93 protein-coding genes and 2 tRNA genes are annotated in these 115,343 nt (G+C 45.3%); 41 read left to right on the top strand and 54 right to left on the bottom strand.

Annotated features, from left to right (window positions below; translation table 11 throughout):
• Positions 1 to 213: 213 nt before the first annotated feature.
• On the top strand, positions 214 to 900 hold the full coding sequence (locus QUA07_RS12355; RefSeq protein WP_333325433.1) for an alpha/beta hydrolase: 687 nt from the start codon (positions 214 to 216) through the stop codon (positions 898 to 900).
• A 159-nt stretch (positions 901 to 1,059) separates the two neighbouring features.
• On the opposite strand, the gene QUA07_RS12350 is transcribed toward QUA07_RS12355, so the two are convergent.
• Entirely contained in the window at positions 1,060 to 1,524 is a 465-nt protein-coding gene (locus QUA07_RS12350) for an SRPBCC family protein (protein ID WP_333325431.1), read from the bottom strand.
• A 147-nt stretch (positions 1,525 to 1,671) separates the two neighbouring features.
• Here QUA07_RS12350 and QUA07_RS12345 point away from each other — a divergent pair, with 147 nt between their 5' ends.
• The gene (locus QUA07_RS12345) at positions 1,672 to 2,871 is read left to right on the top strand and encodes a transposase (RefSeq protein ID WP_333325429.1); all 1,200 of its coding nucleotides are present in this window, start codon (positions 1,672 to 1,674) and stop codon (positions 2,869 to 2,871) included.
• Between the two features lie 101 nt (positions 2,872 to 2,972).
• Positions 2,973 to 4,649, top strand: coding sequence for a mechanosensitive ion channel (locus QUA07_RS12340; RefSeq protein ID WP_333325426.1), 1,677 nt, complete (start codon positions 2,973 to 2,975; stop codon positions 4,647 to 4,649).
• A gap of 242 nt (positions 4,650 to 4,891) precedes the next feature.
• Here QUA07_RS12340 and QUA07_RS12335 read toward each other — a convergent pair.
• From QUA07_RS12335 to QUA07_RS12320, 4 genes are all read right to left on the bottom strand, one after another.
• Positions 4,892 to 4,965 (bottom strand) — tRNA-Pro (locus QUA07_RS12335).
• A gap of 37 nt (positions 4,966 to 5,002) precedes the next feature.
• Positions 5,003 to 5,371, bottom strand: coding sequence for a DUF1818 family protein (locus QUA07_RS12330; protein WP_333325423.1), 369 nt, complete (start codon positions 5,369 to 5,371; stop codon positions 5,003 to 5,005).
• Positions 5,372 to 5,512: 141 nt separating this feature from the next.
• Entirely contained in the window at positions 5,513 to 6,157 is a 645-nt protein-coding gene (locus QUA07_RS12325) for a hypothetical protein (protein WP_333325420.1), read from the bottom strand.
• Between the two features lie 252 nt (positions 6,158 to 6,409).
• On the bottom strand, positions 6,410 to 6,646 hold the full coding sequence (locus tag QUA07_RS12320) for a DNA-directed RNA polymerase subunit omega (RefSeq protein WP_333080095.1): 237 nt from the start codon (positions 6,644 to 6,646) through the stop codon (positions 6,410 to 6,412).
• An 80-nt stretch (positions 6,647 to 6,726) separates the two neighbouring features.
• Between QUA07_RS12320 and QUA07_RS12315 the strand changes: the two genes are divergently transcribed.
• The 3 genes from QUA07_RS12315 (at position 6,727) to QUA07_RS12305 (ending at position 10,810) form a co-directional block, all read left to right on the top strand.
• Positions 6,727 to 7,419, top strand: a complete 693-nt coding sequence (locus QUA07_RS12315; RefSeq protein WP_333325418.1) for a GDSL-type esterase/lipase family protein — start codon at positions 6,727 to 6,729, stop codon at positions 7,417 to 7,419.
• A 160-nt stretch (positions 7,420 to 7,579) separates the two neighbouring features.
• Entirely contained in the window at positions 7,580 to 9,151 is a 1,572-nt protein-coding gene (locus tag QUA07_RS12310; RefSeq protein WP_333251303.1) for a GmrSD restriction endonuclease domain-containing protein, read from the top strand.
• A gap of 405 nt (positions 9,152 to 9,556) precedes the next feature.
• A complete protein-coding gene (locus tag QUA07_RS12305; RefSeq protein ID WP_333325416.1) occupies positions 9,557 to 10,810 on the top strand; it encodes an S-layer homology domain-containing protein in 1,254 nt (417 codons plus the stop codon).
• Between the two features lie 128 nt (positions 10,811 to 10,938).
• Here the strand turns inward: QUA07_RS12305 and QUA07_RS12300 are convergent, their stop codons facing one another.
• The 7 genes from QUA07_RS12300 to QUA07_RS12270 form a co-directional block, all read right to left on the bottom strand.
• Entirely contained in the window at positions 10,939 to 11,448 is a 510-nt protein-coding gene (locus QUA07_RS12300) for a pentapeptide repeat-containing protein (protein WP_333325414.1), read from the bottom strand.
• 151 nt (positions 11,449 to 11,599) lie between these two features.
• Entirely contained in the window at positions 11,600 to 12,949 is a 1,350-nt protein-coding gene (locus tag QUA07_RS12295) for an LCP family protein (RefSeq protein ID WP_333080103.1), read from the bottom strand.
• Positions 12,950 to 12,963: 14 nt separating this feature from the next.
• Positions 12,964 to 13,311: a DUF6717 family protein gene (locus QUA07_RS12290; protein ID WP_333080104.1), complete on the bottom strand. Its 348-nt coding sequence runs from the start codon at positions 13,309 to 13,311 to the stop codon at positions 12,964 to 12,966.
• A gap of 423 nt (positions 13,312 to 13,734) precedes the next feature.
• The gene (locus tag QUA07_RS12285; protein WP_333325410.1) at positions 13,735 to 14,910 is read right to left on the bottom strand and encodes an aminotransferase class V-fold PLP-dependent enzyme; all 1,176 of its coding nucleotides are present in this window, start codon (positions 14,908 to 14,910) and stop codon (positions 13,735 to 13,737) included.
• A 56-nt stretch (positions 14,911 to 14,966) separates the two neighbouring features.
• On the bottom strand, positions 14,967 to 15,572 hold the full coding sequence (locus QUA07_RS12280) for a molybdenum cofactor guanylyltransferase (RefSeq protein ID WP_333325407.1): 606 nt from the start codon (positions 15,570 to 15,572) through the stop codon (positions 14,967 to 14,969).
• A gap of 294 nt (positions 15,573 to 15,866) precedes the next feature.
• Positions 15,867 to 16,931, bottom strand: a complete 1,065-nt coding sequence (locus QUA07_RS12275) for an anthranilate phosphoribosyltransferase family protein (RefSeq protein ID WP_333325403.1) — start codon at positions 16,929 to 16,931, stop codon at positions 15,867 to 15,869.
• 196 nt (positions 16,932 to 17,127) lie between these two features.
• On the bottom strand, positions 17,128 to 18,102 hold the full coding sequence (locus tag QUA07_RS12270) for a LysR family transcriptional regulator (protein WP_333325400.1): 975 nt from the start codon (positions 18,100 to 18,102) through the stop codon (positions 17,128 to 17,130).
• 595 nt (positions 18,103 to 18,697) lie between these two features.
• On the opposite strand from QUA07_RS12270, the gene QUA07_RS12265 reads away from it, so the two are divergent.
• Positions 18,698 to 22,132 (top strand): PAS domain S-box protein, encoded by a 3,435-nt coding sequence (locus QUA07_RS12265; RefSeq protein WP_333325397.1) that lies wholly within the window; start codon positions 18,698 to 18,700, stop codon positions 22,130 to 22,132.
• A gap of 20 nt (positions 22,133 to 22,152) precedes the next feature.
• On the opposite strand, the gene QUA07_RS12260 is transcribed toward QUA07_RS12265, so the two are convergent.
• Positions 22,153 to 24,366 carry a polysaccharide biosynthesis tyrosine autokinase gene (locus QUA07_RS12260; RefSeq protein ID WP_333325395.1) on the bottom strand — a complete coding sequence of 738 codons (2,214 nt, stop codon included), beginning with the start codon at positions 24,364 to 24,366 and terminating at the stop codon, positions 22,153 to 22,155.
• A 570-nt stretch (positions 24,367 to 24,936) separates the two neighbouring features.
• Positions 24,937 to 25,131 carry a hypothetical protein gene (locus tag QUA07_RS12255; protein ID WP_333325392.1) on the bottom strand — a complete coding sequence of 65 codons (195 nt, stop codon included), beginning with the start codon at positions 25,129 to 25,131 and terminating at the stop codon, positions 24,937 to 24,939.
• Between the two features lie 576 nt (positions 25,132 to 25,707).
• Here QUA07_RS12255 and QUA07_RS12250 point away from each other — a divergent pair.
• From QUA07_RS12250 to QUA07_RS12205, 10 genes are all read left to right on the top strand, one after another.
• Positions 25,708 to 28,485: a polysaccharide biosynthesis protein gene (locus tag QUA07_RS12250; protein WP_333325390.1), complete on the top strand. Its 2,778-nt coding sequence runs from the start codon at positions 25,708 to 25,710 to the stop codon at positions 28,483 to 28,485.
• Positions 28,486 to 28,565: 80 nt separating this feature from the next.
• Entirely contained in the window at positions 28,566 to 29,900 is a 1,335-nt protein-coding gene (locus QUA07_RS12245; RefSeq protein WP_333325387.1) for an oligosaccharide flippase family protein, read from the top strand.
• Entirely contained in the window at positions 29,848 to 31,044 is a 1,197-nt protein-coding gene (locus tag QUA07_RS12240; RefSeq protein WP_333325385.1) for a glycosyltransferase family 1 protein, read from the top strand. Before QUA07_RS12245 ends, QUA07_RS12240 begins: the two co-directional genes overlap by 53 nt.
• A gap of 45 nt (positions 31,045 to 31,089) precedes the next feature.
• The gene (locus QUA07_RS12235) at positions 31,090 to 32,274 is read left to right on the top strand and encodes an O-antigen ligase family protein (protein ID WP_333325382.1); all 1,185 of its coding nucleotides are present in this window, start codon (positions 31,090 to 31,092) and stop codon (positions 32,272 to 32,274) included.
• 167 nt (positions 32,275 to 32,441) lie between these two features.
• A complete protein-coding gene (locus QUA07_RS12230; protein ID WP_333325379.1) occupies positions 32,442 to 33,587 on the top strand; it encodes a hypothetical protein in 1,146 nt (381 codons plus the stop codon).
• A 129-nt stretch (positions 33,588 to 33,716) separates the two neighbouring features.
• Positions 33,717 to 34,919 (top strand): glycosyltransferase family 4 protein, encoded by a 1,203-nt coding sequence (locus tag QUA07_RS12225; protein ID WP_333325377.1) that lies wholly within the window; start codon positions 33,717 to 33,719, stop codon positions 34,917 to 34,919.
• Entirely contained in the window at positions 34,916 to 36,049 is a 1,134-nt protein-coding gene (locus QUA07_RS12220) for a glycosyltransferase (RefSeq protein ID WP_333325373.1), read from the top strand. The genes QUA07_RS12225 and QUA07_RS12220 overlap by 4 nt, the downstream gene beginning before the upstream one ends.
• Before the next feature lie 106 nt (positions 36,050 to 36,155).
• Entirely contained in the window at positions 36,156 to 37,265 is a 1,110-nt protein-coding gene (locus tag QUA07_RS12215; protein ID WP_333325370.1) for a FemAB family protein, read from the top strand.
• Between the two features lie 645 nt (positions 37,266 to 37,910).
• On the top strand, positions 37,911 to 38,621 hold the full coding sequence (locus tag QUA07_RS12210; RefSeq protein ID WP_333325366.1) for a sugar transferase: 711 nt from the start codon (positions 37,911 to 37,913) through the stop codon (positions 38,619 to 38,621).
• Positions 38,622 to 38,861: 240 nt separating this feature from the next.
• Complete coding sequence (locus QUA07_RS12205; RefSeq protein WP_333325364.1) at positions 38,862 to 39,998, top strand: DegT/DnrJ/EryC1/StrS family aminotransferase; 1,137 nt, start codon at positions 38,862 to 38,864, stop codon at positions 39,996 to 39,998.
• Between the two features lie 130 nt (positions 39,999 to 40,128).
• On the opposite strand, the gene QUA07_RS12200 is transcribed toward QUA07_RS12205, so the two are convergent.
• Positions 40,129 to 41,427 carry a HEAT repeat domain-containing protein gene (locus QUA07_RS12200; protein WP_333325361.1) on the bottom strand — a complete coding sequence of 433 codons (1,299 nt, stop codon included), beginning with the start codon at positions 41,425 to 41,427 and terminating at the stop codon, positions 40,129 to 40,131.
• Positions 41,428 to 41,655: 228 nt separating this feature from the next.
• Between QUA07_RS12200 and QUA07_RS12195 the strand changes: the two genes are divergently transcribed.
• Positions 41,656 to 42,525, top strand: coding sequence for a lipid kinase (locus QUA07_RS12195; RefSeq protein ID WP_333325358.1), 870 nt, complete (start codon positions 41,656 to 41,658; stop codon positions 42,523 to 42,525).
• Between the two features lie 193 nt (positions 42,526 to 42,718).
• Here QUA07_RS12195 and QUA07_RS12190 read toward each other — a convergent pair whose 3' ends face one another.
• The 3 genes from QUA07_RS12190 to QUA07_RS12180 all read right to left on the bottom strand — a co-directional run bounded on the left by QUA07_RS12190 (position 42,719) and on the right by QUA07_RS12180 (position 47,513).
• The gene (locus QUA07_RS12190; protein WP_333325356.1) at positions 42,719 to 44,284 is read right to left on the bottom strand and encodes an FAD-dependent oxidoreductase; all 1,566 of its coding nucleotides are present in this window, start codon (positions 44,282 to 44,284) and stop codon (positions 42,719 to 42,721) included.
• A gap of 578 nt (positions 44,285 to 44,862) precedes the next feature.
• Positions 44,863 to 45,225 (bottom strand): aromatic amino acid lyase, encoded by a 363-nt coding sequence (locus QUA07_RS12185; RefSeq protein ID WP_333325459.1) that lies wholly within the window; start codon positions 45,223 to 45,225, stop codon positions 44,863 to 44,865.
• 173 nt (positions 45,226 to 45,398) lie between these two features.
• Positions 45,399 to 47,513, bottom strand: coding sequence for a DUF7507 domain-containing protein (locus tag QUA07_RS12180; protein WP_333325354.1), 2,115 nt, complete (start codon positions 47,511 to 47,513; stop codon positions 45,399 to 45,401).
• A 174-nt stretch (positions 47,514 to 47,687) separates the two neighbouring features.
• Between QUA07_RS12180 and QUA07_RS12175 the strand changes: the two genes are divergently transcribed.
• Positions 47,688 to 47,810: a hypothetical protein gene (locus QUA07_RS12175; protein WP_333325352.1), complete on the top strand. Its 123-nt coding sequence runs from the start codon at positions 47,688 to 47,690 to the stop codon at positions 47,808 to 47,810.
• A 1,017-nt stretch (positions 47,811 to 48,827) separates the two neighbouring features.
• Here the strand turns inward: QUA07_RS12175 and QUA07_RS12170 are convergent.
• The 5 genes from QUA07_RS12170 to hemW all read right to left on the bottom strand — a co-directional run bounded on the left by QUA07_RS12170 (position 48,828) and on the right by hemW (position 51,802).
• Entirely contained in the window at positions 48,828 to 49,046 is a 219-nt protein-coding gene (locus tag QUA07_RS12170) for a hypothetical protein (RefSeq protein WP_333325349.1), read from the bottom strand.
• Between the two features lie 201 nt (positions 49,047 to 49,247).
• Positions 49,248 to 49,517 (bottom strand): hypothetical protein, encoded by a 270-nt coding sequence (locus QUA07_RS12165; protein ID WP_333325346.1) that lies wholly within the window; start codon positions 49,515 to 49,517, stop codon positions 49,248 to 49,250.
• A gap of 68 nt (positions 49,518 to 49,585) precedes the next feature.
• Complete coding sequence (locus tag QUA07_RS12160) at positions 49,586 to 49,858, bottom strand: DUF1830 domain-containing protein (RefSeq protein WP_333325343.1); 273 nt, start codon at positions 49,856 to 49,858, stop codon at positions 49,586 to 49,588.
• Between the two features lie 155 nt (positions 49,859 to 50,013).
• Positions 50,014 to 50,232, bottom strand: coding sequence for a hypothetical protein (locus tag QUA07_RS12155; RefSeq protein ID WP_333325341.1), 219 nt, complete (start codon positions 50,230 to 50,232; stop codon positions 50,014 to 50,016).
• 226 nt (positions 50,233 to 50,458) lie between these two features.
• Positions 50,459 to 51,802 (bottom strand): radical SAM family heme chaperone HemW, encoded by a 1,344-nt coding sequence (gene hemW / locus QUA07_RS12150; RefSeq protein ID WP_333325338.1) that lies wholly within the window; start codon positions 51,800 to 51,802, stop codon positions 50,459 to 50,461.
• Positions 51,803 to 52,198: 396 nt separating this feature from the next.
• Here hemW and QUA07_RS12145 point away from each other — a divergent pair, with 396 nt between their 5' ends.
• Complete coding sequence (locus QUA07_RS12145; protein WP_333080144.1) at positions 52,199 to 53,278, top strand: PIN/TRAM domain-containing protein; 1,080 nt, start codon at positions 52,199 to 52,201, stop codon at positions 53,276 to 53,278.
• Between the two features lie 317 nt (positions 53,279 to 53,595).
• On the opposite strand, the gene QUA07_RS12140 is transcribed toward QUA07_RS12145, so the two are convergent.
• Positions 53,596 to 54,072 (bottom strand): Uma2 family endonuclease, encoded by a 477-nt coding sequence (locus QUA07_RS12140; protein WP_333325456.1) that lies wholly within the window; start codon positions 54,070 to 54,072, stop codon positions 53,596 to 53,598.
• A gap of 628 nt (positions 54,073 to 54,700) precedes the next feature.
• On the opposite strand from QUA07_RS12140, the gene QUA07_RS12135 reads away from it, so the two are divergent.
• The gene (locus QUA07_RS12135) at positions 54,701 to 55,948 is read left to right on the top strand and encodes an MFS transporter (protein WP_333325335.1); all 1,248 of its coding nucleotides are present in this window, start codon (positions 54,701 to 54,703) and stop codon (positions 55,946 to 55,948) included.
• 230 nt (positions 55,949 to 56,178) lie between these two features.
• Here the strand turns inward: QUA07_RS12135 and QUA07_RS12130 are convergent, their stop codons facing one another.
• Entirely contained in the window at positions 56,179 to 58,389 is a 2,211-nt protein-coding gene (locus tag QUA07_RS12130) for a Tex family protein (protein ID WP_333080147.1), read from the bottom strand.
• 161 nt (positions 58,390 to 58,550) lie between these two features.
• Here QUA07_RS12130 and QUA07_RS12125 point away from each other — a divergent pair, with 161 nt between their 5' ends.
• Entirely contained in the window at positions 58,551 to 59,390 is an 840-nt protein-coding gene (locus QUA07_RS12125; protein ID WP_333325332.1) for a Uma2 family endonuclease, read from the top strand.
• Between the two features lie 55 nt (positions 59,391 to 59,445).
• Here the strand turns inward: QUA07_RS12125 and QUA07_RS12120 are convergent, their stop codons facing one another.
• Both QUA07_RS12120 and QUA07_RS12115 read right to left on the bottom strand, forming a co-directional pair.
• A complete protein-coding gene (locus QUA07_RS12120; protein ID WP_333325330.1) occupies positions 59,446 to 60,423 on the bottom strand; it encodes a class II fructose-bisphosphate aldolase in 978 nt (325 codons plus the stop codon).
• A gap of 294 nt (positions 60,424 to 60,717) precedes the next feature.
• Entirely contained in the window at positions 60,718 to 61,452 is a 735-nt protein-coding gene (locus QUA07_RS12115) for a phosphoadenylyl-sulfate reductase (protein WP_333080152.1), read from the bottom strand.
• 933 nt (positions 61,453 to 62,385) lie between these two features.
• Here QUA07_RS12115 and QUA07_RS12110 point away from each other — a divergent pair.
• From QUA07_RS12110 to QUA07_RS12080, 7 genes are all read left to right on the top strand, one after another.
• Complete coding sequence (locus tag QUA07_RS12110; RefSeq protein WP_333080153.1) at positions 62,386 to 62,751, top strand: response regulator; 366 nt, start codon at positions 62,386 to 62,388, stop codon at positions 62,749 to 62,751.
• Between the two features lie 254 nt (positions 62,752 to 63,005).
• Entirely contained in the window at positions 63,006 to 63,509 is a 504-nt protein-coding gene (locus QUA07_RS12105) for a chemotaxis protein CheW (protein ID WP_333080154.1), read from the top strand.
• A 90-nt stretch (positions 63,510 to 63,599) separates the two neighbouring features.
• On the top strand, positions 63,600 to 69,392 hold the full coding sequence (locus QUA07_RS12100; RefSeq protein ID WP_333325326.1) for a PAS domain S-box protein: 5,793 nt from the start codon (positions 63,600 to 63,602) through the stop codon (positions 69,390 to 69,392).
• Between the two features lie 325 nt (positions 69,393 to 69,717).
• Positions 69,718 to 72,573 carry a hybrid sensor histidine kinase/response regulator gene (locus QUA07_RS12095; protein ID WP_333325324.1) on the top strand — a complete coding sequence of 952 codons (2,856 nt, stop codon included), beginning with the start codon at positions 69,718 to 69,720 and terminating at the stop codon, positions 72,571 to 72,573.
• Positions 72,574 to 72,772: 199 nt separating this feature from the next.
• Positions 72,773 to 73,249, top strand: coding sequence for a chemotaxis protein CheW (locus QUA07_RS12090; RefSeq protein ID WP_333161208.1), 477 nt, complete (start codon positions 72,773 to 72,775; stop codon positions 73,247 to 73,249).
• Positions 73,250 to 73,315: 66 nt separating this feature from the next.
• Positions 73,316 to 74,056: a pentapeptide repeat-containing protein gene (locus QUA07_RS12085; RefSeq protein ID WP_333325322.1), complete on the top strand. Its 741-nt coding sequence runs from the start codon at positions 73,316 to 73,318 to the stop codon at positions 74,054 to 74,056.
• Entirely contained in the window at positions 73,989 to 74,237 is a 249-nt protein-coding gene (locus tag QUA07_RS12080) for a hypothetical protein (RefSeq protein WP_333325319.1), read from the top strand. The genes QUA07_RS12085 and QUA07_RS12080 overlap by 68 nt, the downstream gene beginning before the upstream one ends.
• 191 nt (positions 74,238 to 74,428) lie before the next feature.
• Here QUA07_RS12080 and urtE read toward each other — a convergent pair whose 3' ends face one another.
• The 20 genes from urtE to QUA07_RS11980 all read right to left on the bottom strand — a co-directional run bounded on the left by urtE (position 74,429) and on the right by QUA07_RS11980 (position 94,309).
• Positions 74,429 to 75,127 carry an urea ABC transporter ATP-binding subunit UrtE gene (gene urtE / locus QUA07_RS12075; protein WP_333211303.1) on the bottom strand — a complete coding sequence of 233 codons (699 nt, stop codon included), beginning with the start codon at positions 75,125 to 75,127 and terminating at the stop codon, positions 74,429 to 74,431.
• Between the two features lie 126 nt (positions 75,128 to 75,253).
• The gene (urtD, locus tag QUA07_RS12070; protein ID WP_333140587.1) at positions 75,254 to 76,000 is read right to left on the bottom strand and encodes an urea ABC transporter ATP-binding protein UrtD; all 747 of its coding nucleotides are present in this window, start codon (positions 75,998 to 76,000) and stop codon (positions 75,254 to 75,256) included.
• A 128-nt stretch (positions 76,001 to 76,128) separates the two neighbouring features.
• Positions 76,129 to 76,857 carry a TIGR00266 family protein gene (locus tag QUA07_RS12065; protein WP_333080163.1) on the bottom strand — a complete coding sequence of 243 codons (729 nt, stop codon included), beginning with the start codon at positions 76,855 to 76,857 and terminating at the stop codon, positions 76,129 to 76,131.
• A gap of 188 nt (positions 76,858 to 77,045) precedes the next feature.
• Complete coding sequence (urtC, locus tag QUA07_RS12060) at positions 77,046 to 78,188, bottom strand: urea ABC transporter permease subunit UrtC (protein ID WP_333325316.1); 1,143 nt, start codon at positions 78,186 to 78,188, stop codon at positions 77,046 to 77,048.
• 27 nt (positions 78,189 to 78,215) lie between these two features.
• A complete protein-coding gene (gene urtB, locus QUA07_RS12055) occupies positions 78,216 to 79,370 on the bottom strand; it encodes an urea ABC transporter permease subunit UrtB (RefSeq protein ID WP_333325312.1) in 1,155 nt (384 codons plus the stop codon).
• A gap of 319 nt (positions 79,371 to 79,689) precedes the next feature.
• A complete protein-coding gene (gene urtA, locus QUA07_RS12050) occupies positions 79,690 to 81,009 on the bottom strand; it encodes an urea ABC transporter substrate-binding protein (RefSeq protein WP_333080168.1) in 1,320 nt (439 codons plus the stop codon).
• Between the two features lie 524 nt (positions 81,010 to 81,533).
• A tRNA-Ala gene (locus tag QUA07_RS12045) sits at positions 81,534 to 81,606 on the bottom strand.
• A 156-nt stretch (positions 81,607 to 81,762) separates the two neighbouring features.
• The gene (locus QUA07_RS12040) at positions 81,763 to 82,455 is read right to left on the bottom strand and encodes an HAD family phosphatase (protein ID WP_333325308.1); all 693 of its coding nucleotides are present in this window, start codon (positions 82,453 to 82,455) and stop codon (positions 81,763 to 81,765) included.
• Positions 82,456 to 82,543: 88 nt separating this feature from the next.
• The gene (locus QUA07_RS12035) at positions 82,544 to 83,443 is read right to left on the bottom strand and encodes a methyltransferase domain-containing protein (RefSeq protein WP_333325306.1); all 900 of its coding nucleotides are present in this window, start codon (positions 83,441 to 83,443) and stop codon (positions 82,544 to 82,546) included.
• A gap of 234 nt (positions 83,444 to 83,677) precedes the next feature.
• Positions 83,678 to 86,236, bottom strand: a complete 2,559-nt coding sequence (locus QUA07_RS12030) for an ATP-binding protein (RefSeq protein ID WP_333325303.1) — start codon at positions 86,234 to 86,236, stop codon at positions 83,678 to 83,680.
• Between the two features lie 295 nt (positions 86,237 to 86,531).
• Positions 86,532 to 87,257 carry a TVP38/TMEM64 family protein gene (locus tag QUA07_RS12025; protein WP_333310074.1) on the bottom strand — a complete coding sequence of 242 codons (726 nt, stop codon included), beginning with the start codon at positions 87,255 to 87,257 and terminating at the stop codon, positions 86,532 to 86,534.
• Entirely contained in the window at positions 87,257 to 87,484 is a 228-nt protein-coding gene (locus tag QUA07_RS12020) for a hypothetical protein (protein WP_333325301.1), read from the bottom strand. The genes QUA07_RS12025 and QUA07_RS12020 overlap by 1 nt, the downstream gene beginning before the upstream one ends.
• On the bottom strand, positions 87,481 to 88,467 hold the full coding sequence (gene arsS, locus QUA07_RS12015; RefSeq protein ID WP_333325298.1) for an arsenosugar biosynthesis radical SAM (seleno)protein ArsS: 987 nt from the start codon (positions 88,465 to 88,467) through the stop codon (positions 87,481 to 87,483). The genes QUA07_RS12020 and arsS overlap by 4 nt, the downstream gene beginning before the upstream one ends.
• Positions 88,468 to 88,768: 301 nt before the next feature.
• Positions 88,769 to 89,164: an arsenate reductase, glutathione/glutaredoxin type gene (gene arsC, locus QUA07_RS12010; protein ID WP_190732266.1), complete on the bottom strand. Its 396-nt coding sequence runs from the start codon at positions 89,162 to 89,164 to the stop codon at positions 88,769 to 88,771.
• Between the two features lie 64 nt (positions 89,165 to 89,228).
• Positions 89,229 to 89,888: an arsenical resistance protein ArsH gene (gene arsH / locus QUA07_RS12005; RefSeq protein ID WP_333325296.1), complete on the bottom strand. Its 660-nt coding sequence runs from the start codon at positions 89,886 to 89,888 to the stop codon at positions 89,229 to 89,231.
• 6 nt (positions 89,889 to 89,894) lie between these two features.
• Positions 89,895 to 91,046, bottom strand: coding sequence for an ACR3 family arsenite efflux transporter (gene arsB, locus QUA07_RS12000; RefSeq protein WP_333325293.1), 1,152 nt, complete (start codon positions 91,044 to 91,046; stop codon positions 89,895 to 89,897).
• A 37-nt stretch (positions 91,047 to 91,083) separates the two neighbouring features.
• The gene (locus tag QUA07_RS11995) at positions 91,084 to 92,112 is read right to left on the bottom strand and encodes a PstS family phosphate ABC transporter substrate-binding protein (RefSeq protein ID WP_333325290.1); all 1,029 of its coding nucleotides are present in this window, start codon (positions 92,110 to 92,112) and stop codon (positions 91,084 to 91,086) included.
• 116 nt (positions 92,113 to 92,228) lie between these two features.
• Complete coding sequence (locus tag QUA07_RS11990; RefSeq protein WP_333325288.1) at positions 92,229 to 92,570, bottom strand: metalloregulator ArsR/SmtB family transcription factor; 342 nt, start codon at positions 92,568 to 92,570, stop codon at positions 92,229 to 92,231.
• Positions 92,571 to 92,709: 139 nt separating this feature from the next.
• The gene (locus tag QUA07_RS11985) at positions 92,710 to 93,825 is read right to left on the bottom strand and encodes an inorganic phosphate transporter (protein WP_333325285.1); all 1,116 of its coding nucleotides are present in this window, start codon (positions 93,823 to 93,825) and stop codon (positions 92,710 to 92,712) included.
• Between the two features lie 229 nt (positions 93,826 to 94,054).
• Positions 94,055 to 94,309: a hypothetical protein gene (locus tag QUA07_RS11980; RefSeq protein ID WP_333080186.1), complete on the bottom strand. Its 255-nt coding sequence runs from the start codon at positions 94,307 to 94,309 to the stop codon at positions 94,055 to 94,057.
• Between the two features lie 327 nt (positions 94,310 to 94,636).
• On the opposite strand from QUA07_RS11980, the gene QUA07_RS11975 reads away from it, so the two are divergent.
• The 3 genes from QUA07_RS11975 to QUA07_RS11965 are packed head-to-tail and all read left to right on the top strand — an operon-like array spanning position 94,637 to position 95,278.
• Positions 94,637 to 94,864 carry a hypothetical protein gene (locus QUA07_RS11975; RefSeq protein WP_194067282.1) on the top strand — a complete coding sequence of 76 codons (228 nt, stop codon included), beginning with the start codon at positions 94,637 to 94,639 and terminating at the stop codon, positions 94,862 to 94,864.
• Positions 94,864 to 95,148 carry a PIN domain-containing protein gene (locus QUA07_RS11970; RefSeq protein ID WP_333325281.1) on the top strand — a complete coding sequence of 95 codons (285 nt, stop codon included), beginning with the start codon at positions 94,864 to 94,866 and terminating at the stop codon, positions 95,146 to 95,148. Before QUA07_RS11975 ends, QUA07_RS11970 begins: the two co-directional genes overlap by 1 nt.
• Positions 95,135 to 95,278, top strand: coding sequence for a hypothetical protein (locus QUA07_RS11965; RefSeq protein WP_333325278.1), 144 nt, complete (start codon positions 95,135 to 95,137; stop codon positions 95,276 to 95,278). Before QUA07_RS11970 ends, QUA07_RS11965 begins: the two co-directional genes overlap by 14 nt.
• An 89-nt stretch (positions 95,279 to 95,367) precedes the next feature.
• On the opposite strand, the gene QUA07_RS11960 is transcribed toward QUA07_RS11965, so the two are convergent.
• The gene (locus tag QUA07_RS11960) at positions 95,368 to 96,042 is read right to left on the bottom strand and encodes a HEAT repeat domain-containing protein (protein ID WP_333325275.1); all 675 of its coding nucleotides are present in this window, start codon (positions 96,040 to 96,042) and stop codon (positions 95,368 to 95,370) included.
• Between the two features lie 267 nt (positions 96,043 to 96,309).
• Between QUA07_RS11960 and QUA07_RS11955 the strand changes: the two genes are divergently transcribed.
• On the top strand, positions 96,310 to 98,769 hold the full coding sequence (locus tag QUA07_RS11955; RefSeq protein ID WP_333325272.1) for a CBS domain-containing protein: 2,460 nt from the start codon (positions 96,310 to 96,312) through the stop codon (positions 98,767 to 98,769).
• Positions 98,770 to 99,006: 237 nt separating this feature from the next.
• Here QUA07_RS11955 and QUA07_RS11950 read toward each other — a convergent pair whose 3' ends face one another.
• The 5 genes from QUA07_RS11950 to QUA07_RS11930 form a co-directional block, all read right to left on the bottom strand.
• Positions 99,007 to 101,364, bottom strand: a complete 2,358-nt coding sequence (locus QUA07_RS11950; RefSeq protein ID WP_333325269.1) for a polysaccharide biosynthesis tyrosine autokinase — start codon at positions 101,362 to 101,364, stop codon at positions 99,007 to 99,009.
• Positions 101,365 to 102,404: 1,040 nt separating this feature from the next.
• Positions 102,405 to 103,835, bottom strand: a complete 1,431-nt coding sequence (locus QUA07_RS11945; protein WP_333325265.1) for an MFS transporter — start codon at positions 103,833 to 103,835, stop codon at positions 102,405 to 102,407.
• A gap of 212 nt (positions 103,836 to 104,047) precedes the next feature.
• A complete protein-coding gene (locus QUA07_RS11940; protein WP_333325263.1) occupies positions 104,048 to 104,605 on the bottom strand; it encodes a Uma2 family endonuclease in 558 nt (185 codons plus the stop codon).
• Positions 104,606 to 104,671: 66 nt separating this feature from the next.
• The gene (locus QUA07_RS11935; protein WP_333325260.1) at positions 104,672 to 105,226 is read right to left on the bottom strand and encodes a hypothetical protein; all 555 of its coding nucleotides are present in this window, start codon (positions 105,224 to 105,226) and stop codon (positions 104,672 to 104,674) included.
• Positions 105,227 to 105,344: 118 nt separating this feature from the next.
• Positions 105,345 to 106,022 carry an ATP-dependent Zn protease gene (locus QUA07_RS11930; RefSeq protein ID WP_333325257.1) on the bottom strand — a complete coding sequence of 226 codons (678 nt, stop codon included), beginning with the start codon at positions 106,020 to 106,022 and terminating at the stop codon, positions 105,345 to 105,347.
• A gap of 57 nt (positions 106,023 to 106,079) precedes the next feature.
• Between QUA07_RS11930 and QUA07_RS11925 the strand changes: the two genes are divergently transcribed.
• The 5 genes from QUA07_RS11925 to rpsN all read left to right on the top strand — a co-directional run bounded on the left by QUA07_RS11925 (position 106,080) and on the right by rpsN (position 108,896).
• Positions 106,080 to 106,241: a hypothetical protein gene (locus tag QUA07_RS11925; RefSeq protein WP_333325255.1), complete on the top strand. Its 162-nt coding sequence runs from the start codon at positions 106,080 to 106,082 to the stop codon at positions 106,239 to 106,241.
• Between the two features lie 35 nt (positions 106,242 to 106,276).
• Positions 106,277 to 107,371 (top strand): RIP metalloprotease RseP, encoded by a 1,095-nt coding sequence (gene rseP / locus QUA07_RS11920; RefSeq protein ID WP_333325252.1) that lies wholly within the window; start codon positions 106,277 to 106,279, stop codon positions 107,369 to 107,371.
• Between the two features lie 3 nt (positions 107,372 to 107,374).
• A complete protein-coding gene (locus tag QUA07_RS11915; protein ID WP_333325248.1) occupies positions 107,375 to 107,503 on the top strand; it encodes a hypothetical protein in 129 nt (42 codons plus the stop codon).
• 167 nt (positions 107,504 to 107,670) lie between these two features.
• Positions 107,671 to 108,333: an endonuclease III gene (nth, locus tag QUA07_RS11910; protein ID WP_333325245.1), complete on the top strand. Its 663-nt coding sequence runs from the start codon at positions 107,671 to 107,673 to the stop codon at positions 108,331 to 108,333.
• Between the two features lie 260 nt (positions 108,334 to 108,593).
• Positions 108,594 to 108,896 carry a 30S ribosomal protein S14 gene (rpsN, locus tag QUA07_RS11905; protein ID WP_006633844.1) on the top strand — a complete coding sequence of 101 codons (303 nt, stop codon included), beginning with the start codon at positions 108,594 to 108,596 and terminating at the stop codon, positions 108,894 to 108,896.
• Between the two features lie 139 nt (positions 108,897 to 109,035).
• Here rpsN and QUA07_RS11900 read toward each other — a convergent pair whose 3' ends face one another.
• The gene (locus tag QUA07_RS11900; RefSeq protein ID WP_190740107.1) at positions 109,036 to 109,365 is read right to left on the bottom strand and encodes a hypothetical protein; all 330 of its coding nucleotides are present in this window, start codon (positions 109,363 to 109,365) and stop codon (positions 109,036 to 109,038) included.
• Between the two features lie 46 nt (positions 109,366 to 109,411).
• On the opposite strand from QUA07_RS11900, the gene aat reads away from it, so the two are divergent.
• The 3 genes from aat to QUA07_RS11885 all read left to right on the top strand — a co-directional run.
• The gene (gene aat / locus QUA07_RS11895; protein WP_445305885.1) at positions 109,412 to 110,008 is read left to right on the top strand and encodes a leucyl/phenylalanyl-tRNA--protein transferase; all 597 of its coding nucleotides are present in this window, start codon (positions 109,412 to 109,414) and stop codon (positions 110,006 to 110,008) included.
• Positions 110,009 to 110,289: 281 nt separating this feature from the next.
• On the top strand, positions 110,290 to 112,476 hold the full coding sequence (locus tag QUA07_RS11890; RefSeq protein ID WP_333325242.1) for an NACHT domain-containing protein: 2,187 nt from the start codon (positions 110,290 to 110,292) through the stop codon (positions 112,474 to 112,476).
• A gap of 313 nt (positions 112,477 to 112,789) precedes the next feature.
• The coding region (locus QUA07_RS11885) for a HEAT repeat domain-containing protein (RefSeq protein ID WP_333325240.1) at positions 112,790 to 115,343 on the top strand (2,554 nt) is incomplete at its 3' end.

The following is a 115,343-nucleotide window of genomic DNA, read 5'->3' as shown; positions in this document are numbered from 1 at the left end:
TGCAAAGCTATCTAAAATTGTCAAAAAAATAAGTATAACATATTAATTGTCAATTAACACATATCTTTTGATAGGTTGAATTTGCTTGACTTGACTGTAAAATCAGAGGTCATTTACGGAAATCCCGATTCGACTTTCCAGACTGATATCCGCACTGATATCCGCACAGACGAGCGATCTAAAAAGTATGTTGACGTAAAGAGGCACAAACTCATGAACTTTCAGTTTCAACAACGGTATCTCCACGCAATGCAACCCCTGTCAGCCCATTTAACCAAAAGAATGTCAAAGTCTTTATCCTTAGGTTTGGCGTTTTTGCTGGGAACAAGTGCAGTATTCCTAAGCAGCGGCAAAGCCTTTGCATTAGATAATGTTACCGTAAAATACGGTGCTGTTGACGTAACATTACCGATGAGCGACTTGCAAAGCTTTGCACAAACAGGCCAAGCATCATCTCAACTGCAAAGCGTTCTGAGTCTTGCGAAACAAACTCCTGAGTCGATGCGCGAAATATTAACGCGAGAAGTGCCTTTAGATTCCCAATTAGTAGCGCGGCTAGCAAGCACTTATTTTGGGGAAATTGTTTTCAAACAATTGGGGGAGGTTGCTTATGCGCCGGCAACTCGGCTGCAAAGTGCGCCCGCACTGCGCGATGCTTTAGTCGCAGCTTCCAAAGATGGCAAAATATCGCTGATAGAAGTGATGCAAAATTACAGCCCTGCTGCTTTAGAAGTTGACGGCAATCAAGCGATGGTTATTTATGAACGAGTGATTAAAGATGTGCAAGATTTGCAAGCTTTGTATCAGAATTCCCCGGCTTTGCAAAATACGGCTAACCAAGCCGTGAATTCGGCGAGAGAAATGATTTGTCAGCCCAATCCCTCGGGAAGTGCGAAATAAATAACTGAAGTTGGAGGGAAGGGGGAATTGGGAATTGGGAATTGGGAATTGGTGCTTTTTTCCTATTAGCTCTAGCTTTCAGCTATTAGGAATTACTTATGACCGATTACCAATTATTCGGCTACGCGAGGGTAAAAGTTCCCAATTACCCATTATCCATTACCCCTTACTCATTCTTTGAGATAGTTGCTCTGCTACCCGCTTGAGTCTGCGGAGTTGGTCTTTCATATCTTTTTCTGTCCAAGGGGCTGCAAAGCGATTGAAACCAAATCTAATTAAACGATTGGGAATTTGAAATTCAAAGCGGTTAATCAAGAGAGTTCCTTGGATTTGCGGCTGGCATTCCCAACGATCGCATCCTTTGAAAAATCCGTCAAACCCCCAAACAATTAAACCGGGTTGTCGCTCCAACACAACACTCTCTAAAGAGGGTTGCAAAACGGGAATTTTTATGATAAATAAGCTGCGACTTCCTACGGCAGTATCCCATTCGCCCTGGGGATCGCAGCGTAGCAGGGGATTGAGCCACTTGTGCATTAAAGTGCGATCGACTATACATTGCTCCACCAGAGTAGCAGCAGCGCGAATTTCAATGGATTGCTCGAAAACTTGACGAATTGACATGAGAACCTGCAACAAGGAGGGTATTACAAAACTTTGCTTACTTGATAGTCCTTTATTTACTTGTAACGTCAATTTTCCCAGAAATTAAAAGATTGACACACTCATAAATACAGTGTATCATCTTGAATTAAAGTATATATACCGATTATGGAGTTAGTCGAAAGGCACATCATTAAACCAAATCATAGGTTTTATCGAGAAGCCGATAGACTGTCTTTGCTGTGCAAAAATCTTTACAATAGCGCTAACTACATCTACAGTAAAAAATTTTTCGCTAGCCAACAAACAAACGCTCTGGCTGTTGATCACGCCCTCAAAACAAGTCCTGATTACAAAGCACTGCCCGCAAAATTAGCACAAAGCACGATCGGCTTAGTGATCAAAGCATGGACTAGCTACTATCTAGGGGTGCGAAACTATCAGGAAGACACCACTAAATTTAAAACCGCACCGAACAGTCCTCATTATAAAGGTTCAAGAGAGCGAAAAAGAGAGGAGGTGCGCTATGTAGTTGTATTTAATTGTCAAGCTGTTAGCAAAAGAGCCTTAAAAAAAGGATATGCTCGCCCCTCCGGGACTAATATTTGGTTGCCATTAAAAGTCACCTCGATTCTGGAAATCCGGATTGTTGCCAAAGTAGGTTGTTATCTGGTCGAGGTGCTCTATGAGACGTTAGACCAGCCTTTACAAGTTAATCAGACAGTAACTGCCATAGATTTAGGATTAAACAATCTGGCAACATTAACCTACAATGTTCGTGGGTTAGTAGCGACAATCTACGACGGACGGGCTGTTAAGTCAACCAATCAATACTGCAATCAAGTTTCATCGGCAGTGAAATTATTGCTGCCCGTAGCGCAAAAAAACCGTAAAAAACTCGCCAAATTGTGGCACAAGCGTAACTGTAAAGTGGATTACTACCTCCACACGACGAGTTACGCAATTATTAAAGAACTCGTTAATCATCAAATTGGCTTGCTGGCTATAGGCTGGAACGATGATTTTAAAGATGGGATTAATACGGGTTTGGTTAATAATCAAAATTTTCCCTGTATTCCCCATCGCCGGTTTGTGCAAATGTTGCAGTACAAAGGACAACTTGCTGGAATTCAAGTTCTGTTAGTTGAGGAGAGTTACACCTCCCAATGTTCAGCTTTGGATTGGGAACCAATTCAACAACATTCCGACTACATTGGCAGTACGGTAAAAAGAGAATTGTTCAGAACCAAAACTGGACGCTTCATCAATGCCGATGTAAACGGTTCTTGGAATATTGGCCCAAAAGCAGTCGGAGATTGGTTGATCCCAAATTCGATAGAGGGTTTTGTAGTTAACCCAGTACCTTAAAAGTGTACAAACATTAAATTTAGGCGATGTCTAGATTTTTTGGAACTATTATTAAAGTTTCGTCTTGTCCTTGTCAAATGTGACGTTAACCTGAGAAAAAAATGAATGAAACTTGGCAAGAAATAACTCAACCGGTATCGGGGCCCATAGCGGCTTTGTCCGATCGCATTTTGGCCCAGGCCCAGCCCGGGAATGCCCTGACAGATGCAGAACGCGGAATTAACAATTTCCTTCAGGGCTCAAACATTGAAAATCTCCTCTGGGCCGTCGGTATCCTGCTCATTGGCTTGATAGTATCAGCCCTCGTCTCATCTGTAGTGGGGGGATTGCTCAAGAAGACTACGATCGACAACCGGTTGGCTGCTTGGATTACCGGTCGCCCGGAAGGAGCTGGAGCCCCGCAAGTGGAAAAATGGATTTCCGCAGCGGTGTTCTGGATCATTTTTGTCTTTTTCCTAATTGCCTTTTTCAACCGGCTGAATCTAACGGCTGTCTCGCAACCCCTCAATACTTTTCTCAATCAAATTACCGGTTTCTTGCCGAAGTTAGCCGGCGCGCTAATTTGGTTGGGGATTGCTTGGGTGTTGGCAACTGTCGCCAAAATGGCCGTATCGCGGGCGATGCGGGCTTTTAGCGTGGACGAGCGCTTGAATCAGGAGGTGGGCGCTGCGCCCACTGAGCGCCCTTTGCTGCTGAGCGATACTGTGGCGAATGCGCTGTACTGGTTCATTTTTCTGCTGTTTTTGCCGCTGATTCTCGACTCACTCGAAATGCAGCAGGCTCTGCTGCCGGTTAATAATTTACTCAACCAAATTCTGGCGGCAATTCCGAAAATTCTGGAAGCTGTGGTGATTGGGTTTGTGGGCTGGCTACTGGCTATGGTGGTGCGGCGGATTGTCACTAATCTGTTGGCTGCTGCTGGGGCGGACGGTTTGGGCGCTCGGTTTGGAATTTCGCGGACTTCTGGCGGACAATCGCTGTCGTGGATTGTCGGTACGATCGTCTATGTTTTGATTTTGATTCCAACGGCGATCGCAGCTCTGAACGCTTTGGACATTCAGGCGATTTCGCAGCCGGCAATCGCGATGCTCAACACGATTCTGGGCGCGCTTCCCAACATTTTTACAGCAGCGCTAATTCTGGGGGTTGCTTACTTTTTGGGGCGCTGGATCAGCGATTTGGTGACTAATATCCTGACGGGAATTGGCTTTAACAATGTCTTTTCTTGGTTGGGAGTGCAGCAGCCGAAACAGCGACTGCGACTACCGCCAAGTTCGATCGATCCGGAGGCAACGATTCTTCAGGAACCGGAACTTCCGGCCCGCACGCCTTCTGAGTTTGTCGGCATCGTGGTGCAGGTGGGCATCATGCTGTTTGCTGTGGTGGCGGCTACCGATGTGCTGGGGATTCCAGCACTGACGGCGATTGTTAGCGGTATTGTCCTGGTTGCAGGTCGGGTGCTGGCCGGTTTGGTGGTATTTGCGATCGGCTTGTATTTGGCGAATCTGGCGTTTAGTTTGATTGCCAGTTCTGGAACTCGTCAAGCGCGGCTTTTGGGCCAAGCGGCTCGGATTGCGATTATTGCCTTTGTTTCAGCCTTGGCGCTGCAACAAATGGGAATTGGCAGCGATATTGTGAATTTGGCTTTCGGGCTGCTGCTTGGGGCGATCGCAGTTGGCATTGCTTTAGCTTTTGGTTTGGGCGGGCGCGAGATTGCGGCCGACCAAATTCGCGAATTGTTAGCGTCGTTTAAACAAGATAAGACGCCGCGTTTGTAATTCTATAAAAAGGCGTTTGTCAAATACAAACGCCTTTTTTTTATGATTAATTTTATTGTGAGGGTCGCGAAGCAATCGCAAAGCCTTTGAATTTGATTTGAATTTGAGGATACAGCTATAGACTGTTCGGAAGGAGAGATTGATTCTTGTTTCTGGGCCGATGCCCCTAATTGAGAATGGTAAGAGCTGCGTCGTCGGCCCTAAAACAACAAAACCTCCTCATAGAGAAGGTTTTATCACAATCGGAGCGGCGGGATTTGAACCCACGACCCCTACTACCCCAAAGTAGTGCGCTACCAAGCTGCGCTACGCCCCGACAGCTTTAACAGCTTAGCATAGAATTCCCGAAAAAGTCAAAAAACTTTTAAAACTTTTGCGGCCTGCACCAAAGTCGGAACCGCAGCCGCCGGCCAAAAACCCTCGCACCTTCGGCCAGCATTCAAGATCAACTGCACGTTGTAAGCTTCGGGATAGCCTTCCACCTGCACCCACAGCAAATCGCTTTCGGCTTCAATAGCTATTTTTTCCTCGTCCATTAACTCAGAGGCCATGTGACTCATTGTGCCGGCTAATTGCCCCAACAATCGGCAAAAATCGTTTAACTCAGCCTCAGTGAGTTCGATCGCCCAACCGTCGCCAGCCACCAAACCCTTAAACTCCTGGGCCTCCGGGTTCCATCCCAAACGCCACCCAACACCCGTTTTAATTACACGTTCCACCATTAAGGGATTTTAGATTTTAGATTTTGGATTTTAGATTAGTAGAACTTACCCATAAATACGAAAGAAAACGGGTTTTTTAGCTGTGTTAAAGGGTCAACAGCAATATTTCCGTAAAAAACCCGGTTTCTGTATCCATGAGTATTAAGGTGCCAGCAACTTCGCATCTCCTGGCTGTGGCTGCGGTATTTCCGGGGAATTCGATCGCTGTTGTGTTTGCCCCGCCGCCGGTGTGCGCCCACGCCCGGAATTCTCCGTAAAAACATCAACCAAAGCTTGAACCAAAGCATCCCGCTGTGCTCTATTTAACCTTTGAATAGCCGCACGATCTTGTTCCATTGGATTTGATCGCAAAACGTCTTTTCCCGGATACACGCTTTCCACCAAATAATCGGGAGTGGCGCCCAAATAGTCAGCTAAACTCAACTTCCAATCAAAGCGGTAATTGGGCGGCCGTCCTTTGACAAATACGTGATATCGAATCAACCGCCCGACTAAAGTATTGGTAGGATCGACTTTTCCAGTTTCCTTAGAAATGTAGTTATTTTCGATCGGGAAATCCGGCAATTTTTCGTACACCAATTTCCACGCATCTTGCACCCTCACTTGCGGCGGCGCAGATTGTTGAGCCACCCGCTGCACTGAGGCAGACTCAGAACTCCGCAGCAGCGAAGGTTCCAAAGCCGACATACTCAGTTCCCCGGATTCCAATACCCAACTCAAAAGCGTGAAAATCGCTACACTCAAAGTAACCAACAGAAAACTTAAGCCCTGCTTTAATCTATTCACGGTTTTGACAAAAATTTCAAAAATAGAATAATTTCATAAACTTACCCCCAAGCAGATGTCCTAGTTTCTAATTTTAGGATTTACACTCCTCAACCCGGTTTATTAGAAAAATCAGAGTTTTGTTAACGAGGGAACTAGGAATAAACCGGGTTTATCCTCCCGCGCGCCCAAGTCTAGTTTGAAAAAGTTGTGAGTTTTGAGTTGACAAAAATTGCTGGCAATTCACCACTCAAAACCCAAAACTCCCGAAGTCTAGTACTTGTCTCCGATAATTTCCGGCTGAGTCAGTTCGTCCGACATCTCAAATATCGCCCGCATTACAGGTTTCATTTGATGGTCGTCCATATTGTCAAAATCTTCATAGCGACGGCGTTTTGCGCGGTTCGCCACCTGCACCGTAATCCGATAGCGGTTGGATGCACCGTTAATCAACTCTTCCGCGCGACGGGTTAGCTGAGTAGAATCGAAGGGTGGACGCTTATTAGCCATGAGACTACCTACTTTATGTAATGTTACATTCTAGTCTAGTATGTCAAGATTCATAATTTATTAACTGAGTATCATTGCTTATGCAGGTAGCAACAGCCTATTCCTTTGGTCACTTGCATCGGGGAAATTCTCATCCCCTCAAATTGGTTGCTTTCGGCGACAGCTTAATCTACGGTTTCGGCGACGGTGTAGGTGGGGGTTGGGTGGAAAGATTGCGGCGCCAGTGGATGTTACCGGAGAGTGCAGGACACGTTTTATACAATTTGGGCGTTCGGGGCGATCGCACCTATCAAGTCTCCCAGCGGCTCGAAAACGAGTTTCGCCACCGTGGCGAACTGAGAAACCGTTTCCCGGATGCGATTATTCTTTCGGTAGGCCTCAACGATTCGGCGAGAGTGCAGTCGCCTACCGGGCGCAGCTACACTGAGTTTGAACATTTTAAAACTGTTTTGGATCATTTGTTAAACCTGTCCCAACATCTTTGTCCGGTGATATTTGTCGGGATGGTGCCGGTGGATGAAAGTAAAATGCCTTTTCAAGATTGTTTGTATTACAGTCATGCTGACCAATATCGGTATAAAGAAGCAACGAAATTAGCTTGTGAGTTGCGGGGAATTCCCTATTTAGATATTTTTGATAAATGGATAAATCGGGGCAGTGATTGGTGGCGATCGCGCTTGATTGCAGATGGGCTGCATCCCAATGCAGCGGGCTATCAATCTTTATTTGAAGATGTGACAAGTTGGGAGCCGCTCGCAAGTATTAGTCATTAGTCGGTAGTCATTCGTCATCATGGCTGACTTCCGTGGCATTCTGAACTCTCAATATGCCACCTGCTCCAGGCATCAAAATTGACCTGGCTTGCAACGCTCAAACGAAAGCTTATTAAGCGAAAACTCAAGAAATACTAAAAAGTAACAATCGGTACTTAAAATGGCAAAATTATCCAAAAATTCCCCAGTTAGTCTAGATGCACTTATTCCCAGAGACGCATTTGAGATTAAAGATCAGCCCGAACGCAATATGGGAAGAAGTATCCTCACTATAGGTATTCGCGACCTAGAACAAAGTTCTTTTTTCTATCCGTTTTTGCGAAAACCGGATTTTCAAAGAGAAAGTAATGAATGGGATGCAGCAAAAATATGCGAGTTTATTGAAAGTTTTTTAGATGGAGATTTAATTCCCGCAGTTATTCTTTGGCGAGGTAGTAGCCACTATTTTGTTGTTGATGGTTCTCATCGACTGAGTTCGTTACTTGCTTGGATTAATGATGATTATGGGGATGGTAAAATTTCTAAACTATTTTATGACGGCAACATCACTGACGAACAGAAAGAGGCAGCCAAAGAAACTCGCAAACTAATTAAAGAGAAAATAGGAGCTTACAAAGATTATCAATCATTGACTTCACAGCCTGGTCAAGTTAATCCTAAAATGCTGGAAAGAGCTAGGAACTTAGGGGCCTCAGCGATTTCACTTCAATGGGTTGAAGGTGATGCTATGAAAGCGGAGGAATCTTTTTTCAAAATCAACCAGAAAGCAGCCCCCATTAGCGAGACTGAGATGAGGTTGCTACTAGCACGTAAAACACCTAATGGTGTGGCTGCGCGTGCGATCGTGAGAAGTGGTAATGGTCATAAATATTGGTCGGAGTTCTCTGAAAAAAAACAGGATGAGATTGAAACAGTAGCGCAAGAAATACACGAACTTATATTTCAGCCCAAACTTTCAAATCCCATTAAAACCTTAGATGTACCAATTGTGGGGAATCTTTCATCTTCGGATAAGCTGGAATTGATTTTAGAATTTATAAATATTGTCAATAACATATCAACCGATAATCAGTTGGGAGAAGATTCAACAGGCGATAAAACTATTGAGCTACTAAAGCAGTGCAAAAAAGTGGCTCAAAGAATCAATAGCAAAGATCCTTCATCTCTGGGTTTACATCCACTGGTATACTTTTATACTCAACAAGGAAAGCCAAAAATTGGTTCCTTTTATGGGGTGGTTAGTTTAATTTTACATTTACAACAGACTAAATCTTGGTCTAAATTGATCGAGGTAAGAAAAGACTTTGAATGGGTAATTTGGAATTATGATATGGTTCCACAACTTGTTGCCAAGAAGAGTGACGCATTACAAGCTAGAGAGCTAGTGAGAGACTTCTACTTAGAAGTCATTAATAAGTTGTCAGGAGGTATAGATAAAAAGAATGTTATCACAGAAATAAGATCCGGCGATAAAAGATTTGCGACTCTGAAAATTCCAAAGAAAGCCGACACTGGGGAAATTGTGAGTAAAGAATTTTCTAGAGAAACCAAAGCATCTGCGTTTATCAGAGAGGCTCTACCAGGCTGGCCAGTTTGTAAAATTTGTGGAGGGTATCTGCCTTGCAGATTTAATAGTATCGATCATATTACAAGAAAAGCTGATGGGGGTTTAGGAACTTTAAAAAACGCACAATTAACTCACCCCTACTGCAATACTACCTATAAAAATTGAAAAAAAATTGTATTCGATTTAATGTAGAGCCAAAATATTGCGATCGCCGATGGTTAAATTTTAGCGACAGGCAATTGCTTTTTTGTTAAATCAATCTCATACAATTTGGTATGCGATCGCGATCGCATATCAAACGGCTTTGTCTCTAAATCCTGTTAATTGCAGAAACCAGGTAGATAAGGGAGATAAGCAACATAAGGATTTTAAGGAATTTAAGCATTTTAAAATTACCCAATCACCATAAAATATTTATTTTAAAAGACCGTATCTTCCCCGCACACGAAGTAAAATTCTTCAATAATGATTACATAACAGAGGGAAAAAGCAAGTTGGGCCGAATCAATCAGCCTCTCAAAAGCTTAGTTCTCCTCAATAAAAAGCTTGTGTAAATTGGAGAATCAAAAAATGTCTGTATTACATCGCATTAAATCTGGTACATCTGTTTTATTAACACTGGGAACCGTTGCCGGAACCGCAGCACCGATGCTAATTCCAGCCCCTGCTTTTGCTCAAACAGCTTTTTCGGATGTTAATAATAACTACTGGGCAAAAGACTTTATTCAAGATTTGTCAGAAAGAGGAATTATCAAAGGATTTCCCGATGGTAGTTTTCGCCCGGATGCACCGGTAACGCGGGCTGAATTTGCGGCAATGATCCGTTCGGTGAAAAAGGCAAAAACCCGTGGTGCTGTGCGGTTTGCCGATGTTCCGTCTAATTTTTGGGCAAGCGGGGCGATCGCCGAAGCTTACGAAATGGGATGGATGTCTGGCTATCCCGGCAATGTTTTCAGGCCAACACAGCAGATTCCTCGTGTTCAAGTTGTAGTCGCTTTAAATAACGGAATGGGCTATGAGCCTACGTGCGATTTTCAAGATGTTCTCAGCTACTATAATGATGCGGGTGAGATTCAAACTTATGCTGTCAAAAGCGTTGCTGCTGCTACTGAAAAACAGTTGGTTGTCAGCTATCCCAATCCTAAATCTCTCAAACCGAACAAGTCAGCAACACGAGCTGAAGTAGCTGCTTTTATCTATCAAACATTAGTGAGTACCAATCAAGCAAGACCAATTAATTCTCCTTACATTGCCAAGATTGATGTTAGCGAATCTGTTGCTGTGCAAATTCCCAGGGGGGTGACTATCCCAATCGAGTACACAAAAGGCAAGATTTTGCTCGCCCCTAATGACAAATCTCCGATTACGCTGACTGTTGCTTCGGATATCACGGGTAATAATGGCCAAGTGCTGATACCCGAAGGCTCGAAAATTAGCGGCGAATTGCGATCGACTGCTTCGGGCGTTCAGTTTGTGGCTCAAGAATTAAGTATAATCAACGGCAGCAGAGTGCCTCTCAATGCCACTTCGCAAGTGATTACTAGGAAAGAAACTGTTACCAAGGGCGTTAATGTTGGTAATCTGGTTAAGAATACGGCGTTGGGTGCAGCAGCAGCGGCGGCGATCGCAGGTGTTACGGGCGATCGGGCGATCGCGACTGAAGAGGTGCTCGGCGGTGCGGGAATCGGGACTTTGATCGGGGTATTTTTGGGTCGAGATAAAGTCGATTTGTATGCTGTTAATCCCGACACCGATTTAGATTTGCTTTTGAATTCCGATTTGGTAGTTGGTACTGCCAGCACAGGCATTTGTAGCGCTCGATAGAGCCGATACTTGGAAATTTCCTCAAACCCCTCGCCTTGCAGGAGAGGGGCTTTAATTTGTGTATTTTACCTTGCTACAGGTGCATCTAATCAAATAATTGATCAGGGATTTTCTTTAAGTGTGAATTTCTACGGACATCCCAAACTTTCTCGGGTAGAAATTCCTGTCACGGGATTGACACCATCTGCTTTCTCGCACAGGATACTCACTTGATAAGCGTCGATAATCGCGTCAGTAAAATCAGCGCCGGAAATTGCAGCATCAAAAAACCGAGTTCGAGTCATGATTGCCTCGGAAAAATTAGCATTCGTCAAATTAGCGCCGTCGAATGTAACTCTATCTGCCAAAGCGCCGGAGAGGTTAGCACCTGACAAGTTGGCATTCAGCAAAACTCCCTTGGTCAAAATCGCATTAGTTAAATCAGCACCTTGAAAATTGGTTCCCCGCATTTCAGCAGCGACAAATGTTCCCCCCGCTAAATCAGAGTTGGAAAAATCGCGATCGGACAAATTAATGTTTGTGTAATTAATATTTGTTTTCGGCAGGGCAAATGCCGGAGTAGCACTCAGCAGCACCCACCCAACAGCCAACACTAAACTTAAAAACAGGCTCAGGAATATTCGGAAAACGCTTTTCATAATGATGGGAATGGGGAATTGGGCATAAGCTGTCGCGCATTTAAATTGTAGATTCAGGACGGGCGGGACGCCCACCCCACAAGACTTTAATTTTTTTTGACAGACAATTTAAATGCCGCTACAGCTTAGTTGACTGTTGACTGTTGACTAATTAAAATCGCTTTACCCAATCTTCGCCAACGCGAAGTGTCAAGTCAGAATTAATTTCACCCGTAGAAGATGCTTCAAGTTTGCCGCCACCTAACTCTTTTTGCAGTAGATTGGCTGCCTCTAAATCGCCTTGCTGAACAATAATTTGACTTTGACGCTGCTTCTGGGGCGCATCCTGCACTACAGATACATTAAAAAAGCCCTTTTTTGTGAGAAATTCAGCAACGTTTTTTGCGGTTGTCGGTTTGCTAGAAGCGTTTTGGACAGATATTTTGAGGTTTTTGGGCAACAGGGACTCGCTGGGATTGCGAATTCGTCCTTGTTCAAAATCCGGCACACCCAGGTTCAAATATTGTGTCATAATGCGATCGCGCCCTAGCGCATCTACAATCCAATAACTCCTCAAATCCCCTGTTTCTGAACTAGAACGTCCAGGCAACATTACCATTTTAAAATTATCTCGCTCCAATTGCAAACCGAAATTTGCCAGCGTCAATATTTCCTCATAATTTAGGTTTGTATCCACATATTTTTGCATCAATCGAACAATTTGTGGCAAGCGCACCAATACTGATGGACTTGCGAGGCGGTCCCGAATAGCTTGAATTAAAGATTGCTGCCGCTGAATGCGGCCGATATCTCCTAAACCATCGTTGCGAAATCGAGCAAATTGTTCTGCTTGTTCTCCGTTGAGAGTTTGCCATCCCTGCCCTAAGTTTATTTTTAACTTTTGAGCGGTATCTGTATAGGACATCGCGCGAGGTACAAATACCTCCACTCCGCCCAACAAATCGACTAATTCCTGAAACGCATTACTGCTGACTCGCACGTATCGTTCAATTTTCGTATTGTTCAGCATACTGCTAACCAATCGCGTCGCCAAAGCTGCTCCTCCTCTAGCATTGGCTTCGCTAATTTTGCTGAAGCTAATTCCGGGTTCTTCGACTTGAGTATCTCGTGGAACTGAAAGCAAACTAATAGATTTATCTCTAGGATCAAGGTGCAATAAGAGTATGGTATCGCTGCGACCTTCAAAAATCTTAGGGGAATTGGCGACAGCTTCCGGCACGCCGTCAATTCCCAATATCAAGATATTAACTGACCGCGACAGGCGGTATCCAGAGCGGTTGGAGGATAGATAGTCAAAGCCAGTCGCCTCTAATACTCTATTGATAATTGGGGGTTCCACGGGAGCTAAAAGGGCGGTAATTGCCCCCAATGTAGCCGAGATGGCGGCTGTGAAAACTAGGAAAAATAGCCCCACTATATACAGGAAGAATTTAGGCTTTTTTCGAGAGATTTGATCGACTGGTTTAACAAAGTCTCTTTTAAAAATTGACAAGTTTTTCATTGACTTGCTGTTGATTATTGCAGTTTTTCAGCTTTGCAGTAAAACTTGGGCGGTGCTTCTGGAAAGTATTTGAACATAGCCGGACACAGCCAGCCTTCGAGATTTTTCGATTCCCACCGATACCAGTTACCGCCGTATTCTGCTTTCAACCACAGCATTTCTGCTTGATATCCGGGAAATGGATTGGCTGAAAATAAAAGTCGGAAACCTTGAGCGGCATTGGGAATGTCTGCAACAAGCGTGTTAATCATTTCGGGGACGCCCTGAACAAATGGTTCTCGGACAAGTCCGACTCGCTCGTCGTCAAAAACCCAGGTGTACTGTTCGCGATAGGGGTAGATTACCATCATGGCATTGGACATGGTATTCGCCTCTTTTCATTTCCTTTTTTTGTCTGCAAAAATGCAAGTGTGGATACATTATATTCTGTTGCGCCGAAGTTGTGCGCTATCCGATTTAACAACCCTGTTTTAAATTAGGAATTTTAGCGGGTTATTTACAAACTTTATTCGGTTTGGGCGGATTGGCGAAGTTTAGGGCTATGGGGTTTTAGATATATTTTTGTGGTCGTTTTTATGGTAGGTGAATAATATTCTAATTATGCAAGGAATAAAGGTGATTCCTTGCATAATTTTTACTCTTAGGGTGCCTATTTGTATAACGTTTACTACGTTTATAGTAAGGACAAATAGTCTGTATTCATCAACTCTAAGAAGCGACAACCTAACTACAAACCTATAACTGTTTGTAGCTGGGTGTGATCTTGCTTTCCGGGAACCTTCAGCTCAAATTCTCGTCAGCTCAACTAGCGCATTAGCTAAATATTGATACTGCGGCAAAGTATTATATAACTGAGCCGAAATCCTCACCAACTGCTTACTAGCATCCGGCCAAGGAATCACCGGAACTTCAATTTTAAAAATCTCCCATAGCGCCTCTTGCAAAGGTGGAATTCCTCCCTTTGCAACCACATCAGACTGGGAGTCTGCCAGTGGCACAACAGCCATTGAACCAACCATTTCATCAGGACAAGGCAGCGGCAAATCTAATTTGTCAGCCAATATTTTTCTCCCCGCCAATGCTAAAGCATGATTTTTTGCCCTCAATTCTGGCCAGCCGCCGCTTAACAAAGAACCCATAAAATCAATAGCTACAGGCACGCACAAATAGGGACTGGGATCGACAGTTCCCATCCAGTCAAATTCTAATTGAAAGCGCGATTTATCAGCGCGGGGCGAATTAGCACCGTGACTGATAGTAGTTGGGCGAATGGCATTTTGCTTGTCGCGCCGCACGTATAAAAAGCCCGCACCTTTCGGCGCACACAGCCATTTGTGGCAATTTCCCGTATAGTAAGCCGCGCCAATTTCATCTAAATTCAGTGCTACCATTCCCGGCGCGTGAGCTCCGTCTACCAATACATCCACGCCACGGTTAGCTAACTCACCGACTAACTGTTTGATGGGAAAAATTAAACCTGTTTGGCTCACAACGTGGTCTAATAATGCCAACTTTGTTTGCGGTGAAACGCACTTAATTATTGCTTCAATAATTTGTTCGGGTGACTCAATGGGAAAGGGGACTTCTGCTACTACTACTTTAGCGCCTGTACGCTCGGCTACAAAATTAAGTGTGTTGCGGCAAGCGTTGTATTCCTGATTTGTAGTTAGCAATTCGTCGCCCGGAGAAAAACAGAGCGATCGCAAAACTGCATTTACTCCCGTCGTCGCATTCGGCACAAACGCCAAGTCCTCGTCAGCCGCACCAATAAATGCTGCTAACTGATTTCTTGCATTATCCAACAAAGGTTCAAATTCCCGCAGTAAAAAGCGCAATGGTTCTCTTTCTAGTTGTTCTCGAAAAATGGTTTGCGCTTCGAGTACGGGAATCGGACAGGCCCCAAAAGAGCCGTGATTGAGGAAAGTTATATTGCGATCAAGCAACCAATATTGGTTAATCATTAGTAATTAGTAATTAGTCATTAATCATTAGTCATTAGTTAGTCAACTGTCAACAGTCAACCGTTACTCATTTTACCTTTTAATTGCTCAAACTCTTCTAATGTATTGCAATTCGATAACATTACTGCTTCTCGTCCCCCTACGGGTAGAGGGATTGCGGAGATTTGATTTAACCAAACTTGAAAGGAACGTCCCCCTTTGTCCATAAAACTTTGCAAACTGGGCAGAGATTGTTGGCGGTAGAAGCCGCACAAAGGCTCCCAGCGCGAATTTTGATAAGGCACAACTGCTAAAGTAGATGGGGGAAACTCGGTTAACTGACTTGCCCAATTCTGAATAATCTGAGCATCCAACAAAGGCAAATCGCAAGCTAACAGTAAAATCCACTCGGCGGCTATTTCTGTCAATCCCTGAGTCAATGCAACCAAAGGGCCGGAGCCCGGATTGTACTCTACCAGAAATTGGGATGTTTCGGTTAAGGTCGATCGATAGCGATCGGGCCAAGCAGTCAGAACATAAACTTCGGGGGTTACAACTGTGGCAACTTCCAACGCCCGCTGCAATAGGGATTTGCCCTCAATTTCCAGCAAAGCTTTATCCTTACCCATCCGCGAACTTTGACCGCCTGCAAGCACAATTACAGCAATTTTATGATTAGTCATTAGTCTGTAGTCTGTAGTCTGTAGTCTATAGTCTGTAGTTATCGCAAGAATTGCCTATTTTGAACAGGCTTTCCGGCTTGTTCCACAATAATTATTGGAGATGTCTATAGCAATCCTAAATGATTTGCGTAATTTTTGTAGGGGCAATCCCCCCGTGGTTGCCCCGATAGATAGGGGGTAGGCACTCTTAGCACTACCCCTACAAATTTATCTGAATGATTTAGGATTGCTATAGTAGTCAGTAGTAAGTAGTCAGTAGTTAACGGTCAACTGTCAAGTGTCAACTGTCAACTGTCAACTCAAAATACTAACGGCTTGGCTAACTTCCTCAAGTTTTTGCACGACTTGACCGCGACTTAATAAAGTTTCTGCCTCAATCAAACCAGAGTTTATATCCAAACAAACTCCGCTGCGCCACAGATAAAATCCGCCGTTCCAGATAGCGGACTGCATCAATTCCGATGGTTTTCCGAGCAAAACTTCCTGCATTTGTTTGAATAACTCAGGGGCTGATTCAAAGGCAGGATTTGTGTTGCTAAAACCGTAATCTCCGTGAGCTAAAAGCACTCGTTCAAACTCAGCATCCGGCTTAGCAATGCCGATAATCGCAGTACGATCGCGCGGCAAATCGCAGCTTCCCTCCAATCCCTTGACTGTGGTATAATTTTTGATTCCCCGCAGCTCAAAGGCTTTTTGAAACATACCTTCTGTCGGCGGGTGGACGTAGCCCGATATAACGTTAACGTCACCGGCACAGGGACACCACATCAACTCCATTGTCGAAAAAGGTGGCCGTTTACCAATTTCGCGGCGGTAGGGTACTAAAGCCGCGGCTTGAGGAAAATGCTTGGGAAGGTAAACAAAACCCAAACCCGTATTGTCAAAAACTTGCTGGACTTTATCTAAACTCAGTTTTCTCCAGTCAACTCCCAAACCGCGCCAAATTTCAATCAGGGGAATGCCTTCCTTGGTTGGCATGGTATCTCCCCCGTGCATGAGGGTTGGAACGCCAGACGCGGCTAAAATTAGGGCGGTTAAAGGGCTAATTGGAGCCGTGCGCGATCGCCCGTCGTAAGCAACGCCAAACACGGCCACGGTAGAGACGGAAAACCCTTTTTCTCGGTTTGGGGGGGCAAGCATAGGCCCTAATTCTTCATAAGCATCGAGCATTCCGGCTAATTCTTCCCCAGTGGGCCGTTTAATGCGGTGGGAAATCATAAAAGCTCCGATTTGAGCCGGTGTTGCTTCCCCCAGCAGCATCATCCGCGTTGCTGCTGCTGCTTCCGAGCGAGTTAAGTTTTCTCCTGTGTGTACTCCGCTGCCAATTTTTCGCAGCAATTCTCTAAATGCGTCACTCATAACATTTGAAGTTGGTAATTGGTAAGGGGTAATTGGTAGTATTTGAACCGTTTTAAATTTAAATTTCAGAACTATCTATTTAAAATTATCGAATTATACCAGTTCCCAAAAAGAAGGCAATTGTTGGAAATGTCCAAACCCTTATTTCATCAGTCATTCCCAATCTAAAATATAAAATATAAAATCTAAAATGGTATTAACTCCCTGATTTTTCTAGCTTGATTACATCAAATGGGGGCACAAATTCGCGTACCAGATTCCAGAAATGGGCGATCGGCGGAATTTGCATTCGATCGTGAGTTGTCACCAACACCACTTCGCGAGTCCAAGTAGGATCTGCGGCCAATTGACCGATCGTCGAAACCTTGGAATTTGACCGCTCTTGGGCGATCGACCGAACGGCTAAAGTGCGATCGCCCTTCGCGTCCACCAAAGCTGAATGCGGCAGCAAAGCAATCAACTCTCCCTGTCGCACCACACCCCGAAAAGCATCAAGAGTGTTGAGTTCCAAAACAGCATGAAGTTTAGCACCCATGCGTCCAAATTGTTCTTGCACCATCCGCTGCATTCCGTACCCGTCCTTAAACACCACTTGCGGGTAACAAATCAATTCCGGCCAAGGTACTCGTTCGTACTGGGCCAGGGGATGACCCGCCGCCATCAACACCTCGATCGGCTCATTGTAGAGCACCTCAACCAACATTTCCGGGGCGTGAGTAAAATGGCGGTTGTTCATCACCACTGCTATGTCCACCAAACCATCTTTGAGGACTTTCAGGGCTCGATCGCTCCCCAGAGAAGTCACCCGCAATTGCACGTCTGGATAGTCACGGCAAAACTTTTGCAGCACAGGCGGCAAATAAGCAGCGCAAACCGAATGAATCGCAGCCACGCAAAGTTCCGGCTGCTTTCCCGCCCGTAAGTCTCCCAATTCTTCAGCAGCATTTCGCCAAGTCTGACAGATTTTGCGAGCGTGAGGTAGCAGGCATTCCCCTCCCACAGTCAGTTTCGCGTGGGCCGTGCGGTGAAACAGCGACAAACCCACTTCCGCTTCTAATCCCTGCACTTGGCGGCTAATAGTCGATTGGGTAACGCCACACTTCCGGGCCGCTTGCTGAAAGCTACCAGTTTCAGCAACTGAAAGAAATGCTTGAAGCTGCTCTAAGCGCATGGAGGTTTAATTCGAGAGAGATGGTTTCAGAAATTTTACTGGAAGATAATCTGTGACATTAACCGATTTAGTAGCAGAATTTAGTAGACTTTGATACAGGTACAGATTAGTTTTGATTCCGAGGCCAGAGGCGGGGATGCTGCGATCTAAGCATCAATCTGCTGCGGCAGGATTTCTGAGCCTCCAAGTAAAGGTCGATTCTCCTATGTTGAAGGGATTTCTGAATCTGCAAAATTATCAAAAAATAGATTCCATAAAGATGGATTTATCGAATATTGCCAGTTTCTAGCTAAACCGTTTCAATGAACGGCACTCTAGTAATCCTTTCATCAACTGAGTTTAATTGTTCTGTTTTTCCGTAAGTTGTGAATTCAAAAGATAGCATTTAATTTCGTACCTCCTTGGGAATTATAGTACCTCACTCTCCCTCTACCTCTCAATTAATGTACTAATATTGCAGGCAGGTTAAAGCCTGCTGTGAACTTTCCTCCCCGGACTAAAGTCACTCTTGTTTTCTGTTTTTTTGTGTATAAACTAGAAATTAGCGGGTCAGCAACACAAGTGCAACTAGGATCGATCGCACAGGAAAGCCGAAATGCTGCCATTTATTAAGATTATGTCATTTAACCACAATTTTATTCCCCAAGATGGCTGTTGCCAGTGGCAACCTCAGTTGATGGGACTGCACGCGGTCAGCGATGTGTTAATTGCCTTGGCTTATTATTCAATTCCAGCACTTCTGACATACTATGCCCGGAAGCAGCGAGACGTGCCTTTGAGCAAGGGGTTTCTCCTATTGGGAGCCTGGTTTTTCTGCGGCGGGACAACTCACTTGATGCAAGTTTGGATGCTGGTGCATCCCAGCTACTGGCTGTCAAGTTCGATCGCCGCCTTAACCGCTATCATCTCTTTGTGGGCTGTAGCGTCCCTGATACCCTCGATTTCTCAAGTGTTGGCTTTGGCTGGGGCGGCCTCTTTACCAGCAAATACGGCGCTGGAAACCCAAAAGGTCGATCGACTGCAAGCCAACTCTGATATTACAAATTCCGTCGCATCCCCCACAACCGAACTCCAGCAAATTAACCAGCAATTGCTTGCAGAAATAACACAGCGCGAGCGAGTCGAGGATCTCCTGCTTGACACCGTAGGCAAGCTGCAAGAAAGCGAAGAACGCTTCCGCGTTTTTCAGGAATTATCTCTAGACGGATTTAACGTGTTTCGCAGCATTCGTGACGAATCCACAATTGTGGATTTTGAATGGGAATACGTCAATCCCGCAGCGGCAAAAATTCAGCAGAGTACCCCGGGCGAATTAATCGGCAAGCGATTGCTGCAAGTGCTGCCAGGCCATAAAGATAGCGGTTTGTTCGACCGTTACGTCCAAGTTTTAGAAACAGGAATTCCCCTCGATACCGAGATTTATTACAACAGCGAAAGCGAAGGCATTGTCGGCTGGTTTCGGATTATGACCGTTAAATTGGGCGACGGCATTGCTATTTCTTTTGGCGATATTACTGAGCGTAAGCAAGTAGAAGCATCCCTGCGTGAGGCGTTGCAAAAACTCACTTCTCATTTTGAAAATACCCCCCTAGCGGTGATTGAGTGGGATGAAAACTTTCGTCTCAGAGGGTGGTCGCCGGCAGCCCAAAAGATTTTTGGATGGGAATCAACCGAAGTTTTAGGCAAGCATTTTAGCGAATGGAACTTTATTTCTACGGGCGATTTAGAAGAGGTAAAGTCGGTAATTTATAGTTTAAAAAAACCAGAAAATCGGTGCAATGTAGTTCGCAACAGCAATTATAATAAGTCGGGTTCGTTGGTACACTGCGAGTGGTACAATTCGGCTTTTTACAGCGATTCGGGACAGTTGATATCGGTGCTTTCTCTGGTTTTGGACGTGACGGAACGCTTTAAATTTCTGGAAGTGCTGCGACAGTCTGAAGAGCGGTTTCGGATTGCGGCAGAAAGTGCCAGCGATTTGATTTATGAATGGGATATCGAGACTGACATCGTGCTGTGGTTCGGTCACGTAGACGAACATTTGGAGTACGCAAAAGGCGGATTTCCGAGGACAAGAGCAGCTTGGAACAGTATCTTGCACCCGATCGACCGGGATAGAGTTTTGGTCGCAGTCGATCGGTATTTGAGTGCGCCAGACAGTTCTGCCGCCCCATTTTTTCAGGAATACCGCGTTCAGTGCCAGCGGGGTCGCTTGCTCCACTGGATCGATCGGGGCAAAGCAGTGCTTGACAAACAAGGCAATCCCTACAAATGGATCGGCGTAATTAGCGACATCACCGCTCGCAAAGAGGCCGAAGAACAGCGGAATTGGGCATTGGCGCGGGAACAGGCCGCCCGCCGCGAAGCCGAAGCCAGCGAACAGTTGTACCGCGTCCTCGCTGAAGCCATCCCACAAATAGTTTGGACTGCCACAGCCGACGGCTGGCTCGACTACTACAACCAGCGCTGGTTTGAATATACCGGCTTGACGCTGGAGGAAACTCAAGGCTGGGGGTGGCAGCTAGCCCTGCATCCAGATGATGTGGAAGATGCTGTAGAAAGCTGGAAGACCTCGGTGCAGACGGGGAAGACTTACGAGGTGGAATACCGCTTTAAACGGGCATCTGATGGAGCTTACCGCTGGCATCTGGGTAGGGCATTGCCCGTGCTGGACGCTGAAGGGAAAATTCTCAAATGGTTCGGGACTTGTACCGATATTGACGATCGCCAGCGATTGGCCCAAACAGCCTATTTTAACGCTCAAGCTTTGGCTTTGCTGTCGTCGGCTTCCCTGGATTACGAGAAGGCGCTGCAAGGTTTGGCAGATTTAACAGTACCGGGGCTGGGTGATTGGTGCTGTGTGCATTTGCTCGATGCCGACGGCTCGATCCGCTTGCAAGCAGTTGCTCACTCAGATCCGAGCAAAGTCGCTCTGCTTTGGCAAATCGATCGGCGTATGCCGCTAGACCCCCAGGGACGGCACGGAGTAGCAAAGGTGCTACGGACTGGTGAGTCGAAGCTCTACCCAGAAATACCGCAATGGGTGATCGAGGCGGTTGTGCCCGACAGGGAACTGCAGTTGGTGCTGCGATCCCAATCCCAGGTACTGTCGGCAATCTGCGTGCCGCTAATCGCTCGCGGGCGGACGCTGGGAGCGATTTCGTTGCTGTGCGGGGAATCTGGCCGCCGCTGCGGGGAGAGCGATTTGGTTTTGCTGGAGGATTTGGCGCGAGATGCGGCGGTGGCAATCGACAATGCGCGGCTTTACCGGGAAGCAGCGGAAGCCAACCGGATTAAAGACGAGTTTTTGGGAACGCTTTCTCACGAGTTGCGGACGCCTCTGAACGCGATTTTGGGCTGGGCGCAGATGCTGCGGCAGCGCCAGATGAGTGCCGAAAAAACGGCTGTTGGTTTGGAGACTATTGAGCGAAACGCGCGGTTGCAGACTCAGATGATTGAGGATTTGCTGGACGTTTCCCGGATTGTCAGCGGCAAAGTGTGTTTGAAGGTGTTCCCGGTGGATTTGGTGCGGATTGTAGAAACAGCGCTGAAGACGCTGAGCCCTGATGCTGAAGCTAGGGGAATTGAATTGGTGAGTTTTTGTGGCGAAGGGGTGAGCTTGGTGAGGGGCGATGCTACTCGTTTGCAGCAGGTGGTGTGGAATTTGCTCTCGAATGCTATTAAGTTTACGCCGCCGTCGGGTCGCGTGGAAATCACGCTCTCGGAGGATGGGGAACCGGGATCAGCGGGTGACGCCATGTTGTCTGGGCCGTCTCCGGTTCACTCTGTTTCGATCGTTGTCAGCGATACGGGAATTGGCATCAGCAAGGAGTTTTTGCCCTTTGTGTTCGATCGCTTCCGCCAAGCTGACAGCACTTCTACGCGCAATTACGGCGGTCTGGGACTGGGATTGGCGATCGTCCGCCATCTCGTGGAACTCCACGGCGGCAGTGTCTGGGCCGAAAGTCCTGGGGAAGGACTCGGCTCGACTTTCGGAGTGCGGCTGCCAATAATCAATAACAACAGTTAACAGTTAACTGTTGTTATTGGTTACTGGTTATTCGTTTTTTTAATACCAGGACTCTGCTCTTGAGTGTAAGATTCATTGGTAAAATAGTAATGGCTGTGCGGTTCGTTTTTAGGACTTACTCCATTCACCACTAAGCCCAGAACGTGCTGATTTGATTTCTTCAATAGCTCCTTCGCAAAAGCCACAGTACCAGAATGAAGAACTCCAGGTCGCACTACCAATAAAATCCCATCGGCTTTATTTCCGAGAATCAGAGCATCAGCAGCAACATTCAAAGCAGGAGTATCAACGATCACGGCATCATAACTAGCCGAAAATTGCTTAATTAATAAAGTGAGCCGCTGTGAATCCAAGAGACCCATTGGATTAGGCGGAATCACCCCGCAAGTGAGCACATCTAAATTATCCATAACTTGGGCGATCGCATCCCCAAACCCAGCTTGTCCGACTATCACGTTGCTCAAGCCTACTTGATTCGGAAGTTCCCAAATCCGATGCTGAACAGGACAGTGCATATCCGCATCTACCAGCAAAACCTTCCGTCCTAATTGAGCTATAGCTACAGCCAAATTAGCCGATACAGTAGACTTGCCTTCTTGCGGTAGCGAACTACTGACAACAATAACTTTCAGCTCTTTATCAGAACTCAGGAATCTCAGATTTGCCTGAAGCATTCGGTAAGCAGCACTGCTCGAAGTATTAGGAGTATCCCTAACAACAATCTGTCGGGGAGATGGCTCTAAATCCAGGGAAGTAGATTTAAGCCGTCTGGAATTGCGCCGAGTATTTTTGTCAGGCTTTTTATGAAAAGGAATCACCCCCAACAAAGTAAACCCAAACAATTCTCTCGCTTCTTCAATACTTTTTACAGACTTATCTTGAGACTCTAAAAGCAGCGCCGAAGCTATAGCCAGCAGAGTTCCCAACAAGCTGCCCGATACCAGCAATAAAGACTTGCGAGAACGCACTGGTTCTTCCGGAACACTCGGCTGTTGGATAATCCGAGCATTCCCCACTTGCTGATTTTCAGTAATCCGAATTTGCTGGAGTTTTTTTTGCAATTCCTGATAATCCGCTTCGGCTTCTTGTAGTTTTCTTTCTAGTTCTCGCTCTTCCTTCTCTAGCTTCGGCAAAAGTTTTACCCGCTGCTTGTAGCCAGCTAGAGCATTTGAGAGAATAGTAACTCGCTCCGCCAAACCCTGGCGTTCTACATCTACCTTGATAAATTCTTCGATCAGTTTTGGTTTCACCTCTCCTATCTGTAAACTTTGATTTGGCAACGGCTGTTGCCCGCCTAAAACTTGTTGTATTTGTTGGTCTAGTAAAGCTTTCAGAGTAGCTTGCTTAGTTTCTAACCTAGTTATTATAGGCGAATTATCCAGGTAGCGATTTTGCTCAATTGCTAACTGCCGCTCTATTTGTTTGTATTCTTTGAGAGCTTCCTGCACAGTGCTAGATTGGCTGAGATTGCTGGCGGTCAATGCTTGCTGGGGATTCATTTGTAATTCATTTTCAAATGCTTTAGACTTAGCACTGGTCTTGAGCAAATCAGACTTAGCTTGGTCGATTTGACTTTCTAGTCCTGCCATAACTGCCACTGCTGATTTAGCTTCTTCTTCAAGATTTACAACTTTATTATCTTCTTTAAATTTGCTCAATTCTGCCGCTGCTTTCCGCATAGCTTGGTCTGAATTAGGCAGTTTTTTTTCAATAAACTGTCGAACAGACACAGCTTCTAGGCGATTCACTTTTTGATTGTTATCTATATAAAACTTCATCAGGGTTTTTACGACATCGGATGCTATTTTCGGGTTTTGGTCTTTGTATGAAACCGTTAGGATATCAGCTCCCCGAATAGTAGCTACTGTCAGTTTTTTTAAAAAATCTTTTGTTTTCAGAGGATTACTTGTTTCGTCTTTTAACTGAAGCCTATTTATAGTTTTTTCGACATTTTCTAGAGAACGAATCAATTCGATCTCGGTAGTCAGAGGGTTACTTTGCTCTGCAGCAGGAGTCAACTGTCCGATTTCTTTTCCCAATTCTGTTAAAGCAGAGCCAGGAGTCGTTTTCTTAAATAACAGCTTTCCTTCTGCTTCATAAACTGCTTTTTGCTTCAGCGTGGCGTAGGTGGTGAGTGCAACAACCGAGGCGAATACAGCTAAGGCTGGCAGCCACCTGCGCTTCAGAATCTGCCAGTATTCCTGAAATCCAATACCACTTTCAGTTGATTCCATCAGTTACTCCCGAAAAATGATTTTTTGTAAACTCTAACACCCTAGGGCGTGTTTTCAAACTATAACCACAACATCATGCAGGCGATCGTAATCATGGCTGTATAATTTGCAGCCAATTTCTCATATCCGATAGCAATACGTCTCCATTGCTTGAGTCGGTTGATAGCACATTGAACTATATTGCGTTGACGGTAGATTTCACGGCTAAAAATACGGCGACGTAGTTCATTTGAAAGTCCTGGGATGGTAAAACGGATACCGGGCGCGACTTAGATAACTACGGATGCGACGACCTGCGAGCGCCTTTGTCTCCTACGACTCTTTCAGGGGATTGACGCGGCCGACCTGCACCAGAATGCGCTTACTGCTCATTGTTCCATCAATTGTTCTAAAAAAATTGACTCGTTACGTTGACAAGCGACTCAGAAGAAAAGTTATAGGTTTACCTTTACCCTCACTTTAACGTATCTGTATTTTGGTACTAAAACCACCACGAGAAGGCCTAGTTTTTCCTGTGATTCGCCTTCTTTTTTCCACCATAGCCGAGGGTTGGCGGGCACGAATCACGGTTCAATCGACGTAATGAACCGGACAGTCTAGCTTTCGGAGTTTGTCAGCATGGGCTTGTAGGCATTCTAAGACTTGTTTCCAAATATCGGCTTTGTGCCACCGATAAAACCGTGTTCCCACGATGCACCCACTTGCTATAACCTTCTGGCAGGTCTTGGCACGCAGACCGGGTTCTAAGTATCCAGACGATGCCATTCACAACCTGTCAGTGGTTATGACGCAGGCTTACCCGTTTTGGGTTGGAGCGGTGGAGGTAGCGGTTTTAACTTCTCCCACTGTTCGGTACTTAAGTCTCCAAGGGTTCGTCAAGACTCCTTGCCGGAGCTCGCCTATTTTCGAGGATCCAACGAGGCAAGAAAACACGCCCTAGGCTTTTAAACTCATTATTGAGGATATCCACTGTATCACTTACGTCAATTACTGTTATGGTTTTAACACAAATGTTGTTAGCCATCCCCCTAAAGAAATATATTTTGGTTATAAATAAGTAAATAATTGTAAACTTATGGGCTATGGAACCAGTAGTAGGAGAAGATAAACGCAGTAATAACGTGGCATCTAATAATTTCATCTCAAAAAATACTCTTAAAAAGGAAATTAAGAGAAGGGACAGATTCTTGATAATCAATCCTTAATAATGTCACTTGAGTGAGGCCCAACGATTAAAAGGTTGATTAATTTCAGGGGACAGGGTGGTATAAAAAAATACCTCAGAATGAGGTACTCGATCTAGTTACGGTAAAGTTGTTGTCTGCATAGCGTCGGAGGAATATGATCATAAAAAAAATTAGCAAAGTGTTGGTGGGATTAAGAACCCGTCATTTTTTGGTAATCGATGCAATTTGTTTGGCGATCGCACCGTTATTGGCTCTGGAAATTAGTTTAGATGGGATGTGGAATCTGGCTCCCTACTTACAGAGCCTAGCGGTAGTTACAGTATTATTTTTAGCAGTCAAGCTTACAGTATTTTATGGCGGCGGCTTGTACAAGCGTTACTGGCAGTATGCGGGTCTGGAAGAAATGGCACAAATAACGATGCTGATAGGTATATCCCTAGCAGTGGAAATTATCTTGTTCCAACAACTTTACCAGCTAAATAATTCGCCGATCGCAAATCTGCCACGATCGCTGCCGCTACTAGACGCTATCATCAGCTTTTTGTTAGTTGCAGCCCTTCGTTTCAGCATTCCATCCCTCGAAAGATGGTACCAAAAACCGTGGAAAGTTCAGCAACGCGATCGGGTCCTGATAGTCGGTGCGGGCAGTGCAGGCACATCTCTGATGCAAACGATGCAGAGGAGCCCAGAGGTAGGACTAGATCCAATCGCTTTCATAGACGATGACCCCAAAAAAATCAGCAAGCAGATTGGCAGACTGACTGTAGTGGGCAATCGCTGCAACATTCCGGAAGTAGTTCGATCGCTAAATATCGGCAAAGTCATGATTGCCATCCCCTCAGCTCCGGGAAAAGAGATTAGGGAAATCGTAGAAATTTGTCAGTCAATTGGAATTCCAACCAGCACCCTCCCCGGCCTCAATGAAATCATCAAAGGTCGCGTCAGTTTAGGTAGCCTCAGAGAAGTACAGATTGAGGACTTGCTCCGCCGCGCCCCCATCCAAACCGATACCCAGAAAGTCTTGGGATTGATTGGAGGCAAGAAAGTTCTAATTACCGGTGCGGGCGGCTCCATCGGCAGCGAACTTTGTCGCCAAATATTAAAGTGCGAGCCTGCGGAAATTATCATCGTCGGACACGGAGAAAATTCTGTATTCAACATTCAACAAGAATTAGGAAAAGTCCTGTCAGAACTCAAAAAGACAAGCAAAACCCAAACAGATATTACTCGCGTGACAGCCTTTATGGCCGATATTCGCTTTCGTGATCGCTTAGAGTACGTTTTTCTAACAGTGAGACCAGACATCATTTTTCATGCGGCAGCTCACAAACACGTACCCATGATGGAATTAAACCCGCCGGAAGCGATTACTAACAATGTTCGGGGGACGAAAAATCTGCTGGATCTGGCATTGAAATACAATGTGGAACAATTTGTGATGATTTCCACCGACAAAGCGGTGAATCCAACTAGCATTATGGGAGCTAGCAAAAGAGTTGCCGAAATGCTGGTGCTGCAAGCAGCCCAAAAAAGCCAAAACCCCTTTGTAGTGGTTCGTTTCGGTAATGTTCTTGGCAGCCGCGGTAGCGTCGTACCTACTTTCAAACGACAAATTGCTGAGGGCGGGCCGATCACGATTACCCATCCAGATATCACTCGCTATTTCATGACAATTCCCGAAGCAGTTCAACTGGTTTTGCAGGCAGCAGTGATCGGCAATGGCGGGGAAGTTTTCATGCTGGAGATGGGAGAACCAGTCAGAATTGTTGATTTGGCAAAGGATTTGATTCGGCTCTCAGGATATGAAGTGGGCAAAGACATAGAAATCGCGTTTACAGGGCTGCGACCGGGAGAAAAATTGTTTGAAGAACTGTTTATTCCGGGCGAGAAATACAACCGCACTAAACACGAAAAAATTCTCAGTCTTGGCAATGCCTGCCGCCTAGTGAAAGAAAATATTGACCAGGAAGTAGAAGCCCTTTGTCAAGCGGGCGATCGCAATGATGCGAATTTAATTGTCTCAATGCTACAGCAGTTAGTGCCTGAGTATGTACCAGGGTATTCAACCGCCAATTTGCACGCCAATACAGCCCAAAAAACAACCGCTGTGGCAAAGATTAGCAGTGCAGCATCTATTCAGGTAGAGAATGATTTGCGGGTGGCTCTGGCAAATGAGGAGTTTCGGATTCACTATCAGCCGATCGTCTGCCTGGAAACTAATAAGATTAGTAGTTTGGAAGCGCTGTTGCGCTGGCAGCACCCGAATCGAGGTTTGCTTTGGCCAGACGAATTCCTACCAGCCGCAGAAGAAACAGGCTTAATTGTTCCTATTGGCGAGTGGGTACTGCAGCAAGCTTGCAGCCAGATACGGATTTGGCAGTCGGAATTTCGTCTTAACTCTCCTTTAACAGTCAGCGTGAATCTGACTAGCAAACAGTTTTTCCACGCTGACTTAATCGAGACGATTGCCAAAATATTGAAAGAAACAAATCTCGCTGCTCCGAGTTTGAGGTTAGAAATTCCTGAATATGTTGTGACGGAAAATTCCGAGTTGGCTGGAGCTGTTTTTCTCAAACTTAAAACTTTAGGGTTGCAAGTACAAATAGACCACTGCGGTCTTAGTGATGTATCATTAACTCAGCTCTACCAATTGACGCGACTTAAGTATGGAAAATTTGACAGTTTGAAGCTAGATTGTTCTTTAGTCAGCGGGCTGGATGATAGCAACCCGAACTTAGAAGTTGTTCAGAAAATTATTGCGATAACTCAGGAGTTAGGTATGGGAATGATTGCCACAGGAGTAGAAACGAACTGGCAAATATCTCAACTCAAAGCTCTGAAGTGTGTCTACGGACAGGGATACTTTTTCTCGAAGCCTGTGGAATGTACCGCGGTAGGGAAATTGATGAGCGCTAAGGTTGCTAAAAGTTAAGGGGGAATTTGTGAAGAATTTTGAAATGGGAAATACACGATTGGGAATTCACCAATTAGCAAGCAGGTAATTAGTTACTAATGCAACAGTTGAAACCACTAACATTGCGCCGTAATTTTTCATGGACTTTCACTGGCAACCTCGTTTATGCCGCTTCCCAGTGGGGGATGTTGGTGGTGCTTGCTAAATTAGGCAGTCCTGAAATGGTGGGTCAATTTACCTTGGGTCTGGCGGTGACAGCACCTGTTATCATGTTTACTAATCTACAACTGCGCGGTGTCCAAGCGACAGATGCGAAAGGGGATTATGTTTTTAGCGATTATCTGGGTCTGAGGTTAATTGGAACTGGGTTAGCACTGTTGATAATTGCGGGAATTACGCTCAAAGCTGGATATCGCTGGGAAACTTCGCTGGTGATTTTGGTGATCGCACTGGCGAAGGCATTTGAGTCGATCAGCGACGTGTTTTACGGACTGATTCAACAACACGAACGGATGGATCGAATAGCGATCGCCCTGATGATTAAAGGCCCTTTATCGCTGTTACTTTTAGGCATCGGAGTTTCCCTGACTGGGAGTGTTGTAGGGGGAGTGATCGGATTAGCAATTGCTTGGGGTTTAGTCCTATTCGGCTGGGATCTTCGCAATGGTAGATTAATTTTAAAGAATTCCTCGCATGGGAGAGAGAGAGAAGATTTATTAGTTGCCGATGCTGAACCTGCAAACAGTCAAAATCCCTTGTACCCGCGCTGGGATGGAAAAACTTTGGGCAAGTTAGTTTGGCTTGCTTTACCTCTGGGTTTTGTGATGATGTTGATTTCGCTGAATACTAATATTCCTCGATACTTTATCGAGCGATATTTGGGCGAACGCGAACTGGGAATTTTCGCTGCCATGTCTTACCTGATGGTGGTTGGGCAGATGGTAGTGAGTGCGCTAGCGGAGTCTGCAAGTCCGCGACTAGCAAAATATTATGCAGCGAGAAATAGCGCTGCTTTTCGCACACTTTTGCTCAAGCTGGTGGGGGTTGGCTGGATGTTAGGTGCGGGAGGCGTTTTTGTCGCGGTTGTTGCCGGCCGGGAAATCCTAACTTTACTCTATAAACCGGAGTATGCTGAGCGATCGAATTTGTTCGCGTGGCTGATGGTGGCTGCGGGTATGGGTTACGTTTCTTCCTTTTTGGGTTACGGGATGACGGCGGCTAGATACTTTCGGGTGCAAATGCCTTTGTTTGTTTTGGTAACGGGGAGTTGTGCGATCGCTTGTTTCTGGTTAATTCCGACACAGGGAGTGCGAGGGGCGGCGATCGCGCTGATCGTTGGGGCGATTGTTCAAGCAGTTTTTAGTTTTACAGTCATTGCTTATGCACTATACAGACTCGACAGATATCAAGGCACAAAATCAAATATCGACTAAGCAGCGTCCGATCCGTATTCTTCATGTCGTCGGCGGTATGAATCGGGGCGGAGTGGAAACTTGGCTGATGAACGTTTTGAGACATATCGATCGCGATCGCTTCCAGATGGACTTTCTAGTTCACACTGAGAAACCCTGTCCTTACGATGACGAAGCTCGTGCTCTTGGTAGCAAGATTATCCCGTGCCTCTCTCCGTCAAAACCTTGGCTTTACGGTCGCAATTTTAAACGAATTCTACGCGAATACGGACCCTATGACATTGTTCACAGTCATGTCCACCACTTTAGCGGTTACGTTCTCTATTTGGCGAAACAAGCAGGAGTAACTGTCCGCATTGCCCACAGCCATAACGATACCTCTGCAATTGATGCCAAAGCAGGATTTCATCGGCAGTTGTATCTAAGTTTAACCAAATGGTCGATTTCCTGGTGCTCAACAGTTGGTCTGGGATGCAGTTTTAATGCTGTAGCGGATCTATTCGGTGCAGCTTGGAAAACTGACACCCGCTGGCAGGTGCTTGATTACGGCGTTGACCTGAAACCGTTCTACGATCAGGTAGATTCGATCGGCGTTCGCGCTGAACTTGGCATTCCTGCCGATGCTTTTGTGATCGGTCATATTGGCAGATTTGAAACGCAAAAAAATCATGTGTTCCTGCTAGAAATTGCAGCAGAAGTTGCGAAGCACGAACTCAAAATGCACTTGTTGCTGATCGGAGACGGTTCACTGCGTTCGGATATCGAACAGAAAGTTGTGCAAATGGGTTTGAGCGATCGCGTCACCTTTGTCGGCAATAGGTCTGACGTACCCAGACTAATGTTAAAGGCTGTAGATGTGTTTCTCTTTCCATCCCTCCACGAAGGTTTGGGCTTAGTATTAATCGAGGCACAAGCAGCCGGACTACCCTGCATTTTCTCAGATGTTGTTCCAGAAGAAGCTGATTTAGTCAGACCTCTGCTGCAACGAATTTCCCTGTCAAAATCCGCATCTATTTGGGCAGAAGCGGTTAGGTCAACAAGAAGCGACGCCTCCGCAATTAGCCAAAGAGATGCCTTAGCTGTCGTTGAAAATACTCCTTTCAATATAGCAGTCAGCGTAAAAAAGTTGACAGAGGTGTACGAGGCTAATCTCTCAAAATCCTGACAGCAATCCCATCGGATAGTTGGTCTCAAATCAGTTATTCAATTTATGCTAAGACAAGTCATTATAGTTATCGCGCTATCTGTGCTGTTTGGTGGTACGTCTCTGATTAGCTTGGGCAGTTATAATATTCCTCTCGATCCAGCCGTCCTCAAATTGCGCTATCTGTTAGTTGCCTCAAGTTTACTAATTCTCATCCTCATGTCGCCCTTTAAACAGTGGGGTTTCCACCGTCAAGCTCGACCACTCCTCTTTCTGTGGATTCTATTCGCCTGCGGATTACTCATATCGGGACTTGCTAACAATGACACAACTATTTTTAGGGACGGGTTGTGGCAAATGATTGCTGTACCGTTAATTCTGTTTAATGCTGTCCCAAAGGCGATGAAAGAAAATGCCAATTTGCTAATGGGAATGGGACTTTTCCTCGGTCACATTCCCTATATTGTTACGTCTCTTGTGTCGCATCCACCTGGTAATGGTACGCTGTATCGTGGCGTCTTTGCCAACTCGAATCAAATGGGATTTACCTGTGCCACAATGTCTGCAGGTTTATTTATTTTGTTGATTGGTGCTTGGTCGGCCAAAAAAGATGTGCGGTATTTATTGCCGATATCTGTTGCTCTGTTGAGCATTTTTGTGCTGATAATTTTAGCGAACTCTCGGACTTCAATGATAGTATGTTTGATCATGTTTTCTGTGTTTTTTAGCGAGTTCGTGAAAAATCCTAAAGCAGTAAAAAAACTGCTCGCGAGCGCCACTGTGGCTGTGAGTGCAGTCTTGCTATTTGGAGGCGAACAAATTGAGGCTATGAATAAGACTCTCAACAACAACTTTGAAGCTAAGGAAGGTTTGAGCGGGAGAGATCACATCTGGGGACAGACTTTAGATGAATCAGATTTACTCGGTCACGGCAGCAATTACTTTCAGTTAAACTTTGGACTGGGAGGACACAACACAATTATTGAAGTCATCGGACAAAATGGCATTATAGCAGCAAATTTGCTAGTCGCTTTTGCGATCGCGAGTTTATTCTATACTTACGCCTATTTCAAAACTTATGCCAAAGAGGATTGTGCTGCGCTCGCTCCCTTCCTGATTACAGTATGCTTTTGGTTTTTATCTATGGCTGAAGGGATGTTTGGCTCATTAGGTAATGCCATGACACTTGCCTATATGCTGTCTATAGGTATTGTGATATCAAGGCCGCTCTCCGGGAATATACAGGATTAGGAAGGCAGAAGGTATAATTAAAAAAAAATACTTCGGATTTAAAGGATTTTTTACACTCACCCCATTAAATAAAAAACGCCGACATGAATCACAGAAACTTGAAAAAAAATAGGAATAAATTGCGAGGATTAACGCTCTTCGCCTCTCTCTTCATATCGGTAATTATTTTGGCTTTAGCCTATTCTCAGATTTTCAAGGTCGGCTCATACTGTCCTCCTGCTGTTGCCGCACCTGTCACTCTAACTCCCAAAAACCAGCGGAGAGTCGAGATTCGGGTTGACGGAACTACGATGATTGACAACAAACCATTTTTTCCCTTCGGTTTCTATCATGTTTCCTGGAAATCGACTGCCCAAGAGCGCAAGTCGGCACTCCGCGACATCGCTGCTGCTGGATTTAACACCATTCACGTTTCGGCTACCAACCTAGAGGATTATGGAGAATTTTTAGACGAAGCAGAGCGGCTGGGAGTATATGTTTTAACAGAGCAAAATTCCATCGGACTGCTGAATTTAATCAACGCCTTTAAGCAAAAACCTGCTGTACTCGGCTGGAGTATAGCTGACGATGTTGACAACGGCAAATGGAGTGTAGAAAATCTGTTGAAATCTCACCAGCAAGCGAAGACAGCCGATCCCAACCACATCACTTATGTTAGCGGCTACTCAAATAAAATCAAGCAGTTTGCCAATTGTTCTGATGTCATTGCGAGGCAATCTTATCCTATTAAATTGAGGAAACCAGAAGAATTGCCTGCGACTTATTCTGACATATCAAATGCGCGGGAAGCGGCTGCTAAATTCAATCGCTCCACTTATGCTAATTTACAAACATATAACTGGGACTCGCACTCCTCTAAAAAATACGCTGGTTCTCAAGCCCCTACCTTTCAAGAAGTGCGAAATATGACTTATCAAGCTTTAGTGGCTGGGACAAAAGGGATTCTATACTACACTTATCACGATTCGTCTTGGCATTTGCCAGACAACCCGGATTTGTGGGAGGGAGTTAAATCTTTAGTGCCTGAATTGAAATTAATTAGTCCGCTATTGCTTGATGGAGAGTTCCAAAAAATTGATACCAAGATGTCGAATATAGTAGCGGGGATATGGACACGCGAAAACCAAGGTGTCGCTGTTGTCGTCAACAGCAATTACGGGAAACCAAGAGAAGTGGCACTTGAACTTCCGATCGCAGTCAGGGAAGCGCGATCGATGTTTCAAAATCGACCAGCCGGTATGGCACTCAAGCCAGGTAAACTTTTTGGGTCCATCGACCCTTTAGATGTTCACGTTTACAGACTTATTCTGTGATGATACCAGAGTGCCATGACCGATCAGTGTGATCGCTATTGGCAGAATGAATGAATGAATGAATGAATGACAACAAACAACTTATTAATTAAATGTAGAAATGTTTTTGTTAAAGGAGTTACCGATTGTATGAGAGTAGTTGTAGCTGTTGAACACCGCTTTGTTCGCACGCCCGACGGGGCAGTGTGGACGCAGACAATGTTCGCCCATTCCTACTGGCAGCGTTACTTTGAGGTATTTGACGAGATCCTGGCAGTAGCCCGCGTGCGCGACGTACCTGATGTGCCTGCAGACTGGAAGCGGGCTGACGGGGAAAGGGTTTCCTTTGCAGCAATACCCTACTATATAGGCCCGTGGCAGTACCTCTTGAAGGCCTGGCAGGTTCAGCAGGCTGCCAGAAAAGCTGTCCGTACAGACGATGCTGTGATTTTTTATCTTTCTTCTCGGATTTCGTCCTGTATCGAACCGATGTTGCGCCGGATAGGCCATCCCTACGGCATTTATGTCATCGCCGACCCTTACGACGTATTCGCTCCGGGCTCCGTCAAAAGCCCGCTGCGCCCCTTTTTCCGCTGGTGGTCGCCACGTCGGCTCAGAGAGCAGTGCGCGAATGCTAGCGCGGCTGCTTACATTACAGAAAAGGCTCTCCAGCGCCGATATCCGCCAAACCCAGGGGTTTTTACCGCTCACTATTCGATGACGGAATTGCCGGATTCAGCATTTGCGGCAGCACCGCGATCGCACTTTCGGGGAAAGCAGTCGCTGACCTTGATTACAGTGGCCAGTTTGGCTCAACTTTACAAGGCTCCCGACGTACTCATCGATGCCGTTGCTGTTTGCGTCGGGGAGGGACTAGATATCAAGTTGGTTATAGTTGGAGATGGGCAGTATCGTCAAAAACTGGAAGCACGAGCTCAAACATACGGTTTGGGCGATCAGGTTTGTTTCCGAGGTCAGTTGACTGCTGGTGATGTGGTACGCAATCAATTGGATCTAGCTGACATTTTCGTTCTTCCTTCCCATCAGGAAGGTTTACCTAGAGCAATGGTGGAAGCAATGGCGCGCGCATTACCCTGCATCGGCTCCACAGTAGGAGGCATCCCAGAACTGCTCCCCCCGGAAGATTTAGTACCCCCTGGTGATGTAGCAGCTTTGGCCGGCAAAATCCGAGAGGTGACGACTGATCCAGAACGCATGGCTCGAATGTCGGCCAGGAATTTGGAAAAAGCTAAAGAGTACCGCGATGAAGTTCTCCGAGAACAACGGAATGAATTTTACCGCTACGTGCGAGAGATGACTGAAGCTTGGTTGAAGGAAAAACAAAAAATATGAACAAACTTCTAATTATCACTACTATTCCAGGTACTCTTGATTTTTTCCTGCCTCTAACCAAGCACTTACGCGCTCAAGGTTGGCGGGTAGATGCAATGGCGAAAGAACTTTCTACTACAAAGGAATACCCAGATTTGTTCGATCACGTTTGGGATGTCGAGTGGTCGCGCAACCCTCTAGATCCCAAAAACTTGTTCGCAGCTCCCCAACAAATTCGTCAGGTGTTTGCTCAACAACAATACAACTTAGTAAATGTTTCCACACCAGTAGCTGCCTTTGCTGCCCGCTATGCTCTTAACAATTGGAGAAAGCAGGGAAAACTAAAGGTAATCTACACCGCTCAAGGTTTTCACTTCTACCAGGGAGGCGCACCCCATAAAAATGCTATATTCCTGGGACTAGAAAAGATTGCTGGGCTTTGGACAGACTATTTAGTAGTAGTGAATCGGGAAGATGAGTCAGCCGCAAAGCGCTATGGCCTCATTTCTCCCGAACGAGTTCGTTATATCCCCGGAACGGGTTTAAATCTCGATCGCTTTAGTCCCAATGCTATTTCAGAAGCTGAGATAATGCGAGTACGTCAAGAGTTAGGATTAGCACCGGAAAACTCTTTGTTTTTGTCGGTAGCTGAATTTATTCCCCGCAAACGTCCTGGGGATATTTTAAAGGCATTTGCCCAACTCGGTCGCTCTCAAGTACATTTAGCCTTCGCCGGAAATGGACGAATTTTCCAGAAAATGCAGCAACTCGCAGCCAAGTTGGGAATTCAAAACCAAGTACATTTTTTGGGGCGACGGAGGGATATCCCAGTTTTAATGCGTGCGTCTGTAGCTACTTTGATTGCTTCTGCACAAGAAGGACTTCCCAATTGCGTGATGGAATCTTTGTGCATGGAAACCCCCGTAATTGGTACAGAAATTCGTGGCACTCGCGATTTATTAGTAGATGGAAATGGGCTGCTGGTAAAATTGGGAGATATCAACGGAATGGCTGAAGCAATGGCATGGATTTTAGATCGTCCAGACGAAGCTCAAAAGATGGGCAAGCGCGGACGAGAAGATATGGTTAATTATGACGTACCACATATCCTAAATCTATACGAAACTCTGTATAGCGATGCTTTGTCTTAGAAGGTGAATCAAATCTTTAAACAGCCGGAGAAATAGGTTATGAATTAAAGATTATTTTCAAGATTTCAAGACGATTTTATTCCACGTATCTATTACTGAGGTTTAAATGAATACTCAAATAATTGATTTAACAGATAATTTGTGGCTAGAAACACTCTCAAAACTACGCCACGACATTTATCATTTACCTGAATACGTTTATTTAGAATCACTTAGGAATAAGGCTGCTGCTGAAGCTATCTTAATATTTGAGGCTGACAAAATCTTTTTCTTGCCCTATTTTGGTCGTCATTGTGATGGTTTAGTTGAAGAAAACTTAGCGACAGAAGATTTTTTTGATGTGGTATCTCCTTACGGTTATCCCGGTATCGTGTTGAGCGAAGCAGCAGCAAAGGACAGAGAGTTTGTCAAGTTAGCAATGAATCAGCTAATATCTGCATTACGTGCTAAGGGAGTGTGTTCGGCATTCTTTCGACTTCATCCTATACTTAACCAAGGTTTTGAAGAAATTTTAGATACTGAGATATGTAAAATAACTGGAGAAACTATATCTATTGATTTGAGACTTTCTGAAGCTAAAATTTGGCAACAAACTCAAAAGAGTCAGAGAAAGCAAATTAGTAGATGTAAGCGAGATGGTTTTACTGCCCGAATGGTTCCATTAATACCTTATGTGGATGAATTCACCCAGGTATATCATGAAACAATGAGGCGAGCAAGTTCTGTAGAATATTATTATTCGTTTGATTCTAACTATTTTTTACAGTTGGCAGAGGCACTAGGAGAAAAACTCCACTTGTGCCTTATTGAATTAAACAATCAAATTGCTTCTGCTGGTTTGTATACTGAATGCTGTGGCATAGTTCAGAGCACTTTTGGGGGGACAAGAACAAAGTTTTTGAAACAATCTCCTAACAGTTTAAGAGTAGATTATGCTCGCTCCTGGGCTAAGGAACGTGGCAATGATTTTTTGCATCTGGGGGGCGGTGTTGGCAGTTATAAGGATGGTGTTTACAATTTTAAAGCAACTTTCTCCGAGCAAAGACATAATTTCCTAACGATGCGCTTAATTCTCGATGAAGAAAAATATCGTTATCTAGTTAAATTGCGAGCGAAATCTTTAAATACTGAGACTGAAGAGTTATTGAATTCAAACTTTTTCCCAGCATATCGTTCTATCGACAGCGGTTGGAAAAAATCTACGAACTCTGAATAAACTAAACATGAGATTAATTAATTTTGATAACTATCAAGTGAAGATTCAAGTAATTTGTTTGTCAGACTTTTGTGGCGATAAACCCTATAAAAAATACGCCACGATATCTATCATCTGCCTGAATATCTATATTTGGACTCTGTTAGGAACAATGCCCTAGCAGAAGTTATTGTGATAGCTGAAGAGGACAAAATATTTTTTCTACCTTATTTGTTACGTCGGTGTGATGACATATTTGACCAAAGTTTAGCAACACAAGATGTTTTTGATGTTGTCTCCCCTTACCCTCGTACCTGCTTAAGTTGTCTCCCCTTACCCTCGTACCTGCTTAAGCGGGTACTCCGCCCGTAAGCGCCCAGAGATTTTTTTGAATGTAGAGCTAGGTATGCAACCATAATTAACGTCTTTTTGAAAAATCAGCGAGCGTCCCCATCCTCAAAATGTTACAAAAAATTCATAAAACAGCGACGTTTTTTAAATTTTATGTAAAAGTCAGCGATCGTCCCAACCATAGGTTCACAAAAGCTTCATGAAACACCGAAGTTATTTAAAGTTTCTGTAAATTTGACTGAATTCATTATCGTATAAACCCGGAGCCTGCAAAAATCAGGGAAGTATAGTAAATTGCTTCTGGGGTGTAGAATCATGAGTATTGACGAATTACTACCGCTCAAATCAAAGTCACAAAGAGCGCAACTTAATCAAGTAGTAAATCCCAAAAAATTCAGCCACTTGGTTAAGTGGGTATTAGATAGATTATGTGCAGCGATCGCCCTAGTGGTTTTCTCTCCCGTAATATTAATGGTGGCGATCGTCATTTACATCCGCATGGGCGGGCCAATCTTTTTCTGCCAAGCCCGTCCCGGTAAAAACGGTCGCGTTTTCAATTTCTACAAGTTTCGCACTATGACAAACGATTGCGATGCTGATGGCAATTTGCTGCCCCACGAACAGCGTCTCATACCCCTCGGTCAATTTCTTCGCAAAACCAGTCTGGACGAACTCCCTCAACTCTGGAATGTTCTCAAAGGTGACATGAGTTTTGTCGGGCCTCGTCCTTTACTCGTCAGATACCTCGATCGCTATACTCCAGAACAAGCACGCCGCCACGAAGTTATGCCTGGAATTACTGGTTGGGCTCAAGTCAATGGTCGCAATACTATTAGCTGGGATGCTAAATTCAAACTAGATGTTTGCTATGTCGATAATTGGAGTTTGTGGTTTGACTTAAAAATTCTGTTTCTGACAGTATTGAAAGTCTTGAAAAGAGACGGAATTAACCAAGAAGGTTATGCTACAGCCCCAGAATTCACAGGTGTGCTTGACGATCGCAAAACTAGCACTGAAATCCGGTAGCGGTTCGTTTATTAAAACAGACTAAAGATTTTTGAGATTCCTCTAAAAAAGACTTAAGCTATGAGCCAGGGGCTAAATCCCCTGGCTTCTCTGATTGCTCAATCTAGAAGAAACTAAAACGACACAAAGAAAAATATAATTATTTAGTGGGAGGGCGGGTCAAATTTTTAAACATTCAGCCTGAATAACTCCTCAATTCAAAATTTTTTCCAGCCTATAGTTCTCCTAAATGAGAGTAAAATGACAAAACAAATCCTCCTCTCAACACCTCACATGGGTTCCCTCGAACAGGAGTTCGTCAAAGAAGCCTTTGATACCAACTGGATCGCTCCTGTTGGCCCCCATGTGGATGCTTTCGAGCAAGAATTTTGCCAAGTAGTTGGCGCTAAACACGCAGCGGCTGTGAGTTCCGGAACCGCAGCTTTGCATTTGGCTCTAAAATTAATTGGTGTCGGTTCGGGAGATGAGGTTTTTTGCTCGACTCTAACTTTTATTGCGACTGCGAGCCCGATTACTTATCTTGGCGCCAAACCAGTTTTTATTGATAGCGATCGCACTTCTTGGAATCTCAACCCCGACTTGTTCCGAGAAGCACTTGACAAACGAGCAAAAATTGGTAAATTACCCAAAGCTGTTGTTATCGTACACCTCTACGGTCAAAGTTGCGATATCGACCCAATTCTGGAAGCTTGCAATACTTATGAAATTCCGCTAATAGAAGATGCTGCAGAATCTCTAGGGGCTAGCTATAAAAATCGCTCTCCTGGAAGCTTCGGTAAAATCGGCATTTTCTCATTCAACGGTAATAAAATTATTACCACTTCCGGCGGCGGAATGTTAGTTTCCGATGACCAAAACCTGGTAGAAAAAGCTCGCTTTTTGGCAACACAAGCCCGTGACCCCGCTCCTCATTACCAACATTCAGAAATTGGCTACAATTATCGTCTTAGCAATGTTTTGGCGGGAATTGGTCGCGGCCAATTACGGGTTTTGGAAGAGCGAGTTGAAGCTAGACGACGCAATTTTGACTTTTACAAGCAAGCTTTAGGAAACTTGCCTGGAATTGAATTTATGCCGGAAGCTGCTTTTGGACGCGCTACTCGCTGGCTGACTTGTTTAACGATCGATCCTGGCGCTTTCGGTGCAGATAGAGAACAAGTTCGCCTAGCACTTGCTCAAGACAAAATAGAAGCTCGTCCGGTTTGGAAACCTTTACACTTACAACCAGTATTTGCAGATTGCGAATGTATGGGCGGTGCCGTGGCAGAAGAGTTATTTGAGTACGGGCTTTGTTTGCCTTCTGGCTCTAATTTAACTGATGAAGATTTAGAGCGAGTGACAAGTGCGATCGCCCAAATTCACAAAGAAAATCGCTGATCTAGCCGAAGGAAGTTCGGCAACAGATTCTCTAACGGATGTAACGGAGGTCAGGAACAAGAAAGATGCGATCGCTATGAGATCCCCGACTTTTTCAAAAAGTTGGGGATTTGGGTATTCTATCTTTTGATTAATTTTCTTGCCATTCTTGCAGGGCGATCGCAATTCCTTGTTTCAATCTCGGTTCGAGATTGTCTTGCTTAACTAAGCTTTCTAATTTCTGCCTGGCCTCGATCGCATTTAGCTGTTTGAGCGCAGCCGTGCAGTGCAGCCTGACGCTGTTGTCTGCGTCGCCCAACATTGGAATCAGAGCATCTAGCCCTCTCATGTCTCCTAATTTTCCTAAACCTAAAGCTAAAGATTTTTTGCTGACGGCCTCCTGCACGGCCGGATGACCTGTTTTCAGCAAATCAATCAGAATTTCAGCAGCAGCAGCTTTTAATTCCGGCTTTTCTCCGCGCCCTAAGACAGTGACTATCTCTTGATAAACAGTAGAATTTATGTTAGTAAATTGCGCCCTTAATGTCTGATGCAAATATGCTAAAGCGGTTGCAGTTTCCATCCAGCTTAGGGCGCGCACTGTTTCGATTTGCAATTCAACCGGAGTTATTGGCGATCGCAACAATTCAAATAAAGCAGCCGCTGCTGCATCGGTTTTTACTCGCCCGATCGCGATCGCCGCTTGCTGACAAACTTCTAATCGGATGTCCGAAAGCAAAGGTTTGAGCAAGTTAACTAAATCTAATTCCGCATCTAAATAGGCGCGCGCGCCGAGAGCTCGCACGGCTTCTTTTCTGACTGCTGTTGCCGGATCTTTGAGTGCTGCTACCAGTATCGGGGGGATGCGGGAGTCGTGAAAGCTGCTCAGGGCCTCGATTGCGTGCGCCCGCACCGCAACTTGAGAGTCTCCGACTACGCTCAACAGCGGTGCGATGGTTTCGGTGCGCCGAATTTGGGCAAGTGCTGCTGTTGCAAACTGTCGCGAGTCTTCTTGCTGCAATAGAGTTGCGAGAGATTCTATGGCTGTCGGGCCGAAATTCCCTAGGGTTTCGGCGGCGATTTGGCTCAATTCTTCGTCGGAATTTTTGACTAATTCTACTAAAGCTTGAATCACTTCCGGGCGATCGAACTTTCCGAGAATGCGGGCGGCGAACCACCGGGGCTCCGTGTCTGCGTCTTCGTCCTCGAGTACGGCAATTAAAGGTGCGATCGCGCCATTTCCCAGATTTGGCAATACTTTAGCAATTTCCCAACGGTCTTGAAAATCGCCCCATTCTAAGGCTTCTATTGCTAAACTGACAGCTTGCTCTAAAATGTGTTGTTCCTGCGGCTTGCCGGCCTTGGCTGTCACTTGCTGCAAGCATTCGACTAACCCCGGCCAGTTTTGGCGATCGGCAGCGACTTGCGCTTTTTGTAAAATATTATACATGATTTTAAATTAAGTTCGATCGAGAAGCAAGGTTTTTTGCTGCTAGGTCAGAGCGGGAGGGAACTACTTTGTACGAATCTTTTGCTACAATTATCCATTTTTTAACATTTTTGTCAATCCATCATAACTGGTAAAATGGAAGTAAAGCATTAATTTGATGTAGTTAAGGCATCAAGCTATACTTTTTGTAATTTAAAATACGCAATATTCCTAATTAAAAATTAACAAATGAAGAAAGCTCTACTTTTAGTAAACCAGCACTCCCGAAAAGGGCAAAAGCTATTATCTCAAGCAACTGTAAAATTAGAAGCACTGGGTTTTGAGTTACTTATAGAATCTACCGACCACGCCCACGAACTTTCCGACACGATTCGCCGCTACCAACATCGAGTCGAATTAGTAATAATTGGCGGTGGCGACGGCACTCTCAACGCCGCCATAGAAGGTTTGATAGACACCAAGTTACCCCTGGGTATTTTGCCGATGGGAACAGCTAACGACCTAGCCCGCACTCTGGGGATTCCTACAGATTTATCAGCAGCTTGTCAAGTAATTGCCAGCGGTAAAGTTCGGCTAATAGACTTGGGTTGGGTTAACAGCCAATATTTTTTTAATGTTGCCAGTTTGGGACTAAGCGTGGAAATTACCCAGCGGCTGACTAAAGACGTAAAGCAGCGTTGGGGAGTGTTAGCTTATGCTTTTACTGCTTTGCAGACAATTTTTTCAGCGCGACCGTTCCGAGCACAAATTAAGATCAAAAACCAATCTTTTAATGTTAAAACTATTCAAATTGCCATTGGCAACGGCCGCTACTACGGCGGTGGCATGACAGTTGCCGAGGATGCAACAATCGACGACAAGCGACTGGATTTGTACAGTTTGGAAACAAAAAACTGGTGGGAAATCATTGCTTTGCTGCCAGCTATGAGGCAAGGAAATCATACCAGTTGGCCTAACGTTCGCGCCTTGCACGCTCAAGAATTTGAGGTTAATACTAGCAAACGCCGTCCGATTAATACTGATGGTGAAATCACAACTCACACCCCTGCAAAATTCCGAGTGATTCCCGAAGCTTTAGCAGTTATAGCTCCTTCATAACTCACAACTAATATACAGCAGATTCCATATTTATGAAGTACACCCGCCTCTAGTTAGCTCCTCGTAGGAAGACCGCAGTGCCGTGTCCCTACACTTCACAAACCTGGAATACGCTGTATCAGTTAACTGGTTCCTAGGCTCCAGCCTGGTAACGAGTAATTTTCTTGTGGAACAAGCCAGAGAGCCTGTTCGATTAATAATCGCCTCCAGCGCCATATTGCCAGGCTTCAACTAATCGGTGAAAATAGTATTGCTGCTCCGGCGCTAAATTTTTCACCTGGGGTTCTACGGCTTTCCCCAAAGGCTGCAATCCCGTATAAATTCCTAAATTTACATAATGAACCATCCAATCAAGCAAATTAGCTATTCCTACCTGCGGGATAATTTTCAGAACTAATCCGGGATGGCTAATTGCTGTTTTAAACAGGGTTTGTGACAAAGCCGGAAACAGCACGATATCCTGAAGAAACGGTTTGAGTACCGGTTCTCCCAACTCTTCCATTACCTGAAATACGGCAGCCAAAAGTTGATTGATTTGATTAGGGTCTATTTTTTGATTCATCGCAGCACTCATCGAACGCTGAAACAACCAGGTAACTGATAGATTCGGTTGGTAGGGTTGCAAAAGTGCCAGGGCATTTTTGCTGAGACTGTCGCTTGTCAAAGCTTCGTCAATTCCTAGAGTCAAGCGTTTGAGGTGGCGCACCATTGCGCCGAAACCGCCGAAGCTGAGGGGAGATTGGCTACCGCTGCTGTCTCCGACTGGGAGTATGCGATCCCAAGGCGTTTTTAGAGGACTTTGACGATAGCAGGGGAAGAATCCGTAAAGTGCTCTTTGGAATTTTAACTGTTCGAGTTCGACGTTTTGATACTGGGGAAGCAAGCGCAAATACTCTTCAAATAATGTTTCTAAACTGAATCTTTCTGTGTCGGCGTCTATGTAGGTAAATAAGTAGGTGTTGCGGCCGTCTCTCGCTGGAAATGCTTCCCAAAAATATTGGCACTGATTTTGCATTGGCGTGAAGGATGCAAATATATCGCCCGTGTCGTTTTTGGGGTATCCTTGAGCGCAACTGCCGACTACTAAACATACGGCGTCGGGTTTTTTGCCTTGTCTTGCTTGGCGGACAATGGGGGAAAAATGTCCCATTGCGTCTAATAATAATCGGGTTTTAAATAAATGTGTAGCAGGTTGTGTATCGGTATTTGCCGATTCTACAAGGACTCCATTGGGGTGAATGGTGGCTGTTTTAAATGGTGTATTTTCAAATAGCTTGCCTCCGGCTTGGAGAAATCGCTGTTTCAAGGTTTCTAGGAGGTAAACTGGGTCGATCCCGATGTTGAGTACGTCGCGCACCCAAATGTCTGGGGTGTTGGCAAAGCTGATGCGGGCTGGGTTGTATTCGGTGGCTATGGCCTTTTCTATCTCTTCAACAGAGAGCAAATTTAGTTCTAAGAATGCGTCTAATTCTTTGCGAGAAATGTTCCATTCTTGCTCGCGGCCTCGCAGGGTGCCGCGTTCGAGCAAGGCTACTCGCCAACCCCGCACGGCTAGGGCTGTACCGATTAATATTCCTAGGGTTCCGCCGCCGATAACTATGTCGAAGTCGAGGGTTTCGAGGGGTTGTTGGCTGTGTTTTACTGCTTGGGGTGCTGGTGCGGTGTTTTGTTTGAGGTTTTCCCAGAGTCGATCGACCTTTCGCAGGCCTCCGAGGGCGTCTCCTGGCAGTTGGGAGAGGATTTGTTCGGTGAGGGACATCGGGTTTTAGGATTGAAGAGTGGTGGATTTTTTATAATTTAGCTTAGATCAACGTTTCCGACAGTTTCAGGGCTGACGCATCGGTGGCGAGAAACCCGCTTTCTACCTATCTTTTTTTAGCATAAGTTGACTAAATCTTTACTCCATCAGAGTTTCAGGCGGGTTGTCACCCCCCCAGCCAATCCCACTAACTACCAGTACAGAACCGAGGCTAACTCCTAGGAGCAACCCTTGCAGCTTGGATTGAATTGTCCAGTGGCCCCCTTTGAGATTACCTAGTGAGCCATTACGGAACTTACGCCAGCGATTTAGGGGATTTAATATCTTTTTTATTAATCTTGGTGGTGCACACTTAACCTGTTGCATGCGTCTCTCCGAGGAAGTTACCTGCTCCCGATGAGGAGGAATATAAGTTGAAATAATTAGGGACTAGCCAGTTCTATTTTGCAACCGCATTCATAATCTTATACGCCAATAAAAGATGGTTCTTAAGCTAGTCAAAAGCTAGTAAGTTTTCGATAATTGTAAAAACATAATTCTACCTGTTTTTGATAGATTTTCAAAAATGAATATGACTTTTAAGTATCATAGGTTAACACCCGATCGCTTTTCATGAAAAGAACCACCTGTCTGTACTGTGCAAATATTTTTTTAGTGACTATCGATAATTTCCACTTAGGATTTTTTGGCCATCTTAAGTCAATAGCTTGTGCAGCGGGCATCATTTCGATTCCTAAAATGTAATAGAGGGTATCAATCTGTGTTCTAACACGCTGCACAGTTCTTGGAGCATTTGTTGGCACATCTTCAATATTGCCAGCAAGGGCAAAATTATCAAGTATTGCCGCTGCTAGTTCCTGATTTTCTCTAGCTAAACACACGCAAGTTTTCTGAATTGCACCATAGGCATGAACGGTATTTTCCTTTCCTAAAAATCGCAGTGGGTAAAATGTGGGCCGCCAAGCTTAATTGTTCGCTGGCCAGATGCGTTTGAAAGTTGAAATGGGAAAAAGGGAAAAAGGGAAAAGCTATTTCCCTTTCCCTTTCCCTTTAAGAGCCAGTAGCGGTGATAACTAGCAACTAGCGTTAACTAGCAACTTAGGTTATGCCAACACTAGATAGGCTGAGTCCCGAACTTTCCGGTGTTGTTGTAGTAATCGAGCTTGCCGTTGATCGCTTCGCCAGTAGGCAATCCGTTGTAGGTGTTAGTTGCGTTTGCCCAAGCTGGGGAACTCGCAGGGACTCGGAAGGTTGATGCCTGCAAGGAGAGATTCCCATCTCCCTTGCCATCGCCGTTTTCGTCGGGAGTGTATGTTTGCAACCAAGTAATCGCTTGGTTCATATCTCCAGTCGGCGCGGGGTTGACGGCGAGGAAATTCAGCCAAGAGGCAACCAAGGAGCGATCGATCGTGTAGCGAACGTCCTGCTGGACTTTCTGGTTAGCGTTAACAATGGTCTGAGCTTCCTGAAGGGTGTAGAACACGGTATTTTCACCTGCATCCGTCTTTCCATTCCGGTTATAGTCACCAACCAGAATGCCCAAGGCAGTCTGTCCTGTGACTGGATCTACTGTAGCCGCGGAGTAAGGTGAGAGCAGGATGTCGCTGGTTGGGAAATCTGACTTGCCGGCAAAGGAGGAATCGTTGCTGGCATTGCCATCCCACACATCAGTCCAACGCTGCCAGAAGCCTGGTGTCCGCGCTCCCAGAGACCGCACGCCTGTGTAGGAGCTAGGATCGGATGCTGTCGGGGTTGCGGGGTTGTTCAAGCCGTCGGTGTAGGAACCTGTGGTCGTCCCGATATTTTGATAGCTGCCCGATATGGCAGTGCCGCTGGCGCTGTAAACCCAGCTTTCTGTGAGGTCGAGCTTGCCGTCTTGGTTGGTGTCACCACTGCTGTAAATAGGAACCACACCTTTGTCATCTGTCACCTGGACATTAGAGAGAGGGACGTTGCCGGTGTTGGTGACAGTATAAATCCACGTCACTGGACTACCTTGCTGAATTAACAGGGCATCCCCTTGCACAGAAGAGTTGTCCGTTACTTTCTCGATGTTAATGCTGGGGCGAGCGCCGAAGTAGTTGCTGGGGTCGGTGGCGCTGACGTTTGTGTGATTGCCCACACCATCAGTGTAGGTATTGCTTGCCGTCCCGATGTTAGCGTAGGGGCCGGCAACGGCGGTACTTGTTTTCTGGACAGTGGTGCTCTGACCGGAGGCGAGGCTGGCAATGGTGCCAACTACAAAGTCGTCACTGGTGTTAAGCGGGGTGCCGTTGTCATCTTTGACTTCGACGTTGGTCAGGTTAACGTTGCCGGTGTTGGTGACTTCGTAAGTCCAGGTTATTGGCTGACCTGCCAAAATTGCCTTGCCATCGAAGCCGTTGGTCAGTTTGTTAATTGTCAAGGCAGGATTGGCACCGAAGTAGTTGCTGGGGTCGGTGGCGCTGAGGGGGGTGCTATTGCCCGAACCATCGGTGTAGGTATTGCTTGCCGTGCCGATGTTAGCATAGGCGCCTGTGATGGCGGTACTTGCTTTCTGCAAGGTTTGGTTGCTACCCACGGGCAGGCTGGCAATACTGCCAACTACAAAGTCGTCACTGGTGTTAGCGGGGGTGCCGTTGTCATCTTTGACCTGCAGGTTGGTCAGGTCAATGTTGCCGGTGTTGGTGACTTTGTAAGTCCAGGTAATCGGCTGACCTGTCAAAATATCCTTGCCATCGTAGCCGTTAGTCAGCTTTTCGATGGTGAACGCAGGAGCCGCACCGAAGTAGCTGCTGGGGTCAGAAGCGGTTACAGGTGTGCCGTTGTAGGTCCCGGTAACGTTACCAGTGTTGCTGTAGTTGCCAGCCTGGGCAGTGCCGGTTTTCGTGTAAGTCCAAACTTCGTTTGTATCCAGCAGGGTGTTGGTGTTCGCGTCGCCACTGAAGTTGGTGATGATTCCCTCTTTGTCATCGGTGAGGCTGACGCCTGAGAGTGGGACGTTGCCGGTGTTGCTGACTGTGTAAGTCCAGGTAATCGGCTGATTTACGAGAATGTTAACGCCGTCCGCGCCGTTGGTTACTTTGTCGATGAAGATGCTTGGATTTGGAGTTGGTCCACCAGTAATCGTGCCGATAACGCCGCCCGTTTTGGCACTGTCCCCACCGCCATTAGTGGACTGCAAGCGCACCCACCAGTTGGTGTTCTCGACCAGCGACTTGTCAAGAGGTGCACCTGGTTTGCTGATCACAAAGGTCGCTGTCTGGACGATCCCTTCTCCCGATCCTTGCTCGCTGAATTTGATGCCCAGATCGTAGGGTTCAGCCGAACCGCTCCCACTGGTATTAAAGCCAGGATTGAGGGGTCCACTATCGCTTACCTGATTGGCACCAATAACAACTGTGGGGTTGAAAGTGCTCAGGGTTTGAGTATTACTTTGCTCAGACCGAACGATATCCCCAATCTGCAAGCCACTGACGGCATTGTTTGCAACATGGAAGGCAACACCGAGCATATCCTCAGTGCCAGAATTAGCGCCTGGGTTTAAGCTGAGCGTGACTTGAATATCGTTAGAGCCATCGCCCGTGAAGTCCTGATCGAATTCAAAAAGTGCATTAATCGGCTCATTTGACGAGCCAAATTGCTGATTAAAAATAGTTGAATAGGTTGCCATTTGTGGTTTTCCTGTGATTTACTTGTGGGTTTTCATGTGTGGTAATTTAGTAATCCACCTGGGAGATAAAATAAGCTTGTTAACCTGCAATCAGTCTAGTCAGATTAATGAATATTGCTCTACTAAATTACTGCAAAATAGCTGAATCGAGAAAGTTCAAAGCCATCACTCATGTCTTTGACTTTCTGTCGCAACAATTTTTAGTTTATTGATAACTAACTTACTTTGCTAATTTCTTGCTGTCAAGTATTTTGGCAAGCTTTTTATGATTTATTTTTGCCATTGTTCGCTTATATTTAAGCAGCAAAAAGCCACCGAACTGCTTGCAAAAAATGACAGCCAAAAGCAATCGCTTGCTATTATAAAAAAACAAGCGTCACTATTTAGGTAGGCATTCTGAACGAAGCATCAGCAATACAAATCCCTAAACTGCGTTAAAACCGTGTTTAATTTAAATCAATACAATTCAGATCGGCCCGATCGCCCCTTAAAAAGAGCGAAGAGTGTTCTCTCCCGCCCTGGGAGGGAGATGCGAGGCGGATCTCCGAGTAACAAACAGTGTTAAACCAAGCGTATTGGCTTATAACTGGCTTGTATTATAGATTTTTAGCTAAACCCACCCCCACCAGATACAATGTTTTTTTGCCCTTACCTGCATATTTGAAGGCTAGATAGCAACGGTAAAGAATTGGTAAAGATTCTTGAAATTCACAGTTTTGGTTACAAACTTTAACAATAATGATTAAAGTCAATCAACCCATCCTAAAATCTCTGCCACTTTTTCCGTCAGAGTGATGGGTTGAATCGGTTTGGTAATTACCCCAGCTACCGCCATCGGGGCAAATTTAGCCCGGTTGAATTGAAAACAACCTATTCATGCCTCTAGATACCTCAACTTTGTAAATACTTTCTGATTTCCTGCAAAATACTCGCATTCCCTTTACTATTGACGAACAGAATAGGGGAGAGATGCTGCGGACGATTTGCCTCAATAAAACCAGTGGCGGGGTGTTTGTCACTTGCTGTCGCCATTAGCACTAGGTCGGAATTTCTCACCCACTGGCTGAGTCTGTCGTTGCCACCTCGATTGTGGCTGAGCTCAACTATCATTTGTTGGTGTAATTTGTTGGCAAGCTGCCTCTAAAATAGCTTTTACCCTCAACGCTGCAGATTCCGTTAAGGTGTAGATGAGAACGGATTTTCCTGTGATCTTCTGGAAAATCTTGCTTTCATCTGCAAGGTTTTGCTCAATCGAAGTGACTGCTTAGCCAAGTAAATCAGCAAGAGATTCTTCTAGCTTTAAGTCTTTAACTATAGAGCGAAATATTCGCCATTTAGCTTCATCAATGCGTCTGGAAAAGCGCCACAGTAGTTCAGAAAGAGCAAACAGAAGTTGCGCGTCTCTAGGGAAGGACAGGGATATAAAACCAGCACGTCAAAAAAGTCAAGCATCGAATCAAGGGTTTTTGGAGAGGCGAATCTTTGCCAAAGTTCGAGGACGTAACCGAGCATATCCGTATATTTTGTTTTGGTCGATCCGAGGGTAAAAAGTGCGATCGCGAACCGAGCTTTTATAATCATACAGAGAAACCCGGTTTCTGAAAAAAACCGGGTTTCTACCTCTCGTTGATAAGTCTAAGGAATTATCTTCAATCAGCCGTGCTTAATTCTTCAACTCGCAGCCGATCGCACAAAATTCGCTCGCACACTATACCACCCGTCTCCGCACTCCTGCAAACTTCTAATTGAGCTTCCGGCAACGCTTCAAACAAAAAACGCTCTCCCGGAAAAACCGTCCGCTCAAAATACCAATTAGGAATATTTGTAATACGAGCGATTTGCACTTTGCTAGTATTATTAAGATACCAACACAAAATGCGCGTATGACCTTCGGAAATTACCTGATTTAGTGTCAAATTCATTTTTTTAACTTGTTTGTGCAATTGTGCGAACGATCGGCGACGGACCTAGACTTAATATAGCATATTACCAGTTAAAACACAATTTTTTATACATTTTTTTTAGATTTTTTGGGTTAATTAATAAATTGCGCCAGGGAAACATCAGCGCCTTCCACCTATTCCCAAGAAGGTGCAAAAGCCGGCAGTGCTAAAGTGCAAGATTTCCATCCTCCCCTAACAGGTGCGTTCAACAATTGACAGTGACCAACTGAACCTCTTGCCTGTTGGTAGTGACCGCAAAAATTACACTTGGAAGCAGCATTGCACCCGCGATCGCTAATTACAAGGCAGGGCTGGTTTTGGGTTTGGTTGCGCTCGATAGTTAAAGTGTTCATTAAATTACTTTTAAATGTTCAGTCTTAAGTATGACGGCTGGAGTGCCGTCGTGGCGTCTATCCCAAGGCTTAGTTCGCCTTTAAGTTTTGTGTAGGGATCGAGAGAAAATATATTATTTTTGAGAGGATCAAGCTAGGGAGCGATTAAATTTCCTTTCGATCGAATTGGCGGCCCCGGCTTTAGAGCCGATCGCGCTTGTCAGGGGGTATACTTCCTCAGACAGAGCTAATTATCTTCGCCTAAGTTGCTGAACAAATCGGCTAAAATTGTATTAGAAAATAAAAAACCTTCGGGATCGCTCAACCTCAAATTGCCCGACAGTGGCAGTTTCACGCCCTCACCTAAATGTGAGATCGCCCCATCCGCAGTGATAATTTCTACCCATCCTTGCCGCCAGTAGGGCTGCAAACAACGCCAAATTTTATCAACCGTTTGCTGAGTAAACTTTTCAGTCAGCGCCGACAGGCTAACTCCTTCTGCTAAACGCAAACCTAGCATCAGCGTTTCTAACAAAACGTCATTTTCTGAGACTTGAAAATTTTGCTCAATTGCTGAGTAAATATCTGGCTGGGTTCCCCCCCCAATTTGAGAAGTAGCAGGGGAATTGAGGCCAGAGATCGATCGCACCCACTGATAATATTCTTGAGTTTTGCGCGGCCTTGTCAACCTCCGGCCTTCCACGTAACTCGCCGCCCCCATTCCCAAACCGTAATAAGGGCGATTTTCCCAATAAACGCGGTTGTGGCGGCACTGATAGCCAGATCGAGCGTAATTAGAAATTTCGTAATGTTCGTAGCCAGCCCCTGTCAGAATTTCCCTTGCTAAACGGTACATTTGAGCAGCGGTTTCATCTGCAGGCAGCGGCTGCGCGCCTGCTTCAAAGTAGCGCCCGAAAGCAGTTCCCTGTTCAACAATTAAGTCGTAACTCGACAGGTGAGTCGGGGAAATTTCCACCGCCGCTTTCAGGGAAGCTTCCCAGTTTTCTAAAGTTTGGTGTGGCAGTCCTGAAATCAGGTCTAAACTAAAATTGACAATACCAGCCGATCGCACTATTTCTACTGCTTCAAAAATATCAGCGACAGAGTGCGATCGCCCGCAAGCTTGCAGCAATTCATCTTGAAAAGCTTGCACTCCCAAACTCACTCGATTTACTCCCGCCGCTGCATATCCCCGCAACTGTTCTAAAGTAAACGTACCGGGATCTATTTCTATAGAAATTTCCGCCTCAGCAGCAATCCCAAATTTGCCGTCGAGAGTCTCTAAAATATTGCTCAACTGACTGACAGAAAGCAGCGAAGGTGTGCCACCACCAAAAAAAACTGTTTTCAGAGATGCGCCTAAATTTTTAGTTTCTTGAATTTCTTGACACAGTACAGCAACGTATTGGACTATGGTGCCGGAATTCTCGCCATTTTTGCGATCGCCCACCACAAAAACCGGAAAATCGCAGTAATAACAGCGGCGGCGACAAAAAGGTATGTGCAGGTAAGCCGAACTAGGAATCCCGGAATTTGTCGCTTGCACACTTTTTTTTAATTCAAATGTTAAATAATCTGTGGGAGGGTTCATTACATTTCAAGCCAAAAGCGCCACTTCAAATCTAAAGTTTTAATTAAACAATCATGAATAATTATGTATATTATGACATTTTATTCCAAAAAAAGCGTTGCGAACGATGCCGTCCCGCCCCGCAAGCTACGGCTCTTTTAATTTAACCTCGTACCAGTTTTAATCGACCAAAATTCTCGAACAGCCCGCAGGACGGTCTATTCGCACCTCGTCCCTGCTTTGGGCCCGGCGTGGTAAATGCCGAGCGCCTCCCTGGCACATCCCCCAAAGGGTACAACCGCGAAATATAAGTTTATGAACATCCCTGAGTAAATAGGGCGATATCCCACCAAAGCATGAAAACAAGTATCAGCACTGCAAAGATATAATGTGAATAAATTCATTAACCTAGAACTAATGCTAGACGCAATCATAATAATCTCATTCATAATCGCAGGCGGAGGCATCGGCTATTACGGAGTCGAACTCCTGCCGAGCGAGCTGCTGGAGCAAGTTACAAATATACAAGGTTTAAGTTCTGTACTAGGTTCCTTTGGAGCATTAATCGGCTTCGTGATGGGATTAGTTGCTCAAACAACCTATCGGCGCTTGGAAAAACAAGTCCGCGATATGCCGGTGGAGATGCTGCTGACGCGGGCGATCGGCTTAATCATCGGACTGCTAGTAGCAAACTTAATGCTGGCTCCGCTATTCCTGCTGCCAATTCCCCGCGAGTTCGGCTTCATCAAACCTTTAGTCGCAGTCTTGGGTAGCGTCATGTTCGGCTTCACAGGCGTCAGTTTGACCGACACCCACGGCCGCGCTTTCTTGCGACTGATCAACCCCAAAAGCTTTGACACGGTGTTGCTAACCGAAGGTACTTTCAAGCCAGCAACTGCCAAAGTTGTCGATACTAGCTGCATTATTGACGGCAGAATTGAAAACTTGCTAGAAACAGGTTTCCTCGAAGGTCAAATTATCGTGCCGCAATTCGTGCTCCAAGAACTGCAACTGGTAGCTGATTCAGCCAACGATCAAAAGCGAGTGCGCGGACGCCGCGGCTTAGATGTACTCAACCGCATCAAAGAAACATATCCAGAACGGATTCAAATTCACTCGGCTGACTACGAAGATATTGCCACAGTCGATGCCAAATTAGTCCGCTTCGCCTTGGATATCGACGGCATTTTACTTACCAACGATTACAACTTATCGAAAGTAGCTACCGTCCAAAAACTGCCGGTTTTGAATATCAATGATTTGACTCATGCGGTGCGCCCGACTTATTTGCCGGGAGATACGATCGAACTAAAAATCCGCAAAGAAGGCAAAGAACCCTCTCAGGGAATTGGTTACTTGGATGACGGCACAATGGTTGTCGTAGAAGCAGGCAGCAGCTATGTCGGTGGCGAAGCCAGAGTCGTAGTCACCAGCGCCCTGCAAACTAGCGCTGGTCGCATGATATTTGCCCGCCCTCAAGAGTCCGTTATTGTTTAAAACAGAGTAACAATGGCCAGGGCAATCAGAATCAAATATTGCGATCGTTGTTCCCAATCTGCCCCGACTCTCTACCGCACCCGGTATGACGAGTCGGGGCAGTGGTTTTTTTTATGTCTTAAATGTTGGGAATCGGTAAGTCAAAACAATCCTTTTTACTTCTACGGCGGCACTTGGAAAGCTAGCAAGAAAAAATAGCAATTACCAGCTTGTTCTTCTTTTCTCTTCCTACCCTTCGGGAACGGCTTCGCCGAACGCGTCCTTTGCGTCTTCGCGGTTCAATCATATCAATATCAGTGATTCAGGAGTAATTAAAATCAACCAATCTCGATCGCATCTTCATACAATGTCTCGATCGCCCAGCTAAAATTAACGCTAGCAAACTGAACTTCTTGTCCTTGAGTGTAAGGATAAAGCACCCACAAACCCTCTGCATTCCGGCGAAAACACTCTACACTAACTCTTTCTTGATTGATTAACACATACTCTTGCAAACTTTCAGAAGTGCGGTAATCAGCAAATTTATCGCCTCTGTCACAAGCCGCTGTTGTCGGGGATAAAACTTCCACAATTAAGCGCGGGTAGCGAATGAAATCTTCCGCAGCATTTTTGTCTCGTTCATCACAACTCACCGTTACATCGGGATAGTAAAAAAAATTAGATGTATCTTTCCGAACTTTCATATCTGCGATGTAAGGTATGCAGCCACTTCCCCGAAGATGATTTCTCAACAGTGCAAACACATTTCCGGAAATGATGACATGAGCTTTGCTTGCCCCTGCCATTGCATAGATTTCACCTTGCCTTTACTCGTGTTTGATCGGACTGACTTTCTCGGCTGCTAAATAATCTTCAGGAGAGACATAGGTGTCGCTTTTACTTGCAACCATATAATTTTAAGGTTGGTGAGGATTACACAATTATAGCCCAATACGCTTGGGTTAGCGCTTTCAGACGAATTTAATTCCACGCATTTATGAGAGTTCCAGACTTGTGAAAGGAAATCAGATTATTCTTATCCCAAGCGTATTGTTTAATATGTAGGTTTTCTCGCCACACATTCGATTCATGGGCAAATTGAATGCGATCGCAGAGCCATCAAACAAACAACTTTGTGGGATTAAAAGATTTCTGTCAATGCGTAAATCCTAGCTTTGTTGATAGCCTCAACTAATAAGTCTTATAAAAAATTCTGTATCTAAATATACATTTTTTGTATAAATCATGACATTTATCAAGTTATCCTGACATTCAGGGCTAGATTCCACACCTTACCTACAAAATTTGTAACCTCCAGAGTTGAGAAGGTATTCCAAGCTTTCACCACTCCATCGCCCTTGGTTGTTGGCGTTGGGACTCCAGCTAAGTTCTCAGATTTTAGTCGTCTGTGAAATGTGATATGAGTTGAAATCTCTTAAATCCATGCCGAAACTCAAAGAATCTTTTAATCACCCTCATACCGAACCAGCCGATGCCACGATTCGCCTAAAGCAGCATAAAGACCTGTTTTCCTGGCTTTCGATCGCTGCGGGGCTAATTTTTCTACAGGGGTACATGATTGCTCCCCTGATTCCACGTTTGGCTGAAGTTTTTAATGTTCCGGTTCAGGAAATCGGCTTTATCGTTCCAGCCTATATGCTGTCCTATGCACTGATGGCATTATTCTTCGGCCTCCTGTCCGATCGCTTTGGTCGATGGTCTATTATTCGCATCTCGCTTGCTCTTTTTGTCATTTTCACGGCTTTAACTGCCACTGCTCAAAATGCTTCGCAGATGGCAACCTGGCGGCTATTAACCGGGATTGGAGCCAGTGGTGTGATTCCCCTTACCTTCGCCTTAATTGGCGATTTATTCCCGTTTGATCAGCGAGGTGCCAAGCTAGGATTGGTGTTTGCAGCAATGGAAGGGGGGATGGCAGCAGGCTCTGCGGGGGGAGCGATTCTTGAGCCATTTGTAGGTTGGCGATCGCTCTTTCTAGGTACTGCTGTGCTTGCTGCTGTTGTGCTTTGGCGACTTCATCCTTACGGCTCTTTATTTGATACACCAAAAGTCACCAAATTACCGCCTATTCGCCAAATCTTTAGGGGATACAGCCAGATATTAGCCACCTTTCGGGGGCAGCGTACATATGCTTATGTTCTGTGGAATGGTATCTACCACTCTGGGGTATATACATGGCTAGGGTTGTATTTATCGCAACGGTACAACATGGATGCGTTGAGCATTGGGTTAAACATTCTTGGGTACGGCATTCCCGGTTTATTGCTGAGTTCTTTCATTGGTCAAGCTGTTGATCGGTGGGGACGGCGTTGGCTCGTTCCAGCAGGGTTGGTAATGGCTGCTGTGGCTGGAATTGCAATGATTTTTGAGATTCCGCCAATGGGAACGACGATCGCAGTTCTTTTTTTGTCTTTAGGGTATGACCTGACTCAACCGTTGTTTGTCGGAATTGTGACAGATCTCGGAGATGACAACAATTTGGGGCAAACGATGGGACTGAAGGTATTTACTCTCTTTACTGGATTTGGTGTAGGCAGTTTCATATTTGGAGAGCTACTGCGCTTTGGATTTGGGCCTTCTCTCGCTATCTTTGGTGGCATTCAGTTGATAACTGGTTTGATTGCAGTCCCACTATTCTGGCAGGAAGTCCCCTCTCGATTACGGGGTTAGCGACTGTTGCCCAAACCAATGTTGCATACATCAATACTGGTCAAATCATTGCGCTCACTGGTGGTGAGAACGCTCTTGATACTGTTCTGTTGTAGAGCATCTATAGAGCAATACGCTTGGGTTAGCGCTTTCAGACGAATTTCATTCCACGCATTTATGAGAGTTCCAGGCTTTTGAAATACTCACCGCGCCTTCAGGCGCGGTGAGTATTTCAGCTTTCCCCCAAAGTTTCAACGTCGGCGCGGGGCCGGAAGCCTCGCGCTATTGCCATTTTGCGGTTGCGGTTTTTCTTGCAACTTCATTGTCAAACTAACCCGCTTTAACTTCTCATTCACCTCCAAAACCCGCACTTTCACAACTTGTCCGACTTTGACAATCTGTTTGGGATCATCTACGAAGCGATCGGCTAATTGAGAAACGTGAACCAAACCATCTTGGTGCACTCCCACATCAACAAAGGCTCCAAAGTTAGCTACATTCGTGATTATGCCTTCCAATTCCATCCCAACTTGCAAGTCGGAGATTTCTTTAATTCCTGCTTGGAAAGTGGCATATTTAAACTCGGCACGCGGGTCTCTTCCCGGTTTTTCTAGTTCGGAAATAATGTCTCGGAGTGTCGGTTCACCGACTTTTTCTGTGACATATTTCTTGATGTTTACAGTCTTGATTTTTTCCGATATTTGTGTTATTCCTGTCAGCGGCAAGTCTAAATCCTTGGCGATCGCCTGCACGACAGGATAACTTTCGGGATGAACCGCGGTATTGTCCAGGGGGTTTTCGCCGCCGCGAATGCGGAGAAATCCGGCTGCTTGTTCAAAAGCTTTTGGGCCAAGTTTGGGAACTTTCAGCAGTTGGCGGCGATTTTTAAAAGCGCCGTTTTCGTTGCGGTAATTGACGATATTTTTGGCAACTGTTGCCGTCATTCCTGATACAAATGTCAGCAGTTCTTTCGAGGCTGTGTTTAAGTCAACTCCGACATAATTAACGCAGCTTTCGACTGTTTCGTCGAGTTTCTTTTTGAGCAATTTTTGGTCAACATCGTGCTGGTATTGACCGACTCCTATTGATTTTGGGTCGATTTTCACGAGTTCTGCGAGGGGGTCTTGCAAGCGCCGTCCGATGCTGACTGCGCCACGAACGGTGATGTCGAGATCTGGAAATTCGGCGATCGCCACTTCGCTTGCGGAATAAATCGATGCACCGGATTCATTCACCATGACTTTAATCGGTTTCCTGTCCATTTCTGCCAAAACTTCCGAAACAAATTCGTCTGTTTCGCGGGAAGCTGTACCGTTGCCGATCGCGATTAATTCAATTTTATATTTTTCAATTAAATGCTTGACAATTTTACCAGCTTGCTGTCTCTGAGCGGCCGCTTGGTGGGGGAAAATGGCTTGATATTCTAAAAATTGCCCGGTTTCATCGAGGGCGGAAACTTTGCAGCCCGTGCGAAATCCCGGATCGATCGCCAAGGTGGGTTTCATTCCCGCCGGCGCCGACAGCAGCAACTCGCGCAGGTTGGTTTCAAAAGTGGCGATGGACTCGATATCAGCGACGGCTTTGTTGTGCGATCGTACTTCTGTAATTAACGAAGTCTTCATCAGTCGGTTGAAGGCATCCTTCAAAGTCGATCGATAAAACTCTTTAACTTCCGGTATCCTAGTTCTAATTTCCTGAGCTTCCAAATAAGCCATCACTGCGGATTCATCAAAAGCCAGTTCCAAATCTAAAACCCCTTCCGTTTCCCCCCGAAACAGCGCTAACATATTGTGCGATTGAACGCTTCTGGCTGCAACTTGGTAATTGCGGTACATTTCAAATTTAGTGCTTCCTTCCGGGAAATCATCTTTAATTTTCGAGACAAAAACTCCTGTTTTCATCAAAAACTCTCGCAAATAAGCCCGCAATTCTGCTTTTTCCGAAACCGCTTCCGCCAAAATATCCGCAGCACCTTTGAGAGCTTCTTCTGCTGTTTTTACTCCCTTTTCTTCCGAAATGTATTTAGCTGCTTCCGCCTCAAAATCGGCTGGTTTAGCCGTTGGCAAGTTCAGAGATTTGATAAAATTCGCCAGCGGTTCCAAACCTTTTTCCCTAGCAATTGTTGCTCGCGTCCGCCGCTTTGGTTTGTAAGGCAGATAAAGGTCTTCTAGTTCGTTTTTTTGCAAACACGATTCGATTTTTGCTTGCAGTTCTTCAGTGAGTTTTCCCTGAGAGCTAATCGTATCTAGAATCGACTTTTTGCGCTCTTCAATTTCCGTCAGATAGGTGAAGCGATCGGAGATATCCCGCAACTGAATTTCATTCAGCAAATCCGTGCGTTCTTTGCGGTAGCGGGCAATAAACGGAATTGTTGCTCCCTCTGCGAAAAGTTCCAGAGCATTATTGACTTGAGACAGATTAATGGAAAGTTCTTGAGCAATCAGTTGAGGAATGTCGATCATAGTGCAGAATTTCGGATCGGTCGCTTGAGATTTAAGAGGTGAGATTGACTTCACGGAAGAGAGGAAAAAAAGTGTGAAATAAACGTTTTACAGGGTGTTGGCGCTCGTCCTGCAAGTATTAAAATGATGTTAGCATAAATGCAGTCATTTCTCAATATTATATGTTTCCTTTTAAATATCCTGTGCCGCAAACCGATCCGCCGCGATCGCCCAGAGAAACGCTGCCGACGATGTACGATTTACCCAGCGAAGACCCGGAGAAACCTGGTTTGCCTGACGAATTTCACCATTTGCAGCCGCAGTTGTTGAGCCTGACGTTTCGGCCTCGGAATTATGCAGCTTCTGAGATATTTAGCGGCACCGACATGAACCTTTATTATGACGTGCATCACACTCTGTGGCACAAGCGGCCGGATTGGTTTGGAGTTGTGGGAGTTCCCCGACTTTACGATCGATCCGAACTGCGGATGAGTTACGTTACTTGGCAGGAAGGCGTGAATCCTTTTGTAATTGTAGAACTGCTTTCGCCGGGAACGGAAAAAGAAGATTTAGGCGACAATACCGATGAGGAAAAGTTGCCACCTCAGTCGGGAAACAGTGCGGGTAACGGGCAACTTTTGGAGGCGGAGACGAAGGAGGAACCGCCTAGAAAATGGGAGGTTTACGAGCAGATTTTGCGGGTTCCTATTTATGCCGTTTTCAGTCGCTATACTAACAAATTGCGAGTGTTTGAATTGAAGGGCGGACACTATCAAGAATTAGAATTGCCTGACTCGCGGTTGTGGATTGCTGACCTAAGTTTGGGCTTGGGTTTGTGGCAAGGGGAGTTTCAGGGAATCGATCGACTGTGGTTGCGCTGGTATGATGTTGATGGTAATTGGATTCTCACTGAAGCGGAACAGCAACGGCAGCGGGCTGAGTCAGCGGAAGCTCAATTGCAGTCTTTAATTCGGCGGCTGCGGGAATCTGGCATCGATCCTGATAAATTTTTAAACGGTTAAAGAGGACTAAAGTCCTGACTAAAAACTGGTTCGCCGTCAGGACGTTAGTTTTTTTTTACTTCAACATAAGACTGAAGGCCTCACTATACGCAGGCTTTAACATTTGATCAAAACTTGATTGGTTGCGGCTTATTTGTTTGTTGCTGGTACTCTTGGCAGTCAAGTCATCCGCGTAGGGAGATTGATGCAAATAAGCTTTACCGACAGAACCGAAAAGTTGCAGTTTGTCAGAAATGACCGATTGCATGGCATCGATAGCTTTTTCCATTATTTCCAACAAATCCGGATGTGGCTCAGAAATGTTACTTTTTAACACGTCCATATAAGCTTCGCGAACTTCCGTATTCACATTAAATTTAGATACTCCGAATTTAATACATTGATGAATCATTGAGTTCGGCAAACCGCTCGCCCCGTGCATCACTAACGGCACTGAAACAGCAGCCCGGATTTTTGCCAGACGCGAAAAATCGAGTTTGGGTTGGCTTAAATATTTGCCGTGAACGTTACCAATTGTTACGGCTAAAAAATCCACCTTAGTTTCTTTGATAAACTCTACTGCTGCTACTGGATCGGTCATCCTTGCGGCTTTCTCATCGATTGTCAAACCTTCTTCCCTGCCACTAATTCTGCCGATTTCTGCTTCAACTGCCGCACCGTTAGCGTGGGATAATTTAGCCATTTCCCGGGTAAATATTAAGTTTTGTTCGTAGGGCAAAGGAGAACCGTCTGCCATAATTGATTTAATGCCGGCGGCTAGACCGATGTGAATGTCTTTTTCTGAGGTGCCGTGATCTAAGTGTACTGCGATCGGTACTAAAGATGTGCGGGCAGCTTTGATGCACAGCGCGACTAAAGGCGACTTTCCGTATAGGAGGGCGCTGGGGTGAATTTGCAGTATCGCTGGACTGTCCAGCGCTTCGGCGGCATTGATGACGGCTTTTACTCCTTCGAGGTTGTAGACGTTAAAAGCGCCGATCGCATAAGCCTTTCTCCGGGCCGTGTTCAGCAATTCGCGAGTTGAGACAAGCATAATAGTACCTGCTTTAAAAACTTTTCTGAATGTTGATCATTCTATCAAAGTTCAAGGGCAAGCTCAGCGTAATTTCTGTTTATTTTAATTGCGAATTCTTCCGCTACTATTTATTCTGACTGTCGATCATTTTATTAAAGTTCAAGGGCAAGCTCAGCGTAATTTCTGTTTATTTTAATTGCGAATTCTTCCGCTACTATTTATGTTGTGAAGTGCATTTATTCTTGGGTAGGGTGCGCTAGGCGCACCAAACAAATAGTAGGGTGCGCTAGGTGCACCCTACTAAGTGATTTACTATTTTTGGGCGTTACCAGCGTGCAAACCGCACTCTTTTACGGTCGCTTCTTCCCACCACCAGCGACCTTCGCGTTCGTGTTGGTTCGGCAATACCGGCTTTGTACAAGGTTCGCAACCAATACTTACAAAACCGCGTTCGTGCAACTTGTTGTAAGGCACATCCAAAGCGCGAATGTATTCCCAAACCTCTGCCGAAGACCAGTTTGCTAAGGGGTTGAATTTAATTAATTCATGGTCAGGAGTTGAGAATGCAGTGTCAACTTCAATAACCGGAATACCGTTGCGGGTACTGGGACTTTGGTCTTTCCGCTGACCGGTAATCCAAGCATCAAGAGTATTCAATTTGCGGCGCAGCGGCTTGACTTTCCGCACGCCACAGCATTCTTTGTGACCGTCTTGATAAAAACTAAACAATCCCTTTTCTTCTACTAGGGCTTGTACTTCGGCTGCATCGGGAAACATTACTTCTAATTTAATGCCGTAATGTTTTCTGACTTGATCCAAAAACTGATAAGTTTCCGAGTGCAATCGTCCGGTGTCTAGGGTGAAAACGCGGAAATTCTTGGTAATTTTTGAGGCAATATCGATCAGAACTACATCTTCAGCCCCGCTGAAAGAAATAGAGATATTGTCAAAATTTTCAAGGGCAAATTTGAGAATGTCTCGCGGTGTTTTTTGACTGTATTCTGCTTCTAGGGCGGCAATGTTGAGATTTCTTTGGATGGCAACCATATTTTCGGGTTTTCGGTGTTCTTTTCCTCTAGCCCTTTATTATAGCCGATCGCCGTCTCTCCCTCGCCGACTAATTTGACAATCAAGCAATGTCGTCTGGGGCCTCCGGATTCATCCGTGAAGCGAGGAAAAAGCTCCGACTGCTCATCACCCGCCCCCGGATTTATCAGTGCGAGCACTTTCTTCAATTCTAAAATCTAAAATCTAAAATCTAAAATCGATTGACCGCATCTTCCAGCAGTCTTTTCGGCGGGGTTCACAATCAAGCTCAAGGATTGGTATCGCCTGCTGGCAGTAGTTTTGGTGAACTCAACACTCCTCTACTGGGTAAAATGGGACTATCGCGCGGTCAATTTATTTTGCCCCCGAATTATAAATTACAGACAATAAAATTCTTTAAATGTCATTGTTACCCTCCTAAAATTAAGCTTGTATTATTAATTACAAAATAGCGCTAGCTCAGAAATATAGCGCTGTATATTAAGTGAACAAAGTTTTTCTCAATACCATAATTTACCCCGCCATAGCTACTTTTAAGTGACTGTTATTGACGCCAATTAAATCCATTAACTAGCATTATTTAGGCAATGAAATTAACTAGATAGTTGGGAACAAATTTCAAAAATATACGTAGAAAATATCGCTTTAGTACCCCAAGCGCTCCTTCTACTAAGAGCTGTTGGTTTCAACACAGCGAATCACCAAAAATCAATTACTAATTGCCGATTAATTTATTCAGAGCGATTCCGTTAGCAAAGTAAATTTTTATCGCTTTTTATCGCTTACAGCTAACCTTCAGCCATACGATCGGCTATATTGTATTTAGAAGTACATTAATTTGTCCGCAAAGCGGTATAGTCCCATCGCCGCCGGTCGCGCCAGCTTCTGAATAAACGTAGTCCGCTGTCAGTAACAGCAAGGAAGTGTGGAATTATGTCAAAAATTTTAGTAGTGGACGACGTAAAGAGCGAACTAGAAATCATCTGCCGCATTCTTCAAGATGCCGGACTGGATGTGATCCGGGCAGGCGACGGCGAAGAAGCGATCGCCATGATCCGCAAAACTCCTCCGGCTTTGGTCGTTTTAGATGTAGTGATGCCACGAATGAACGGGTTTGAAGTGATCAGAGAATTGCGGGGCGATCGCACAACTGCCAAATTGCCCGTAGTATTTTGTACTCATAAAAACACCGAGATCGATAAAGCTTGGGGAACTGATTTAGGGGCCGACGCTTACGTCAGCAAACCCTTTGAACCTCAGCAACTCGTCCACATAGTGCAGCGCTTGCTTTCCGCGTAAGCCGAATATAAAATGATCGGCCGCTTCCCAAAAAATATTATACCGACAAACCCCGTTTTTTAAAAATTAACTGGGTTTTTGAATTCCATAAAAGTTTATGTTTAATGATAGAAACCTGCTTATTTGCCCAGCCGCGATTTATTTAACGGAAACATTTGAGGCACCCAAAGAGATGCTGCAAAACTCGATCGGCGATCGGCTTTAGGGTCGCAAAACTCTAATTGGTAAGCTACACTATAAACTAAAAATAAGCCATGAAAATAACGGCTCCCCCCGCTGGGGGGAATCAGACAAGTGCAACAAAGCAATTTCTCTTGTTCGGTCAAGGAGGCAGTCTGTTCGGCATAGAATTAGATGCAGTGCGGGAAGTCCTTTCACTCAAGGAACAACCCATTTCCCTGGTTCCCAATACCCAGCCATTTTTGCTGGGATTAACCAACTTGCGGGGCGAAATCTTAGCAGCAGCAGACTTTGGACTGTTTGTCGGTATTGAGTCTGTTGACACCTACCACCCAAACAGCCGCATCTTAGTGGTAGAAGCGCCTGATCCACGAGACGTGAGATTGTTGTCGAAAATGCGCCTGGGATTAGCCGTCTCCCGCGTCGAAGGAGTTTTACCTCTCAATCCCGATCGCATTGTCTCAGCACTAGATGTCAGTCCCGACCTAGCTCCATTCTTAAAAGGTTTGTACAATTCCGAAGGACGCTTGCTAATGATTGTCGATGTAGAAGCGATCGCCCATTCCGAACGCTGGTAAAAATCAACAATACAGATAAGTCTGCAACGGCTGTGCATCAATAATATTAACTAACGATCGCCCGCATCCGATTTGCCAATCCTTAATCTTATGATCAAACTTCTCTATACTTGGCTCGCAACAACTTTCACCCTGACATTGCCTGACTTGTCCCCATCGCTGGTAGCTGGGGCGGCTAATGTCATCATTTCTGGATGTTACTTTGCCATCGCTTGGCTAATCAGCTTAGGTTTGTGGCGAAACCGTCAATTCGGGTTCGACATCTTCGCCACAGTCACAGCAGGCATATTTTGGACTTGCGCTTTCGGCCACAGCGGCCACGCCGCCGAATACCTAGGACTGCCGCACTCTCCGGTGGTGCAAACTGTGTTCGATTGGATCACTGTCATTGCGGCGATCGCTTTTTTGAGTTTGTCCAACCGCTACGGCTTCTTAGTAGGTTCCACCCGTATCCTTAACGCTAAAAAAGAAACAGAACAAGCGCTGAGCGAAACTACCCAGCGATTTCACGCAATCTTCGACCAAGCTTTTCAAGCGATCGCATTATTGGATGCAGACGGTACTCTGATCGAAGCCAATCAGACAGCGCTAAAATTGGGCGATTTCCCAGCATCAGAAGTGCTGGGAATGAAATTTTGGCTGACACCAGGCTGGGCATCATCCCCAACAAACCAGCAGCGCCTAAAAACGAACATTCAACAAGTTTCGGTCGGGAATTTTGTCCGGGAAGAATACGAAATCACCGGAGCTAACAACCAGGTAACAGTAATTGACTTGTCGTTTAAGCCGCTGTTAAATGCAACAGGAGAAGTATTTCAAATACTCGCAGAAGGCCGGGAGATTACCAAGCGCAAACAGGCCGAAGCCGCCTTGCAGCAGCTAAGCGCAGAACTAGAGCAGCGAGTGAATGAAAGAACCGAGCAGATACTGCAAACTAACGCACAATTGGAACAGGAAATTCTCGATCGCACCGCAGCCCAAGAGCAATTAAAAGCCTCAGAACAATTCTTAAACAACATCCTCAACAGCATCCCCGACCCGCTTTACGTCAAAGACCAACAGCACCGCTGGATAACATTAAATGATGCCTTTTGTCAATACATAGGTCACAGCAGAGAAGAACTAATTGGCAAATGCTACGACCAGTTTTTGCCCAAAGAGGAAGCAGAGAAATATCGAGAAAAAGACGAATTAGTTTTCTTGACAAATACCAGCAGCGAAGTCCAAAAAACCATCCAAGATCCAGCAGGAAACACCCGCTTTCTCTCCGCCAAAAAATCTATTTTTGTAGATACCGACGGCAGGAAATTTCTCGTTTCCGCGATGAGAGATATCACCAAGCGCGTGCAAATGGAAGAACAACTGCGGCACACACTCGCAGAAGTACAAAGCTCCCAAAGCTTGCTGCGGACAGTCATTGACGCTACGCCAGACTGCATCTTTGTCAAAGATCGAAACTCGCGCTATACCCTAGTCAATGCAGGTTTCGCCACCGCCTTCGGCAAAACTCAAGCAGAAATTCTCGGCAAAGACGACGCAGAAATAGGCATATCGGTCGATCAAATCTTCCCCAACTTCCACGCCGAAACCGATTCCCAAAACCAAATCCAAAACTTCCGGGCAGACAAGCACCTCGCGCCCGGTTCCAACGACTTAGGCACCTTAGCCGACGGCAAAGTACACACCTTCGACACCCAGAAATTGCCCCTCAAAGATGCAGAAGGCAACATTTTAGGAATGCTCGGCTTCGCGCGCGACATCACACAGCGCCGCAAATCTGAACAAGAACTATTGCGGTTCAAAGCAATTTTAGAAACCACAACAGACTGGGTAGGCATGGCAGACACCCAACAGCGCACCATTTATATCAACCGCGCAGCCAGAGAAATGTTGAAAGTTGGCGAGGACTCAGATTTAGCCGGAGTCAGCATTTCCGACCTGACATCCCCCAAAAGTATCGACACTATTATCAACGTCGGCATCCCCGCAGCTTGCCGGGAGGGGGCGTGGAGCGGTGAGACCATTTGGCAAACTTTAGACGGCAAAGAAATACCTGTTTCTCAAGTAATTATTGCTCACAAATCCGAGAAGGGAGAAATTGAATTTATCTCAACAATCGCCCGCAACATTACAGAACGCAAGCGCGTAGAACAAGCCTTGCAGCAGAACTTGCAAATGCTGGATCTGGCAAGCGACGCCTTGATCGTTCGGGATATGGACGGCACGATTAATTATTGGAACCAGGGAGCCGAACGGATGTACGGCTGGACAAAAAAAGAAGCCTTGGGGAAACTCACCCATAGTCTATTGCACAGCATTTCCCCTCAGCCTTTAGCAGCTATCTCGGCACAGTTAGAAGAGCAAAATTATTGGGAAGGAGAAGTAATTCACACCACCAATTATGATACCAATATCACCGTGTTTAGTCGCTGGAATTTGCAGCGAGACGAACATGGAAAACCCAAAGCTATTTTAGAAACTAACAACGATATCACGGAGCGCAAGCAAGCCGAAATCGAAAAACAAAGATTGATTGCGATCGTAGAAAGCAGCTCAGATTTTATCGGCACGGCAACCCTGGAGGGAGAGGCAACATACCTGAACCCCGCTGGAATGAAATTAGTAGGATTGCCAAATATTGAAGAAGTCAAAAATAAAAGTGTTTATGAGTTCTTCTGTGCAGAAGATGTTAAGTTTTTCCAAGAAGAAATCCTGCCGCCTACTGTGCGAGACGGTTTTTGGCAGGGTGAATTCCGCTTGAGGAACTTTCAAACCGGCGAAAACATTCCGGTTGACTTCACCATATTTACCGTCAAAAACCCAGAAACCGGCGAGCCTATCGGGTTGGCAACAGTTACTCGCGACATCAGCGATCGCAAACGTGCAGAAGAGATGCTGCGCGATCGCGAAAGACTGTTCCGAGCCATTTTCGACCAATCGTTCCAATTCATAGGTCTGCTCAAACCGGACGGCACCGTTTTGGAGGCTAACCAAACAGCACTCGCCGCCGCAGGCCTGCGGAGCGAAGAAATAATAGGTACTCCGTTTTCCGAGACCCTGTGGTGGCAGATTTCCCCAGAAACCAAGCAACAGATACGAGAAGCGATCGCCGCAGCCGCAGCCGGCGAGGTAGTCCGTTACGAAGTGGATGTGCTAGTTGCCAACGGTGCAGTGGCGACCGTTGACTTCTCGATCAAACCCATCACAGACGACAGTGGTAAAGTCTTGATGCTAATTCCAGAAGGCCGCGACATCAGCGATCGCAAAGCCCTAGAACGAGAATTAGTTTTGCGTCAAACCCGCTTTGACGCCTTTTTCAAAGCAGCCCCGGCCTCAATGTTTATTTTTGATGAGCAGTTGCGCTTCGTGCAAGTTAACGAGAAATTAGCGGAAACCACCGGCCCCTCAATTGCCGAACACCTCGGCAAGACGGTGAGGGAAGTGGTACCCGAAATGCTCGAAACCCTAGAGCCGATGTTGCAGCAAGTTCTTGTCACCAACCAACCGTTTTTAAACATTGAGGTTTCGGGTACAACTCTCAACCAACCGGGCGTTATCCGAGATTGGCTAGCCTCATACTTTCCTTTGCCCGGATCTGACGGCAAACCCATCGGTGTCGGAGGTGTGGTATTCGAAATTACCGATCGCAAAAAAGCAGAAGAAGAGCGCGATCGATTTTTTACCCTTTCCCTAGACTTGATTTGTATTATAGATTTTGAAGGCAAATTCAAGCGCGTCAATCCCTCTTGGGAAAAAACTCTCGGCTACGCGGCGCTTGAACTCCAAGACAACTATTATATCGATTTAGTCCATCCAGACGATCGCGAATCTACCCTAGAACAAGCGGAAAAAGTAGCCAGTGGCTCCGAATTAAAGTCTTATGAAAATCGCTACCGTTGCAAAGACGGTTCCTACAAGTGGCTGTCGTGGAAAGTGCGACCGGAAACCGAACAAAAGCTCATGTATGCAGTCGCTCGCGACGTTACCGAAAACAAACAGGCCCTTAATCAATTACAAGAAACAACAGCCCAATTAGCCCGTTCCGAAGACCAATTTCGGCAGCAAAGCAATCTCTTGCAACTGCTAATAAACAGCATTGGCGACGGCATAATTGCTGCCGACGAAACAGGCAATTTTATTTTGTTCAACCCCGCCGCCGAAGATATCTTTGGCATGGGTGCGACAGATGCTCTTCTCAATGAATGGTCAGCAAGATACGGTTTATTCTTGCCCGATACCGTAACTCCCTATCCCCCAGCCGACATACCTTTAGCGCGCACGGTTCGAGGAGAAGTAGTTGACGACGTAGACCTTTTCACCCGCCACGCAGGCAAGCCAGAGGGTGTGTGGGTGAAAGTTAACGGCCGCCCACTCAAAGACGAAACGGGGGCGCTTAAAGGCGGCGTAGTCGTTTGTCGCAACGTCACCGAACAAAGAGCATCCCAGCAGCAAATGCAGCAGTTGGCCGAGACACAGGAACGCTTGCTGCAAGAACTCAAAACGCGGCAAAATGCCCTAGACGAATCGGCGATCGTCAGCGAAACCGATCTCCAAGGCATGATTACCTACGTCAACGACAGATTCATTGAAATCTCCGGTTACAGCATGGGAGAACTCCTGCACCGCAACCACCGCCTCGTCAATTCCGGCTACCATCCCCAATCATTTTTTGAAGAAATGTGGGTGACACTTTCTCGTGGTTTGGTGTGGAAAGGGGAAATCAAAAACCGACGCAAAGATGGCTCGTTTTACTGGGTAGATTCGACGATCTCCCCCATTTTTGATACCAGTGGCAAAATAGTCAAATATATCGCCATTCGCTTTGACATCACCGAGCGCAAAGAAGCAGAAGAACGACTAGGAAAATTGGCAGCAGAACGTAAAGCAGAAGCTGATTCTCTGACTCAGCAAGTCCTTAAATTGTTGGGAGAAATTAAAGGCGCGGCTCAAGGCGACTTGACAGTCAGGGCGGAAGTGACTAACGACGTTTTAGGTGCTGTCGCCGACTCTTTCAACTTCTTAATCGGTTCTCTGCGGAAAGTGGTAACGGGAATTCAAACTTTAGCCGAACAGGTAACATCTGCCACCGACGAGTCAATTAACAATACCAGTCAACTCACCCAACAGGCGGAAATTCAAGCAGCAAAAATATCTGCTATCATGCGCGAAATCGAGCGGATTGTGAATTCGATCCGCGACGTGCGAGATGTTTCGGTGCGGGCGGAAACAGTGGCTCAGCAGTCTTCTCAAACGGCTGAAGTCGGCGGTATGGCGGTCGATCGCGCTGTCGAAGGCATTAACGGGCTCCGGTTGACGATCGCCTCTACCTCGAAAATGATGAAGCGTTTGGGCGAATCTTCGCAGCAAATTGGCAAAATTGTGACTTCGATTTCTCAACTTGCTTCGCAAACTAATTTATTAGCTCTGAATGCTACTATTGAGGCGGCGCGAGCCGGCGAACAAGGTTTAGGCTTTGCAGTTGTTGCCGAAGAAGTGCGGAAATTAGCAGAAAGATCCGCCGGCGCTACGGAGGAAATCTCCGAAATTGTCGGTACAATTCAAGAAGAAATCAGTCGCGTGATGAAGGCAATGGAATCCGGGACGCTGGAGGTAGTGGAAGGCACTAAGCTGGCAAGCGAAGCTAAAACTCACCTCAATGCCATCATCGAAGTTAGTCGAGAAATGAATGCTTTGGTGCAGAATATTACTATCGCATCTGCCAAGCAAACTGTTTCGGCTGAGGGAATTGCTAACAGTATGCAGCAAGTCAACGAGATTGCTAATACGACTGCACAAAAAGGTGCGGATGTCAAAGCATCTTTGGACGAGTTGTCAGGTTCTCTGGGCCAATTGCAAAAGTCGGTGGCGAATTTCCGTAGTTAGTTCAGTTGTCAGTTGTCAGTTGACAGTTGACAGTTGACAGTTGTCAGATTAGATAATTGGGCGATTGAAATCGCTACTAAACAAACGAAGTCCACTGCTAGCGGACTAAGAATGCCGGATTTATTTGATAATCGTAAACCCGCACCTTGTATCTTGAAAGAAGTAGATTGCAATTTGCTTCCTGTAGGGGCGGGTTTACGAGATTGTGGGTTTTAGGCAATTATTGTCGGTGAAACCCGCCCCTACAATAACTACAGTCAATTAACCGGACATCATATATAAAAAAAACTGCCAACAGACAACAGACAACAGACAACAAACTAATATGAATGATGACGATTTAAACGAATTAATAGATGCTTTTACCGCAGAATGCGAAGAGTTTCTCCAGTCAATGGAGACGAATCTGCTGGCGATGGAATCGGCGGGTTTGAAAGAGCGACAAGCGGCAGTTAAAGAAATGTTTCGGGCGGCTCACTCGATTAAAGGTGCGGGTTCGATGTTGGGCTTTCAAAACGTGTCGGCGGCGGCTCACACGCTGGAGGACTGTTTTGTCATTTTGCGCGATCGCACAGACTTGGCTGCCCTGGAACCGACTACTGTGAGTGTTTTGCTGCAGGGGGTGGATGCTCTCAAAAAGATTACGATCGAATCAGTTCAACACTCGGATGTCACAACTCCGGATCAAACGGAAAACTTGGAGGCGATCGCCCAAATTTTCGATCAGTTCCAGGCCAAGTACGGCAACTCAGAACCGTCGCCAGTTCCCACAGTCAGCCAATCGACCGCCCCGGAAACCCTGAAACAGATTTTTGAACACCAAGTGCCGGCACTCTTCAATCGCCTAGAAACCGAGCTTTCCCAAGCTCCCGAGGCAGATTTGGCAACAACCGTCACCGCCCTCAAGCAGGTTTACTACCAACTCTCCGGTTTGGCTGGAATGCTGCAATTGCCGGATTTTGGGAAAGTCGCCGCAGCCCTCAGAGATTTGATCGACTCTCCAAACTTGACTCTACAACGGTTGCAATCCGAGGGTTGGGCGATCGCCCAAAACTTGCAAACCGCACGCCAACAAATATTGGAAGGAAGGGCGATCGACATCCCCGAAATCTCCCCCTCCCCGACTCCCCCGGAAATCTCCCCCTCCCCGACTCCCCCCGACTCCCCCCGACTCTCCGACTCCCCGACTCCCCCGGAAATCTCCCCCTCCCCCTCCCCAACTGTCCCCCCCTCCCCGACTCTCCCAGTCGCCAACCCGCAAAGGCCGACAATCCGGGTAGACTTAGAACGTTTAACTGAATTGGTGAATCTAGTCGGGGAATTAGTCATCAACCGTACAAATTTAGAACTTCAAGAATCCGAACTGCGCGGCGAAGTCAAGCGCATCCGCCGCAATATCGTAGATTTGAACCAATTCGGCGGTCAGTTGCGAGAAGAATACGACAGACTGAGCTTTGCAGAGTGGAGAGGGGGAAACGGGAACTCTGGATTGGTAAAACTTGCAGCAGCAGAAACAGAATTGCCCATGATTGCTAACGGCAAATCCTCTCCGCTTCATGCTCACTTCGATATCTTAGAGATGGATCGTTATACAGAGTTCCACTCGACAGCCGCCGAAGTCATCGAAACTGCCCAAGCAATTTCTCACTCCGCCACCAAATTAGACACCTTAGCCATGAAATTCGAGCGCAGTACCGACCAACTGCGCCGCATTACCGAACAACTACGCAGCCGCGTCATGCAGTTGCGAGTCGTGAGTTTCAGTCGCGCCGTCGATCACTTGCCCAGAGCTCTGCGGGAGATGTGCCTCACATACGATAAAGATGTCAACCTGCTGCTAGTGGGAAGAGATACCAAAATTGACGAAAGTTTGCTCGACGCTTTGCGCGACCCCTTAATACACTTAGTGAGAAACGCTTTCGACCACGGCATCGAAATGCCCGAAGTTCGGAAAGCAAGCGGCAAGCCGGCCAGCGGTCAAATTGAAATAGAAGCCCGCCACCAAGGTGGCCAAACTATTATTACTGTCGCCGATGACGGCAAAGGCATTGACCCGGAAATGATTCGCCGTAAAGTTGTCACAAAGGGTTTGGCTACGGAGGAACAAGCTCAAGAATTTTCCATTGCCGAACTCTACGATTTTCTCTTTTGGCCGGGTTTCAGCACTACAGAAGGGGTCAGCGACCTTTCGGGGCGGGGAGTAGGACTCGACGTGGTGCGAACAAATTTGCGGACTGTGCGGGGGACTGTGAAGGTAGACTCTCGCCTGGGAAAAGGTACGAGTTTTATCATTAAACTGCCGCTGCTGCTGTCGATTACTGATGCTTTGATGGTGAAGACCGATCACAATAAAATAGCAGTGCCGCTGGATGCAGTCGAGGAAATTCTGCACATTAAAGCCTCGGAAGTTCACATTGCCGGCAATCAGCCGATGCTGTGGTGGCGGGAGGAATTTATTCGTTTGGTGAGAATGCAAGATTTGCTCGAATACAGCGTCGTCGGGCCGGATGCCCCCTCTCCTGACCCTTTGACCCAAGAGGAAATTCCGGTTCTGGTTTTGGCTTCTACCGAAGGAATGCTGGCGGTGGCCGTGGAACGGCTGATCGGTCAGCAGGAAATTGTGGTTAAACCTTTGCCGCCGCCTCTATCCAAGCCTCGCGGCGTTTTGGGGACTACGATTTTGGGGGACGGGCGCGTGGTGAATATTCTGGATGTGGATGATTTGGTGGGCCAACCTGGGGTAAATAGTTCGATCGCCGCTGTCTCCGGTAAAGTCCAGGAGATACCGCCGAGTGCGAGTCCGTCACCACAGATTTTGGTAGTGGATGATTCCTATACAATTCGCCAGTTGCTGTCTCTGACGCTGACTCGTGCTCGCTACCGGGTGGTACAGGCTAAAGACGGTGTGGATGCCCTGGAAAAGTTGCAAAATGGTCTTGATTGCAGTTTGGCGATCGTCGATATTGAAATGCCTCGGATGGATGGATTTGAATTGTTGCGATCGATCAGATCGACAGAGCGGTTTGCTAAGATTCCTGTAGCCATGCTGACATCCCGTAGCGGGGCAAAACATCGGCAAATGGCAATGGAATTAGGCGCAAATCAATATTTCACGAAACCTTACAGCGAAGCCCAACTTTTACAAGCCATCCCCAAATTAATCCACCACTCAATAATTTAATCCACAATTTCAAATTTGCTATCAAATAATCTATAATCTCAAACAAAACTTAGGCAAAAAGTAATTGAATACGCGAATAATAGTGGGAACTACGCACCCGACTCACCTACTAAAATCGAATAATCTAAAATCTAAAATCCAATAATCTTCAATCTAAAATATAAAATCCAATAATCCTCAATCTAAAATATAAAATCGAATGACTCACGCCAATTACAATCGCCGCTTTCGGAGCAAGAAACAAGCCACTGTTAGAATTGCCCCTAAAAAATTTGTTTCCTTTGAACTTGGAAATATTTACTATGCTGTTCCTATTGAACGAGTGGAGCGCATTGTTAAAAACTTTAATGCCTACGGCACTTTACCTAACGGTAATAGTTTACTGCGGCATCAAGAAGAACTGATTACCATAATTAATTTATCCAAAATATTTCCCAGCAGTCCGAGCATGGCTGACTGCAAATACCTGATTATTTGTACCTTAAATAAAAGCGATCGGTTAGGGATTCCCCTTCCTGATATGCCAAAAATTTTGGAAATTACCGAAGAAAGCTTTTGCGAGATTCCCGAATTGTACCGTCAACAGCAACTGCCTCCGGTAATAGAAAAGTTAATTCGCGCACCTGATGGTTCCGAAGTTTTTTATCTGAATTTTGATTTATTTAGCGAAATGTAGAGAGTTCACTTTTCGAGCTATTATACCATATAAATGGTATTTTGGCAAACAAAAAGTTATAGATTTATGAAAAAACTCACAATAATGTCGATCACCCTACTAATTTTTGCAGCAACTCTCGAATTGCCGAAGGTGGGGCTGCAACTAAGTGCGATCGGGCAAATAGAAACACCCCAACCCATCCAAACACCCCAACCCATCCCAACACCCCAAACAATCCCAACACCCCAACCCATCCCAACACCCCAACCACAAACACCCCAACCCATCCAAACACCCCAACAAATCCAAACACCCCCAATCCAAACACCCCAACCAAAAGCAAACGACCCCAAAAAGCTCGGCTACGTCTCCCCAGAATTTGCCGGAAATTTCTCCCAGCAACAAATCGACCAAATCAACGCCAACGTCGAAACGCTGCTGCTAACTCAAAGCTGCTCCCGCTGCGACCTCCGAGCCGTAAAATTAGTTAACCTTAACTTAAAAAATCCCATCCTGACAGGATCAGATTTATCAGATGCCAACCTCAGCGGTAGTCGCTTCGAGATCTCAGATTTTGTCAACACCAATCTAGCTCGCACAAACTTAAGCCGAGCCGAATTAGTAGGAGCAAGAATCAGCAACGCTAACCTCAGAAAAGCTAACTTGACAAAGACAAATCTAGACGGTGCAGACCTGCGATTTTCCGACTTGAGGGATGCCAATCTTTCCGATGCCAACCTCCGCAATGCTAATATAGATGGCGCTAGTATCGATCGAGCAAGTATGGCCGGCACCACAATGCCCGACGGCCGAAAAAATCAATAATATAGAAGAAGGAAGTTCGGCAACGGATTCGCTCTACGGATGTAACGGATGGAAGGAAGAGGGAAGAAGGAAGAAGGAAGAAGGAAGAAGGAAGAAGGAAGAAGGAAGAAGGAAGAAGGAAAAAGGAAGAAGGAAGAAGGAAGAAGGAAGAAGAAAAATGCTTCGTTTCTTGGGCGATTGAAATCGCTTATTGTCAAACTTTTTTCCGCCTACGGGGACTGAATACAAGTTTTTTGATTCCTTGTTCCCAGCCACGGCCTGGGAATAAATATCTAGAGACTCTGCCTCGTTTCCTCGTTTCCTCGTTTCCCTGTTCCCTGTTCCTTCTTCCTTCCATCCGTTACAGAATCCGTTGCCGAACTTCCTTCTGACTCAAACAGCCAAAAACCTCTGAATCACCTCATCACTTAACTCGCTAGTGCTTCCCGAAGCCACAATCCCGCCTTTTTGCATAGCATAATACCAGTCAGCTTGTCGCACAAAATGCAAATGTTGCTCCACCAACAAAACAGAAATTCCCCTAGTCGCAACCACACGGCGCACCGCAGCTTCAATATCTAAAATAATGGATGGTTGAATCCCTTCCGTAGGTTCATCCAAAACCAGCAACTGCGGCTCACCCATCAAAGCCCTAGCAATAGCTAACTGCTGCTGCTGTCCCCCGCTCAAATCACCTCCCAGGCGATCGAGCATAGTTTTCAAAACCGGAAATAAATCAAAAATTTCATCAGGAACTTCAGGATTCTTGATTTTGGTTGGTTTCGCTTCCAAACCTAACAATAAATTTTCTTTAACCGTCAAACGTGGAATAATTTCACGCCCTTGAGGCACATAACCAATTCCTAATCTAGCCCGCTGGTAAGTCAACTTAGAAGCAATCGATTCTCCGCCAAAAGCAATAGTGCCACTGCGCGGTTGCAGCAACCCCATAATCGTTTTTAGCATAGTAGTTTTGCCCACACCATTGCGGCCAATTAAGCAAACCATTTGCCCCGCCATGACGCTTAAATCGACATCGCGCAAAATGTGACTTTCGCCGTAGTAAACATTCAAATTAGAAACTTGCAGCATATTCTTTAGATTGGTAATAGGGCATTGGACATCGGGCATTGGGCATTGAGCAATTTTAGATTTTAGATTTTAGATTTTAGACTTCTAATGACAACTGCCAACTGTCAACTGCCAACTGACAACTGACTATTCTTCCGGTTTGCCCAAATATACCTCAATTACCCGATCGTCATTTTGCACCTCATCCATAGTCCCCTCACACAAAACCGCACCCTGATGCAACACCGTCACCTGCCGCGCAATTTGCCGCACAAACTCCATATCGTGTTCAATTACCAACACCGAATGACTTTGGGCCAACGAAATCAGCAACTCTCCAGTTAACATCGTTTCCTCATCCGTCAAACCAGCCACAGGTTCATCTACCAACAACAAATCAGGAGATTGAGCCACCAACATTCCAATTTCCAACCATTGCTTTTCCCCGTGAGAAAGCAAACCCGCCGAAATATCAGCTTTAGCAACTAAACCAATTGTTTCTAACAAACCCGCAACCGTGCGTTTTTCAGCAGCAGAAGCAGGCTTGAACAAAGTCGAAAAAACATTTTTATGGCGGCTGCAAGACAATTCCAAATTTTCGCGTGGCGTTAAATTCAAGTAAACTCGCGGCGTCTGAAACTTGCGACCAATTCCCAAGCGCGAAATCCTATCTTCCGACAACTTCCGTAAATTTTGTCCCTTAAATAACACCCTGCCCTCTGTCGGCTGGACCTTTCCGGTAATGGAATCGAGAAAAGTTGTTTTACCCGCACCATTGGGGCCAATAATAACTCGCAGTTCGCCCGCATCCATGCTGAAATTTAAACCGTTGATAGCTTTAAAACCATCAAAACTCACAGTCAAGTTTTCTATTTCTAATACTTTTCCATTCATCATTAACAATTCACTCACTAATAAACAACAACCCATACCTCTTGTAGGTTACGCAGGCAAATATCCTCCCTTATTAAGGAGATTTTTTCCCTTGGCTGACACCATACTTACTACTTTTTGCTGGCAGTTTACTCTAAACTAAAACTGCTAGAACTGCTCGACATTGGAGGTGGAGCGGCTGCTAAAATGCGTTCAGCTAACTTCGAGAGTGGCAAACTTTGCACATATACTTTACCAGGCCCAGTCATCTTTGCCAAAAACAAGCCTTCACCTCCAAATAAAGCATTTTTAAACCCGCCAACAAACTGAATATCGTAATCTACACTCGCTGCAAAAGCTACTAAACACCCGGTGTCTACTCGCAACACTTCGCCAACTCCCAAATTTTTCTCAACTATTGTTCCTCCCGCATGAACAAAAGCTAGCCCGTCACCCTGCAATTTTTGCAGAATAAAACCTTCTCCGCCAAAGAAACCGGCACCCAGCCGCTTGGTGAATGCTACCTCAATTTCAATGCCGTTGGCCGCACAGAGGAATGAGTCTTTTTGACACAAAAATTTACCGCCAAGTTGGCCTAAATCTAGGGGAATTACTTTACCCGGATAGGGGGCGGCAAAAGCGACGCGGGCCTTGCGATTTCCGGCGTTGACAAAGGTGGTAATGAAAAAACCCGCTCCTGTCAGCATTCGTTTGAAACCTTGAAATAAGCCGCCGCCTGTGGATGTTTGCATTTGGATGTCGCCTTCCATGTATGTCATGGTTCCAGCTTCAGCCCTGACGCCTTCTTTGGGGTCGAGTTCAATCTCGATGAGTTGCAAATCGTCGCCGTAGATTTTGTAGTCAATAATATCTGCCATATGTTGCCCCTCAAGTTAAAGAACGAAGCTACTTGCTACGAATATCTAAGTAGGTACATATATATTACGTTTCCTCAGACAGAGATAAACGCAGCGTTTGTCAAGTCTATTGCGATTGCTTTGTTTGTCTGTTGTAGGTGAAATTGATTTATTTCCCCCTACTTATAAATTACACGATATTTTGGCACTCAATGTTCAAGTTCTTCTTTTTCGAGCTGCACTTGGGGGTCTTGTTCCAGGCTGGGGTAAGTAGATACGTACTTCGGTTTTCTGAACAAGCTGCGGATTTGGTCGAAACTTTGATCTTGCAGCCATCCGACTATGCCGTCGGGCAGGACTGTTACTACTATTAAAAATAGCGCGCCTTGGAAAAATAGCCACACTTCGGGAAATTGTTCGCTCAAAAAACTTTTGCCAAAGTTGACTAGCAGCGCTCCGAGTATTGCTCCAGATAATGTGGCGCGACCTCCCACTGCAACCCAGATTACCATTTCAATGGAAAAGGCAATATCCATTGCTTTTGGCGAAATGATTCCGGTTTGTACCGTAAATAATGCGCCTGCAATCCCGGCTAAACCGGCGGAAATTGCAAAGACTAAAACTTTGTAGCCTGTGGGATTGTAACCGGAGAAACGCAGCCGCACTTCGTCGTCGCGAATTGCTACTAGCAGGCGACCGAAACGCCCGCTGGTCAGCCATCGGCAGAGGGCGTAAGTTGCTGCTAAAAATAGTATGGTGAGAATGTAGAAAATATATTGAGTATCTCGGTCATTTACTGTGGCCCCGAACAAGGTTTTAAAGTCTGTGAGTCCGTTGGTTCCGTTAATCAGTTTTTGCTGACCGTTAAAGAAGTTGAAAAATACAATGGTTGCTGCTTGGGTAAGAATTGAAAAGTAAACGCCTCGAATCCGATTGCGGAATACTAAATAACCTAAAAGTGCGCCCAAGATAGCGGGGATGAGAACTACTGCTAATGCTGAAAAAGGAAATGAATAAAATGGTTGCCAAAACCAGGGGAGTTCGGTAACGCCGTAGAGGTTCATAAATTCTGGCAATTGACTGCTGGCGGTTGGGGGAATTTGCAGTTTTAGGTGCATGGCGAAAGCGTAACCGCCGATCGCAAAAAACACCCCATGCCCCAAACTAAGCAAACCGGTGTATCCCCAAATCAAGTCTATGCCGAGGGCTGCAATTGCTAGTGCTAAAAATCTCCCTAATTGATTGAGCCGAACATCGGGGAGTATTCCTGGGATGAGTAAGATGAACGTGAGGGCGATCGCGCTGACAATTGCCGCTTCTTTTAGCCAGGCTTTTTGATGTTTTTTTTGCATTTTTCGCTACACTCGCAGTTGTAATTTTTAATTTTCTACCGTCCGCCCTTTTTGCGGGAAAATCCCTCCCGGCTTCACTTGCAGAAAAGCCATAATTAAGGCGAATACCATTACTTTTGCCATGCTGGTTGTAGCGAAAAATGTGAAGAAGTCTGCTAAAGGCTTGATAGGAGCGAACATTAATGCTAAGGTTCCCGAACCGATCAGGTAATTGGCAGTGCCGATCGCCATCGCAGCAACGACACTCCCCACAATCTTGCCTACACCGCCCACAACCACCACCATAAAGGTATCGACTATATAATTTTGTCCGGTATTTGACCCTACCGAACCGATCAAACTAATCGCGCACCCAGCGACACCTGCCAGCCCCGAACCCAAAGCAAAAGTCAGCGCGTCTACTTGTTCGGTAGGAATTCCCAAACACGCACTCATGCTGCGATTTTGTGTCACGGATCTAATCCGCAATCCCCACACAGACTTTTGCAAAAATAGGTAAATTCCCGCCAAACAAATTCCGGTCAGCACAATAATAAAAATTCTGGCGTAGGGCAACTGAAAATTGCCCAGCGGTATGCCACCCCGCAACCATTGCGGTGCAGTTACGTCCACATTTTGAGCGCCAAACCAAGGTTGAGTTACTGCCAGTTTGTAAGTTTGCCCTACAAAAGCGCTCACCGCCCAGGAAATACCCAAAGATAAAGGCAAAATTAGGGCAATAATTTGGCTGCGAATGCGATCGAAATCCGGGCGAGATTTCAGCACCCGCAAACCGCCAAAAAACAGCAAACAAAACACCGCAATGCCAATTACCATCACCCAACTAACGCTGCGGACAAACTGCTGCAAAATTAAACTTACGCCCCAAGTTGCCAGCAGAGTTTCTAGCGGTCGCCCGTAAAGATAGCGAATCACTCCGCGTTCGAGAATTAATCCTACCAATGCAGCTACTAAAAAAGCTAGGGGAATTGCAAATAAAATATAGGTTTCAAAAGCAAATCCTCCGATACCTTTGAAGACATTTTGCACTACGAAAGTTGTATAAGCCCCCAGCATCATCAACTCGCCATGAGCCATATTAATCACGCCCATCAGCCCGAAAATAATCGCTAATCCCAAGGCTGCAATTAGTAAAACTGCGCCGATGCTAATGCCGTTAAATAAACCATCTAATATCGCCACTTTTGTTACTCCTGCATCAAGTCAGTCAACTTTGTTCGCGGATAATTAGGGGCGGATTTTATCCAATTGGTGTCAACTTAGAACTAAAACCCTCTGTATATTTCGCTTGTAGCCAAGTCTCGCTCCCCCTAAATCCCCCTTAATAAGGGGGACTTTGAAGAGTCCAGTTCCCCCTTATTAAGGGAGTAGGGATTGACGAAAGAATGCTCTTACTCCCCCCTTATTAAGGGGGGCCGGGGGGATCTCCGGGTTTAAAGACATACCCTAGGGGAATCGAGGATAGGTTGCCAACGTTAACAAAATTAGTATTACCTACTTATCAAGCTTTGAATTTTCCACCTTTTGCGGGGTCTGACCAATCGCAAGCAAAGCCTTTTGTTTCAGCGACAAATTGATTCCAAGGCACCGGCTTCACTGCTTCTGGTGTAGCAAAAGCGATGTTAAACAAACCGTCTTCTCTCACTTCGCCCAAGCGCACAAATTTAGAAAGGTGATGATTAACTTCCATCGTTACTGTGCCCCCTGGCGCGTCAAAGGTTTGACCCAAAGCTGCTGCCCGCACTTTTTCCAAATCGTCGGCTGTCCCTGCTTTCTCGACAGCTTGCTTCCACAGGTAAACCATGATGTAAGCTGCTTCCATCGGGTCATTTGTCACTCTATCTTTGCCGTATTTGGCCTTGAAAGCTTCCACAAATTTTGTATTGGCCGGAGATTCCACAGTCATGAAGTAATTCCAGGCGGCGTAATGGCCTTTAAGATATTCTACGCCGATCGCCTTTACTTCTTCTTCTGCAATACTGACAGACATTGACGGATATTTGTCCGGGCCCAAACCGGCACCCTGCAACTGTTTGAAAAATGCTACGTTACTGTCGCCGTTGAGGGAATTGAAAATGACGCCGCCGTCTGGCAAAGCTGCCTTAATTTTAGTAATAATTGGCGTGACTTCTGTCCCGCCCAAAGGAATGTAATCTTCCCCAACTAATTCGCCGCCTTTGGCTGCTAGCTGTGCCTTGATAATGGTATTTGCCGTGCGGGGAAAAACGTAGTCAGACCCGACCAAGAAGAATTTTTTACCTTTATTTTCTAGCAGCCAGTCTACTGCTGGTTCGATTTGCTGGTTCGGCGCCGCCCCGGTATAAAAGATATTTTTGGAACACTCTTGACCCTCGTATTGTACGGGGTACCAGAGCATATGATTTTTTTCTTCAAATACTGGCAATACTGCTTTGCGGCTAGCGGAAGTCCAGCATCCGAAGACGGTGACAACTTTATCTTGGTCGATCAATTTTTTGGCTTTTTCGGCAAAAGTTGGCCAGTCTGAGTTGCCATCTTCTATTACTGCTTCGATTTGTTTTCCGAGGACGCCCCCAGCTTTATTAATTTCTTCGATCGCTAATTGTTCGGCATCGACAACGCTTTTTTCGCTGATTGACATCGTGCCGCTCAAGGAATGCAAAATTCCTACTTTGATCGTGTTTCCGCCCCCGGCTGCTGCTGGTGTAGTTCCTGTTGATGTGGGAGAAGCTGCGGGAGTTGCTGTTGGAGTGGGAGTTCTACAAGCTTTTAGAAATAAACTTGATGTTAGGGTAGCAGAACCGTATAAAAGAAATTTCCGCCGATCGAATCGCTTTGTCATTTTTTCTTGTTACTCTTGAATAGATGAGTCAGATGATTGAGAATAATAACACATAGCGACTTGATATTAAGACTAGCTTCAGCAGACTGTTGTATTTTTAGCTACAAAACTTATTGTTTTTGACAAAGTGAATGTTTTATGGGGATTGAGGGCAACTGCGGCAGAAACCGGGCTGATACCTTGTTAGATTTTAGATTGACTGATGACATCAGGGTTGGGATCACGGGCTTACCGGATTTTTTTGGGAAACCAGGTTTAGACACCAAAATACGTCTTTTCAGCAATTAGTGTGTAATTAGAAACCAGGTTTCTTTACATAAATTATCTTCTTGATGCTACCACTTAGGCAGCAAACGGGTCGATCGCACAAAATAGAAAGCGGGTTTCTCGCTCTCGACCAGTTATTGATGCTAAAACTTAGGCAGCAAACGGGTCGAGAGCACAAAATAAGCGAGTATCAAAGCAGGTGACGATCGCACTTCGCTTTGAGTACGATCGTCACCTGTAGTAATGCCCCTGATTTATGGAGAATAGCGGACTCGAACCGCTGGCCTCTGCGGTGCGATCGCAGCGCTCTACCAACTGAGCTAATTCCCCTGATTGAGTTTTAATTTAGCATTTTAGATGCCGGATTGCCGAATCTAAAAGGCTTACAGGTCTTGCTGGCTCTCACGTTCGCAGACCGTCACTTACACTAGCACGTAACTGCTAAAAAGGTCAAGTGTTTTCCGCAGCCTGCTCCGTGGGGGCGATCTAGCAAAGTGCCGCCACTCTGTCCAACTCTAAATCAGCAAAATAGTCCACCGTCCAATTAGCTTGGCGCTGGATCATGTGAAACGGGTAAGTGTGAGTCACACCCGCAACCTGAATCCCCGCTTTTTTCGCCGCTTCAATCCCCGCAAAAGTATCTTCTATCGCCAAACACTCGATCGGTTGCAGGTTAAAGTCGGGATATTTCTGGTTGAGAAGTTCCACAGCCAATAAATAGCAATCCGGTGCTGGTTTGCTCGCCGTCAAGTCATCCCCTGCGACAATTAACTCAAAGTTTGCCGCCAAACCGGCCCGATCTAACACCAATTCTATATCCGATCGCATTGCCCCGCTAACAACGGCCATTTTCAGTCCGGCAACCCGAATTTTATCAATAAATTCTGCCAAACCGGGATAAATCGGCAGTTTCTCCAAAGTATCTATTTGAGATTTGTAAGCTTCTGCCTTGCGCTGCAGCAGTCGATCGAGATATGTTTCTGTTAGATATCGTCCTCGGCGCTTGAGCAGTTCGGTAATGCAAGCGCGATCGCTCCTTCCCAAACAAACTTCTCGAAACTCCCCACGTTTGAGCTGGAGATTTTCATCGAGCATCAATTGATCGATTATTTTCTCGTGAATTGGCTCATCATTAACAATCACGCCATTAAAATCAAATAAAACTGCTTTTAGAGTCATTAGTCAGTAGTCAGTAGTCAGTAGTCATTAGTTAGTAGTCAACAGTCAACAGTCAACAGTCAACAGTCAACAGTCAACAGTTAATACATCAAGCGGGAGCTGGAATGCCCGGTAAATCGCCATCAAAATCAGGAGTTCGATCGCCCCAATTCCACCCCCTCGCCACCTTTGCCTCTTCCAAATCTTCCCCAGGCAAAGGTTTCACGCCCTGCGTCACCTGATTCGTCCACCAGTGTTCGTGAGTTTGCACCGCCGCGAATCCAGCCGCCCCCGCCCAAGCATCGAGGCTGCCAGCAGCGTAAGACTTAATATAAGGCTCTTCAAACATATCAGTCAGCCACTCTGTCTGCCGCAAAGTTTTTTGATTTCCGTCCAAAATTGCCACTTGTCCCCCAACCTTCAGCAGTCGGAAGCTTTCTCGCAAAATTGCCCGCGATACAGCAGGTGGCGTCTCGTGAAACAGCAAGGAAGCTGCCACTAAATCGAAGCTGGCATCGGGAAAAGCAACGCTTTCGGCATTTCCGTGCAACCACTGGATATTTAAGCCGGCTTTTTGCGCTTTCATGTCGGCAACTACCAGCATATAAGGCGACAAGTCCAAGCCGACAACTTCCGCTTCGGGAAAGGCTTGCTTGAGCATGAGCGTTGTCGAACCGGTGCCGCATCCCAAATCGATAATTCGGCGCGGTTTCACCCGCACAGCGTCAATTAAGCCTTGTCTGACGACTGTTTCGTGGGGAGGCAAAACATATTGCGTGATTGGATCGTAGGAAACGGCGGCACTGGGGTTGAGGTAGCCGCGTTTAATGCCGTGAAAGTTTTGGCTGCTGTAATATTCGGGATAAACTAGGTTTGGTTGTCGGTAGCGATCGCCCGCTGTTTCCCAGTCAATACCTTCGTAGAGTCGTTTCAGTGCTTCTTCGTCGATCGCCAGTCGAATCAGGGGCGACAAAAAGCGCTCGAAAATTGTATCCTTGCCAACAGCCATAAAACACCTTTAACAAAAACTCTTCTAATTTTAGCCAAAGGCCGTTAATTTAGCATTAATTAAAATTGTTGAGCCTCTCTTCTCTTTTCCCTGTATCCGTTACCTCCGTTACAAAATCCCTGGGCTTCCTTTCCCACTTCCTTCTTAGAGAAGTTTCCCAAATCAATGCAACTATAGACAAGCTCTAAACTCTTATTTCATCAGTCCTTCCCCAATCTCAAATCTCAAATCGTCTTACTTCCCGTTACTAATAGGAATTTTGACCAAAAATTCCGTGCCACCGCCCGGAGGTTGAGAAATTGTGATGCTGCCGCCGTGTCCATCCACTACAATTTTGTAGCTAATTGCTAATCCCAAACCAGTGCCTTTGCCCACCTCTTTAGTCGTAAAAAATGGGTTAAAAATTTGATCTTTAACGCTGTCGGGAATGCCGGGGCCGTTGTCGGCGATCGCCACTTTCAGAAATTTACCCCCATGTTCGCGAACTACCCCCGTGGAAATAGTAATAATTTTATCCAGGCGCTCGATCTCGTTCAAAGCATCGATCGCATTGCTCAGCAAGTTCATAAACACCTGATTGAGCTGAGACGGATAGCATTCGACTGAAGGTACTTTTCCGTATTTCTTAACTATATAAATTCTATTTTTTATGCGGTTGGAGAGCAGCAGCAAGGTATTTTCTATACCTTCGTGAATGTCCGCCTGCTTTTTGTCAGATTCATCAAGGCGAGAAAAATTTCGCAAAGAAAGAACTATGCTGCGAATGCGTTCGGTTCCTATTTTCATAGAATCCAATATATGCGGCAAATCCTCCTCGATAAATTCTAACTCGATTTCTTCGGTAAAATCTGCGATTTCCTGGGGAACCTCTGGGAAGGCTTCTTTGTATAAACTCACCAACTCTAATAAATCTTTAGTATATTTGCTGGTGTGAGGCAAATTAGCCGAAATGAAGTTAACGGGGTTGTTGATTTCGTGTGCTATTCCAGCCACCATTTGACCTAGGGATGACATTTTTTCGCTCTGCACTAAATGAGTTTGAGTTTTTTTCAGTTCATTTAAGGCACTATTAAGCAGTTTTACTTGGTCTTGGGTTTGACTGTAAAGGTGAGCTTGAGTAATTGCGATCGCCAATTGGTCTGCTACAGCTTTTAACAGTTGGATTTCCTCCCGGCTCCAAAGCCAATGAGTAACATGGCTACAAATTAAATAACCCTGCGGCTGGTTCTGAGTCTGAACAGGTACGGCTAAATAGCTATTAGCTTTAAGTTCCGGCGGTTGAGTTACACCCTTCGCCCAAGTGTCGCTCGAAAGAATAATTGGTTCGCCTTGACCACTCCGTACTAACACATTTTCGAGAAAGTAAGACTCAAACTTTATGGCTTGTGTCGGAGAATCAGATGGACAACATTCCCACAGAATTTGTAAAGTTTTTTCTTGGGGTTTGTACCATCCAAAAGCCGCCCGTTCTAGGTGCAGCAAACTTACTATTTCTTCGACTGTACTTTGCACAATTTTGTCTAATTCCAGGGAAGCGCGAATGCGTCCGGCAATCCGGTTGAGCATGGCTTCTCGCTCCGCTTGAGCGCGATTATTTTCGGAGGAGTAAATTAGCCAAATTGCTGCTAGCATTGCCGGGATGAGCAGTCCGGCGACTACGGATGTCAGCAAATTTAATGCTTGCAGTTTGGATTCAATATTTTCGCGGGGAATTACTAAAGCCATAGACCAGTTAACTTCCTTGAGGGGAGCATAGGCCACATACACCCATTTGTTATCTATTTTTACCAGTTCGATGTTCGTCTGGCGGTCGATCATCTGCCGCGCAATTGTGGAGAGTGCGGGGTCTTTTGACTGTAAAAAGCTTGGGGCCTCCCGGTCGATATTTCCGATTAAGTTATTGTTGGGATGAACAATTGGCACTCCTTGTGAATTGAGCGCAAAAGCATAACTATCGGAACCGTACAGCAAGCTGTTAGCGACAGATGTTACTCGGTCTAATTTAATGCTGCCCGAAAGGACTCCCATTACTTGATTTGGAGCGGGGGGCAATGCCCAAATAGGAGCTGAAATAATAATCGTAGAAACTTTTGTACTGCGGCCTATCAGCGGGTCGGAAACGTTGAGCTGTCCGGCCATTGCTTTTTGAAAGTGTTGGCGGTCTTTACTGTTCGCGCGGTTGCCTAAAGTGTTGATAAATGAGCCGTCCGATTGAGTTAATGACAGGATGAAATACTCTTTTAATCTGTATATTTCTCCTTGCAACCGGGGTTCGACTAATTGCCAATTGAGAGTGCTAACCGTAGGATCGTAAGCAATGGTTTCTATTTCTGCTTTGCGGCTGCTTAGCCAACGGTCGATTTCATCGGTGCCTTTTTCTAGTTTTAATAGTGCTATTTGCTTTAAATTGTCAAGGATTAGTCCGCGTACAAAAAAATAGCTGATGCAAGCAGTTGTGCTAATGGTTAAAGCGGTGGTGGCCAGAATTAGCAGGGTCAGCAAATGGCGGCGCTGCCGTCTGTGTTGCCAAAGACTGTGCGTTTGCTGCCACCGCGATTGAGTCGAATTGTTGATGTTTTGCCAAAAGCGGCGCAGCTTTTTTGTTTGTGGCGGCGGCGCAGACACAGATCCGGCTTGATTTGCTGGGTTTTGCATCATCAAATGTTCCCTCAGAGTCAACTTCATCAAACGGTCTTCGTCATTCGGCAGACTTAATATCAGGCAAGTAGTGAGACAGTTTAAGAAAAGAATGCAACTGTAGCCAAGATTCAAACCCTCGTAGTCATCAGTCATTCGCAATCTAAAATCTAAAATCTAAAATTTAAAATAATATGACTTACATTCCGGATTGCAAACAATTTTTCTTATGGTTGGGCACTCGCCTTCTATTTTGGCATCAATTTTATATTTCGACCTTCGATTTACCTATTTGAGGTTTGTGCTTTACGATATCTTTAATATCTATCTCGTTTGTATAACAAAATAATTGTAAATAACACAGAGAAAATACGGAGTTTTTTAGATTACCAATGTATTATAATGTATGAGCAAAACTCTCTTGACAATTTTACTAATTTGTGCTGGGGTTTCAAGGGGAAATTTTTTCGTCTAAAGCTTTTTTGGCCAAGCGGGTTGCATAAACGGTGAGGGCGATCGTTGCTAGCAAACCAATGCCGTAAAGAGTCCACTCAGCAGCAGTGCGCGATCGCCCGCTAGATCCGAGTGCAGCCAAACTCCCGGCCAGGGAACCGATATAAACATACATGACAGTTCCCGGAATCATGCCGATCCAAGATGCCAAAAAATAGTCTTTTAAAGATACCTGCGTGACTCCAAAAGCATAGTTAAGTAAATTAAACGGAAAAATGGGAGAAAGTCGCGTCAGCAGCACAATTTTCCATCCTTCAGAAGCAACTGCGGAGTCGATGGCCTTAAATTTTTGATTGCCCTCTATCTGTTTGGAAACCCAGTCGCGAGTTAAATATCGCCCTACCAAAAAAGCGCAAGTTGCACCTAAAACCGAGCCGATGGAAACGCAAACCGAACCGCCAACGACTCCGAACAAAACCCCAGAACCGAGAGTCAGCAAAGAACCGGGGATAAATAGAACCGTTGCGACAATGTAAATTAGAATAAAAGCTGCCGGGCCCCAAGGGCCGAGACTCGCGATCGACTCCAGCGCATTTTTCAGAATTCCTTGAAAGTTGAAAAACTGGGTCGCTGCAATCAAAGCCACAGCTAAACCAATCCCTAAAATCAGCTTCCACCTATTTGATGGCGGCGGATTTTCATCTGGCGATCGCGAATCATTCATTACCTAAACTCTCCACTCTCAATAATATGGGCATGGGGCATTGGGCCCAAAAGCATGGGGAATCGGGAATCGGGAATCGGGCCCAAGAATATAGTTTCTTCCTTCTTCCTTCTTCCTTCTTCCTTCTTCCTTCTTCCGACTTGCATCGGACTGACATCCGTTACATCCGTTACATCCGTTACATCCGTCGAGCGAATCCGTTGCCGAACTTCCTTCTTCCTTCTCAAATCAAAGTACCGCCGCAGCTAGAACCGCAACCGGCCGTACAGCCGTAACAATAAGCAGCAGTTTGCACCTCTTGAATCACATCTAAACTGCCAGATTCGAGCAATTTAGCAACAGTTATCTTTTCCCCGCTGCCAGTTTTCGCCGGCAGATTTTCCATTTGGTTAAAATCGCAGTCGTAGACATTGCCCAAATAGTCGATCGACAATTCGTTGCGGCACATTAAATGTTCCAGAGTACCGGGATTAAAATTATCCTCCAAAAACCCCAGATAAGGCTTGTGAAGTTTCTTATGTTCCAAATGAAACTTAGTCCGTCCCACCGGCAAATTAGTAATCGCGAACAATTGATTAAAACAAATCCCAAAATGTTCGGCTAAATAAACCTTGTAATCTTGCTCTAACTTGCCTTGTTCCGGTGTTAGCGAAAACTTGTCTGTTGCCGGCACTTGTGGATTGTACACCAAATCCAGAATTAAATTTGGGTTTTTCCCGTATCCCAACTCATTTAGCTTTTGCAGCGCCCGAATCGAACTGTCAAAAACACCGTTACCGCGCATTTTGTCCACATTGTCAGCTTGATAGCAGGGAAGCGACGCCACAATTCTGAGTTGATGCTGCGCGCAATATTCGGGAATATCTTCAAAACCTTTTTCAAAGTAAATCGTCAAATTAGAACGAACAATTACCTCTTTACCTGCCGCCCTGGCAGCTTCCGCTAGCGGTTTAAAACCGTAAAGCATTTCGGGAGCACCGCCGGTGAGGTCAATAGTTTGAATTTGAGGAAAGCGGCGAATGATTTCAATTAATTGGTCGCCAATTTCCGGGGAAAGTTCTTCGGTTCGTTTCGGGCTAGCTTCAACGTGGCAGTGAGTGCAAGCGAGGTTGCAGCGTTTGCCGAGATTAATTTGTAAAACTGTAATCTGCTTTTTAGTTAAAGCTGAGTGAATTTTGTTTTTGAAAGGCGTGACTGCTGTCTGAATCATGTGCTAACCTTTTGGTCTATGCTCGCAACGAATGTAGAGGCGTTCTGACGGAACGCCTCTGATAATTTAGCACTAATTCTAATAGTTCTGGACGCATCAAAACCAAATAAACCGGGTTTTTTGCTTTTTTTGCGGGTTGCATGGCGTCTTCTGGGCAAAAAACCCGGTTTCTGGGCACCCGTGCCTGTAGGACTATAGCAATTTTAAATGAGTCGTAAATTTTTTACCCCACCCCAACCCTTCCCTTACCAAGGGGAGGGAGTAAGAAATTCACAAATGATTTAGGATTGCTATATTAATCTTACTTTAGAGAGTCCACTAATGTTTCAACTCGTGCTTTAATTTCATCTCGAACGCGGTGAAAAGTTTCGATGGGTTGTCCGTCGGGATCGTCGAGTTGCCAATCTTCAAACACTTCTCGCAATACCCACGCTTCGGGTAAATTCACGCCGCAGCCACAGAGAGAAATTACTGCATCGTAGTCTTCTGCATTGAATTCGTTTAATGGGTTGGATGTTTGATCTGTGATGTCAATGCCGATTTCTGACATGACTTGAATTGCTGTCGGATGAACTCTGCTTGATTCTAACCCGGAACTGGTGACTCCAATCTTGCCGGCTCCGATGGTTTTAGCGAATCCTTCTGCCATTTGCGATCTGCAGGAGTTTCTTTTGCAAACAAACATTACTTTTTTCATGGTTTTTATTGGTTGTTGGTTGTTAGTTGTTGGTTATGGCTTGTTGTCGGGGTTCCGGTGGTTTCTAAGCGCCCGGTAGTTCAAGGGCGCGATTTGCTAGGGCGATCGCCTCTTTAGCTGCTTGTTCCTTGCGTTCGCTGTAGCGATCGGTCAAATAGTCGGCTTGCTCCCGCAACAGCAAGGTAAACTTGTACAGTTCCTCCATTACGTCGATCGCGCGATCGCGATAAGGCGAATCCTTCATCGTCCCATCATCATGAAACTCCTGATAAGCCTTAGCAACCGAAGACTGATTCGGAATCGTAAACATCCGCATCCAGCGGCCTAAAATCCTCAAAGTATTCACAGCATTAAAAGATTGCGAACCGCCGCTAACCTGCATCACCGCCAAAGTTCGACCTTGAGTCGGTCTCACGGCCCCAATACTTAAAGGAATCCAGTCAATTTGGTTTTTCATAATGCCGGTAATATTGCCGTGCATTTCAGGACTCGACCACACTTGACCCTCCGACCACAGGCTCAATTCCCGCAATTCCTGAACCTTCAGATGCGTATCGGGAACGCTACCATAAATCGGCAATTCTAGAGGATTAAAAAACCTAACTTCGGCACCGAAATCCTCGATCACTCTAGCAGATTCTTCCGCCAACAAGCGGCTGTAAGAACGCTCTCTTAAAGAGCCGTATAAAAAGAGAATTCGGGGTTTATGAGTAAATTTGTTCATGAGATTCTAGCAATTGGAATGGGGAATACAACGAGGGTCTCGCAGCGAGGCAGTTTCTGGTTTTCGGGGAAACCAAAATGCTGTTCGCTTACAGAATTCTACCAACATTAACATCACTGGAACCTCAATTAAAACACCGACAACTGTAGCCAAGGCTGCACCTGAGTTTAAGCCAAACAGCATCACAGCCGTAGCAATCGCTACCTCAAAATGATTGCTGGCCCCAATCAGCGCGGCAGGTGCTGAATCTTCGTAGCACAGGTTTAGTTTTAAAGCTGCTACATAAGAAATCAGGAAAATGAAGTTGGTCTGGATAAACAGAGGCACAGCAATTAAAAGAATGTGCAGAGGATTGTTAACAATCAACTCTCCTTTGAAGGCAAACAAAAGAATTAGCGTAATCAAAAGGGCAGCCGTAGCAACTGGACTCAAATATTGCATAAATTCTCGTTCAAACCATTCTCGCCCTTTATGTTTGAAAATCCAGAAACGGCTATACATTCCGGCGGCTAATGGCAAACCGACATAAATGAATACAGACAATACTATTGTCTGCCAAGGAACAACTAAATCATTTGCTGCTAACAGCCATCTGCCTAATGGTGCATATAAAAACAGCATTGCTAGGGAATTAACGGCAACCATAACGAGGGTATGTCCTTGATTGCCGTAGGAGAGATATCCCCACATTAAAACCATCGCCGTACAGGGGGCAATTCCTAATAATATTGTACCCGCAATGTAGGAACTAGCGATGGAGACTTCACTGCCACGAATTATTTCTGTGCCGGTAATGAGGGGGCGAAATAGCCAACCTAAGAAAAACTGAGAAAATGCTACCATTGTAAATGGTTTGATGAGCCAGTTGACGACTAATGTTAAAATCACGGGCTTGGGCGTTCGCGCTGCATTAGCCGCCTGGGTAAAGTCAATTTTTACCATGATGGGATACATCATAAAAAATAGACAAATGGCAATAGGAATTGACACCTGATAAAAGCTGAGAGCATCAAGGGTGACGGCGACGCTGGGGAATAGTCTACCGAGAATAATACCGCCTAAAATGCAAAGAAATACCCAAAGGGTGAGGTATCTTTCAAAAAAACTGAGCTTGCTTCCTGCTTGGACAGGTGAGTTAGTTGCTTGAGGATGGTTCATTTTAGTTAACTGGTAAGTGAAAATTTATGAGAAAAAATCAAAATTTAGCCTCTTTTCGTAATAACTCTCCAATGGTTAAGTCAAACCTAGCTTGACCATCGAAAAAAGTCCCAACTTTGCCATTGTAGAAATTCTTGTAAATCAGTTGATAGCCTTCGCTTGGTAGTGGAATGTAACCGATCGACTGGACTAAAGTTGGTGCTTTTTTCATGTAGAATTGCACAAATTCGCCCACCTCTGGTTTATTTTGGACAGCGGTGTAACTGACGTAGATAAAAAGAGGTCGAGCGAGGGGTTGATATTGAGCTTTTTCTACAGTTTCGATGCTGGGTATAACTGGCCCTTTACCATTGTCTATTCCTAATGCTTTTAATTGATTTTGATTGACTTCGTAATAGCTTAAGCCAAAGTAACCCAAGGCATTTGGATCTTTGATAACTCCCTGGACTAAAACATTATCATCTTCACTGTCTGTGTAGTCGGTACGACTAGCTTTCGCAGTACCTACTGTTGCTTCTGTGAAGTAGTCAAATGTACCGGAATCTTGACCTGCACCATAGAGGGTGATGGGTTGGTTTGGCCAACTGGGTCTGATCTGATTCCAGCGGGTAATTTTTCCTTGGGCGGCGGGTTCCCAAAGTTTTTTTAGTTCGGCTACAGTAATGTCTTTTGCCCAGCTATTTTTGGGATTGACTACTACTGTGAGAGCGTCGAATGCGACAGGTAATTCGTAGTAGCGGATGCCAGCTTTGTTGCAGGCTTCCATTTCCCCTGGGTTGATGGGGCGCGAGGCGTTGCTGATGTCAGTTTCGCCAGCACAAAACTTTCTAAATCCTCCACCTGTACCGGAGAATTCAACAGTAATTGATGCTTTTTTGGGATTGGTATTTTGATATTCTTTCGTGATCGCATCCGTAATTGGATACACAGTGCTGGAACCGTCAATTTTAATGCTTTGCGATTCTGGCGACGGGACTTGTCCGCAGGAGTTGAGAAGCCCGATCGCACCTATGGTCAAAGCAATTATACTTAGTGCGAAAACCTTGGGCTTTTCTGCTGGGTTCATTGACCTCACCCAATGCCATAACTAAGGGGTACACTGGAATCATATCAATAAAATTTGATATGTCAAGTATGAGGGAAGAAAAACAGCCAATAAACACATTAAGAAATATTGATGGGTTAATCTGCGTCAGAACAAGGGCGGGCCGGCAGGATCTGGCTGAAGCGGCGGTATTCCGCGAGGTACTGTTCGAGGGCGATAAACTGAGCTAAATTGAGGCTGTAGTAAATCCAGCGACCTTCTTGGCGGCTGCGGACTAAAGCTGCATCCTTCAAGGCTTTGAGGTGAAAAGAGAGTTTAGGCTGGGGGACAGACAGGCGATCGCACAAATCGCACACGCACAACTCCTGTTCCCGCAGCAACTCCAAAATCTGAAGCCGCAGGGGGTCAGAAAGAGCGTGAAAGCCAGCAGCAATCAATTTATCTGCAACAGGTGGCGCGATCGTATAATTTTTAACCATAAATTACCCTTAAAATTTTATTCAAAAACTCCCGGCGCGATTTCTTGTTTTTACCGTTAGATTCCATAAGGTTATCCTGTGATGGCCATTCCAAATCAACTCCGAAATCTTTATCTTCTAGGACTAACGATTAATTCTCTTACCGATGCAACACCCAGTAAGCACAGCCGCTGATTGCCGCAGCAATTGGCAAGGTCAAAATCCATGATAGTAGAATCTGATAGAAAACGCCCACATTAGCTTTTTTTGAAATCAATCCGACACCAAAGATTGAACCTACCGAAACATGGGTAGTAGAAACTGGGAGCCCATAGCGACTGGCAGCAATAACTAAAAATCCCGTCACTAAGTTGGCCACCAACCCTTGACCGGTATTCATTGCTGTCAGCTTTTTGCTCATTGTTTCTGCCACTTTTTTAGCATTCAATAAACCGCCGATCGCCATTCCCAAAGCTACTGCTAAACTTCCCCACTGAACAGAGATTGATTGACCGACTAACATCAGCGAAACAATTTTCGGCGTATCGTTCAATCCTCTAGCAAAACTGACGACTCCCGCACTCATAAAATGGCAAGCATCCACTAAGTTTTGGCTGGGGATTTGTAAGAAATTTCCCAGATATCTTTGCGTGCATTTATCTAGAGAATCTACCGCGACATCAGCGGTTGTGATGCACTTGAGTATGTTAGTTGCATCGGGCTGGGGAATGGGAATAATTTGTTGAGTTTGACCAGCGCAAATACACCATTCTTTCTGGATTCCTAAATAAACTCGCAGGTAGCGAGACAGTCCATAAATTAAAGCTCCTAATAGAATCGCAATCATGGGACTCAGCAACAAAGGCAGTAGAAAATTTTTCTGCAAGGCAGTAAAATTAACTTGATTACCAATTGCTACTAAACCTGCACCAACAAGAGCACCTGTAAGACCGTGAGTTGTGGAAATAGGGAATCCAGTTAAGGTAGCAAGAATAACGGTTAAACCCGCAGCGATCGCGACTGCCAAATGAAAATCTGAGCCATTGGCGATATCGTCTGCAACTAGCCCTTTTCCCGAAAAGCTTTTTACGAGAGTTTCTGCTAGAAAAATAGAAAATACTGAACCTGCAAAAGTTGTAATGGTTGCCCAACCAATTGCTGTTTTATAGTTCGTCGTCTGACTGCCAAACAGTGTCGCCACGCCTTTAAAATTATCATTAGCACCATTGCAGTATGCTAAAAAAAACGTGGCGATAAATAGGGCAACAAGTAACATTATCTTACTCAGAATAAGTGTGGTTTATTTAAAACAGTTTTTGGTCGGTGCCCCTACAGCACCGAATTTGATTGTATAGACACAGTTGCCTCAAATAAAATAATGAAAATATTAAGATTTCTTTGGAAGGCGAGCGATCGCATCTTAATTTCGCGCCAGATGGGCACGATATTGAACGATACTCTAATTAAGGCTCGGCGATCGCTTCCGGTACACTCAACCCACCGATTCACTTGGGAGTCTGTACCCGGGCCGGCACATCAGTGAGTCCGGCTTTTTGCATCAGCGAAATCACCCCTATCGATAAAATTCCCCCAATAATTGCCCCGACAACTACCAGAATGATAAAGACTTTTTGCAGAGTTTTTTTAGTTGCCGGGTGGTACTGTCTCGGCAATGCTTCACCTTGATCGTCAACTTCTTGCTCCAAGGGGTCTAGCGGATTGGAGGGATTTGAGTTAAAGGGATTGGGCGCTTGATTCATGGCTGGCTTTGGTTAAACGAGATCAACAACTATTTTAACTTGCGATTAGCCCTTGCTGGTTAAATAATACCTTCTGGTTTCACTCAAAACTCTATAAAATTTATTAAGATACCGAGAATTTTACCAACATTATTAATAAAATATTCGCTGGTGTCAATCTTGATCGCAATTCCTTCTAATTTGAAAAATTTCCAGATACTGCCCGTTGTGAAAAATTAAGTCTTTTTAAGAAGCTAAGATTATATCACTTGAGGCGCTAAAATTTTGAAGCGGGGGTATTTATATACTTGCCTGCTTGTCCAATGCTTTCTGTCAAAGATAATTACTATGACGTTACGCGAACTTCAAGACCGAGCACTGAGGTTGTCTGCCGAGGAGCGATGGCAGTTAATTAATGCTTTGATGCGATCGCTCCAACCGAAACCCCGCTCGAAGGTGAAACCGAAGGGTTTAGCCGCGAGTTTAATTGGCATTGCGAAAACGGACGCGCCACCACCTACAGATGCAGAAGTAAAGGCAATGTTGGATGAGCGGTTAGTCCAAAAGTATCTGTGATGAAAGTTTTATTTGATACCAATGTTTTACTGGATGCAATGCTTGCCCGCGAACCTTTTGTAGCGGATGCTGCTTTTTTACTCAATGCCGTTGAATCGGGGCGAGTAGAAGGGTTTATGTCGGCGACAACGGTTACGGATGTGCATTATTTGGTTGGACGACAAACCAAGAGTTCTGAAGCTGCGATTGCCGCCGTAACTCGACTGTTGGCATTGATGGAAATTTGTGCGGTGGATCGAGAGGTTCTGGAGCAAGCGATCGCGCCCTTGATTGCCGGATTTTGAAGATGCGGTGCAGATAGCGTGTGCGATCGAGTTAGAGTTAGAGGCGATCGTTACTCGGGATGTGAATGGATTCGCAGGGTCGCCGATTCCCGTTTTGTCACCTCCAGAACTGAGAAATCGGTTGACCTAGCAGAGGGCTGAATAAATTAGGCATCGGTGTTTCATCCCCGCCTTAAAAGCGCGGAAATGAAACACTTACAACAAAAATATCGCTATCTGTCATCCTTCTACTTTTGACAAACGATCGAGAGAAATAGTTGCCGCTTGAGAGACTTGAGAATTGCTATCTTTTTCTAAGTATTTCAAAGCCGAAACGCTCTTAACACTCGGCAAATTGCCCAAAGCTTCAGCCAGCCTCTGGCGAATCAGCCAATCTTCCGACTGAGCAAAATTGAGGATGCGATCGATTGCCCCAATTTCCTTAATTTCCCCCAAAGCCGAAATTGCCGCCTGCTGGATCACCACTTGCTCGCTGTCGAGAGCTTTTAGCAGCACATCGCGGGCCCGGGGATCTTTGAGATTTCCCAGAGAAACAGCAGCACTGAAGCGCACCAGCCATTCAGTATCTTCGTAAAAAGCCCGCACCAAAGAATCAAACGCTCTGATATCTTCCAGATAGCCCAAAGCACCCGCAGCGTCAGCACGAATGCCGTAATCCGGGTCTGTTTCTAGCAATTTGACTAGAATGGGATAGCACTCTGCTGTCGGTTTTACCCCGAGAGCAAACACAGCCATCGATCGCACCTGCAAACTTTCGTCGTTCAACACCTTTTTAATCAAAGGCACCGCCTCTGCAGCAGGCACATTCCGCAAGTTGGCCAAAGCCACCATTCGATCGGCGGAATTTTCGCTTTCTAACTTGGCTGCAATTTGCTCTAAGCTTAAAGTTGTCATTATGGATAAATCTTGTAGTAAAACTTTACATTCGGGTTATTTTGATTATAGGGGAGTCTCAGGGGAAAAGCAGGCAGTAAAAACCGCCCTGCGTATTTGAGATGAGTAAGATTGCGGATTAGTGAGACGATTAATCTAAAGCTCAGATTGCGTGGAAATAATCAATGAGAAAGTTTATTATTTAAATCCCAAGCACAGGCGAGGTGTTTCTGCCGTTCCCTAAGGCTTTGCCCGATAGTTAGCCGCCCTCTGACAACCTGATCAACTATGCCGTTCTACCACCCGCCCTTTTACTCCTCAGCCTTAGAACAAGCGATCGATCGCTACCCCCTCACTGCCGGGCCAGAAACTTCCTTAGCAGTGGCGATCGCCCTGATGAGTCAGTTGCAAAACAGTTGCCCCCTAGTCAAAACACCTGTACCCTCAGACCGGGGGGCGATAACCGAAACATCGGCGCCGGAAAAGATGCGCGCCCGGTGCGTGTTCGTCGTGCAGAACCAGCAGACTATTACCACAGGCAACTTATCCGAAAACCCCAGCCGCGGGCTGTTAATCGGCATATTAACACCCGCCGACCTAGTGAGGCTGATAGCTTCTGGCAAAATAGACAGCCAGCACAAAGTAGCCCTGCACAAAATACCAATTTCCGAAGTGATGTCCCCGGTGTCGGTATCCCTCACAGAATCCGATGACCAAGACGTGTTTACCGCTTTATCCTTATTTCGCCAGCACAAGATTCGCTATTTGCCGATCGTCAATCAATTTCGCCACTTGGTAGGAGTGCTGACACGGGAAAGAATTCGCCAAGTATTGCAGCCTTCAAATATTCTTAAATTGCGGCGGGTAGCAGAATTAATGACTACGCCAATTACAGCGCCCCACACCGCCTCACTGCTGAGCATAACCGAACTGATGTCAGAGCATCAAGTCAGTTGTGTAGTGATTACAAAAAACAAAGAATTAACAATGGAGAAGCCCAAAGATGACTATACCTCCATTTTTCACTATTCCTTTCACCAACCCCTGGGAATTATTACCGAATATGACCTTGTGCAGGCACAGTTTCTCGAACTAAATTTCGAGCAAACCCCAGCTCAAAAAGTCATGAGAACTCCCCTGCAATTTCTTCAACCTTCCGATTCCCTATGGACGGCGCACAAAGAAATGGAGCAGCAACAAGTGCAGCGGTTGGTCGTGTGCGGGGGGCGCGGAGAACTGTTGGGAATTATTACTCAGACCAGCTTGCTCAGAGTCCTCGACCCCACGGAAATGTACCGAGTTGTCAAACAGTTGCAGCAGTCGGTTTATCAATTGCAAGCCGAAAAAGTGGAACTGTTGCAAAGCCGCAACGCCAAACTGGAACAGCAGGTGCGGGAACGGACTGCAAAACTCCACGAACAATTGCAGCGCGATCGGCTGTTAACTCACATTTCCTTGCGGATTCATCAATCCTTAAACCTCGAAGAAATTCTCCACGCCAGCGTCGATGAAGTCCGCCAAGTTTTGCAAGCTGACCGAGTAGCAATCCTGCATTTAGAGTCCAGCAATTACGGCATTGTAGTGGCAGAATCCGTTGCCGAAAATTGGCCTTCAATATTGGGAGAAATCATGCCGGATAATATTTGGCAAGAATCTGCTTCCGTGATCGAACAGGAAATTTATGCGGTTCCAGACCTCGACCAAGCCTGTTTGAGCACCGAAAAATATGCGCGGTTCCAGCAAGCGCAAATCAAAGCTTATTTGATTGTACCAATTTTGCAAGACGGCAATTTGTGGGGAATGATGTGTGTCCATCAGTGTTCCCAATCCCGTCAGTGGCAACCTTCGGAAGTGGATTTGCTGCTGCAACTGGCAACTCAAATCGCGATCGCGATTCAGCAAGCCCAACTCTATCAGCAAGTCCAAAATCTCAACACCGACCTCGAACGCCAAGTCCAAGAACGCACCGCCGAATTACAGCAAAAAGTTCACGAACTCCAGCATTTAAACGTCCTCAAAGATGAATTCCTCAGCACCGTTTCTCACGAACTGCGGACGCCTTTAGCTAATATAAAAATGGCTATTCATATGCTGAGAATTTCTCCCACGCTAGATCGGCGCCAGATTTATCTAGAAATTTTAGAAACAGAATGTACTAGAGAAACAGATTTGATTAATGCTTTGCTAGATTTGCAGCGGCTCGAAGCCGCAACTTGTCCGATCGACCTCGAACCAGTAAACTTAGAAGTCTGGCTGCCTACTATTATCGACCCGTTTTACACCCGGGCCCACGACCGCCACCAGGATTTGCGAGTAGAGTGCGATCGTCACCTCCCCACGATCAGTTCCAACCGCGCTAGTTTGGGACGAATTTTAGCCGAACTCCTCAACAATGCCTGCAAATATACTGCCAATGACGGCGAAATTTCTCTGAAAGTCGAGTGCAAAAACGAAGACGGCGAACAAGCAGGACAAAGGACAAATTCGCGACAAGCAAGTGCTGTGGCTTCAGAAATCCAATTTACACTCAGCAATCAATCGTCGATTTCCACAGAGGAATTGCCTCGAATTTTTGAGAAATTTTATCGAGTTCCCAACGCCGATCCTTGGAAACAAGGAGGTACAGGTTTGGGTTTAGCTTTGGTTCAAAAACTTGTGGAACAGTTGCAGGGAAAAATTGAGGTTGAAAGCAGCAATGGCTGGACTAATTTTATCGTCACATTTCCTACCAACCCAGATGGAAATTAGTCCGCCCTGAGTCAATTTTAGATTTTAGATTTTAGATTTTAGATTTTAGATTTTAGACTTCGGCCTAAGAGGTTCGGCGAGCGCGAGCGTCAAGTCGCGCTCAGTCCAACGATTTTAGATTTTCGATTTACTCCACAGACGAATCTGGGAGATTGAACAAGAGTCTAAGATTTTGGGAGTTCCATGACTACTATCGGAGGCTTGTATCCTTTTTTTGGGGGTCATCTTTGTTGGGTGTCACTCTTTTTTAGGAGCTAGTTTTTGAATACGAGACGGTGCTGGCGTCAAATTCAAATATTCATTTTTATCTTCAACAACTGATGATCTCGATGCTGGATACTTCTTGCGTTTAGGGGCATGATTCGCAACTGTGCCCAAGCATGGTATGCCAAAATTTTCTAATTGACTGAAAACTTTTTTGACTACAGAAAAGGGAACCTGCTGAATTGCTACAACCATCAGTATGCCATCGGTGCGCGCCGCTAAAAAATTCGTATCTTTACTGTCAACTAGCGGCGGCGTATCGTAGATAACTAAGTCAAATTTTGCCTGAAGTTCTTCCATTAAATACTGCATCTGAGATGATGCCAGCCGTCTGGCAGTACCAGGATCCGGGAGACCGGCAGTTAATACAAAAAGATTATCTGCTAGATGCGATCGTTGGATAATTTCATTGGGTTCGTTTTTATGGTCGAGCAAGTTGCTCAATCCCTTGACATTAGGCAGTTCCAACAGCAAGTGCAGACTGGGGGAATGCAAATTAGCGTCTACTAACAGCACTCGCTGACCCGCCAGCGCTGCCACGTGAGCTAAGTTTAAAGCAACGGTAGATTTGCCTTCGCCAACTGTAGCCGAACCAATTGCCACAGAGCTAATCGTTCGATTTGAAGAAAGAAAGCGGATATTAGTATAAAGAGAGTCAAAAGCTTCTATAAATTCCGCAGCAATTTTCTTATTACCCTCTTTTCCTTCAATATAAGCATAGGCATTAGCAATAGAAGGCGGCAATTTTCTAGCATTTTTGTCCAGAGGAATTGCTCCCAATAAAGGCGCATCAACCGCATCTTTAACGTCATCAGCACAGTAGAAAATATTGCGGAACTTTTCAATGAGGATAGCAGCTCCCAGACCCAAAACTAGCGCTCCAACAACTGCCATCATTAATTTGTTTTTAGCTTTCGATGGAACTGGCATTAGGTTGCCCTTCTCATCTCGCGGTATCCGTGGTTCAGAAATTATTTCCCAAGGTACTTGGCTTTGAGCTGCTTGGACGCGCAGAGTTTCCCGCTGGCTTAAAAGTTGATCGCGGGTGCGGGCGGCTACTTCTAATTGCTGTTGCAGTTCGTTGTAGCGGCGGGCTATGGTGGGGAATTCTGTTGCTTGCCTGTTTAAATTGTTTTTAGTTTGAGTGATTGCCTGAAGGCGAGCTTCTAAGACTTCAACTTGGTTAGCAGTATCAACCAATTGTTTAATCAAGCCTATGCGAATAGAATTTTGAAAATTTTGAACTTTAGAATTAGCTTGGGTGCCGACTAAATTTTGCCCCAAAATTCGATCAGTTTGCTGGTTGAGCAAAGCTACTAAATTTGCCCGCTTGCGCTCTAAAGCTTCCACTATAGGGTTAGCAGATTTAAAACGAGCTGTTTCTACAGCAATCTGACCTTCTACTTCCTTAACCTTGGTCAGCAACTCTTTATATTGAGGCTCTTCGCTTAAAGCTGAAGCGGCAATAGCTTCATTTGGTGTAAAATCTAATTGTTTTTGCAAGTTAGCGTACAGCGTTTTCTGTTCTTGCAGTAGCCTTTGAGTTTCTAACTCTAAAGTTTCTACGGTACGAACTTGCTGGATTAATTGCGCGCCTTGTTCTTGAGGATTGGTAATCTTTTGCTGCTGCTGTATCAACTGTAACTCCGATTTCAGGTCGTTTACGCGCTTATTGAGTCCCGGAAGCTGGTCTTCAATAAATTTAACACCTTCACCAATCCGAGTCTTGCGTTCATCAAGACTGTACTTTAAATATTTCTTTTTAGTTTCTTGTAAAACGAACTCAACTAATTTAGTATCATTCCCCATGAAGCGAACTTCCAAAATTTTAGTCAGCGTCCTCTCATCTTCTCCTATCCGCAAAACGATTAATTCTTTTTCAAGAATTTTTTCGGTAACTTTTGGATATCGTTTTTGGACTTGTTTAACAATAGCCGACAGCATCTGAGGACTCTTGAGAATTTCAAGTTGAGTTGCGTAGTCCAAACTAAAAAAATCTCGATTAGGCACTGCCCCCCCCTCGCCGCGATTGGCTAGGGCAGAGGGATCAGCAATTCTGGCCTCCGTTGTCACGGGTTCCACTAGCATCCGAAAATCGCCTTGATATGTTTTCTTGCCTCCCTTGATCTGATAAACAGCTCCAGTGCCTACTAGACCTATAATCCCAATAATGATTAGGGCTTGTCGCTGAAAAGTCCTCAACAACGGCTTTACATTCAATCCTTTCTGAGGCTGCGCGCTTAAATCTTCTCCCTCGTCAACGGAAAATTGCTGCACCTGTCGGCTCTGGTTGCTAATGGGTACGATATGAGCGTCCTGTTCTCTTTCCATGTTGACCTCTTGGATATTTTGTGGGTAAAATCAGCTTTCTTCTGCGAGCCTTCGGATTGATACTTTGAGCATTGGCTTAAGGATATCACACGAAATTATGGGTTGGTTGAGCCCACTTCCTTCTAATAGTTCTCACTACTTTCACATAGTATACAAAAATAACTAAATCCCTATGCTAGGCCGGCAGTAAAAGTTCTTTTACAACTGCTGGAGAGTTATATCAGACTGCATTTGGCTCTGCTGCGTTGTGCTTGTATTTCGGGTTTCCGGGCGACGAAGCAAACTTTTTCAGGTGTCGCTCAGCTTCCCGACAGGGGGTTCCATAACTTTACCAAACTTTTACAATTGACCGTAACACCTCAGCCGCTGCTTGCGCTGGTATTGATTTGTCCTCTATGCCATTTTTCGGTTCAGAGTCAACGGCAGAAGCACTTATTAACTTATGCGCTAACTGACCGGCTAAAAGGTTTTGCATTTCCCATGTCGATATAATTAGCCACATTCAGCAGATTTTTTGGAACGGCAACTAATCCAATCAATTTCCGAGAAAAATCTGTTTCTTCTTTTAATTATAAACTTTTTGAGGAGTTGGATGACTGATTAAGTGTATATACTTAGTTTACCGTGGTGATTATATCACCAACTCATCTCTATAGTGCGCGACAGACATAAAATTTAATAAGTTGTGTTCTCAAGCTCGATCGACATCTCGAACAACTCCAGCCTTCTGGGTCTTTCCACCGAGGCGGATGGCGCTACGATATTTATATTGTTCCCTAAAAAAACTACGTTTCTGGGTTCCGGGACTCTTCCTAAAACTATCGCTTTGATTCGCCCTCCGAGCAAGCTATAGCAATCCTTTCGGTAAACGCGCAACGGGCTTTTTTTTGAATTAACCTATGCAAGAAGAAGATGACACCTTCTTCAGGAAAAAAAGAGTTCGCACAGGATGGGAGGATTGCTATTGATATCGCCCGGATTAGCTATCGGTAGTTGTTGTTTTTTGATTTTACTAATTACCAACTACTCCTTATTAAGGATTAGTGATTTTGTGTTCTTCTTTCTCTAAGTTTCAACAATATTTCTGCATGAACTTCGCGGGTTATGGGATAAAAATATGTAAGGATCATGCCAGCAATTAAAGCAATTGTGGGCAGTGGGCCGATCGCAACTCGAATCGCAAACAGTGCAGAATCTGGCTGTACGGGTGCCGGCTGTCCCGGAACTGTAGATAGAAATCCAGCTCTTTCTAATGCTTGGCCTACCAACCACAAACCCCCTGCCAATCCGATTTTTTGCAGCAGTACCATAAACGAATAGAAAACGCCTTCGCGTCTTTCTCCTGTTTGCAGTTCGTCGAGTTCGATCACATCCGGTATCATCGACCAAGGTATTAGATAAGCGGTGGAAACTCCGATACCTGCCATGACTGCTAATATGTACATCTGCAATACTTGTCCTGGTTGCAGAAAAAACAGTCCAGCTTGGGCAATAATCCACAAACTCATGCCCATAAAATATACGGCTTTTTTGCCGTATCTCTCGCTGACTTTACTCCAAACAAATAGCATGATTAATGCAGTGCCTTGAACTGCGATCGCCACCAAGCTAAAAACGTATTGTGGCTGTTGCATCCAGTTAACAACAAAGTAGGGAATAATAGTAGCAGTCAACTGCACTCCCAGCCAAGAAAAAAGATAAATTCCAATGACGTACAAAAAAGGGCGATTGCTAAATGCAATCTGCAACTGTTCTTTCAGTGGCAAGGATGTAGAATTATCTAGGTCTGCGTTTTCTAATAGTTGGGCTGCGACGTGCTTGCGAGTTCCCAAAACACACCAGTACAAAGGCAAGACAGAGATAACTGCACAGATTGCACCTAATACTAAATATTGTTGATTCGGGTCTTTTTCAAATACACGAAAGATAATTAGAGCTAAGATCAATGAAAGGATGCTGCCGCCAATGGAGAAAGCAAACCGAAAACTATTAAGGCTAGTGCGTTCGTTGTAGTCTTGAGTAAGTTCTGGAGTCAGGGCAGTGTAGGGAAGATTGACAGCCGTGTAGGCGGTGTTGAACAAAATGCTGATCGCAACATAGTACCAAAATAACACTGTGTGATCCGTGCTAGGTACAATCCACTGCAATAAGAAGAATATGCCGAAGGGAATGCCACCATATATGATCCAAGGATATCGGCGGCCCCAAGGGTGAGAAGTGCGATCGCTCAAAACCCCCACAATCGGGTCATTTATGGCATCCCAAACCTTGCCAACTACTAAAATATTACTGGCTAAGCCAGCAGGTAAACCAGCGACATTGGTAAAGAAAACTAGCAGGTAAAATGCCAAAACATTAGCGGTAATTGCCGGGCCGAGGTCGCCGGCACCGTAAGCTAATTTTGTTGATAAACTGAGTTTTTGTGTTGCGGGATTTTTGGCGGCTGGTTGAGGCGGGGAAGTGTTGCTCATAAACTTTGATTTCAGGATGTTTTTGCAGTGACAGTCTTTCCAGTAGGAGTATAACTCACGCTACGCCCTAATACTAAGTTTTTTGTAGCGATCGGGATTATTGTGAAGAATTGGTAATTGGTAATTGATAATTGGTAATTTATAGGTGGGTAGGGGCAGGTTTACGAGATTCTTGGTTTTAGGCAATTATTCTTGGTAAAACCTGCCCCTACTTAAGGAAACAGTTGCGAAATCTGAACTTCTATTTCGGGAAATGCCAGCATTGACAAAACATCATCTTCATTAAATACTGTTTCTTGTCGGTAGTTTGCCTCGCCCGGTTCGCGAAAAACATAAACTTGCCGCGTGTTAACATCAAGTATCCAATAATCAGTAATTCCCGCCTTAGCATAAGCCGATGCTTTTCGCTTGCGGTCTGTTTCTAAAGTCGTGTCAGCTATTTCTACTAATAAAAAAATATTGTCGGGCGCGGGATGAAAATCTTGGTACAGTCGAGGGTCTATTTGCACTACAGCAATATCCGGTTCTGGTTCTGAATTATAACTTAGAGCGATCGGGTCTTGAATGCGAATTAAAGCAAGTCCTGCCAGCAGATTTCTGAGATAGTCGGCTGCACAGAGGTTAGTTGCTGCGTGGGGAGGATTTTTTGCACTCATTGAAATAATTTGCCCGTCAATTAATTCGACTCGTTCATCGGGATTGAGAATGCCTGTTTCGGTCATGCGGCGGTATTCCTCTACAGTCCACAAGCGTAAATCTGTTACAGTCATGGCACAATTTCCTTGGGCGATATTATCTATTATCTATTCTCGATTCACATTCTAGTTTTTCTTAAATTACTCGGTCAACAATCTAGATTTTGTTGTAATTGCTCCCACACACCACAAAATGGCATTAACAATTTCCGATCGCTGAATATCTTCTGCGTCTAAAAAACTTGCAAACTCTTCCTCAATATTCAAATGGTCTGCCAAATCATAAAGTATGCGCTTGTATTCAGTTGGCATCGGTATTAAAGTAGCTTTCACTAAATCGAAAAGCGCGTTCAAACAGTTGAGGATAGTAGCTGATTCGTCAAAATCTTCGGCATCGAGCAAGTATAGCGTTTCTGCAATGTCGCAAATAGCGTCTATTTGTGTGGGTGGCTTTCCCAGTTCGCTGACATCGATATTGCACAATTGGAGAGCGTTAATAGCTAGTTCTGGACGGGTAAAAAATACAAGTTGACCGCCGGCTATTAAGGGCGGCTCTTGTTCTCCATAGACAATTAGAGTATATAGATTTGGTATTTCGGTGCCGGGGTCGATCCGGAAACCGAACAGCCACAACAATTTTTCTGTATTTGGGTTCGCTGTTTGCAGTGTTGTTGGCAAAGTTTTTGGTTCTGACATGAATTTGTAATCCCTATAATACGCTCTTAAACCCGGTTTCTAAGCAAAATCTGGGTTTTAGTAATAATAAATCTACACAGCAACCGGGTTTATAAGGCAAGAGTGCGTAATCTTTTTCCTATAAATTTTGCTGGATGATGTCGCAGCATTCGGCAACAGTTGCTCTTTCTTCCATTGCTGCTACTAGGGCTTCGTAAGCTGATTTGTGGCTTTCGATCAGGTTTTTTGCTCGCAGCGAACCCCAGTTTTGTTTGAGTTGAATTTCGGAACTGGGGCGGCGCAGTTGTGTTAAAATTGCGCTAATTTTTGTGCGGTCTTCTGCTCCTCCTTGTGCGCTGCCGTAAACAAATTTTTCGGCGACTATTCCGGCCATCCACACGGTGCAGTATTGGTCTAAAAGTTGGGAGGAAAGAGTGCCCTTTTGCAGTTGAGATGCTAATTGTTCGTCTTCAAATCGGACGCCACCTTGGGCTGTTTGACCTTGTTTAAATGCTTCCCAAGCGTTGAGGGCGTAGCTGGTTACGGGAATTCCTAACAGGTGGGCGACTAGGAAGTGTCCGGCTTCGTGGTGAAGGATACGATCGCGCTTTTGTTTGGAAGTTCCCCCCAGCCAATCTAATAAAATAGTACCGCCTTGACCTTGCCACTGGAAACTGTCAAGGGTGGCTAGCCCCAACAGGCAAAAAGTGGCGATCGCAGGTACGGCTTCTGGCAAGTTGAATAGGGGCCCCAACAATATTGAAACGGTGATGGCAAAGATAGAAATAGCAATAATATTCAAAGAAGTGTCTTTCATAATGGGGAATTGGTAACTGGGAATTGGTAATGGGGAATTTGTAATAGGGAATTGGTAATGGGAATTGGTTTTAGAGGTAAACTCATGTACGATCGCGCGATCGGTTTGGCAGCGTCGGGTCGATCGCAGCGCCTGGGACTTACGACCAAAACACCACCTTCCAGTTTGACTGAAAATTGTCCCTCCGAAGCCACCGATATTAAAAAGATATTAAAATAAATCAAAGTCCAGTAAAAGTGTTAGTGGAATCCTTCATGTCAGTTTTGGCAGCGATCGCAGTTTTAGGTATCTTGATTGTCGTTCACGAACTCGGCCACTTCCTGGCGGCGAGACTTCAACACATCCACGTCAACCGCTTCTCTATCGGTTTCGGGCCCATCCTCTGGAAGTACCAAGGCCCGGAAACTGAATATGCCCTCCGCGCCTTTCCCCTGGGAGGTTTCGTGGGTTTCCCGGACGACGATCCAGACAGTACAATTCCCCCAAATGACCCGAATTTGCTCAAAAATCGCCCTGTGCTCGATCGGGCGATCGTCATTAGTGCAGGGGTAATTGCCAACTTAATTTTTGCTTATTTCCTGCTGGTGGTGCAATTGAGCACTGTCGGCGCTGCACAAATGAACTACCTACCGGGAGTTAAAGTCCCGGAAGTCGCCGCAGAAGTCAGTTCTGCCGCGAAACAAGCCGGAATTCGATCGGGCGACGTTGTTCTGTCTGTTGACGGCAAGGAATTGGGCGCTTCCCGCGAAGCAATCAAATTATTGGTCACAGCAATCCAAGATCATCCCAACCAACCCCTAGCGTTGGAAATTCAGCGCCAAGAACAAAAATTTTTGGTGACAGTAACTCCTGAAGAGTCGCCCGACGGCAAAGGTCGCATTGGCGTGCAGCTAACTTCTAACGGCACTGTGGTGCGGCAGAGGGCCGGATTTGTAGAGGCGTTTAGCAAGGCCGCCAAAGAATTTGAGCGGATTGTGCTGCTGACGGTTCAAGGTTTCGGGCAGTTACTTAGCAATTTCAGCCAAACTGCCGACAAGTTGTCCGGGCCTGTGGCGATTGTGGCGATTGGTGCAGGGATTGCCAAATCGGATGCTGCGAGTTTGTTTCAGTATGCGGTGTTAATTAGCGTCAATTTGGCTGTGATTAATATCTTGCCTTTACCTGCTTTGGACGGCGGTCAGCTAGCTTTTCTGTTGATAGAAGGACTGCGGGGCAAGCCTCTGCCGAACCGCATTCAGGAAAATGTCATGCAGACTGGTTTGGTGTTGTTGCTGGGTTTGGGAGTTTTCTTGATTATTCGCGATACTGCTAATTTGGCTGGGTTTGATTTGCGAAATTTCATGCAATAGTAAATGAAGGAAGAAGGAAGAAGGAAGTTCGGCAACGGATTCTGTAACGGATGTAACGGATGTAACGGATGTAACGGATGTAACGGATGTAACGGATTTCAGGAAGAAGGAAGAAGGAAGATTTATGTCTAGTTTTCCGTTTTCCTATTTTCCTATTTTTCCCTCTCTTTTTTTCCTACGCAAGCGAGGCAGAGCCTCTGGTTATGGGTTCCCCGGTCGTGCCTGGGAACCATTTAAAAACAAATAACAAATGACTAATGACTACTGATTACTGACTAATGACTAATGACTACTGACTAATGACTAAAAAGTTAAGTTTAAAACAACGATCGCTCGAAATTCTGATTCGCCTCAAACGCCTCTATCCAGAAGCTCCTTGCACTCTCAACTACGAAACTCCCGTGCAGTTGCTGGTGGCGACGATTCTCTCGGCTCAGTGTACGGACGATCGAGTAAATCTGGTAACGCCGGCTTTGTTTGAGCGTTTTCCCGATGCGGTTGCTTTGGCAAATGCTGATATAGAAGAACTCGAAAGTCTCGTGCGATCGACTGGTTTCTACCGGAATAAGTCTAAAAACATTAAAGGTGCTTGTCAGGCGATCGTCAATAAATTTAACAATCAAGTGCCGCAGCGGATGGAACTGCTGCTAGAATTGCCCGGAGTTGCCCGCAAAACGGCTAATGTTGTTCTCGCCCACGCTTTTGGTATTAATATGGGCGTGACGGTAGACACTCACGTCAAACGTTTGAGTCAGCGGTTGGGATTGACCGAACATACCGATCCTATAAGGATCGAGCGGGATTTGATGATATTGTTGCCGCAGCCGGATTGGGAAAATTGGTCGATTCGGTTGGTTTATCACGGCAGGGCAGTTTGTAATGCGAGAAATCCGGCTTGCAATATTTGCGAACTTGCAGATTTGTGTCCTTCTGCTAATAGTTTGGTGTTGCACCAAGGTTAAGTACAGGCAAGATGCCTGTACCACAAAAATGTTGAGTTATTGCAGATTTGTACCCTTTTGCTAATAGTTTGGTGTTGCACCAAGGTTAAGTACAGGCAAGATGCCTGTACCACAAAAATGTTGAGTTATTGTGGAACAGGCATCTTGCCTGTTGCTAAAAATCTTGTTGACAAAAGAAATAATTCCAATAAAAGCGATCCAAAATCACCAAAATATAGTAAAATAGTAGATTGTGATTAATCTAAGGATATCAACAGATTATGGCTAAGAAGAGCATGGTCGAGCGCGAGAAAAAGCGCCAAAGACTCGTAGACAAGTACGCCGACAAGCGGGAAGACCTGAAAGACCAGTTTGACCAAGCTAACAATCAGATGGACAAAATGGCGATTCACCGCCAACTACAACAGCTACCCCGCAGCAGTTCGCGGACTCGCTTGCGGAACCGCTGCTGGGCAACTGGACGGCCCAGAGGTTACTATCGTGACTTCGGACTGTCTCGCAACATGATGCGAGAAATGGCTCACGAAGGTCTTTTGCCCGGTGTTGTGAAGTCTAGCTGGTAGCACGAAGGAAGAAGGAAGAAGGAAGAAGGAAGAAGGAAGAAGGAAGAAGGAAGAAAAAAACTCACAATTAATCGGCAGGATTATGTTTGGGGTTGATTTTTGTTTCAGACTTATGAGTTAAATTTTCCTCCTTCTTGCTTCACTGGCCGCAGCATTTATCGATGCCGAGACTTTCGAGTAACAAGTCGCTGACGGCGTTGGCGATCGCAAATTCGCCGTAGAAGCTTTTAGAAAAATCATAGGCCTGCATTTCGGTGACGATCGCAATTACGAGGCTGCCCACGTCATTTTCGCCTTCCATGCGCTGGCGGACATAGATTTGGGCAGCTCTTTTAGCTATTTGCTGGTTGGCTGCTTCTGGGATAAACTCGGAGTCTAGCCATGCCAGCAGCGTTTGTTGGAGCCATTGGCCTTCTTGTTCGGGGTTTTTGGCGGGCGGTAAGGTAATAGGTTCAATGGTTTCAGACATGATTATTCCTAATTGCTAATGTTGACTTTGAAAAGTTAACTGAGAAATGACAACTGATAAATATATGCAATATGATATACCGACAATTATACAAGGATACGCGCAAGGCTATTTCTTGATGGCAAATGACGGCGAGGAAAGTTTGGGGTGGTATTCGAGCCGTCAGCGGGCGCTGATTCCCCTAGATGAAAGATTTACCTATCCGAAATCCCTGCGTCGCCCAATCAATCAAAATCGATTTTCGGTGGCTGTGAACCGCGATTTTGGGGCGGTGGTTGAGGGTTGTGCCGATCGCGAAACGACTTGGATTTCTAAGGAGCTCAAGAAGATTTACTGGGGTTTGTATGAGGCCGGTTGGGCTTACAGCTTCGAGACTTGGTGCGGCGACGAATTGGCGGGCGGTATTCTCGGATTGTCGATCGGCGGTGCGTTTATTGGGGAGTCGATGTTTTACCGAATTCCCGAGGGTTCTAAGGTGGCGATGGTAAAGTTGGTGGAGAGATTGCGCGAGCGATCTTATCTGATGTTCGACGCTCAAATGAACAATCCGCACTTGGAAAGATTCGGCGCTTATACTGTTAAGGAAAAACTGTACAACACTCTTTTGCAAGCAGCTTTGAAGCGCCGCTGCTCGCTATTTTAACTAACATAGGATTTACGCATGGGATCTCAGAAAACGGGTGTTTTCTACAAATATTGCATCAGAGCCTTTAACTGATGAAACACCCGGTTATGAAGGTTGGTAGGGAGCCCAGAAAGCGGGTTTTTTTCCGAAAACGCTGCATCCGAGCCTTTAACTGATGAAAAACCCGGTTTCTTGATAGCTTGGTAGGGAGTCCAGCACTGTTTTGTTGGGAAAAGGCGATCGCGCCTCGAATATTATATACTGAGAATGTAAGCAACCAGGCGCGGGAGACTCAGACAATGGAGTGGTTAGTATTTTGGGGAGCACAAAACTTGACTGGGTTTATTTTCAAAGAAGTCCTGCTTAAACTGGCGCATTCAGCATTAGAAGACCATGTAAAAGATTTTTTTAAAGCCTCTATTAAAGATTTGGTAGGTTTAGCGAAAGAAGAACCATTGAAAGTTGCTTTCGGGAAAGGAATTAAAGAATTTTTATTGATTGTACAGGGAAAACTAGAAGATGCAGAAGATGATGATGCACAAATTGAGCGTCCTCCAATTCTGCAATACCAAGATTCATTAAGCCAGTTCCTGCAAGATAAATCGGTATTAGAAACTTTGGGTCAACCTTTCAGTCAAGCACTAGGAACAACTTCTGCTGCTGATGGAACTTTTTTTGATTGTGGATTACTGGAACGAAAATGGAATGATCTCAATTTACAGCGTTTACCTGATGAGTTCAACTGGCAAAAAGTTTGCAAGCGTTATTGTAAACAAGTAGAAGCTATCCTTCGGGAGTCGAAGGATTTACGGGAACTTTTAGATTCAGAAAATTTGGCAGGAATTAGAAAAAGTCTCGAACAAAGCCTTCCCATCTCACCAGATTTTGACTTGAGCCGTTATCAAGAAGGACTGATAAAAGCTTACAGCAAACTCAAGCTGGATAGTTTAGATACCAGCGGTTGCCATTACAGCCTGCAATTGTGGAATATATTTGTGCCTCAAAAGGTCAAGGAAGAGAGGAATAGCACAGAACCTCTTCCTTCCGTTTTAGATTTGCTCAACGACGGTCAACAAACTTACAAATATACAGTTATTCTCGGTCGTCCTGGTTCTGGCAAGTCTACTCTAACACAGTTTAAGGCATTAGAATGGGCAAGGGCTCAATCAATCATTTTGTCTTCCAAAGAATTGCCTGTACTCATTGAATTGCGAAATTATATTGAAAATCAAGAAAAATCACCGTGCAGTTTCTTAGAATACCTTCATAAAGGAACTGGAGTTAGCGGCGGTACTCTCAATCAGCACGATTTAGCTGAATGGTTGAAAAATCATCAAACTGTTGTGATGTTTGATGGATTGGATGAGGTGCTGGATGATGCAGTACGGGAAAATGTAGTTACTGATATTATTAATTTTGCTAATGACTATCCGAAAGTCAGAGTTTTAGTCACCTCTCGCATTGTTGGTTACGAACAGCAGGCACAACGGTTCCGAAATGCTAATTTTCGGGAGTTCATGTTGCAAGACTTAGATATAGAGCAAATTAAAGATTTTGTCACTCAATGGCACAAATTGGCTTTTGAAGATCGCCCAGATGAAGGAATTGAAAAATGCGATCGCCTCCTGGGTTCAATTGATAATTCCTCAGCTTTTAGAGAATTAGCAGGAAATCCTTTGCTGCTCACCATGATGGCAATTCTGAACCGATTTGAGGAACTACCAAGAGATAGAGCTACCTTATATGAAAGGGCTTCAGAATTATTGCTACAGCGTTGGGATGGCAGCAAAAACTTGCAAGACAGAAGTCCGTTACCTCCTTTAGTAAATAAGTATCTTGATTATACTAGAAAACAGGAAATGTTGCGCTTGGTCGCTCACCAAATGCAATATGGTGCTGACACATTGAAGGCAAATTTAGTCCTCAGCCAGGAAAATTTAGACCAGACATTGACTCAATATTTACAACAGGAAAAAATTTCTGATCCTGGATTAATAGCTAATTATTTGCGCGAGGCTTTAACAGCGCGAAGTTTTATTTTATGTTTTCTCGGCGGTGATTCCTATGGATTTGTTCACCGGACTTTTTTGGAATATTTTTGTGCTTGGCATTTTGTAGTTGCTTTCGAGAAAAAACGGAATATTACCATCGAAAAACTGAAACAAGATGTTTTTGGTACTCGTTGGCATAATTCATCTTGGCATGAGGTTCTGAGTTTGATTGTGGGGAAACTTGATGTCACGTTTGGTCAAGAAATTATTGAGTATTTGCTAGCTCAAGATGGAGCATCGAATGATTTTAGGAATCTTTTTCTAGCTACTAAATGTTGTGAAGATATGAGGGATTTTCGCCAAATTCCAGAGACGCAGAATCTGCTAATTGAAAAATTACAATCTGTGGTGGATAGTCAGGCTGATGTCAGTGATGATATTCGCACTCAGGCGAGGGAAATCATCGAAAAATACCAGCAAGAGCCTTTAGCTTAACATTCCTAGGTTTTGCCGCTTAGTGACAACTTAACATTAAACAGAAAATCTTTTTTGTTTGTATTAAAGTCTAGATCCGCCCTAACCCCCAAAACACAAGGGGGGGACAAGAAAACATTCCTAGGCACAGCCGAGGAACGAGAATAAATGAGAAAAAGTGTTCTTTTGAGTTTTCTTAAGAGGACTTTAGCTTTGAGACAGGGAATTCATTCCCTGTCGGACTCTCGGACTTATGAAGGGAGATTTGGAGGAGCTAAAATTTGTGGTAAAATAAGACAGAACGAATGAGGCAGCCCTTATGGATTTGCTAGCAATGTCAGGAATTTCAACAAATACAGTCGGGTTTCTCTACAAAACTCTGCTGGAAAAACTGATGCGCGAAAATCTCGATAATTTCGTTGTCAAACTTTTCTCCACAAATGACGCTCAAATTGCAGACTCAACTCACTACACCCTCATCCAAGCCTGCATAGCATCGCTGACACAGTTTTTGCTACTGGTACAGCAAGAGTTGGAAGATGCAGATGAATCAGAAACGAAAGTGATTCAATATACTGACTCTTTAGAGCAATTTATTCGCCATCCAGCCGTACTCGCCGAATTGGGAAAGCCTTTTCAAAATGCTGAACAATTCCCAGATAGTCATCAGTTAGCACAGACTTGGGAAACTCTACATCTACTACCGCTACCTGATGAATTTGATTGGAAACAATTAGCTAAACGGTATCGGCGCAAAGCACTCGCACTTGGGCAAGAATCCCTGGCTTTACAAAACTTACTCGCTGCGCCAAAAGGTGCTGTAGCACTGGAAGAAACTGCTGATGTTAGTTGGCTGCGGTATCGCGACGCAATTAAAAATAATTACGGTTATCTCAGATTAGATACAGTTGAAACTTCGGGTTACAGCTATCAACTGCAATTGTGGAATATTTTTGTTGCTCAAGATGTGCGGGAAGTGGGCGAAGCTATGCCACAAATTCATGAGTTGCCCAAATCTTATCAACAGCGACTCATTGATAGCGATCAACTAGATCCTGAAGATATTTTACCCGAAAATTGGGAACGCTACAAAAAAGTTTATGCTGAATCAGCTCCTCGTTCTGTACTAGAATTAGTAGAGGATAAACAAAATTACCCATATTTAGTAATCTTGGGAGATCCGGGTTCTGGGAAGTCGAGTTTAGTTCAGTATCTCGCTCTTCAATGGGCCGAACAACCAGTCCCAAATTTGACTTCGCAGCCGATTCCGTTACTGATTGAGTTGCGGAAGTATATGCAAGATTGCAACTCCAAGCAGTGTAGTGATTTTCTGGATTTTTTCCATCAAGCTAGCAATTCAATCTGCAATATTGAGCGGGAATTATTGCAAGCACGGCTAGTTGCTGGCGACGCTTTTGTGATTTTTGATGGGTTAGATGAAGTGTTTGATCCGCAGCAACGAGAGCAAGCGGTTGGCGAGATTATTAACTTTACCAGGAACTATCCCCGCGTGCGAGTGTTGGTGACTTCTCGCGTCATTGGTTACAAGCCGCAGCAGCTTCGTGACGCAAACTTTCGGCACTTCATGCTACAAGATTTGACAGATTCGCAAATTGAAGATTTTCTGCAAAAATGGCATAATTTGACTTTTAATAATCTAAAAGACCGGGTTCAAAAGCAAGAAAGGCTACGTCGGGCGATTGCTGAATCTCAGGCTATTCGAGAATTGGCGGGAAATCCTTTGTTGTTAACGATGATGGCGATTCTCAATCGCTATCAAGAATTGCCGAGAGATAGAGCAGAGTTATACCATCAATGTTCGCGAGTTTTGCTGCAACAGTGGGATTTGGATAAAGCTCTCAATGATGAACGTTTTGATGTGGTGATTGATTTCAAGGACAAACAAGCTATGCTGCGGCTAGTTGCGGCGGAAATGCAAGCAAATGCTAGGGGTTTAGCTGGAAATTTAATTGCCGCGCCACGATTGCAAGAGATTGTTGATGATTATTTGCAAGTTATTAAAATCAAAGATTCTCCCAAGATAGCTAAGTTGATTGTCGAGCAACTACGGACTCGCAATTTTATTTTGTGCTTTTTGGGTGCAGATTATTATGCTTTTGTGCACCGGACGTTTTTGGAATATTTTTGTGCTGCGGATTTTGTTTGGCAATTTGAAAGAGAACGCAAAATAGATCTGGAATATCTCAAAACCCAGGTGTTTGGTGAACACTGGCAAGAGGAGTCTTGGCACGAAGTTCTGCGGTTGATTGCAGGTTCGATTAATGAACTGTTCACCGGGGAAATTATCGAGTATTTAATGACTCAGAATGGGGAAGCGGAAAAGTTTAGTAATCTGTTTTTGGCCGCGAAGTGTCTGGATGAAGTGAGGAATAGAAATACTATTGATGGAATTGCTAGTCAATTGCGCGATCGAGTTAAAGAGTTAACTAAATACGAAAATATCACTGCTTCTCCATCTCCAGAATATTACTACCTAGTTCTTCAAATTCGCAGACAATCAGTAGCAGCAATTGCAGCCACTTGGAAAGATGACCCAGAAACCTTACCTTGGCTCAAACAACTGGCTCAATCAGTCGATAATTGGGATGTGCGACGTGCAGCAGTACAAGAATTAGCACGGGGGTGGAAAGATGACCCAGAAACCTTACCCATTCTCAAACAACGCGCTGAATCAGACGATGATGAGGATGTGCGCTCTTCAGCAGTAGAAGAAATAGCACGGGGGTGGAAAGATGACCCAGAAACCTTACCCATTCTCAAACAACGCGCTGACTCAGACGATAATTCGCGTGTGCGCTCTTCAGCAGTAGAAGAAATAGCACGGGGGTGGAAAGATGACCCAGAAACCTTACCCATTCTCAAACAAC

Origin of the sequence: Microcoleus sp. T3_A4, assembly GCF_036700465.1 — a bacterium.
GTDB lineage: Bacteria > Cyanobacteriota > Cyanobacteriia > Cyanobacteriales > Microcoleaceae > Microcoleus.
Note: the sequence above shows the minus strand (reverse complement) of the source record. Positions and strands in the feature narration are given on the sequence as shown.

Coding starts and splice junctions, on each gene's coding strand:
- QUA07_RS12345 (WP_333325429.1), top strand. CDS start 1,672: ATGGAGTTAGTCGAAAGGCACATCATTAAACCAAATCATAGGTTTTAT.
- hemW (WP_333325338.1), bottom strand. CDS start 51,802: ATGAACCCTCCCACAGATTATTTAACATTTGAATTAAAAAAAAGTGTG.
- QUA07_RS12300 (WP_333325414.1), bottom strand. CDS start 11,448: ATGAAAAGCGTTTTCCGAATATTCCTGAGCCTGTTTTTAAGTTTAGTG.
- QUA07_RS11915 (WP_333325248.1), top strand. CDS start 107,375: ATGAAGGAAGAAGGAAGAAGGAAGTTCGGCAACGGATTCTGTAACGGA.
- QUA07_RS12030 (WP_333325303.1), bottom strand. CDS start 86,236: ATGACTGATGACTACGAGGGTTTGAATCTTGGCTACAGTTGCATTCTT.
- QUA07_RS12270 (WP_333325400.1), bottom strand. CDS start 18,102: ATGCGCTTAGAGCAGCTTCAAGCATTTCTTTCAGTTGCTGAAACTGGT.
- QUA07_RS12125 (WP_333325332.1), top strand. CDS start 58,551: ATGTTTCCTTTTAAATATCCTGTGCCGCAAACCGATCCGCCGCGATCG.
- QUA07_RS11975 (WP_194067282.1), top strand. CDS start 94,637: ATGACGTTACGCGAACTTCAAGACCGAGCACTGAGGTTGTCTGCCGAG.
- QUA07_RS12285 (WP_333325410.1), bottom strand. CDS start 14,910: ATGATTAACCAATATTGGTTGCTTGATCGCAATATAACTTTCCTCAAT.
- QUA07_RS12255 (WP_333325392.1), bottom strand. CDS start 25,131: ATGGCATCGTCTGGATACTTAGAACCCGGTCTGCGTGCCAAGACCTGC.
- QUA07_RS12065 (WP_333080163.1), bottom strand. CDS start 76,857: ATGGCAGATATTATTGACTACAAAATCTACGGCGACGATTTGCAACTC.
- QUA07_RS12085 (WP_333325322.1), top strand. CDS start 73,316: ATGAAAAAACTCACAATAATGTCGATCACCCTACTAATTTTTGCAGCA.
- QUA07_RS12155 (WP_333325341.1), bottom strand. CDS start 50,232: ATGAACACTTTAACTATCGAGCGCAACCAAACCCAAAACCAGCCCTGC.
- QUA07_RS12320 (WP_333080095.1), bottom strand. CDS start 6,646: ATGGCTAATAAGCGTCCACCCTTCGATTCTACTCAGCTAACCCGTCGC.
- urtE (WP_333211303.1), bottom strand. CDS start 75,127: ATGCTGCAAGTTTCTAATTTGAATGTTTACTACGGCGAAAGTCACATT.
- QUA07_RS11925 (WP_333325255.1), top strand. CDS start 106,080: ATGGGAATTGGTTTTAGAGGTAAACTCATGTACGATCGCGCGATCGGT.
- QUA07_RS12265 (WP_333325397.1), top strand. CDS start 18,698: ATGCTGCCATTTATTAAGATTATGTCATTTAACCACAATTTTATTCCC.
- QUA07_RS12090 (WP_333161208.1), top strand. CDS start 72,773: ATGACTCACGCCAATTACAATCGCCGCTTTCGGAGCAAGAAACAAGCC.
- QUA07_RS11955 (WP_333325272.1), top strand. CDS start 96,310: ATGCCGTTCTACCACCCGCCCTTTTACTCCTCAGCCTTAGAACAAGCG.
- QUA07_RS11900 (WP_190740107.1), bottom strand. CDS start 109,365: ATGTCTGAAACCATTGAACCTATTACCTTACCGCCCGCCAAAAACCCC.
- QUA07_RS12330 (WP_333325423.1), bottom strand. CDS start 5,371: ATGGTGGAACGTGTAATTAAAACGGGTGTTGGGTGGCGTTTGGGATGG.
- QUA07_RS11990 (WP_333325288.1), bottom strand. CDS start 92,570: ATGGTTAAAAATTATACGATCGCGCCACCTGTTGCAGATAAATTGATT.
- QUA07_RS12205 (WP_333325364.1), top strand. CDS start 38,862: ATGACAAAACAAATCCTCCTCTCAACACCTCACATGGGTTCCCTCGAA.
- QUA07_RS11940 (WP_333325263.1), bottom strand. CDS start 104,605: ATGACTGTAACAGATTTACGCTTGTGGACTGTAGAGGAATACCGCCGC.
- QUA07_RS11950 (WP_333325269.1), bottom strand. CDS start 101,364: ATGGAAAGAGAACAGGACGCTCATATCGTACCCATTAGCAACCAGAGC.
- QUA07_RS12165 (WP_333325346.1), bottom strand. CDS start 49,517: ATGATTATAAAAGCTCGGTTCGCGATCGCACTTTTTACCCTCGGATCG.
- QUA07_RS12210 (WP_333325366.1), top strand. CDS start 37,911: ATGAGTATTGACGAATTACTACCGCTCAAATCAAAGTCACAAAGAGCG.
- arsS (WP_333325298.1), bottom strand. CDS start 88,467: ATGATTCAGACAGCAGTCACGCCTTTCAAAAACAAAATTCACTCAGCT.
- QUA07_RS12275 (WP_333325403.1), bottom strand. CDS start 16,931: ATGAGTGACGCATTTAGAGAATTGCTGCGAAAAATTGGCAGCGGAGTA.
- QUA07_RS12200 (WP_333325361.1), bottom strand. CDS start 41,427: ATGTATAATATTTTACAAAAAGCGCAAGTCGCTGCCGATCGCCAAAAC.
- urtA (WP_333080168.1), bottom strand. CDS start 81,009: ATGACAAAGCGATTCGATCGGCGGAAATTTCTTTTATACGGTTCTGCT.
- QUA07_RS12035 (WP_333325306.1), bottom strand. CDS start 83,443: ATGGCTGTTGGCAAGGATACAATTTTCGAGCGCTTTTTGTCGCCCCTG.
- QUA07_RS12245 (WP_333325387.1), top strand. CDS start 28,566: ATGCAACAGTTGAAACCACTAACATTGCGCCGTAATTTTTCATGGACT.
- QUA07_RS12115 (WP_333080152.1), bottom strand. CDS start 61,452: ATGGTTGCCATCCAAAGAAATCTCAACATTGCCGCCCTAGAAGCAGAA.
- QUA07_RS12130 (WP_333080147.1), bottom strand. CDS start 58,389: ATGATCGACATTCCTCAACTGATTGCTCAAGAACTTTCCATTAATCTG.
- QUA07_RS12350 (WP_333325431.1), bottom strand. CDS start 1,524: ATGTCAATTCGTCAAGTTTTCGAGCAATCCATTGAAATTCGCGCTGCT.
- QUA07_RS11985 (WP_333325285.1), bottom strand. CDS start 93,825: ATGTTACTTGTTGCCCTATTTATCGCCACGTTTTTTTTAGCATACTGC.
- rseP (WP_333325252.1), top strand. CDS start 106,277: ATGTCAGTTTTGGCAGCGATCGCAGTTTTAGGTATCTTGATTGTCGTT.
- QUA07_RS12190 (WP_333325356.1), bottom strand. CDS start 44,284: ATGTCCCTCACCGAACAAATCCTCTCCCAACTGCCAGGAGACGCCCTC.
- QUA07_RS12100 (WP_333325326.1), top strand. CDS start 63,600: ATGATCAAACTTCTCTATACTTGGCTCGCAACAACTTTCACCCTGACA.
- QUA07_RS11960 (WP_333325275.1), bottom strand. CDS start 96,042: ATGACAACTTTAAGCTTAGAGCAAATTGCAGCCAAGTTAGAAAGCGAA.
- QUA07_RS12225 (WP_333325377.1), top strand. CDS start 33,717: ATGAGAGTAGTTGTAGCTGTTGAACACCGCTTTGTTCGCACGCCCGAC.
- QUA07_RS12195 (WP_333325358.1), top strand. CDS start 41,656: ATGAAGAAAGCTCTACTTTTAGTAAACCAGCACTCCCGAAAAGGGCAA.
- QUA07_RS12025 (WP_333310074.1), bottom strand. CDS start 87,257: ATGAATGATTCGCGATCGCCAGATGAAAATCCGCCGCCATCAAATAGG.
- QUA07_RS11930 (WP_333325257.1), bottom strand. CDS start 106,022: ATGAAAGACACTTCTTTGAATATTATTGCTATTTCTATCTTTGCCATC.
- QUA07_RS12250 (WP_333325390.1), top strand. CDS start 25,708: ATGATCATAAAAAAAATTAGCAAAGTGTTGGTGGGATTAAGAACCCGT.
- QUA07_RS12080 (WP_333325319.1), top strand. CDS start 73,989: ATGGCGCTAGTATCGATCGAGCAAGTATGGCCGGCACCACAATGCCCG.
- QUA07_RS12340 (WP_333325426.1), top strand. CDS start 2,973: ATGAATGAAACTTGGCAAGAAATAACTCAACCGGTATCGGGGCCCATA.
- QUA07_RS12105 (WP_333080154.1), top strand. CDS start 63,006: ATGAAAATAACGGCTCCCCCCGCTGGGGGGAATCAGACAAGTGCAACA.
- QUA07_RS12160 (WP_333325343.1), bottom strand. CDS start 49,858: ATGAATTTGACACTAAATCAGGTAATTTCCGAAGGTCATACGCGCATT.
- QUA07_RS11890 (WP_333325242.1), top strand. CDS start 110,290: ATGGAGTGGTTAGTATTTTGGGGAGCACAAAACTTGACTGGGTTTATT.
- QUA07_RS11945 (WP_333325265.1), bottom strand. CDS start 103,835: ATGAGCAACACTTCCCCGCCTCAACCAGCCGCCAAAAATCCCGCAACA.
- QUA07_RS12260 (WP_333325395.1), bottom strand. CDS start 24,366: ATGGAATCAACTGAAAGTGGTATTGGATTTCAGGAATACTGGCAGATT.
- QUA07_RS12235 (WP_333325382.1), top strand. CDS start 31,090: ATGCTAAGACAAGTCATTATAGTTATCGCGCTATCTGTGCTGTTTGGT.
- rpsN (WP_006633844.1), top strand. CDS start 108,594: ATGGCTAAGAAGAGCATGGTCGAGCGCGAGAAAAAGCGCCAAAGACTC.
- QUA07_RS12215 (WP_333325370.1), top strand. CDS start 36,156: ATGAATACTCAAATAATTGATTTAACAGATAATTTGTGGCTAGAAACA.
- QUA07_RS12135 (WP_333325335.1), top strand. CDS start 54,701: ATGCCGAAACTCAAAGAATCTTTTAATCACCCTCATACCGAACCAGCC.
- QUA07_RS12355 (WP_333325433.1), top strand. CDS start 214: ATGAACTTTCAGTTTCAACAACGGTATCTCCACGCAATGCAACCCCTG.
- urtC (WP_333325316.1), bottom strand. CDS start 78,188: ATGCAAAAAAAACATCAAAAAGCCTGGCTAAAAGAAGCGGCAATTGTC.
- QUA07_RS12280 (WP_333325407.1), bottom strand. CDS start 15,572: ATGACTAATCATAAAATTGCTGTAATTGTGCTTGCAGGCGGTCAAAGT.
- QUA07_RS12120 (WP_333325330.1), bottom strand. CDS start 60,423: ATGCTTGTCTCAACTCGCGAATTGCTGAACACGGCCCGGAGAAAGGCT.
- QUA07_RS12305 (WP_333325416.1), top strand. CDS start 9,557: ATGTCTGTATTACATCGCATTAAATCTGGTACATCTGTTTTATTAACA.
- arsH (WP_333325296.1), bottom strand. CDS start 89,888: ATGAACAAATTTACTCATAAACCCCGAATTCTCTTTTTATACGGCTCT.
- aat (WP_445305885.1), top strand. CDS start 109,412: ATGACAACTGATAAATATATGCAATATGATATACCGACAATTATACAA.
- QUA07_RS12145 (WP_333080144.1), top strand. CDS start 52,199: ATGCTAGACGCAATCATAATAATCTCATTCATAATCGCAGGCGGAGGC.
- nth (WP_333325245.1), top strand. CDS start 107,671: ATGACTAAAAAGTTAAGTTTAAAACAACGATCGCTCGAAATTCTGATT.
- QUA07_RS12110 (WP_333080153.1), top strand. CDS start 62,386: ATGTCAAAAATTTTAGTAGTGGACGACGTAAAGAGCGAACTAGAAATC.
- QUA07_RS12295 (WP_333080103.1), bottom strand. CDS start 12,949: ATGAAAAACTTGTCAATTTTTAAAAGAGACTTTGTTAAACCAGTCGAT.
- arsB (WP_333325293.1), bottom strand. CDS start 91,046: ATGAACCATCCTCAAGCAACTAACTCACCTGTCCAAGCAGGAAGCAAG.
- QUA07_RS11935 (WP_333325260.1), bottom strand. CDS start 105,226: ATGTCAGAACCAAAAACTTTGCCAACAACACTGCAAACAGCGAACCCA.
- QUA07_RS12040 (WP_333325308.1), bottom strand. CDS start 82,455: ATGACTCTAAAAGCAGTTTTATTTGATTTTAATGGCGTGATTGTTAAT.
- urtD (WP_333140587.1), bottom strand. CDS start 76,000: ATGAATGGAAAAGTATTAGAAATAGAAAACTTGACTGTGAGTTTTGAT.
- QUA07_RS12310 (WP_333251303.1), top strand. CDS start 7,580: ATGGCAAAATTATCCAAAAATTCCCCAGTTAGTCTAGATGCACTTATT.
- arsC (WP_190732266.1), bottom strand. CDS start 89,164: ATGAAAAAAGTAATGTTTGTTTGCAAAAGAAACTCCTGCAGATCGCAA.
- QUA07_RS12315 (WP_333325418.1), top strand. CDS start 6,727: ATGCAGGTAGCAACAGCCTATTCCTTTGGTCACTTGCATCGGGGAAAT.
- QUA07_RS12220 (WP_333325373.1), top strand. CDS start 34,916: ATGAACAAACTTCTAATTATCACTACTATTCCAGGTACTCTTGATTTT.
- QUA07_RS11980 (WP_333080186.1), bottom strand. CDS start 94,309: ATGAATCAAGCGCCCAATCCCTTTAACTCAAATCCCTCCAATCCGCTA.
- QUA07_RS12095 (WP_333325324.1), top strand. CDS start 69,718: ATGAATGATGACGATTTAAACGAATTAATAGATGCTTTTACCGCAGAA.
- QUA07_RS11995 (WP_333325290.1), bottom strand. CDS start 92,112: ATGAACCCAGCAGAAAAGCCCAAGGTTTTCGCACTAAGTATAATTGCT.
- QUA07_RS12240 (WP_333325385.1), top strand. CDS start 29,848: ATGCACTATACAGACTCGACAGATATCAAGGCACAAAATCAAATATCG.
- QUA07_RS12290 (WP_333080104.1), bottom strand. CDS start 13,311: ATGTCCAATGCCATGATGGTAATCTACCCCTATCGCGAACAGTACACC.
- QUA07_RS12170 (WP_333325349.1), bottom strand. CDS start 49,046: ATGATAGTTGAGCTCAGCCACAATCGAGGTGGCAACGACAGACTCAGC.
- QUA07_RS11970 (WP_333325281.1), top strand. CDS start 94,864: ATGAAAGTTTTATTTGATACCAATGTTTTACTGGATGCAATGCTTGCC.